Genomic DNA, 111,959 nt, shown 5'->3' with positions numbered 1-111,959 from the left:
CGCGTCGATCACCTGCACGACGTCCTCGGCCGTCTCCACCGTGTCGCTGGCGACGTCGATCACGCCGGCCTGCACGATCTTGGTCTTGAGCAGCGCGAGCAGGTCGAGCGGCACCTTCGAATTGCGGCACTCGATTGCGACCTGCTGGATCGGGCTCGCGTCGATCGCCGGAAAGATCTGCTCGTATTGCCGCCACTGCGCGCCGAGCGTCTCCTTCCAGTCGGTGTTGGCCTTGATGCCGTAGCCGTAGCAGATGTGCACGGCGGTGGCGCAGGTCAGCCCCTGCGCGGCACGCTCCAGCGCCTTGATGCCCCAGTCGTTGACCTCGTCCATGTAGACGTTGAAGGCGGGCTCGTCGAACTGCACGAGATCGACGCCGTCGGCCTGCAATGCCTTGGCTTCCTCGTTGAGGAGATCGGCGAAGGCAAAGGCCATCTTGACGCGATCACCGTAGTAGCGGTCCGCAATCGTGTCGATGATGGTCATCGGGCCGGGCAGGGTGAACTTCAGCTTCTTCTTCGTGTGCGTGCGCGCCACGCGCGCCTCGTCGGCATGAACACGACCCTTGAGCTGAAGCGGCGCGACCACCTGCGGCACCATCGCCTTGTAGCGGTCCTTGCGGATGCCCATCTCGACCTTGTGGGCGAAATCGATGCCGTCGATCTTCTCCAGGAAGCCGTGCACGAAATGCTGGCGGGCCTGCTCGCCCTCCGTGACGATGTCGATGCCGGCATCCTCCTGGACCTTGACGGCAAGCAACGTCGCGTCGCGCTTGGCGCGGAGTAGCTCGGCGCCTTGCGACTTCCAGGGTGCCCAGAGCATGTTCGGCTCGGCGAGCCATTCCGGCTTCGGCAAGGAGCCGGCGATCGTGGTTGGAAACAGCATGGCGGCTCTCCCGGCAGGTTGTGTTGCGCCCCTTCCTGCCATGTCTTAACGTCAAGGTACAGAACAACAAAAGTCGCTCTCTATTCCATTGGCGACGACAGGGAAGGGCGATGATCGACCTCTTTTATGCGCCGACGCCGAACGGCTGGAAAATCTCGATCATGCTGGAGGAACTCGGGCTCCCCTATAACGTGAAGCCCGTCAATATCCGCGCCGGCGAGCAGTTCAGCCCCGAATTTCTGGCGGTCTCCCCCAACAATCGCATTCCCGCGATGGTCGACCACGCACCCGCCGACGGCGGTGCGCCGTTCTCGGCGTTCGAGACCGGTGCGATCCTGATTTACCTCGCCGAGAAGACCGGCCGCTTCCTGGCCAGCGATCTGCGCGGCCGCTCGACGACCATCCAATGGGTGATGTGGCAGATGGCGGGCCTCGGGCCGATGCTCGGCCAGCACGGCCATTTCGCGCTCTATGCGGCGGAAAAGATCCCTTATGCGATTGAGCGCTACCGTGACGAGGCCGCGCGGCTCTATGGCGTGCTCGACCGGCAGTTGGCCAAGACCGGCGCCTACGTCGCCGGCGACTATTCCATCGCGGACATCGCCTGCTTCCCCTGGACCATGACCCACAAGGCGCAGGGCTTTACGCTCGATGACTATCCGAACGTGAAACGCTGGTACGCCGAGGTGCGCGCAAGGCCGCAGGTGCAGGCGGGGCTTGCGATCGGCAAGTTCGTGAAGGAGCCGTTCGACGAGGAATCACGCAAGATCATGTTCGGACAGCGTGCCAGGGAAGTGCTGGGAAAGAAGTAGGCTGCTCGCCCATCGTCATTGCGAGGAGCGAAGCGACGAAGCAATCCAGACTGGTTCCGCGGAAAGATTCTGGATTGCTTCGCTTCCGCCGTCGCTCTTCGAGCTATGGCGGACAAGTCGCTCGCAATGACGGGGATAGAGCACGACAAACAAGACGCAAAGGAAACGCCATGATTGAATTCTTCTTCGACTGTTCCAGCCCCTGGACCTACCTCGCCTTCCACAACATCCAGCCGCTGGCAAAGGAGCTGGGGGCCGAGATCATCTGGCGGCCGATCCTGGTCGGCGGCATCTTCAACACGGTCAATCCGAGCGTCTACGCGCAGCGCGAGACGCCGGTGCCGCTGAAGGCGCGCTACATGAAAAAAGACCTCGCCGACTGGTCGCGCTCGGCCGGCCTCGCGATCAAGATGCCGCCGACGGTGTTCCCGGTGAACAGCGTGAAGGTCATGCGCGGCTGCATCTGGCTGGGGAAAGACATGGTGCCGTTCGCCACTGCCGTGTTCGAGACCTATTGGGGCGGCGACAAGGACATCTCGCAGGACGCCGTGCTCGCCGAGATCTGCAGGAAGGTCGGTGTCGACGAGCAGAAGTTCTTTGCCGGCATCTCCGAGCAGGCAATCAAGGACCAACTCAAGGCCAACACGGAAGAGGTCGTGGCACGCGGTGGCTTCGGCTCACCGACGATCTTCGTGGGCAAGACCGACATGTACTTCGGCAACGACCGCCTGCCGCTGATCCGCGAGGCGCTCGAACGCAGCAAGGCGAGTGCGGCCTGATGGTCCGGGCTGTCGTCTGCCGCGAACTCGGCGCGCCCGAGACGTTGCGGCTCGAGGAATTTCCGTCGCGCGCCGTCAAACCGGGTGAGGTTCGCGTTGCGATCCGCGCCGCCGGATTGAACTTTCCGGACGTGCTGATGGCGGCCGGCGAATATCAGCTCAAGCCGGAGCTGCCTTTCACGCCCGGCATGGAGGCCGCCGGCGACGTCACCGAGGTGGGCGCTGAGGCAAGCGGCGTGTCCGTCGGCGACAAGGTCATCGTGAAGATGCGCCATGGCGCCTTCACCGACGAAGCGGTGGTGACGCCGACGCAGCTAACGCCGATGCCGTCGACGTTCGACTATGCGGAAGCCGCGACCTATCTCGCCGGCCACGGCACCGCCTATCACGCGCTGATCGATCGCGGCCGTGTCATGCCGGGCGAGGTGTTGCTGGTGCATGGCGCCGGCGGCGGCGTGGGGCTTGCCGCGGTCGAGATCGGCAAGATGCTGGGCGCGACCGTGATCGCGACCGCCTCCAGCGACGAGAAGCTCGCGATTGCGAAATCGCGCGGCGCCGACCATCTCGTGCGCTACGATCGGGAGCCGTTTCGCGATGCCGTCAAGCGCATCACCGACGGCCGTGGCGCCGACGTCGTGTTCGATCCCGTCGGCGGCGAGGTGTTCGAGAACTCGATGCGCTGCATCGCCTGGGGCGCGCGGCTGCTGGTGATCGGCTTTACCGGTGGCATCGGCTCGGCGAAGACCAACCTGCTGCTGATCAAGGGCGCCAGCGTGCTCGGCGTGCGTGCAGGTGAGGCGGTACGGAAGAATCCCGCGCTCGGCGAGGTGCGCCTGAAGGCGCTGCTGCAATGGGCGGAAGAAGGCAAGCTGCGCCCGAACATCTCGCACCGCCTGCCGCTGCAGGATTATGCTAAAGCGATGCGATTGCTGATCGACCGCAAGGCGATCGGGCGTGTGGCGCTGGTGATGGATTGACGGTGCCGTAGGGTGGGCAAAGGCGCTCTTGCGCCGTGCCCACCATTTATCACTCACCGAAATCAGAGTGGTGGGCACGCTCCGCTTTGCCCACCCTACGATCCCTCTACTTATACTCCCGCTCCGTCCACCACGGAAAATAATCCGGCATATCGCTCGACACCTTGTTCTTGAATTGCGCCGGACGCTTCTCCAGGAACGACACCACGCCTTCCTTGACGTCGTCCGAGCGGCCGCGCGTATAGATGCCGCGGCTGTCGACCTTGTGGGCTTCCATGGGATCGTCGGCACCCATCATGCGCCACATCATCTGGCGGATCAGCGCGACCGACACCGGCGCGGTCTTGGCGGCGAACTCCTTGGCCAGCGCGCGGGCGGTCGGCAAGAGATCATCGGGAGCTACGACCTTGCTGACGAGGCGGCCGGCGAGCGCTTCCTGGGCCGGGAAGACGCGGCCGGAATAGCACCATTCCAGCGCCTGCGAGATGCCGACGATGCGCGGCAGGAACCAACTCGAGGCGGCCTCCGGCACGATACCACGCTGGGAGAACACGAAGCCGAAGCGCGCGGCATCCGAGGCGATGCGGATGTCCATCGCGAGTTGCATGGTGACGCCGATGCCGACGGCTGGGCCGTTCACGGCGGCGATGACGGGCTTCAGGCACTTGAAGATGCGCAAGGTCACCTGACCGCCGCCGTCGCGCACCTGCGGATCGCTGTAATCGACCTTGCCGTCGGCGAAGCGCTTGACCGGGCCGCGCCGCGCATCGCGATCGAAGGTATCCGCACCCGAGGAAAGGTCGGCGCCCGCGCAAAAGCCGCGGCCCGCGCCGGTGACGATGATGGCGCGGACGTCGTCGTCCTTGTCGGCAGCGTCGAACGCGTCGATCAACTCGGCCTGCATCTGCGCGTTGAAGGCGTTGAGCTTGTCGGGCCGGTTCAGCGTGATGGTGAGGATCTGCTCGGCGACCTCGTATTTGATGGTCTCATACGCCATGGTGGTTTCCTTCCTTGCCGTGAATTCTGTCTCGAAGAGACGTCATGCATGGTCGCCACCATCCGTCTTGCGCGGACTGGGCATGTGGCGGCCGGTACGAGAACGTGGATGGCCGGGACAAGCCCGGCCATGACGGAATGCCTACTTTGGCGGCGGGCTCGGCCAGGGCTTCTGTGCACCGCGCAAGCTCTCGAAAGCCTTGGCCATGCCGAGCACGCCGATATCATCGAAGCGGCGGCCGACGATCTGCACGCCGATGGGAAAGCCGTTGGCGTCGAAACCGCCGTTGAGGGAGACCGCAGGGTTCTCCGACATATTCCATGGTACGGTATAGCAGATGTGCTCGAACGGCCGCATCGGATCGTTGGTGGGCGAGGCCCATTCCGCCGCATAGTTCACGTTCGGCGCGGTCGGCGAGATCACATAGTCGAGCTCGCAGAATAGTTTTGAAGCGGCCGCCCGGATCGCCATGGTCTGGTTGAACCCGCGGATAACATCCACACCCGAGAGCTTTGCGCCGGATGCGCCCCATTTGAAGATGTAGGGCAGCACCTTTGTCTGTTCGGCCGGCGTCAGTTTCGACAGATCGTCCCACATCCGCGCGCGCCAGAAATTGTCGAGGCCGTCGAGCATCTCGCGGGTCAAGATGCCGTCGACCTCGGTGACGACGCTCCCTGCGGATTCGAACGCCTTTGCGGCTTTCACTGCGACATCGCGGACCGGCCTTTCTGCCGGCAGGCCGACGCCGGCATCGAGCATCAGGCCGATGCGCAGTTTGCGCGGGGATTTCTCCAGTCCCTTCCAGTTGAGAGGCTCGGCGGGCAGGCTCATGCCGTCGCGCCGGTCGGGCTTTGCAATCACGCTCATCATCAGCGCGCAATCGTCGACCGTGCGGGTCATGGGACCGGCGACACGGCCGACATAGGTCGGGTCGATCGGCACGCGGCCAAAACTCGGTTTCAGGCCGACGAGACCGCACCAGCCCGCAGGCAGGCGGACCGAGCCGCCGATATCGGTGCCGAGATGCAAGGGGCCGTAGCCGGCCGCAGCAGCGGCGCCTGCGCCCGCGCTGGAGCCGCCGGGATTCTTGGAGAGATCCCAGGGATTGCGCGCCAGCGCATGGAAGCTGGAGAGTCCCGAGGACAGCATGCCGTAATCGGGCATGGTGGTTTTCGCGAAGATGATCGCACCGGCCTCGCGCAGTCGCGCAGCCGGCGGGGCGTCCTTCTCGGCCGGCACGAGCTTCACGCTCGCAGCGCCGAGCGGGACGGGCACGCCCTTGGTCGCGATGTTGTCCTTCACCGTCACAGGCACGCCGTCGAGCGCGCCTGATGGCTCGCCCCCGCTCCAGCGCGCGGTCGAGGCCTTCGCGGCCTCGCGCGCGCTGTCGGGATCGAACGCGTAGAGCGCGTTGAGGTGCGGTTCCCACGCAGCGACGTGCGCAAGCACGTCCTCCAGCACCTCGCTCGGCGAGAACTGCTTGGCCCGATAGCCCGCGATCAGATCGACCGCGGAGAGATCGTGCAGCGAGGTGACGGCCTCTTCGACGCTCTTTTTGTGCATTGCTAACCTACCGGCATGCGCGTTTCGATGATCCGGGCGAACATGCTGGCGCCGATCGGCAGGATCTTGTCGTCGAGCACGAAGCCGGGATTGTGCACGGGCACCGAGCCGTCGTGGCCGATCCAGAAATAAGCGCCGGGGATGGTTTGCAGCATGTCGGCGAAATCCTCGCTGCCCATCTTCGGCTGGGCGCGGGTGATCACGTTGGCGGGGTTGACGACGGTGCGCGCGACCTCCTCGACCACCTTGGACTGCTCGACCTGGTTGACCAGCACGCCGAAAGTGTCGCGGATGTCGGCTTCGATCACGCACTGATAGGCGCTCGCGATGCCGGCGCAGATCGTGCGGATGCGTTCGGCGATCAGGGCGCGGACTTCATCCGAGAAGGTGCGGATGGTGCCGCAGAGATGGGCCTCGCCGGGGATGACGTTGTAGGCGGAACCGGCGTGAATCTGCGTGATCGAGATGACGGCGGCCTGCAGCGGCTCGACGTTGCGGCTGACGATGGTCTGGATCGCCTGCGCCAGCGTGGTCGCGATGATCACCGCGTCCTTGGAGCGTTCGGGCATCGCGCCATGCGCGCCGTAGCCGGTGATGCGCAGGTCGAAGAAGTCGGCGCTGGCCATCGCGGGGCCGGGCAGGATCGCGATCTCACCGAGGTTGAGGTCGGGCGCGTTGTGCAGGCCATAGAGCTCGTCGCAGGGAAACTTCTCGAACAGGCCGTCCTTGATCATCGCGCGAGCGCCACCAAGGCCTTCCTCGGCCGGCTGGAAGATCAGGTGCACGGTGCCGTCGAAGTTTTTGGTCTCGGCGAGGTAGCGCGCGGTGCCGAGCAGCATGGTGGTGTGGCCGTCATGGCCGCAGCCGTGGAAGCGGCCGGGGATTTTCGAACTCCATTTCAGATTGGTGTTCTCTTCCATCGGCAGTGCGTCCATGTCGGCGCGCAGGCCGATGCGCTTGCTGCCCGAACCCTTGCCCTTGATCACGCCGATCACGCCGGTGCCGCCGAGACCGCGGTGCACCTCGATGCCCCAGCTCTTCAGCTTGTCGGCGACGATGCCGGAGGTGCGCACTTCCTCGAAGCCGATCTCGGGGTGGGCGTGGAGGTCGCGCCTGATAGCAGTGAGTTCGTCGGCAAAGCCGTCGATGCGGTCGATCGTGGGCATGTGTCCTGTCCGGTTAGCGTGATGGGGGCGTGAAAACGGGGCCGTTCGGCTTGATGCGGATGCCCGGCCGCAGGCGCGTCCAGGGCAGGGTGGCTGTGTCGGCCGGCATCGCGCCGGGCGCGGCGCAGATCATCAGCTTTTCCGCGATCGGCTCGAAATCGGCGCGGAAGTGCACCGAGCTCTTGTTGACCAGAATCTTCTGCGCGGTCGGCTCGATGCCGACATAGCGGTACATCGCCTGATCGGCGAGCTGCGCCTTGTGCGAGGAGACGACGACGCGGACGTCACCGATGCGCAGGCACGCGGAGGGACCCATCTCCATCTCGCGGCCACCGTAGTAGGGGCCGGGCGCGATGAAGCGGCCATCGGAGAGCTTTTCGACGATGAAGGTTTCGCGATAGGGCTCGTCGCCGGGAATGCCGGACTTGCCGCCGAGCGACAGCGTCACGGTGGCGCCGACGCCGGCTTCATGCGCGGCCTTGGCCGAGACCGGGTCGTAGATCGCGCCGGTCGCGGCGCTCGCTTTGTTGCGTACCAGCGCGCGCAGCATGCCGGTGGTGTCGGAATCGCCGCCGGCGCCGGGATTGTCCTGGGTATCGGCGATGATGATCGGCTTGCTCGCGCCCTTGGCGAGTTCCATCGCATGGCGCACGCCGTCGTCGGGCGACCAGATCTTGCCGTCGAAATCGTCCTCGTGGCTTTCGATCAGTTTGACGATCGCATCGGCCGCGCGGTCGGCATCGGCCTGCGTCTTGCCATAGGCGAACACGCTCGGGCCGCAGTCGCGGAAGTCTGCGGCGGGGAAGCCGGGCGCGAAGGACAGCGTCGGAACGGCGTCGCTCTCGAGCGCGGCAAGTTTTTCGTAGATGCCCTTGGTGGGAAAGTCATTGGTGCATTGCCAGCTGATCGCGATCAGGAACGGCAATTGGCGAAACGACTTTGCAAAGCGCTGGCTGGTCTGCAGCAGCAGGGCGAGGTGCCTTGCGGAGGCGCGGCCGGTCTCGGCCATGTCGACATGCGGATAGGTGCGGTAGGCGATCAGCGCGTCCGCGTGTTCCATCATCTCGGGCGTGACGTTGGCGTGCAGGTCGAGGCTGGCAACCAGCGGAACGTCCTTGCCGATGACGCGGCGCACGCGCGCCAAAATCTCGCCTTCGCCGTCGTCGAGATGCTCGGTCACCATCGCGCCATGCAGATCGAGATAGACCGCATCGAGCGGGCCGGCGGCGGCGATACCGTCGACCATCACCTTCACGATACGCTCGAAGGCGTCCCTGGTGACATGCGCCGACGGACTTGCGCCGCAGGCGATCGTCGGAATGAGGTTCCAGCCATTCGCTTCGGCGCAGTCGACGAAGCCGGCGAGACCGACATTGATGCGGCGCATCACCTTCAATACGTCGGCGCCTTCCGTCATGGCCGGCCAGCCGCCGCCATGCTGGAAGTCCGCGAAAGTCGCCTTCGTCGGGGCGAACGTGTTGGTCTCGTGGAGGAAGCCGCCGACGGCGATACGTGTCATTAATTCTGGTCCAGCGTTTGAAAGTGCGCGACGTTAGCCTTGGCTTCGAGGCGGGGGCAAGCGAGGAGCCCATGCCGCCGCGCATGGCTTTAAGTCATTTTCGAATGATGATGGTCGCTACCCGTCATTGCGAGTGAAGCGAAGCAATCCAGACCGTCTCCGCAGAGGGACTCTGGATTGCTTCGCTCCGCTCGCAATGACGAGTGGACAAACCTAAGCCGTAGCCGCGACGCCTTCCGACACCGGCCTGAAGTTCGCAAAATCCCAGCCACGGCCCGGTGCGGCCTCCAGCAGCGCCCTGGTGTAGGCTTCCTTCGGATGCGTCAGCACCTCGGCGGCCAGGCCCTGTTCGACGACACGGCCGTGCTGCATCACCACGACCTCGTCGCAGATCTGGGCTGCGACGCGCAGATCGTGGGTAATGAACAGGATGGCGATGCCGAGCCGGTTCTGGATCTCGTCGAGCAGTTCCAGCACCTGCGCCTGAACCGAGACGTCGAGTGCCGAGACCGCTTCGTCCGCGACCAGCACGTCGGGGTCGAGCGCGAGCGCACGCGCAATGGCGATGCGCTGGCGCTGGCCGCCGGAGAACTGGTGCGGATAGCGCGTCACTGCGTCCGCGGGCAGGCCAACGAGCTCGAGCAGTTCGCGCGCCCGCTTCATCGCATCGGCATGCGAGGTGCCGTAATTGATCGGGCCTTCCGCGATGCTCTCGCCGACGGTAATGCGCGGGTTGAGCGAGCGATAGGGATCCTGGAACACGATCTGGATCTTCTGCCGGTGCGGCTGGAGCAGGCGGCGCGAGATGTCGGCGATCTCGCGGCCGGCGAGACGCACGCCGCCGGAGGTCGGATCGATCAGGCGCACGATGCACCGCGCGACGGTGGACTTGCCCGAGCCGCTCTCGCCGACGATGCCGAGCGTGCGGCCCTTGCGCAGCGTCAGCGTGACCTTGTCGGCGGCGACGACCTCGCGGCCTTTGCCGAAGAAGGCGCGCTCCTTATAGACCTTGCCGAGCTCGTTGGCCTCCAGCACCACCGGCTCCTTGGTCTCGGGCCGCGCCGCGCGCGGCACCAGGCTCGGCACCGCAGAAAGCAAATTGCGGGTGTACTCCATGGTCGGGTTGCGCAGCACGGTCTCGAGCGGACCGGTCTCGACCAGCCGGCCCTGCCGCATCACGGCGACGCGGTCGGCGATCTCGGCGACCACGCCCATGTCGTGGGTGATGAACAGGACGGCGGTGCCGTGATCGCGCTGGAGGTCGCGGATCAGCGTCAGGATCTGCTTCTGCGTGGTGACGTCGAGCGCGGTGGTCGGCTCGTCGGCGATCAGCAGCTTCGGCTCCAGCACCAGCGCCATCGCGATCATGATGCGCTGGCGCTGGCCGCCGGACAGGCGATGCGGATAGGAGGCGAAGATACGCTCGACCTGGGGCAGGCGGACCTGCTCCATCATGTCGAGAATGCGCTTCTTCCGCGCCTTGGCGTCGAGATCGGTGTGGGCGCGCAGGACCTCGTCGATCTGACGGCCGACCGGCACCACCGGATTGAGCGCGGTCATCGGCTCCTGGAAGATCATCGCCATCTGCGTCGCGCGGAGCTGGCGCAGGCGGCGATCGGTCGCGGTGAGAATCTCTTCGCCGACCAGCTTGACGCTGCCGCCGGTCGGAACCAGCGTGCCCTTCGGCAGCAGGCCCATCGTGGTGAGCGAGGTCACCGACTTGCCCGAGCCGCTTTCGCCGACGAGACACAGTGTCTCGCCCTTATGCACCTGGATCGAGATCCCGTCGATGATGTTTGCGCCCTTCGGCTTCTTGCCGATGGAGACGACGAGGTTGTTGATGTCGAGAATTGGGTTGGTCATCACTTGATCCGTCATCACTTGCCCTCCCGCTGCTTCATGCGGGGATCGAGGGCGTCGCGGGCGGCGTCGCCGATCAGATTGATGCTGAGGATGGCGATCGAAAGCAGCAGGCCCGGCCAGAAGATCAGCGTCGGCTTGAGCTGAAAATACTGACGGCCCTCGGCCATGATGTTGCCCCAGGTCGGCGTCTCCGGCGAGATGCCGGCGCCGAGGAAGGAGAGGATGGCCTCGGTCAGGATCGCGGAAGCGCAGACATAGGTGCCCTGGACGATCAGCGGCGCGATCGTGTTCGGCATCAGATGGCGCCACATGATCTTCGGCAGGCTGGAGCCGACCGAGATCGCAGCCTCGACGTAAGGCTCCTCGCGCGCGGACAGCACGACCGAGCGTACCAGGCGTGCCACGCGCGGTATTTCGGGGATGGTGATCGCGACCAGCACGGTCCAGATGCTGGCGCCGGACAGCGACACCACGGCGATCGCGAGCAGGATGCTCGGCATCGCCATGAGGCCGTCCATGACGCGCATCAGGACGGCATCGACCAGCTTGAAGAAGCCGGAGACGAGGCCGATCGCAAGGCCGATGACGATCGACAGGATCGCCGAGCCGATGCCGATCAGGAGCGAGATGCGGCCGCCATAGATGACGCGCGACAAGAGGTCACGGCCATAGGCGTCGGTGCCGAGCAGGAACTGCGCCGAGGCCGGCTTCAGCCGCTGCGAGGGCGCAAGCTGGACCGGATCGTGCGGCGCGATCAGCGGCGCCAGGATCGAGACCAGCACGATCAGCGCGAGCAGGATCGTGGCCGCCGCAATGATCGGCGTCGAGGTGAGGAATCCGAAACGCGGCCGCAGTGGCGACGTGATCGGAATGGACGACTGGGGGAGGCTATCGACGGACATATTGTTGGTATCCTTGCCTCAGTACCGGATCCGGGGATCGAGCAGCGTATAGGCGACGTCGATCAGGAGATTGACGACGACATAGATCAGCGACGTCAGCAGGATCATCGCCTGGATGACCGGATAGTCGCGCGCCAGCACAGCGTCTACCGTGAGGCGGCCGATGCCGGGGATGTTGAACACGCTCTCGGTGACGACGACGCCGGAAATCAGCAGCGCAAAGCCGGTGCCGATTACGGTGATGACGGGCACCGCGGCATTGCGCAGCGCATGGCGCATCATCACGGCGACCTCGTTGATGCCCTTGGCGCGGGCGGTGCGGACGTAGTCCTCACCGAGCACGTCGAGCATCGCCGCACGCGTCATGCGCGCGATCAGCGCGATGTAGATGAACGAGAGCGCGCAGGTCGGCAGGATGATGCGCTCGAAGAACGGTCCAAAGCCGTTGAAGATGCTGCGGAAGCCCTGCACCGGCACCCAGCGCAGGTCGATCGCGAAGACCTCGATCAGGAGATAGCCGACCACGAACACCGGCACGGAGAAGCCGAGCACGGAGAGGCCCATCACGAAACGGTCGATCCAGGTGCCGTGCTTCCACGCCGCGATGACGCCGAGCGGCACGGCGACGATCACGGCGAGAATGATCGTCGAGAGCGCGATCGAAATCGACGGCTCGACGCGCTGGCTGATCATCTTCATGACTGGCAGGTTGGAGATCAGCGACGTTCCGAGATCGCCGTGCAGCAGCTTGTTCACCCAGGTGATGAATTGCACGATCAGCGGTTCGTTGAGGCCGAGCGAGTCGCGGATGCGTTCCAGCCGTTCCGGCGTGGCGTTATCGCCGGCGAGAATGGCGGCGGGATCGCCCGGCGTCAGCCGCAGCAGCAGGAAGACGAACAGCGCGACGACGCCCATCACGGGCACCGCGGCCAGAACGCGGCGAATGAGATAACCTAGCATGCACCTATCTCCGGCTGCGGAACTTGTGGGGCCGAGAGGCCCCTGTGGAATCGGTTCTGTCTATCATGCACGCCTGTCACTCGGGCTGGAAAGCCGGCCGGAGAAGCCGACCTTTCGGGGCAAATTGTGTGCCAAGGGCAGGGCGGTCGCAAGAGGCCGCCGAGCCTCCGATATCGGCCACTCAGGATGCATGGCGGAACTCGCGCTCAACCCTGAGTGAGGGTGCGGTCGGCGGTGCGTTGAGCCCGCGCCAGCCGTCGATGGTCCCGGCAATCATCTGCGCGGTCGCCGCCGACAAGGTCCAGCCGAGATGGCCGTGACCGGTGTTGAAGAACACGCCCGGCATCCGTCCTGCGCGCACCACGGGCATCATGTTCGGCATCATCGGCCGCAGCCCGGCCCAAGGCACGACCTTGGACGTTTCGACGCCGGGGAAGTTGCTGCGCACCCAGTCGACCAGCGGCTGCACGCGGTCGGCGCGGATGTCGCGGTTGAAGTCGTTGAATTCGGCGGTGCCTGCGACGCGGAAACGATCGGCGCCGAGCCGGCTGGTGACGATCTTGGCGGCTTCGTCGAGCAGGCTCACGGTCGGCGTCGCATTGCGGCTTGCGGCAGTGTCGAGCTGAACGGTGATCGAATAGCCCTTCACCGGATAGACGTTGACGCGCTCGTCGAGGAGGGCGGCGAAGTGGCGGCTGGCCACACCGGCGCAGACCACGACGCCATCCGCCTTCAGCATGCCGCGCGCGGATGCGACAGCATCACTGGCCGAAAGATCAGCCCAGCCGATGACAAAGCCGCCACCTGCCTGGGCAATGGAATCGATGTTGGCTTCGTGGATAAAGGTCGCGCCGCGCCGCTTGCAGGCTTCCGCAAGTCCGCGCGTGAACTTGTGGATATCGCCGGTCGCATCCGACGGCGTGTAGAAGCCGCCAAAATAGTCCTTGCGCAGCGTCGGCTCGATGGCGCGGATCTCCTCCGGCGTCACCGGGCGGCGATCGAGCCCGCCTTCCTTCAGCAGCGCATTGACCTGCAGGCCGGATTCAAAACCCCTCTTGTCGTGATAGATGTGCAGGATGCCGCGGCGTTCGAGATCGAAGTCGATGCCTTCGCGCTCCGCGATCTCGAACAGATGCTTGCGGGCTTCGATCGCGAGCCGCGTGGTCTGAACCGTGTTGGCGCGGTAGTTGCCGATATTGGCGACGAACTCGCTCATCCACGAATATTTGTGCCAGTTCGGCCGCGGGTTCATCAGCAGCGGCGCATCGCGCCGGAACATCCAGCGCAGGCCTTTCAGGATCGTGGCGGTGCTGTTCCACACTTCGGCATTGCTGGCGGAGAGCTGTCCGCCGTTGGCGAAGGACGTCTCCATCGCGGCGTAGCGGTGCTTGTCGAGCACCGTCACCTTGTATCCGCGTTCGAGCAGGGCATAGGCGGTCGTTACGCCGGTGATGCCGGCGCCGATGATGGCGATATGGGTCATGGCAGGTTCGGGGCTCCCGTGAGTTAGAGTCGGCTAACCGCCGGCCAAAGGCCGTTGGCGGCGCCCCATCTGTCACGGTTACCTGAGAGCTTGATCCGGCGCGGACCTCGGCGAGGTCAGCTCCGGACTATCCCCTTCGGTGGACGTCACGACCACATTGGCCGTGCCGCCTCTCTCCAGATCGTCCTGACGATACGGTCCTTTTGCCTGAGAGTTTCCGGGGCGGTTGCTCCGTCGGCGCCGCAACGAAAGCCTGAACTCTCGTTGCGATCTCTCCCGCATCGTCGCGTGGACAATCGAGCAGTACGATGCGCCTCATTTTTGGACAAGGCTAAATTTAAACCGCGACTGCCAACGCATTGTGCAGTGCGAAGGCTGCGCTGTCAGTCGAGCGTCGCCAGCAAGCCCGCCATCAGGCGCCCGCGTTCAACCAGGCTCTCGACCTCGATGAACTCCTCCAGCGTGTGGCCGTTGCCGCCGCGCACGCCGAGGCCGTCGAGCGTCGGGATGCCCATCGCGCCGGTAAAGTTGCCGTCGGAGCCGCCGCCGGAGCTCGCATGCGGCAGCTCAGTGCCGAGCGATTTGGCGATGCCGCGCGCCTTTTCATACAGCGCCATGGTGCCGGCATCGGGCTCCCATACGGGGCGCGTGACGCCGCGCGTCACCTTGAACGTGACATCATTGGACGTGCCCGACAGCGCCAGCATCCGCTCGACGCCGCGGTCGAGATCGGCCTGGCGCTTGGCCATGGACAGCGCCTCGCCGGTGGCGGTCGTGGCAACGCAATTGACCCATTGTCCGCCATGCACGACGCCGACCGAGAAAGTGCAGTCCTCCGTCGTCATCGCGTCGATGGCGAGGATCTGCCGCGCCATCTCGCGGATCGCCGAGCGTCCGGCCGACAATGTCGCGCCGGCATGGCTCGGCCGGCCCGTCGCTTCCAGATTGAACCGCGCGATGGCGTAACGTCCGGTGGTGACACCGTTGTCGGCGCGGCCCGGTTCGGGCACCAGCACATATTTGTTGCGCGCGGCTTCCGCCTCGATGATGTCTCGCGTCGAGGGCGTGCCGACTTCCTCGTCGGGCGTGAACAGCACGGTGATCGGCAGCGGCGTGGTGAAGGAAGCGCGTGCCAGCTGCCGGATCGCTTCCAGCGAGAGATAGTTGCCGCCCTTCATGTCGTAGATGCCGGGGCCGTAGCACTTGTTGCCATCGCGCCGCCATTTCAGCTTCTCGATGGTGCCGACCGGGTGGACGGTATCCATGTGGCCGGCGATCAGGATGCCCGGCTCGCCCTGTTTCGGATGCGGGAAGCGCGCGCGGATCACGCCGCCGAAGCCCTGTCGACCGCCGATGCGTTCGATCGTCGCACCCATGATCGCCATATCCCGCGCTGCGATATCGAGCATGCGGTTGACGGCGCCCGCGTCCCAGGTCGGGCTCTCGCATTCCACCCAGGTGCGCAGGCCCTCGAGCATCGCCTCGGAATCGAAGGGAAGATTGGCTGGATTCATCTTAATGTCTCTCAAGCTCGAAAGATGGAACGCGCATTGCATTGGCGCGGACGGGACTGGCGGAAAGCGTTGTAGAGCCAAACCGATCTTTGTGGAGCCCGTGGGCGCGCCGCTTGGGGCTGCAGCGAAACCGGATTGACGCGCTCAGCACTGTCTGCAAGTCTCGAAAGACAAAGGCATCGCATGAGGTTAGTTCGCCTAAAGAACGAACCGAATGCTCAACCAATAACCTGCCTTTGAACAGTTTCACGTCAGGAGAAACTTTTATGTTGAGCTTGATGCGCCGGGGGCGTCGCGCGTTCGCCTCCACACTTGCGCTATCGGTCGTTGCGCTTTCGACGGCGATGGCCTCGCCGGTACTTGCCGCCGCCAGCAAGACCATCACCGCGGTGATGCATTCGGATCTGCGCATCATCGATCCGATTTTCACCACCGCCTACATCACGCGTGACCATGGCTACATGGTCTACGACACGCTGATCGCGACGGACTCGAATTTCAAGATCCAGCCGCAGATGGCGGACTGGAAGATCTCCGACGACAAGCTCACCTACACCTTCACGCTGCGCGACGGCCTGAAGTGGCACGACGGTACGCCGGTGACGGCGGAGGACTGCGCCGCTTCGCTGAAGCGCTGGGCCGCGGTCGACGGCATGGGCCAGCAGATGATGCAGTTTACTGCGAGCATCGAGGCGACCGACCCCAAGACGATCACGCTGAAGCTGAAGGAGCCCTACGGCCTCGTGCTCGAATCCATCGGCAAGCCGTCCTCGCGCGTCGCCTTCATGATGCCGAAGCGTCTCGCCGAAACGCCGCCGGACAAGCAGATCCCCGAGCAGATCGGCTCCGGCCCGTTCAAGTTCGTGCAGGGCGAATTCCAGCCCGGCGTGAAGGCGGTCTACGTCAAGAACACCGACTACGTGCCGCGCAAGGAGGCGTCGAGCTGGACTGCCGGAGGCAAGCTGGTCAAGGTCGATCGCGTCGAATGGATCACCATGCCGGATGCGCAGACCGCAGTGAACGCGCTGCAATCGGGCGACATCGACTTCATGGAAGTGCCGCCGTGGGATCTGCTGCCCGTCCTTGAAGGCAATGCCGACCTCAAGACCGAGACGCTGAACAAGTTCGGCTACCAGACCCTTGGGCGCATGAACTTCCTCTATCCGCCCTTCGACAATCCGAAGATCCGCCGTGCCGCACTTCTGGCGATGAACCAGAAGGACGTGCTCGACGCGCTCGTCGGCAATCCCAAATACTACAAGATCTGCGGTGCGTTCTTCATCTGCGATACGCCGTTCGCGACCGACGTCGGCTCGGAATCGCTGGTCAAGGGCAACGGCATGGCGGAAGCCAAGAAGGCGCTCGCCGAGTCCGGCTATGACGGCACGCCCGTCGTGGTCATGGTGCCCGGCGACGTCGTGACGCTGAAGGCGCAGCCGACGGTCGCGGTGCAGTTGCTCCGCGAGGCCGGCTTCAAGGTCGACGCGCAGGCGACCGACTGGCAGACGGTGGTCAGCCGGCGCGCCAGCCAGAAGCCTCCGAAGGAGGGCGGCTGGAACATGTTCTTCACCAACTGGGTCAGCGCCGACGTGTCCAACCCGATCGCCAATCTGTCGATCGGTGGCCAGGGCAAGAAGGGCTGGTTCGGCTGGGCGGAAAACGCCAAGATCGAGAAGCTCAAGGACGACTTCGTCCGCGCCGCCTCGCTCGACGATCAGAAGAAGATCGCGACCGAGATCCAGAAGGAAGCCTATGACCAGGTGATCTACGTGCCGCTCGGCCAGTATCTGGCGCCGAGCGCGTGGCGGAAGTCGCTCACCGGCGTGCTCGACGGCCCGGCGACGCCGGTGTTCTGGAACATCGACAAAACCGAGTAAGGCGAGGGCGCCCAGCGCGCCTTCCCCGATTGTTACGCGGCGTCGCTGTCATCAGCGGCGCCGTTTTCGTTTGTCAGCCTCGCGTCAGCTTTTAACTCTTCCAATGTCCATTTATTGCTATTTGTTTCTGACTTGAAATAGATGTGCGCAGTTCGCACATCACTTCCTTCCTGCATTTGAGTCCCGTGTCGATTGATTTTACATTTCGGGCGATGGCCGAGCGGTCCGATCGCGCGCCGGCGCGATGGCGGCGGCCTTTCCTGCGCTGGCTCGACGGCGTCGAGACGGGCTGGGCGGTGCCGCTTCTTATTGTGTGCTTCGTCGCGCTCTGGACGGTCTATCTCGCCGTCGCCTATGCCGGCAGCGGCCTGCACCCCGATACCCTCGAGGCCTGGACGCTCGGGCGCCGTTTCGCGTGGGGCTACCACAAGCATCCGCCGCTGATGGGCTGGGTTACGGCGGTGTGGACCTCCGTCTTCCCGCTCAGCGACTGGTCGCTGCAATTGATGGCGATGGCCAATGCCGGGCTCGCCCTGTTTTTCGTCGACCGGATCGCACGGCAGTTCGTGACCGGGCACAAGCGCATCCTGGTGCTGCTGCTCCTGATGCTGACGCCGGCCTATCAATTCCACGCCCAGCGCTTCAACGCCAACGCGGTGCTGCTTGCGCTCTGGCCGCTCGCGACCTGGTGTTTTCTGCGCGCGTTCGAGACCCGCAGCGCGGCCTGGGCGGTCGCGGTAGGATGCACCACGGCGCTGGCGATGGTCGGCAAATATTATTCGGTCTTCCTGGTGGCGAGCTTTGTATTTGCCGCGCTGGCTCATCCCGCGCGCCGCGCCTATTTCACGTCCGCTTCGCCGTGGATATCGGTCGTGGTCGGGCTCGCGGTGTTGTCGCCGCACATCTACTGGCTCGCGACGACGGGGGCGTCGGCCTTCACCTACGCGATGGCGCACGCCAACGGCAACTTCGTGAGCTCGCTCGGCGAGGTGCAGAACTTCCTGCTCGGACTCGTGGCGGCCATCAGCGTATCGGCCGTCTTCTGGGTGATCATCGCAGGCACACGGCTGAAACAATTTGCGGCCGACTTCGCCGCGATGAGTTCCGGCCTGCGGCTTCTTCTTTACGTTGCGATCGGCACGATCGTGCTGCCGGTCCTGACGTCGCTGGCGATGGGCACCGATCTGCCGTCGCTATGGGCGCTGCAAGGGCTGTTCCTGTTCGTCGTGCTGATCGTTTGCGGCACGCGCTACCCGATCGAAAGATTCTACACCGTCAATGTCACGGTCATCACCGCAATCGTTGGGCTCGCCGCTGTCTTCGTCGCCGCCCCGATTCACGCCGTCTATCGCAACAATCACGGCTACGAAGAGGGCCGGAATTTCTACGCGCAGGTAGCTAACGAGGTTACTCGCGAATGGCACGAGCTGACCGGGGAACCGCTCAGCGCCGTCAGTGGCGACGATTCGCTGGCCTTTGCGACCGCGTTCTACAGTCCGGACCATCCGTATTACGCGCGGCCGTTCGAGTTTCAGTACACGTGGGGCATGCCGCGAAAGACGACATTGGATCGCGGTTGGGCCGCGCTCTGTTTCAGCGGCCAGGACTATTGCGGCAGGTGGATGGAGTCCGTGTCCGCGCGCGCCGAGCATTTCGTCAAGCGCCAGTTCACCGTGCAGGCGACGCTATGGGGCAAGCCCGGCCTGACGCGGGACGTGGTCGTGCTGATCGTGCCACCGCGAACAAGCAGCGCGACGCCCGAGAGCGCCGCGCAGGACTTCAGCGCCAGCAGGCGCCCGACGGACTAGGCTTCGCGCTCAGCAGTGGCTGTCGCGGATTCGCTCGAGGCCTTCGCTCGCGAAGGGGGGAGTGAACGCAGTTTGGTCGGCGCCCGGCGTCGGGCGTTCCGTTTCCGCCCGATCCGGGGTGGTGTTGTCTTCGCGATGTTCCGGTTCCATGAGGCGGCCTTTCGAATTGCTGCAGTACAACATCGATGCGGCCGGGAAGTTCCTCATGCGATGGGACGATGATGCGGCTTGAACAGCCGTCCCTTTTCCACCACCAGCACGATCGCAAGCGCCGCCAGCGTCGACAGGAAGAAGCCGACCGAGAACGGCAACAGCGTGCCGTCGAAACTCTGTCCGATCGCCATGCCGACGACGATGCCGATCAGCGTCGTGATCGAGCCGTAGAGCGAGGAGGCGGTGCCGGCGATGTGGCCCTGCGGCTCCATGGCCAGCGCGGTGAAGTTCGCGACCATCATGCCGAACGAGAACATCATCAGGGCGGACAGCACCATGAACAAGGAGAGCGGCAGCATGCCGAGGCTTTCCGTCAGCAGCATCACGCCCGCAACCGCGGTGTAGAGCGTCAGCGCGCCGTGCGAGATCACGCGCATGCCGAGCCGTCCGACCAGCTTCGCATTGAGGAAACCGGCGATCGCGGTGCCGGCCGCGATCGCGGCGAAGGCAATCGGGAAATAGTGGCCGAGATGATAGACGCCGGTGAAGACCTGCTGCGCCGAGAAGACATAGGCAAAGAGCGCGCCTATCACGCTGCCGGCGGCCGTCGCATAGCCGATGGTCTGGCGGTTGGTCACGGTCTGCCGGAACGCCGAGAGCACGTCTGCGGGCGCCAGCGACCTGCGTTCGGACTCGGGAAGGGTTTCAGGCAGCCGCAGCACGCTCCATGCGAGCGCGAGCAGCCCGTAGAGCATCAGGACGACGAAGATGCCGCGCCATTGCGTGACCAGCAGCACCGCCTGCCCGAACGAGGGCGCGATCACCGGCACCGCGATGAACACCATCATCGCGAGCGACATCACGCTCGCCATCCGGCGGCCGACATAACAGTCGCGCACGATCGAGGTCGCGATCACGCGCGTTGCCGACGTGCCGAGCCCCTGCAGCGCGCGCGCCAGCAGCAGCGTCTCGAACGAGGGCGCGGCGACCGCCAGCACGCTCGCCACCGCATAGACGGCCATGCCGCCGAGCAGCACCGGGCGGCGCCCGAAGCGGTCCGACAACGGGCCCATGACGAACTGCCCGGCGCCGAAGCCGATCAGGAAGGTCGAGAGCACCAGCTGAAGATGGTTGGCGTTGGGAATGGCGAAGGCTGCCCCGATGTTGGGCAGCGCCGGCAGCATCATGTCCATCGCAAGCGGATTCAGCGCCATGATGGACGCGATCACGATGACGAATTCTGGAAAACCCATGGGCCGGTGTCCCGAGGACACCCAATCGTCGGCATTGACGTCGGACAAAGCTCACCTCTGAAAATCAGAGGCTTTTTGATCGGTTATGCTGCGTCGCACAACCCATGTTTCGGGATGGCTGACAGGCGGGTGCACAAGAATTGGTGATGTCGCCGGCTCGGGAAGGGCTGCCTCGTCCATCATCGCGCGCTACGGGCCTGCTCGACCAGGCCGAGCGCCAAGCGTCCCGCGGTGTCGACATAGTCGAGATCGCGATGGATCAGCATCACGGTCGTGGCGCCGTCGAGCAGGATCACGAGCTGGCGCGCGACCGCCGCTGCACCGGCAACGCCATGCCCGCGCAATTCGGCTTCGAGCCACGCTTCAAAACGCTTCTTGTGCGCCGCGCCGGCCTTGACCGCGGGATGTGCCGGCGTGTTTGCGAGCTCGGCGATGGTGCGCAGGAATCCGCAGCCGCGCCATCGCGGCGTATTAACGGAGCGTCCGAGCCTTGCGAAGAGACCGCGGACCTTGTCGGCCACCGTGCCCTCGGTCTCGGCGAACCAGCGCATATAGAGCTCCAGCGTCGGCTGGTCCCTGGCCGCGATGGTCTCGGCGACGAGCTCGTCCTTGCTGGTGAAGTGATAATAGAGCGTCTTCTTGGTGACGCCGGCCTTCTCGGCGACCGCGTCCATGCTCACCGCCCTGATGCCTTCGCCATAGAACAGGCGCGTCGCCGCGATGACGATCTGCTCGCGAGTGGTGTCGCCTTTGCCTGACATCGCGAATGTATACTGCCTAGTGAGTATACACGACAAGAGCGCTGTGGCTGACTTCCGCGCCTGTTCGACCTGGAATTCGACTTGGAAGGAGCCTGCACTTGTCCGATCTCATACTCTCCGAAACGCGAGGCGCTGTCGCGCTGCTGACGTTCAATCGCCCGAACAAGCTCAATGCGCTGAGCTACGCCCTCGTCGACCGCCTGATGGCGATCCTCGATCGTATCGAGGACGATGCCGATATCCGCGCCGTGATCCTGACCGGGGCGGGCGACCGCGCCTTCTCGGCCGGCGCCGACATCGCCGAGTTCTCGGAGAGCGTGAAATGCGGGCCGGACGCGGCGGTAAAGGCCTTCGCGCGGCGCGGGCAGGCGATGACGGCGCGCATGGAGGCATTTCCGAAGCCGATCATCGCCGCCGTGAACGGCATCGCCTTCGGCGGCGGCTGCGAGATCACGGAAGCTGTGCATCTCGCCGTCGCGAGCGAGCGGGCGAGCTTTGCCAAGCCCGAGATCGCGATCGGCATCACGCCGACCTTCGGCGGCACGCAGCGCCTGCCACGGCTCGCAGGCCGGAAGCGGGCGCTCGAATATCTCCTGACAGGAGATTCCTTTTCACCACAGCGGGCTCATGAGATCGGTTTGGTCAACCAGGTCGTGCCGCACGGGCAGCTGCTGGACGCAGCCTTCGCGCTGGCAGACCGCATCACGCGGCATTCGCGCCTGGCGGTCGCCCGGGTCATCACCGCCGCCACGCGGGGCCTCAACGTCTCGATCTCGGAAGGCCTCGCCATCGAGAGCGAGCAGTTCGCACGCATGGCGGCGACCCGGGACGCGCGCGAAGCACTCGATGCCTGGCTTGCCGCCCGCTTGTCGCGGTAGGGGTAGCGCGGCGGATCTGGCGGTCACGGCGACAGGGAACCTGTTCCCCTGCCGTCCAGACGGACGGCTGGCAACCAGGGATTCACCATAAGCGCGAGCGCAACGCACAGGGGAGATGAATCCGCAACCCATCCTGTCCATGGTGGCACGGCCTGGCGCCGCGTTGGCGCCGGGAGAAACCTGGCCAAGCAAGGTATCCGATTGTGTCCGACGTCACCGGTGCAGCACGATGGTTGGACCCCTCGGCCGACATGGCTTCGCGGCGGAACTTCTGGCTTGCCTGCCTGATCGCACTGACCGCAATGCTGGTGCTCGGCAATCTCGCCAACGACGCCGTGCTCGATATGAAATATGGCTGGGACACCCGCGTCAATTGCGCGGCGGTCGAGGCGTATGCCAGCGGGCTCGATCCCTATTTCGTCAAGAACCTGAAGGGCACCAAGCTCTCTTATCCCTATCTCCCGGTGACGCTGGATGTCTTCCGCCCCATGTGCGCGGGTGGACTTCTGGTCGATCACTACAAGGGCATCTTTCCTGTCCTCGCCGTGCTTTGCGGGCTCCTCTTGCCCGGTCTTGGCCGAACGCGCTCGGGCGCGCGCGATGTTGCGCTGAGGGTGCTCTGCACGCTCGGCGCGTTCGTCGGTTTCGAATGGGTGCAGGCGTCCGGCAACTTCGCGATCCTGAGCGGCATGCTGACTGCGATTGCGCTGAGGTTTCTGCTTTCTCCGTCTGCGTCCGGCGCGTCTGAGGACCGCAGCTTTCCCTTGCGGTTCGCCGGCGCCGCGCTGCTCGGCCTCGTGACGTCGTTCAAGCTGGTGTTCTTTCCCGTGCTGGCCGCGCTCTATTTCCTGCCGCTGCCGCGCAGCCGCAAGCTCACGCTGATCGCGGTTGCGGCGTTCAGCTTCGCATTGCCGATCCTGATATCGCGGCTGATGTACCCCGAGCTGTTCGCGAGCTGGCAACTGGCGATGGGCGGAAAGATCCCCGACCAGCATCTCGTCGATCTCTTCGAGATCAATCCGTCGCTGCTGCTGGCTGCGCGCGACCTCATGGATCATGCCGGCCTCGGTGACAGCAAGGCGGCAACGTTCACAACCTATGCATTCGCGGCACTCGCGCTCGTGCTGGTGCCGTTCGCCTTGTCCATCCTGCGCGTGGTCGCGAGCCGGCCGGCGCAGGAAGGCGGATCACTTCTTGCGCGACTGGATCGCTGGCTGATGGATCATCCCCGCGTCGCCATGCGCATCACGGTGTTCGCGATGTTTGCGCTCTATCTCAGCTCGCCGCGCCTCAAGGAATATGCCTTCTTCGAGCTCGCGCTTTATGCCGCGATCCTCGTCGTCGATCTTCCGGCCCTGGCACTCGCCGCGTTCCTCGCCGTCGGTCTCGCCTTTCCGGCACTGATCTCGATTCTGGGGACGGCATTCGAGGGCAGCTTCATCCTCCTCATCATTGCGCTGACAAGTTTCTGGATCCTGCTGCTCGACTTTCGTGCCGAGCCGAAGCGGCTGGAGACGGAAGGTGCGCAGTCATAATGCATGCCGCCCCGTCCGCCGCAAAAGGGACGGCGCCTTGCCCCCGCGCAGGCCATAGCCGGTCCGTGACAGCATCGGTCTGCCGTCCGCCTTTGGGCGGAGGCTCGCCCCGTCAGCTCCGATGGTGCGGGCAGCCGGGGTCGAACCGGCACAGCGCTTGCGCGCCGAGGGATTTTAAGTCCCTTGCGTCTACCAATTCCGCCATGCCCGCTTGATCCAACGAGATCAACTAGTTAAGTCCACCTCCGGCCGTCTGGAATTGGCGCGTTTCGCGGGCCGGATGGGCGGTTCTTCCTTAAGCGAGCCGGCTGCGCAAGGCAAAGCCTCAATCCGGACATCTGTTGTTGCTTTAGGCATTCTCAATCCACGGGGACTATTCATCCGGCATGGCTGCTTCGTTTTCCTCTCGCCTGCGCGACTCGGGCGCATTTCTGGCGCTACTCGCGGCGGGCGCGGCGCTGTCCGGTTGCGCCAGCATGACCGAGACGGTCGCACCGGCCTTTGCCGATCCGGGCAAGTACGAATTGTACGACTGCAAGCAACTCGAGGCTGAGCGTAAGGCGCTCGCCAGCCGCACCGAGCAGTTGCAGAAGCTGATGGAGAAGGCTGAGACCGGGGCGGGAGGCGCGGTCGTGTCCGAGCTCGCCTATCGCAACGACTACATCGCGGTGCGCGGGCAGTCGCAACTTGCCGAGGAGGCATGGCGCCGCAACAAGTGCCGGGAAACGCCGCCCGGTGCGACGCCGGCGGCCTCTGCTCCGCAGCGGCCGGACATCAAGCCCGCCCCGAAATCCGGTAGCGCCGTTCGCTGAGTTGATACGATTGCGCCCGCCTCAGGGGCGCCAGCCGTAGATCCAGTCCTGCCGCGCCAGCATGCGCTCCGGGCCGAGCGCGCGGATCGCAACATCGCGCGCGATCGCGAGCGGCCCACTGAGATGATAGATGCGGCCCTGCTGCCGCGCCGTCCGCTGCACCCGCCGCACCCGCGCCTGCCGCGCGCGGCCATATTGCTTCAGCGCCGCCGCGATGCCGGCCGTGCTCTCGGCAGCCTCGAGGCTCAGATGCCGAGCGAGCACGGCGGCGTCCTCGATCGCCATGCCGGCGCCCTGGGCCGCGAATGGCAGCATCGCATGCACGGCGTCACCGAGCAGGCCGACCGGTCCTTCGCTCCAGGGGCAGCCGTCGGGCACGCCGAACAGCGCCCATTTGCGCCAATTGTCGACAGCAGTGAGCATCATCCTGGCCTGCGATGGCCAGCGCGGTGCCGCGAAGGCGTCCATCACCTCGAACGGGTCGCCCGGCGTGCTCCAGCCGGGCCTGTTCCAGGTCCCCGGTAGCACCGCGACCACGTTGATCTGGCGTCCGCCGGCGATCGGATAAGCGACGAGATGGGCGTTCGGACCCATCCAGAGCTGCACCCGCCGCGCGGTAAAATCCTTCGGCAGTTGCGTGGCATCGAGCGTGCCGCGCCAGGCGATCAGGCCGGAGAAGCGCGGCTGCACCTCGGGAAACAGATGCTGGCGTACCGTCGACCAGATACCGTCGGCGCCGATCAGTGCGCTAGCCAGATCGCTGCGCCGTATCGTGCCGCTGCGATGGACGACCGTCAGCCCCTTGGCGTGGGGCGCCACATCCTCGAAGGTCGCACCTAACTTCAGATCGATATCGGGATGGTCGGAGACCGCACCGGCCAGCGCGGATTGCAGGTCGGCGCGATGCACCACCCAATAGGGTGCGCCGGCCCGCGCGGAAGCGGCTTCGCCGAGCGGCATGCGCAGCAGTTCGCCGCCGGCCCGCGCGCTCATGACGCAGAGCGCCTCAGGCGTGACGGCGCTTCTCTTGAGCCGCTCGGTGAGGCCGAGCTCGACCAGCACGCGGCTGGCGTTGGGGGAGAGTTGCAGGCCGGCGCCGACTTCCTCGAGCCGCTCGGCCTTTTCCAGCACGACGATGCGGAAGCCACGGGCTGCGAGCGCAAGCGCGGCCGTCAGTCCACCTATGCCGGCACCGGCGATGACAATCGTTCGGGAGAGCGCCACCCCTGACCGTGAGAGGCGGTCAGGCCACCTTGTCCTTCAGCACGCATTCCGGCGGACGGGCTTCGCCCGGCTTCAGGTCGGCGGCGAAACGGTACAGCGTCGAGCAATAGGGGCAGATGATCTCGTTGTCGTTGCCGAGGTCCAGGAAGACGTGCGGATGATCGAACGGAGGATTGGCGCCGACGCACATGAACTCTTGCGAGCCGATCTCGATGACGGGGACACCGGCATCGTTATGGAAGTGCGGGACGACATGGTCGGACATCGTAGTTCATCCTGGAGTGGCAATGGCGGCAGACACAATCAAACACTGACGCGGCATCTTTGAGGCGCCGCGGACCATACTGTTGGGTGCAGATGATTGCTAGTCCAGCGGAACCGAAAGGTTCGCAATTGCCCCATGCTCATTTGCTCATGCAAATTCGACACAATCTTGCGGCCTGAGAGAAGCCCTTCTTTCGTCGGGGACGTTGTGTCGCAATTTTGGCATACTATGTCTTTGGACAAGCGGAATTGCGACGAAAGACGAACCATCAGGCGCAATGATCTCGGGATCGTCCAGGCTCTTGGCACAACTCTTGGTATGACTCTTGGCATGAAGTGGCTGCGAATCAGCACGGCGTTGACCGGTATCGCGGCATGCAGCTTCATGCTCGCGCACGTAGCGCCGCATGCCCGCGAGGCCGGCGCGCTCCTCTCCGCCCAGGACGATCCGGCGGCGCTCTCCGAGCTCAAGCTCGATGCGCTGCTGCGGCAGAACGACCGCCTGGTTCAGGACAATATCGAGGCCGCGCTCGCCGCCGGCGACGCTGATCTCGCCGACAGTTTTGTCGCGCTGGCGCGTGAACGCAACGTCGCGCTGCCCGACGACCTCCTCAACCGCGTGAGCGATGCGGTCAAGGAAGAAAATTCCACGCGGCATTTCGCCAAACGGTTCGCCACCGGCCTCGTCACCGGCAACGCCGACGATGTCGCGAGCCTGTCCGGAACCGTCGCCGGCGATCTCTTCGTGATCGGCGACATCAGGGACGTCGTGCGCGAGGGCAAGCACCTCGCCATGGGTGAGGACACCGACCATCTGGTGCTCGGCCTTGCGACCGCCGGCCTTGCGGTGACGGCGGTGACCTACGTGTCGGTCGGCGGCGCCGCGCCCGTGCGCGCTGGACTGACGCTGGTGAAGGATGCCCGCAAGGTCGGACGGCTCGGCGAGGGACTTGCCGCATGGGCTGGCCGGTCGGCGCGTGAGGTGGTCGATACGCCGATGCTCCAGAACGCCGTCGCCAAGGGTTCGGTGTTTCGCCCCGGCGAGACCGCGAGCGCGATCAAGGCCGCGTTCCGTGCCGAGAAGGCCGGTGCGCTGGTCCGGCTCGGCAAGGACGTCACCCGCGTTGCCGAAAAGACCGGCACGCGCGGCGCCATGGATACGCTGCGCATCGCCGAAGGCCCGAAGGACGTCGCGCGCGCGGCCCGGCTTGCGGAAGCGCAGGGCGGCAAGACCCGCGCGATCATGAAGCTGCTCGGCCGCGGCGCGCTGCTGCTCGTCGGCGGCATGTTCGACCTGGCGCTCTGGCTGTTCGGCGCGGCACTGACGCTGTTCGGCCTCCTGTCCTCGATCAAGGCGGCGACGGAGCGCATGACCCAGGCCTGGTGCGATCGTAGACGGGCGCGGCGGCTCCGCCGGGCGGCGGCCCAATCCGCTCTGGCGGACGCGGCGCTTACCGCCTAAGATCAATCTCTCCCCCACAACGATCTGCGGAACTGCTGATGCCGAGCTTTCACAACGGCGCCGTTGAAATTGCCTATCTCGACGAAGGCGAGGGCGATCCGATCATCCTGGTGCACGGCTTTGCCTCGAGCAAGAACGTGAACTGGGTCTATCCGACCTGGGTCTCGGAACTGCGCAAGAACGGCCGCCGTGTCATCGCGCTCGACAATCGCGGCCATGGCGAAAGCGCAAAGCTCTACGAGCCCACGCAGTACTCGATCCCGACCATGGCCGGCGACGTGCTCGCGCTGATGGATCACCTCGCGATTCCGCAGGCCGACATGATGGGCTATTCGATGGGTGGACGGATGACGGCCTGGCTCTCCCTCAACGAGTCGCAGCGCCTGCGCTCGGCGATCCTGGGGGGCATCGGCATCGGCGGCCTGATCGAGGGCACCGGGCCCGGCGAGAACGTCGCGAAGGCGTTGGAGGCGCCCTCGCTCGACGACGTCACCGATCCGGTCGGCCGCACGTTTCGCGCCTTCGCCGATCAGACCCGTTCCGACCGCCGTGCGCTCGCCGCCTGCCTGCGCGGCACCCGCGACCTCATGACGAAGGAAGAGGCCGCGCGCATCGACGTGCCCGTGCTGATCGCGGTCGGCAGCGCCGACGACGTCGCAGGATCCGCCAGCGCGCTCGGCGCCATCATCCCGGGATCGGAAGTGCTCGACATCCCCAATCGCGACCACATGCGCGCGGTCGGCGACAAGGTCTACAAGACCGGCGTGCTCGACTTCCTGTCACGGCGCGGCTGAGGCCTCGTCGTCAGGCTGGTCGTCACCGAAACGACGCGCCAGCGCCATCAGCACCACGAAGGTCGCGAGCCACACCATCCGTGCGCCGTAGCGGTCGTGCGGGCCCGAGATCACGCCGCAGATGAAGGCGTTGCCGAGCAGCGCCAGCGTGACGGTTGCCGCCAGCAGCGTCAGATCGTCGAGCCGGCGGCTTGCCAGCGCATGCGCGAGCAGCCCGACCAGCGCCAGCATCGAGGCCAGCGCGACGGGAACGTGCAGCCGGTTGACGTGATCGAAATCAAGGCCGTGATTCTGTTGCCGCGCCGCGCGCATCGGCGCGACCTGCGCCGGGATGTAGCGCTCGATGATGCCGTAGGTATGCCCGATCCAGACACTGGTGCCTTCGCCGGTGGCCACATGCAGCAATTGCTGGCCCATCGCCCGCAACGCCGCGCCGGCCTGCCACGCCGGATAGTCGGCGAGCGAATGCACGACGATATAGCCCATCTCGTCGTTCATGCCTTCGAAGCGGCCGAGCGTGTTGAACATGCTCTTGCCCCACAGGAACTCGTCGGCGGTCGCCGGCAATTGGTTGCGATAGGGACAGAGCTTGTAGTGCTCGCGCGGGCAATGATCGCTCAGGAAGCGCGCGACGATACCGTCCTGCATCATGCGTCCGAAAGCGACGCCATAGCCGCCGGGCGTCCAGGCCCATTTGCCCGACAGCGCATGGTTTGCCGACACCAGCATCAGGCCGCCCGCGACGATGGTGAGGCTTGCCCGCGCCAATCCGGCGAGCGGCAGGCGCGCGCCGAGGAACGGCCGCACCATCCAGCCGGCGGCGCAGAGCCCGAACAGCACGCCCAGTGTGGCGCTGTGGGTTGCGGCGGCAAAGGCGGTGAAGACGAACAGCGAGATCTTTTCGAGGCCCGATGTCCGGCTCGCGCCGACGACCAGCAAGAACAGGGACAGGATCGACAGCCCTGCAAAGATGTCCGTGAGCAGCATGCTCGCGAGCCAGGGCAGCGCGGTCGACAGGATCAGGCAGAGGCTGATCGCGACGAAGCGAGACGTCTGCATCAACCCGAGTACGCGCAGCGTCAGTTGCAACAGCCACAGCGTCGCCAGCGACTGGACCGCGAGATTGATCCAGAAGCCGAAATTCTCGCCGTAGTGCAGATAGAGGCCGAACACGGTGGAGCGGCTCGGGACCAGATAGCCTTCGTACCAGCGCGCCAGATAGCCGCCGGTATCCCATTGCAACAGCGGATAGCCGTTCCAGAACGCCGGCGCGATCAAGAGGAGGGGCAGTCCCACCGCCGCCAGCCGCAGCCAAAGCGAGCCCGCGGCGCCCGCGCGCAATTGGTCGGTGGTGATGCTCAAATCCGCTCCGTCGTGTTCCCCGACCATGCCCGCAACAGCCGTCGAGGCGGAATTCACCAATAGTTTGACGCTGCCCGGCTTGAATTTGGCAAAACCCTGACCATTTTGAGCCGACCTCGCCGCCTGGGGGCGTTAGAAGAAACTGTTGTGTTTCAAGGCGTTGGCGTGCTTTCGCGGAGCAACTCACTGTTCACTCTCAGGCAAGCCCGTCGGGACTTCGTCGGCTAGACTGTGGTATAGAGCCAGCAAAATGAGCCAATTCGAAAGAGCAGATCCTATGGCAGTGCATCAGGTCAGTCCGGGAGGAAAGCTCGCAACGCTCGATCCGATCTGGGATCGGATCCGCGGCGAGGCGGAGGACATCGTCCATCGCGAGCCGGAGCTTGCGACCTTCATCTACTCGACGGTGCTGCATCACAGTCGCCTGGAAGATTCGGTGATCCATCGTCTCGCCGACCGGCTCGATCATTCCGCGCTGTCGGGTGATCTCGTGCGCCAGACCTATGACGAGGCGCTGCGCGAGGCTCCCGATCTCGGCAACGCCTTCCGCGCAGATCTCGTCGCCGTCTACGACCGCGATCCCGCGACGTCGCGCTTCATCGACCCCTTGCTCTACTTCAAGGGCTTTCACGCCATTCAGACCCATCGCCTCGCGCACTGGCTCTATCTGAAGGGCCGCAAGGACTTTGCGTATTATCTCCAGAGCCGCGCGTCTGCGGTGTTCCAGACCGACATCAATCCCGCCGCGCGCATCGGCCGCGGCATCTTCCTCGACCACGCCACCGGCTTCGTCTGCGGTGAGACCGCGGTGATCGAGGATGACGTCTCGATCCTGCACGGTGTCACGCTCGGCGGTACCGGCAAGGAGAACGAGGACCGCCATCCGAAGATCCGTCACGGCGTCCTGATCGGCGCCGGCGCGAAGATCCTCGGCAACATCGAGATCGGTCATTGCGCGCGCATCGCCGCCGGCTCGGTCGTGGTCAAGCCGGTGCCGCACAACGTCACGGTTGCCGGCGTGCCCGCCAAGATCGTCGGTGAGGCCGGATGCGCCGAGCCGTCGCGCACCATGGATCAGATGATCAACGCGATGGGACTTTGAGCGAGAGAAAAGGGCCGGATTCTCCGGCCGTGCTCGTCCCCAAATTCTTTGGCAATTCATGCTGGCGGTTCGTCGCGTCTCGTCCTAAAACCCCGCCAACCCAGATTTCGATTGGAGACTTGCCGTGGACGTCAAGGAAGTAAGGAAGCTCGACGCGTATCTGAAGCGCGTATTCGGCAATCCCAAGATCCGCGTCGTGCCGCGGCCGAAGAAGGATGATTCCGCCGAGGTTTATATCGGCGAGGAGTTCATCGGCGTGCTCTTCGTCGATGACGAGGATGATGATCGCTCGTTCCAATTCCAGATGGCGATCCTCGAGGACGATCTCGTCGATCAGGAATAGTTTTCTCTCCGTCATTGCGAGCGAAGCGAAGCAATCCAGGATCTTTCCGCGGAGGGATTCTGGATTGCTTCGCTCTGCTCGCAATGACGAACGTTAACTCCGCGGTTCCGTAGTTCTATTTCTTCGCGAGAATGCGCAGCCGCGCCGTGGCATCAGCGACGGTGATGCCGTTCGCATCGACGAGCTCGGCCTGCACGACCATATCGCGATCCGTCCGTTCGACAACGCGCGCGCGTGCCGTGATGGCTCCGACCGCTGCAGGCTTCAGGAAGCGCGTATCCAGACTTCTGGTGACCACTGTCAGGTCGGGAGACAGCGCTGCCAGCGCGCCAATCCCGGTGGCAGAGTCCAGCATCGCCGCGAGGAAGCCGCCCTGGATCGTGCCATGCCTGTTGGTGAACGCGGGCTGAGCCTGGAAGCGGATCAAGGCCCGCCCGCCCTCGTCAAAGCCGAGCCATTCGCGCCCCAACAATTGGGCGCCCGGAGGCAGGTTTGCTGCTGCATCGGTCACGTCGATCACCGCGCTTGATGTTGTTGGCGACGAGCCTATCAGCCGGTCAATGCGGCGCAAAGCGATCGGGGGTCAGCCCTTCGGTCCGCGCAATTGCGCTGACAGCCGGTCCAGCGCTTCCGCGACATCGCGCCATTGCGACAGCCAGCTCCGCGGAAAACGGAAGGTGAGATCGGCGCCGCCAACACGGCGTTCGGAAAGGCACATGCCGGGCGTGGCGGCATCGCGCGTGCAGCGTGCGGTCAGCGCGGGGCTTGCGGCGGAATAGAAGTCCTCGCTGCCATAGGGCGTGTCGGCGCGGAACATCCGCATCGTCAGGCCGTCCGCCGCACTGGTCGCGGTCTGGTCGAGATAGCGCGGATAGATCGTGGCTGTTCGCTGCTCCGGCGCCAGCGCATCGTGATGCGCCGATATCGACAGGAAGACACGGTCGATCGGTTGCATCGCCTCTTCCACGGTGTCGGCGGTGACATGTTTCGGCGCGCCCGGCGGCTCAAGCGAAGGGTAGAGGAAGTCGAGATCGATGCGCTCCTGCGGCCCGGAGTGCCGCTGGATCTTCATCCGGATCGCGGTTGTGGGAACGTTGAACAGCGTGCCGCCGACGCTCACCGGCAGCCGGTCCGGAGCATTCGCGCCGCCCGAGCCCCAGGTCGGCCACAGCAAATAGGCGACGAGCGCCACCGCGCCCAGCGCCGCAATGCCGCCGAGCACGATCGGGACGACATGCGCCCGAGGGTGCGTCCTGGAGGACCTAAGGGGAGCTGCCGAAAACATCGTCATGAGCTTGCGCAAGTCGAACCGGGAAGTCGGCCGGTGGCCGACGAATCAGCGGCGAATATGCCATGCGGCGGCGAATTCGCGGAGCGTTCCCGGCCGCCGGGACGGGGGAGGGCCCTGCGTGGATCGGCCGCCGACGTTAACCTTCCCTTAAGGATAATGTAGCGTTAACCGGCACTCTTTGTCACAGGAAGGCTCCGGCGTTGCGTAAGGGCGGACCGTTCCGATGACACCTGAAGCCTTCAATTCTCTGTTCTCGATCTGCATCGGTTTCGCGCTCGCGGGAGCGCTCGTCAACGGATACCAGGCGTTTGCCCAGCGGCCCGCCGGTTTCGGCCTGTTGCAGGACGGCGTGGCGCCGAAGACGTTTGCCGCGGTTCCGTTCCTGGTCTTCGCGGCGCCCTTCATCATCATGCGCAACACGTTGCGCGGCATGCGGGTGGAAAGCCGCCGCGTCGAATTCGTGATGATGGCGACCGTCATCGCCGGCTTCTGGAGCATGATGAGCGGCACCTTCTTCCTGATGACGCTGCGCGCCGCCGGCGTTCTGGTCTGACGCTTCCGTTGCACGGGACGCTCGGCGTTCCCCAGGGACGCTTGGCGTCCCCTACGTGGCGCGGCGGCCCTTTGCCTCAGCGTCGCCGTTTCGCTATGGCTGGGGTTGACGCGACAGGAGAACCCCATGGCGATCTACGAGCTCGACGGACAGGCACCCGATCTTCCTGCCGACGGGAATTACTTCATCGCCGAGACCGCGACCGTGATCGGCCGCGTGCGCCTGAAGCCGGGTGCGAGCGTCTGGTTCGGCGCCGTGCTGCGCGGCGACAATGAATGGATCGAGATCGGCGAGGGCGCCAATGTGCAGGATGGCTCGACCTGCCACACCGACCTCGGCTTCCCCATGGTCATCGGCAAGAATTGCACCGTCGGCCACAACGTCATCCTGCACGGCTGCACGATCGAGGAGGGTGCGCTCGTCGGAATGGGCTCGATCGTGATGAATGGCGCGAAGATCGGCCGCAACAGCATCGTCGGCGCGGGCTCGGTCATCACCGAGGGCAAGGAATTTCCCGAACGCTCCTTGATCATCGGCTCACCCGCGCGCGTGATCCGCACGCTCGACGACGCCCAGGTGCAGAAGATGGGGAGTGCGGCGAGGTTCTACGTGGCCAACGGCCCGCGCTTCCAGAAAGGCCTGAAGCGGATCGGCTGAGAATAGATGTGGGCCGCCGAGAAGATGGCGGCCGCCGCATAGCGGTCCGCGCGCGCCGCGCGTCAGCTTCCTTCGGATTCACATGCTTCGATCGCGGCTGCTGATGCTCGCGCGGAAGTGAGACAGTGAGGCTGTCAGGAAAGCGCGGGTGACGTTAGCTTGGTCCCGCTTTGAGCGTGGAACGTCTCCACGCGGAGGATCGAGTGATGTTACGCAAGATGATGATGGCGGCGCTGGCCGTCGCGGCAGTCGGCTTGTCGGCGCCGCAGGCGGCTGAGGCGCGGGGCGGTTTCGGTCATGGTGGCGGCGGCTGGGGCCATGGTGGCGGCTGGGGCCATGGCGGTCACTGGCGTGGCGGCGGCTTCTGGCCCGGAGTGGCGATCGGGGCAGGTCTCGTCGGCGCCGGCTACTATGGCGGCTATTACGGCTACGGTTACCCCTATTACGGCGATCCCTATTACTCTGGTACCGGCTACGACGATGGCGGTTATGGCGGCTGCTATGTCGCGCGGAAGCGTGTCATGACGCCGTCGGGCTGGCGTGTCCGCCGCGTGGATGTCTGCGAATAGCGGCCACGAGGCTCAGCCAGACTAGGAAGCCAGATCTGCCAAAAGACTGGACCCACTAAAGAACAAGGCCGTTGACGCAGTATACCGTCAACGACCTTGCCAGCCCCGGACATTGAAATCGGCTCACGCCATCCGGTAACCGGGAGCATGGCGCGGAATCATACGGGGGAATGTGATCCAGTTCACATGTGGAAAAATTTAAGTCGCAGGCCCTGACCCGGCTAGCCGCGCGAACGCTTGCGGGCGCTGGCGTGGACACGGCGCGACGGTTTCCTGCGGGTAACCGAGGGTGTCTCCGCTTCCGTGGCCCGGACGCTGGCAAAGGACTGCCGAAGGCCGTCGATGGACTCGTTCAGCGTCGTGACCTGTTCGGACAGGCGCTTGGTGTCGGCCTGCTGCGCCGCCATCAGGCGCTTCATGGTCTGGAGCTGGTCCTGCACGACCTGGAGCTGGTCGATCGATTCCTGCTGGGTCGCCTCGAGACCCTTGGTCTTCTCGACGAGTTGCTCGGATGCCTGGGCCGTGCGGGCCTGGAGCTGCCGCGACGCCACCACGCGGTCGGTCTCAGGAGTTGCACCGGTAGAGGCGCGCCAGATCGCGATCGAGGTCACGCCGGCGATGAGGAGCAGGAGGGCTGCGGCGGTCAGCGCAATCGGCTGGGCGCCAAGGCGAAGGAGGGGGTTGGACGGCCTGTCCTGGGCGAGATCGATCATCGCTGACAAAACCCAAATTGAAACTTGGTGAGTGGCGAAGTGCGGCAACCAGAGGTCGCCGGGACGTCCCGAAAGTGTTACCATTCGGCAACAAATGGGACCAAAAAGAGGCTAACGGCAAAAAACCAGCAATCAGCTGGTCTTGGGACCCCTGAAGGTCCTCGAAAAGAGCCGGGATCAAGGCTGGAACGGCGAAAACGGTCCGGAATAGGTCTTCGAGCGCGGCGCCGCATAGGGCCCGAGTCGGGAGGTCTTCAGTCCTAGCCGCACCAGTGATTCTGCCAGCGTGACCGCCGCGGCGACGCCGTCGACCACGGGCAGGCCATGTGTGGCGGCGAGCTCGGCGGCGAGATCAGCCATGCCGGCGCAGCCGAGCACGACGGCTTCCGCCCGATCGTCGCGGACCGCGGCGGTGATCTCCGCGGAGATCTTGCCGAGAGCATCAGCATTGCGCTCCTCGAGCGCGAGCACCGGGACCTCGGCGGCGCGGACACGCGCGCAGCGCTTGGCGAGGCCGTATTTCCGCAAATTATGCTCGATCGGCACGATCGAGACACCGAGCGTCGTCACCACGGCAAAGCGCGCCGCGATCAGGCTCGCCATATGGAAGCCGGCTTCCCCGATGCCGATCACCGGCGCTTTCGCGGCGGCACGCGCGGCGTCGAGGCCGGTGTCGTCGAAGCAGGCGATGATGTGGGCGTCGGCGCCGTCGCGGTCGGCGTCGCGGATGCAGCCGAGCATGCCGGGCACGGCGAAGGCTTCGTCGTAAAAGCCCTCGATCGAGACCGGGCCCATCGCGGGCTGGCGCGCATCGATCAAAGTGTCGGGCAGGGCGACGCTGCGTGCCGCAGCGGCGATCTTCGCCGTCATCGACGCGGTGGTGTTGGGATTGACGACGTGCAGCCGCATCAGTTCAGACAAGCCCCTTGTCAGACAAGCCCTTGGCCGGCATCCGAGCCCTTGGCCGCCTGCCGTTTGTTGAGCATGTGGATGGTGCCGAGTGCAAGGGCGATCACGGTGAACGACACCGCCGAGATCACGGTGCCGAGTGCATAGATGTCGGGGTTCGTCACGGTGGTGGTGAGGCCCTGGAGATCGAGCGGCAGCGTGTTGACCGCCCCGATCGCCTGGCTGGAGCGGGCGAGCTCGTCCCAGGACAGCGTGAAGCCAAACAGGCCGATGCCGATCACGGAGGGCAGGATGATCGGCAGCACGACATGACGGAAGGCCTGCCACGGCGTCGCGCCGAGATCGCGCGCGGCTTCCTCGAGCCTGGGATCGAAGCGGTTGAAGATCGCGAACATGATGAGAAGGCCGAACGGCAGCGTCCAGGTCAGGTGCGCACCTAAGCCCGAGGTCAGCAGGCCCATCGAGGTCTCGAAATTCTCGTTCCAATGCGCCTTGATCAGATCGTCGATGATGCGGAATTCAAGCGAGATGCCGAGCGAGGTGATGATCGAGGGCACGATCAGGCTCGCGATCGCCGAGTAAAATAGAATGCCCTGCGCCTTGAACTTGCGGCGGAAGGCCATGCCGGCGGCGACCGACAGCACGACGGTCACGACCATCACGATCAGGCCAAGCAGCAGCGAGCGTCGGAAGGCCGCGCCGAGATCGACGATGCCGGTGCCCTGGAACAGTTTTGCGATCCAGAAGGTCGACACGCCGTTCATCGGGAAGGTGAGGCCGCCCTGCGGCCCCTGGAACGAGAGGACGTAGATCGCGATCATCGGGCCGTAGAGGAACAGCACATAGGCCGCGAAGAAGATCGCGAGCACGTAGAACGAGCGCGGGCGTCCCTCCTTCATGCTCTAGAGCTCCTTCTTGATGTCGACGATGCGCGACATCATGGTGATGATCAGGAAGGTGATGATGAGCAGGATCACGGCGTTCGCGGCGGCAGCCGGGAATTGCAACGCGTTCACCCGCGTCTCGATGATCTTGCCGGCGGCGGCGATCTGCTGGCCGCCCATCACGCCGATGGTGATGAAGTCGCCCATCACGATGGTGATGACGAAGATCGAGCCTATCACGATGCCGGGCTTGGAGAGCGGGATGATGACGTTGACCAGCGTCTGGAAGCCGGTGGCGCCGGCATCATAGGCCGCCTCGATCAGCGACTTGTCGATGCGCACCATCGAATTGAAGATCGGCACCACCATGAAGAAGGTGAACAGGTGGACCAGCGCCAGCACCACGGAGAATTCGGAGAACAGCAGCCATTCCAGCGGATGGTTGATCAATCCGCTCTTGACCAGTCCGGAGTTCACGAGGCCATTGCGTCCGAGCAGCGGGATCCAGGCGATCATGCGGATGACGTTGGAGGTCCAGAACGGGATCGTGCAGAGCAGCGACAATCCCATCTGCCAGGTCTTGGACTTGACGTGGAAGGCGAGGAAGTAGGCGACCCAGAAGCCGATGAAGAGTGTGATGACCCAGACCAGGAAGCACAGCTTCAGCGTCTTCAGATAGGTCTTGGCGATGGTGCAGAGATCGGGGAGCTGCGCGATGCAGCCCTCGAACGTGTCGGTGTAGCCGCGGCCGGAGAAGGCCGGCAGCAGCTGGTATTCGTTGTAGTCCCAGAACGAGACGATGACGACGAAGACCAGAGGGATCAGGAAGAAGGCGAGAAACACCAGCATCATCGGCCCGGCCTGGAGCCAGGAGATGAAGGACGGCGACAGGCGCGTCGCTTTCGCGGCGCGCGCCGTGCCCGACCCCGGGATCAATCCCGGGGACGCCTGTTGCAGGATGTCCTCTGACGTGTCCATCACGTTAGGCCGCGATGAACTCGTTCCACTTGCGGACCATGTAGTCGTTCTCGTCCATCACCGCGTTCCAGCAGGCGACGCCGCCCATGCGGTCCTCGTAGGAGCCGCCGTCGCGTACGGAGCCTGCCTTCTCGAGCAGCGAGCCGTCGGGCGCCTTGATGTCCTTCTCGGCCGGCTTGCCTTCCATCCAGTACGCCCACTCGTAGGGCTCCATATGCGCCTTCGCGGTGGAGAGCACGGCGGAGTAGTAGCCCTGGCGGTTGAGATAGGCACCGGCATAGCCGGACAGGAACCAGTTCACGAACTCATAGGCCCATTCGAGCTTTGCACCCGACACGCCCTTGGAGACGCAGAAGCCCGAGGCCCATGAGCGATAGCCTTCCTTGAGCGGCTGGAAGGTGCAGGGGATGCCCATCGAGCGCACCTTCGTCACGGCCGGCGACCACATCGACTGGATCACGGTCTCGCCGGAGGCCATCAGGTTGACGCTCTCGTTGAAGTCCTTCCAGAAGGCGCGGAATTGCCCCGCCTTCTTGGCCTCGGTCATCACCTTTATGGTGAGATCGATCTCTTCCTTGGTCATGTTGCCCTTGTCGGCATATTTGTACTTGCCGGTGGCTTCCACGACCATCGCGGCATCCATGATGCCGATCGAGGGGATGTTGAGGATCGAGGCCTTGCCCTTGAATTCGGGATTGAGCAGCTCCGACCACGAGCTGATCGGGCGCTTGATCAGGTCGGGACGGATGCCGAGCGTGTCGGCGTTGTAGACGGTCGGGATCAGCGTGACGAACTCGGTCGCCGACGTCGCGAACTTCTTGGAGTCCTTGCCTTCGAGATAGAGCACCTTCCAGGGTGCCGTGCCCTGGCCGCCGATCTTCTTGCCGCCGGGCGTCTCGCCCTTGGTGAAGACCGGCGTGATGTTGTCGAATTCCTTGATCTTTTTGGCATCGAGGGCAAGGATGTTGCCCGACGGCACGATCTTCTTCAGCGAGAAATATTCGGTGTCCAGCACGTCGAAGGAGTTGGGCTGGGTCATCACGCGCTTGGTGACGTCGTCGGTGGTCGCGGTGATGTATTCGATCTTGATGCCGGTGTCCTTGAGGCACTGCTTGGAGATGTCGTCGCCCTCGTTCACGGCGGTGCCGAGATAGCGCAGCACCTTCGCATCGGCCGACTTCACATAGGGAAAGCCGGTGATGGCGCCGGAGCCGGCGGCGAGGCCCGCGAGACCTGCGGTGCCCTTGAGCAGCGTGCGGCGGCTGACGCCCTTCGTCCTGGTGGTCTCGGTCATATCAGTCACTCCTCTGTTGCGCATTCCAGTGATCGATCGGCGCTATTGCAGGCGTTGCGCCTTGGCGGGATCCCAGGTGGCCAGCACGCGATCGCCCGGACGGAACGGGTGGACGTCGAAGGCGGCCTCGGGGAGGTGGGAGAACAGGGCGGTGCCATCGTCGAGCGTGAGCGAGACGGCGATGTAGGAGCCCTGGTACTCGGTCTGGGTCAGCAGCGCCGGGGCGCCGAACGCGCCCTCGGCGAACGGCGCGATGCCGAGCTGATCGGCGCGCACGGCGATGAGGTTTCCGGCATCGCTGAGGACGTTGTGGCCGCCGATGAAGCGCGCCACGAATTCGGTGCGGGGGCGGTGGAAGATCTCGCGCGCGGTGCCTTGCTGTTCGATCCGGCCCTGGTTCATCACCACGATGTGGTCGGCGAGCGCCATCGCTTCTTCCTGGCCGTGCGTGACCTGGATGAAGCTGATGCCGAGCTCGCGCTGAAGGCGCTTCAACTCGCCGCGCATCCTCACCCGCAGGAACGGATCGAGCGCGGAGAGCGGCTCGTCGAGCAGCAGGATCTGCGGCTCGGTGATCAGTGCGCGAGCCAGCGCCACGCGCTGCTGCTGGCCGCCGGAGAGTTGGGCCGGGAGCCGGCCCGCATAGGGTGTCATCGCCACCAGCTCGAGCAATTCGCCGGCGCGCTTGTGCCTGGTCGCGCGGTCGACGCCTCGCATTTTGAGCGCAAACGCCACATTGTCGAGCACGGTCAGATGCGGAAACAGCGCGTAGGACTGGAACATCATCGCCGTGCCGCGCTTGGCGGGCTCGAGGTCGGTCACGTTCTGCGCACCGAGAATGATGTCGCCTCTGCTGACCGCCTCATGGCCCGCGATCATCCGCAAGGTCGAGGTCTTGCCGCAGCCGGAGGGGCCGAGCAGGCAGCAATAGGTCCCGGCCGGGATCTTCAAATTGACGGTGTCGACCGCCAGCGTCGCGTCGTAGCGCTTGGTGACGGCGACCAGTTCGAGAGCGGCGGGAGTGGCCATGGCGTGTCCAAGGGAGGGGCGATGCTCCCGTCTCTCCGCAAGGTCCGTGCCAACCGCCCTTGGCCGGCTGAATTCCAGAACTGTGCAGCAGAGTCAGATCGTTAGATCGAATCCGCCGCCTTCGGCCTTCCCAGCACCCGTCTGCCTCGCTGCACACAAAACGGGCGCGGATTGTATAAACTTTCGTCTGTGATTGGATACAGGTCGTCGACTAACATTCAAGGCCAAACGTCGCCGATCGAGCCCTCACACCCAACCCTTCGAACTGATGGCCGCCAAGACTCGCCCGAAATCCGACGCGCCAGATGCGAGCGATCGCGTCAGCCGTATCAGTGAGGGGGTGACCGCCGCGATCCTCGAGCATCGCCTGCTGCCCGGTACGAAGCTCGGCGAGGACGAGATCGGCGAGATCTACGGCGCGAGCCGCACGCTGGTCCGCACGGCGCTCCAGCAGCTTGCACATGAAGGCATCGTCAACATCGAGAAGAACCGCGGCGCCTTCGTCGCGCGGCCGACGCCCGGCGATGCCCGTGAAGTGTTCGAGGCGCGCCGCCTGATCGAGCCGACCATCGTCGATCACGCGATCGATGCGGTGTCACCGGCCTGGATCGATCGCCTCCATCAGCATCTCGCTGAGGAGCGCGAGGCGGAGCTGCGCGGTGACGCGCGCGCTTCGGTCCGGCTCTCTGGCGAGTTTCATCGTCTCGTCGCCGAGATGAGCGGCCACAGCATCTATCTTGGCTTCCTGAAAGAGCTGATCGCGCGCTCCTCGCTCATCATCCTGCTCTACCGCCGCCACGACACGCCGGCCTGCGGCACCGATCATCACGCCGGCATCGTCGCCGCGATCCGCAAGCGCGACAAGCAGGCTGCGCGCGTGCAGATGCTGTCGCATCTGGACGAGATCGAGGCCGAGCTGTTCTTGAAGGATCCCGCCGCCGACGAGCTGCGGCTCGCCGACGTGCTGGGCGTGTGACCGCCTGCCGTCTGTCAGAACGGACGTTCCTGATTTCGCCTCATGATCTTGAGCACCAGCAGGACGGCTCCGAGGACCAGCAACAGCACGCCGACGAAAGTCATGCCGCTGTATTCGAACGTCACGCCGACGGCCGTCAGCAGGCATCCCAAGATGATTGCGATGAGCCCGCCGAGCTTCTTGGCCAGCAGGATGCGTCCGTCACTCGTTTGCGCCACCATGTTACGCCTCGTCATTTGAATTCTACAGACGACCGCAAGCCCTCCTGCCCAGCGGCTCAAGTCGCGTCGACCGCGCAGGATCGTACTCCCGAGCGAGAAAGTTGCAATCTACCGTTGCTGGCGGGTCGAAATCGATAGTGCGTTTTAATTGGAGTTCGACGCGAGTGCGACAGGTGCACTTACCCATTCGCCTATCCAACTTGATGGGGACGCTTCTCTTCGCGTCCGTATGGCTGATTTGCAAAACCTCCCTGTGGTTGCAAATTGACTCGATGCGGTTTGCAGGCATCAATCCATAGCTGCATCGCGCGGCGTCAGCTGGCTGGCGTTCGCCCGGATCTGCGTGGAGATTGGACATGTGGGGTTGGACCACGCCGGCCGGACTCTTCAGAGCCGCCGCATTGCTTGTGTCGATTGGAAGCCTCGGCAGCCCGTTGCCCTTACAAGCCCAGCAAGACTCCGGCGTCCTGTTCCGCAACGTCCGGATCTTCGACGGAAAGAACGCCGCTCTCTCGGCCGCGTCCAACGTCCTGATCAGGAACAGGAAGATCGAGAAGATTTCCACCACCGACATCGCGGCCACCGGCCAGGTGATCGACGGCGGTGGCCGCGTGCTGATGCCGGGGCTGATCGATGCGCATTGGCATGCGATGCTGGTGCGTCCGACGCCGGCCGCGGCCCTCGGCGATGTCGGCTACAACAATCTGCTCGCCGCCAGCGAGGCGACAGCGACGCTGATGCGCGGCTTCACCACCATACGCGACATGGGCGGGCCGAGTTTCGGCCTCAAGCGGGCCATCGACGAGGGTCTCGTCGCCGGTCCGCGCATCTATCCGTCCGGCGCCATCATCACCATCACCGGCGGTCATGGCGATTTCCGCCAGCTCACCGATCTGCCGCGAACCATCGGCGGCATGCTCAGCCGCATGGAGCTGATCGGCGGCAGCCTGGTCGCCGACAGCCCGGACGAGGTTCGCGTGCGCGCGCGCGAGCAGCTCATGCAGGGCGCCTCGCAGGTCAAGCTCACGGCGGGTGGCGGCGTCGCGTCGCCCTTCAGCCCGCTCGACGTCTCCACCTTCACCGAGCCCGAATTGCGCGCGGCCGTCGAAGCCGCTGACAACTGGGGCACCTACGTCGCCACGCACGCCTATACGCCGGTCGCGATCCAGCGCTCGATCGCAGCCGGCGTGAGATGCATCGAGCACGGACATCTCATGGATGAGGCGAGCGCGAAGCTGATCGCGGAGAAGGGCGTCTGGCTCAGCACCCAGCCGTTCCTGGATATGTCCATGGCTGCCGCGCTCGGGCCGTCGGAACAGGACAAGATGCGGCAGGTCGTTGCCGGCACCGACCGCGTCTATGCGCTGGCGAAGAAGTACAAGATCAAGACCGCGTTCGGCACTGACGTCCTGTTCTCGAAGGCATTGGCGGACAAGCAGGGCTCGATGCTGGCCGCACTGACGCGCTGGTACACGCCGGCCGAAGCGCTGGCCATGGCGACGTCCACCAATGCCGAACTGTTGAATCTGTCGGGCCTGCGCAATCCCTATCCCGGCAAGCTCGGCGTGGTCGAGGAGGGCGCGCTCGCCGATCTCCTGCTGGTCGATGGCAATCCGCTCGACGACATCAAGCTGGTCGAAGATCCCGCGAAGAATTTTGTGGTGATCATGAAGGACGGCAGGATCTACAAGAACAGGCTCGCGCATTGATGCGCGCTGGGCAGGTGCGAGCCCGCGAAATTCAATCGCCTCTAGTCTCGCTCGTCAGGAACCGGCTTTCCTGGTCGAGAGCCTTTTGCGATCTCCGGGAGCGCAGGAGGCCGCGCGGGGCTTGTCACAATCTCCGGCCTGTCACCATCGGAGGCGTGACTTCTGAGCGTCTCCAAAACCAGAAAGAATTTTTCTGCTAGCATGAGTCAAGCTCGCTGACGCGTTCATCTCGGTTTCGAGAACAACGAGATTCGCTATCAATTCGATCACTTACTGTACGCGGCGGCAATTTAATTCGTCACGCCAGACGAATTATGACAGTCCTGCCCGATCTTTAGCGTCGAGCATGTCGCATGTGGACGATGATGCGTTGCGACGTAACGTTGCTATTCCTTGGGGGCCTGACGAGCTATATGCTGCGCTCTGTCATCAAACTGTCATGTCACCGGAAATGTTGAAATCAGACGCTACGCTGGCTCGCAAAACCATGAGCGCGCCGGATGGGAATCCTGTCCTCAAGGACCGGAACAAGAGAACGCAAGTCGTCGCCGGCTTCCTCAGGCAACGTGACGCAGCCGAGCCCGACCCGGAACATGCGATCGTCGAGGGCGCTGTGATTGATCAGACGCCATCGCAAGACACGACGCCTGCACCGGAGCCAGCCCAGTCCGGCACTGCTGCGCGTCCCGCCGGTGAGATCGAGCTCAAGCTGCTCGTCGACGCCGATCGCATGGCGCATTTCAACGCCGCGCCGGTCATCACGGCCAATGCGCGCAACAAGGGCACGCGCAAGCATCTCAAGTCGGTCTATTACGACACGGCCGAGCGCCTGCTTCGGCGCAATGGCCTGAGCCTGCGCGTCCGCCAGAGCGGCGCGCGCTTCGTGCAGACCGTGAAGACGGACGCCGCGGACGATCCGTTGCGCCGTGGCGAGTGGGAGGCGAGCGTGTCGTCGCTTGCGCCCGATCTCGCTCTGGCGATGCCCTTCATTCCGGAGAAGCTTCGTAGCCACCTCGTGACGCAGCCGCTCGAAGCCGTCTTCACCGCCGACATCCGTCGTCATGCGAGGATGATCGACTTGCCGACCGGCACGGTCGAAATCGCCTTCGATCAAGGCGAGCTGACGGCTGGCGATCGCACGCTACAGGTGAGCGAGATCGAGCTTGAGCTGAAGAGCGGCAGCGCCAGCACGATCTACGAGGTCGCGCTGCGGCTCGCGGAGCAGGGTGCGGTGAAGCCGTCCATCCGTACCAAGTCGGCGCGCGGCTTTGATCTTGCCGCCGATGAGCCACCCCCGGCACGTCGCCCGCGAAAACTTCGCCTCGATGCGTCGGTCACGCTCGACGAGGCCTTCGCGACGATCCTGCGCTCCTGCTTCCTCCATCTGCTTCAGTCGCTGCCGGCGGCCGAGGACGGGCGCAACCCGGAAGGCGTGCATCAACTCCGCGTCTCGCTTCGCCGGCTGCGATCGGCGCTCGACCTGATGCGATCGGTCGGTGCGCTCAGCAATCTCGATGCGCTGCGGTCGGAGGTCAAATGGCTGGCGCAAGACCTGTCCGCCGCCCGTGATTGGGACGTGTTCCAGCTCGAGACCTTGCCGACGATCGCACAGGCCTGTCCGTCGGTCGACGGCTTCGATGCGCTGGGCCGGGCTGCGGCCGAGCGCCAGTCGGACGCCTATCGCAAGGCGCATGATGCGCTCGATGATCGCCGCTGCGCCGTGTTCCTGATCGGCCTCGGAAACTGGATCGAGACCCGGGGCTGGCGCAACGACGTTGCCGCCGAAGATCTTGGCCAGCTCGCCGAACCTGCCGTCGACTTCGCGCGGCGCATCTTGTCGGAGCAGTACGCCAAGGTGCTCAAGCGCGGCCGCCGCTTCAAGTCGCTTCCTGCAGAAGAGCTGCACCGGGTGCGGCTCGCGACCAAGCGGCTGCGCTATCTCAGCGAATTCCTGCTGCCACTGTACGAGGATCGCAAGTCGGCGCGACGTTTCTCGCGCAGCCTCGCCGGTTTGCAGGAGGAGCTCGGCGCCTTCAACGACATGGCGGTCACGGCATCGCTGCTCGATGGGCTCGGTACTGAACCCGACAGCGCCATCGCGGCCGCGGCGATCGCCGGCTGGCAGGCACGTGCATCGATCGGCGTGCAGCCCGCTTTGCAACGCACGTGGCGCGATTTCACCGCCGCGCGTGTGCCCTGGTCGTCGCAGGGCTGATTGCTCTCCCCAAAAAGTTGCGGCCAGCCATTGGGGGATGGCTGGCCGCGCGCGAACCGGTCTGGGACGGGGAGGGGTGGGGATGTGACCGGGCCGCGTAACTCGTTTTCCTGACTGCTAGTTCTTGGCGCTGGCGGTGGAGACCGCCGGCTTGGTGTCGCCGAGCGAGACCCAGACATTGGGATCGCTCTGTGACTGGCGCTTGACGAAGCGGTAGCCGGTCTCCGTCCAGGCAACGACGTTCTCGTTCTGATTGTCGAGAACGAACTCGCCCTTGTCGGTCTTCACCGTCAGCACCGCGTGTCCTTCGCCCTTCTTGTCCCGCACGACGGTGATGAGCAGGGCCTCGCGCGGCCATCCGGCATCGATCAGCATCTTGCGCTTCAGCAGCACGTAGTCTTCACAATCGCCGTAACCGTCGGTCGGCAGCGACCACTTCTCGATCACGCCCCAGTGCTCCTGGTCGGTCAAAGGCTTGACGGTCTCGTTGACCCAGCGATTGACCTTGACGAGGTCGCGCCATGCGGCCTGCGACATCACGATGTCGCGCGGTTGCGTCGGCGCGCTCTGGCACTGAGCGGCATTATCTGCACAGAACTCGACCCAGCCGATCGGCGCACGCGTGGTGTCGCCGAGGCTCGCGTAGAGCAGACGGCCTTCGCCGGCCTGTGCTGCCGCGCTGATCCCGAAGAGCATGGCAGCCAGTGCCAGCCCTTTCCCCTGTCCCCTGAAGTCCAACATTGCGGCCCCCGTTTCTTGTTGGGACCACATTTCGCATGGAGCTTTTGAGTTGCCGCTAAATCGGCCAAGTCAAGTCGAGACGAATACAAGTAAAAGGCGCGATGAATTCGATCTATACTTGAATCGAATTCGACTAAGATTTGAAATGACTTCAATTGATTCAAATTTTATCTATTAACGCGGAAACGCTGGCGGAACTGTTGTTTGCGCGCGCGCGCGGCCCTCGCGTTAACCCGCGCGAGGCGGTCGCCGGACACGAAAAAGGCGGCGTCCGCATCGCGGAAGCCGCCTTCAGGGCTGGAAATACAGGCGTTTTAGCGTCCTTGCGCTTTACCGCGCGGTAACGCTCTCTTCGAGAGTCTCTATCGGCTGCTCGTGCATGAACTCCAGCGCGAAGCCGTCCTCGAGGTTTCGGACCACGCGGCCCTGGACCCGGCCGAGCAGCACGATCGATTTCACCGGCGGGCGGTTCTCCGCGGCAATGGCGGCACCGGACAGCGAGAGGTCGATGATGCGGCAGGTCATCTTGGTGCCGTCCTCGAGCGTCAGCACCGCGATCGGGTTGCGCGGCACGATACGGTCGTGGCGGCGATCCTCCGGCAGATTGAGGATGTCGCGGTTGGCAAGCCAGGTGAGCTGGGCCGCCAGCTTGTCGCGCTTGCGGGGCGTCGCCCCGACCGTCATGGCGAAACCGTTGTCGATGATGCGGGTGATCTTGCCCTCGACCCGCCCAATATGGTCGAGATAGGCGACCACGCGGTCGCCGACATTGCCGATGCCGGGGGCCAGAAGCGCCAGTCCGCCCGGCGACATGTTGATCACCTGGCAGGGGAATTCCCGGCGGTCCGGCAGCATGTAGCGGCCGAGCAGGTGAACCTTCACCCGCTGGAAACGCCGTCGTTCCTCGGCGGCCGGAAGAAATTTTTTGTTCGCCAACGCCATTTTCACAACCCGACCCCCCGCCTGGCGGAGTCCGGGACGACCCTAAGGTGCACAGGGTTAACGCCGCGTTAGGATTGGGCGCGTCGATTACGGACAGACACAATGCGCTCGAAAAGCCACATCAAGGGCGGGCAGGCCAGCACCGTCAGCGCGCCGAGGTCGAGCGCCACCGCGGCCGTCCCGGCCGATTTGGCCAGCCGGCCGGCCACCGCCGGCCCCAGCATCATCGCGGCATAGAAGAGAGTGTAGAACACGCCCATGCCGATCGCCCTTGTTTCCGGCGCGAGCACGCGGGCGGCCAGGCTCATGATCGGGCCGGCCGGATGGCCGCCGATCAGGCCGATCAGGACGAGGACCGTGATCACCGCATCCGATCGCGGCAACCAGGCCAGCAGCCCGGCCACGATGAGGCTGGCTGCGGTCGCGAGCGTGAGCGGACGCTTGAAGCGGTCGGCGAGATAGCCGCCTGCCGGCACCGAGATCACCGACAGCCACATCACGAGGCTGATCGCGGAGCCTGCCGCAGCAATGCTCCAGCCGCGCTCGGCGAGCAGGGAGGGGCCGAACGAGAAGATCATGGCGAAGCCGACATTAAAGAGTCCCCAGATCAGGCCTGCGACGATCACCGCCAGCAGCGCGAGGGGATCGAGCCGGCCTGGGCCGGCCGCGCTGACTGTGGCACCCGGCGGCGACTGATAGAGCGTGACCAGCACAATACCAATTGCCGTGAGGGCGCCCGCCGCCAGGAACACCGCGCTCGCGCCATAGGCCGTGCCGATCGCCGGCAGCACCAGCAGCGAGATCGCGACGCCGGCCGGCCAGGAGTTGACGAAGATCGCCATCGCGGTCGCGATCTCCTTCCCGGCGAACCAGTCGGTGCCCATCTTGGTGAGCTGCACCGTCAGCAGCACGCCGCCGGCGCCGGAGACGAGCCGGCCCGCCATCTGCCAGCCCCAGATGTCGGTGGTGGCCATGACCAGGCTGCCCGCGGTCATCAGCAGCAGCGCTGCGATCGTCGTCGGCTTGTCGCCAAGAGTCCGGCCGATCGCGCCGCCCGGCAGCGCCAGCACGATGCCGGGGGTGAAATAGAGTCCGATCAGGATGCCGATATCGGCGAGCCCGACGCCAAAGGTCTGTTGCAGCAACGGCGCGACTGCGGCCACGCTCTGGAACTGGAACGCGATGGTGAGGCGCACGACGAACAGGATCGCAAGAATGCCCCAGCGATTGCGCAACGTCTCATCTCCCCAAGCCCTCTCTCGAAGGTGCGGTGGAGAGGGACGAGAGTCAACCGGCTGTCTTCCTCGTCGCGCGTCCGTAGAGAAGGCACAGCAGCGCCAGCAGCACCGCGGCCGAGAGCCCGAGCGACCAGTGAATGCCGATCGCCGCGCCGAACAGGCCGACGGTGATGCCGCTGAAGGCCCGCATACCGAGCCCGGCCATGTTGTAGAGCCCGACGACGCGGCCGCGGATGTCGTGCGGTGCGTTCAACTGCACCAGCGCCTGCGCCATGGTGTTGAAGGACAGCTCGAAGAAGCCGGCAAAGAACAGCAGCACGATCGCGACCGGATAGATCCGCACCGCGGCGAAGCCGAGCAGCGCCACGCTCCACAGCATGGCCAGCATGATCGCGGTGCGCGGCGTGCCCTTCAACCGTCCCCAGGATTCCAGCGCGATGCCGGCGAGCAGTGCACCTGCCGCATCGGCCGCGAGCAGAACGCTGTAGGAGACGCCGGGATCGCCGTGGCCGAGATCGCCGGCAAAGCCCGGCATCTGGGCGTGATAGGCGTTGCCGATCATGAAGGAGGTGAGGCCGGCGAGCCACGTCATTGCGGTCAGCACCGGCTGCGTGCCGATGGCGCGCATCGTCAGCACGATGTCGGCAAGGCCGCGCATGGCGAAGCGCCGCACCGCGACGCTCTTGTCGCGCACCGGGGCCCAGAACAGCCAGAGCAGCATCGGCAGGTAGAACAGCGTGTTGAAGATGATGCCGTGCGAGGTGCCCAGCGTGAGCATGATGACGCCGCCGACGGCGGGGCCGACCAGGATGCCGAGATAGCGCGCCATCGCATTCAGGCGCACTGCGCTCGGAAGATCCGCGGGACCGACGAGATCGTAGAGCAGAAGCTGGTTCGGCGTCTGCCACAGCACGCCGGCGCAGCCATGGATCACCAGCAGCAGCATCGCGTGCCACATCTGGATGGTGTCGGTGATGAAGAAGAAGCCCCATCCGGCCGAGGCCACGATGAACAGCAGCATGCCGCATTGGATGATGCGCCGCGGATCGAACCGGTCGGCGAGCCCGCCGACCGCGACCGAGAACAGCAGGAACGGCAGCCAGTGCGACAGCACGGCGAAGCCCCCCAGCGTCGGCGAATGGAATTTCTGGAACACCACCCAATAGCTGATCACATGCTCGATATTGTCCGCCATCATCGCCAGCACGTAGGCGATGAACTGGAGCCGGTACGGCACCGACTTCATCGCCGCGAACGATCCGGACGCGGCGACAGGATTTTGGGGAAGGGGGTTCAAGCGATCACCTGGGTGGGACTGTTCGGGCCTTACACGTTCGCCGCCGGCCGCTCAAGACACTTGGGTGTATGTCCGTAGCCCGCAATCCGAGACCGCCGACCCCGCATTCCGCAGAGCTCCATGCGGGCTACGAAGCAGCGCGTCACGCGATCTCCGTCGCCAGAAACGACCTGACCACCGCAGCAAACTCATCCGGCTTGTCAAATGGCAACCCATGGCCCGCATTCGCGATCACCTCATGGCGGAGGTGTTGATTGAGCCCCTGCAGCTCCCGCGCCGTCTCGACCGAGACAACGCCATTGTCTCCGATGACAAGCAGGCTCGGGACGGCAATGGCTTTGACAAGCTCGCGATAATCCGGGTTCGGCGGCGTGAGAACCTCGAAGGCGCTGATCTCGGTCCGCAGCCGCGCATCAACGATCAGGTCAAGTAGTTCGGATGAGCGGTGCGGATGCCGCCGCCGGGCCTCGGCCAGCGCCTCGTCCTTGTCCCGAGCGAGAAGCCGGCGATGCTGCTCGGCGACGTCGCTCCGGTAAACCTCGCGCTGGCGATCCGGTGCCAAGAAAGTCGGATCGGCGAGGATAACGCTGCGAACGGCCGTACCCATCTCGCTCGCCAACACGGCGGCGGTCATGCCGCCCATGGAATGGCCGAGCAGGATCGGGGCAGTCAGCCCGAGCGCGTCAATGAGGCCGATGACGTCGTCTGCGAGATCGCAGTACCGATACCCGCCGGACGGTGCGCTCGACGCGCCATGTCCTCTCGCAGAGGGCATGATGACGTCGTAGCCGTCCTCGAGAGCGCGCGCCAACGGTGTCCAGCAGGCGCCGCTTCCGGTCAGACCATGCAGCGCAATCAGCGCAGGCTTGTCGTCCCCGGTCCGTAGATAATGGATGTCGATGCCATTTGCCGCGCAGGTTCGGCTCGTCCAGTTTGTCATTCGCAACGACTGCCAAAGAATCAACGCCGACGCCATCCTACCCCAGCGCCTTGACGTACACCGCATAAGGCACGCCCAAAATATCCGGCGCCTCGCGAACCCTGCTAAACCCCATCCGCAGATACATCGGCAGCGCGACCGTCATGATCGGCGTCGTGTGCAGGGCGATGGCCGGCGACCGGTCGCGCTCGGCGCGGCGCAGGCATTCCTCGGTCAATTGCCGGCCGATGCCCTTGCCGCGCGCGGCTGGATCGACCACCAGCATGCGGATGACCGGCCAGGCCGGATCGAAGAAGGCCGCCTTCGGCTGCTGCGGGCCGACATAGGCCACGGCTCCGACGATCTGGCCGCCATCCTCGGCGACGATGATCTCGCCGGTCTTGGCAAGCTCCGGCATCTTCGCGACATGGGTCGTAAACAACGGCCAGTCGGAATAGTCCTGTTCGAACTGTGCGAACGCGGCCAGCGCAACGCGCACGATCGCTTCGGCATCCGCTGGCTGATAGTCACGTAGCATCGGCGTTATCCTCGACCGTACGTAGCCCGGATGAGCGCAGCGACATCCGGGGCCGCTGGTCCCGTATTCCACGCTGCGCCATACGGGCTGCGAGCCATCTCATCCTAGACCAGCGTACAGATGCAAGCCATTTACGAGTTTGCGCGAGTCGTCAGTATTGACACTTGGCGGCCGCCGAGCCACCTTTCTTTCAGGTGGATACGACCTGCCGCTTGCACCCTTTACGGGATGGTGAACGTATCGCATGCATCGTCTTGGCCCCTTTGCCGAACAACGGGTCAGCAACGCAAGCACTGGCTTCCCGAAGTGTTCAAGCAAAGGAGTAAGCCATGCGCGACTTTCGCGATGCTAAAGCTATGGCGCGCACGCTGCGCGCCTCTCTCGCCTCCAAAGGTCTCAAGATTTCGGTCGCCGAAAGCCTTGAGCTGACCGCCGAGCTGTTTGGCTTGGCTGACTGGAATACGCTTGCTGCCGCGATCCGATGCGGACCGCCGGCGTCTGACACGGCCTCGGCTCAGCCACCGCGTGCGAGCATCAAGTGGCCTTCGGGATTTACCCGCGAGCTCGATCTGACTCTGAACAGGGCTCTCACTTACGCCAAAGCCCGAAAGCACGAATTTGCGACGCTGGAGCATCTCTTGCTTGCGCTGCTGGACGATCCGGATGCCTCGGAAGTGATGAAGGCCAGTGAGGTTGACCTCGAAGCCCTGAGGCGAACCACAGTCTCCTATATCGACGATAAGCTGAGCACTTGGGTGATGATCCGCGACGAGCGCGACACGACGCCGACGGTTGCATTTCGACGTGTGGTGCATCGTGCGACCGTGCGCAGCCTGAAACGTGAAACGAGCGGTCTGGACGTGTTGGCGACCATGTTCAGCGAAACTGCAAGTCCTGCGGTTTGGCTCCTGAGCGAGCAGGGTATGACCGGCGAAGGTCTTGAGAGAGCGCCTCCTCGCGCAAGTTGAGAGAACAGCGAACCTTCTGCCCCGGTGCCTTTGAGGTGCGCACCTTGGTATTTGCAACGCCCCACGGCTGTCATAGGCTGATCGTCGGCCGCACCAATCAATCATAACAAGCAGGCCGCGAGGACACACCCATGGACCAGATCCGCGTCTGCACTCACGCAGGACCGGGCTCGGAGCCCGTCATCAAGACCGTGCCATGGCCGAAGGTCGGCAAAAAGGCTGCGCTGATCAAGGTCGGCGCCTGCGGCGTCTGCGGCACCGATCTGCACATTCTCAAAGGGCATTGGCCGAAGCCGCTGCCCTGGCCGTTCACGCTCGGCCACGAGCTTGGTGGAATCATCGTCGAATGCGGTGAGGAATTCACCGAGGACTTCATGAGCAAGCCGCTCAAGGTCGGATCAAAAGTGATGATCCCGCCGCTGATGCCCTGCGGCCATTGCTATTACTGCATCCACTATCCGCAGACCGCCAACAAATGCCTGACGCCGGTCTATTACGGCCGCTATCTCGGCTTCGACAAGGCGCCGCATATGTGGGGCGGCTGGGCCGAATATGTCTATGTCGATCTCGAGATGCTGCCGGGCACCAAGATCTACAAGCTGCCCGACGACATGTCGCTGCGGCTGGGCGCGCTCTCGGAGCCGCTGACCTCCTGCATCCGCGCCTTCAACCGCGCCAGTCGCGCCGGTGGTTTTTCCTGGGGCGACACGGTGGTGATCCAGGGCTCGGGTCCGATCGGCATTCTCGCGGTCGCGGCCGCCAGGGAGATGGGAGCGGGGCGCGTGATCTGCGTCGGCGCGCCGGAAGAGCCGCGGCTCAAGCTCGCGCGCGAGTTCGGCGCGGAGGCGACGGTCAACATCGAGGAGATCAAATCGCCGCAGGAGCGCGTCGCCCGTGTGCGCGAGATCGTAGGCCACTTCGGCGCCGATCTCGTGATGGATTGCTCGGGACATCCGACCGCCGGCCCCGAAGGCATCGAGATGCTGCGCGACGGCGGCACCTATGTCGAGATGGGTCAGTTCACCGATGCCGGCTCGATCGAGACCTCCTGGCACCGCATCTGCACCAAGGACCTCAACGTGCTGGGATCCTGGGGCTTTACCGGTAATGATCTCCCGCTCGGCGTCGACATGCTCTACCGCACCCGTGACAAGTATCCCTGGCTGAAGATGCAGACGATCTATCCGTTCACGGAAGCGGGCGTCGCGCAGGCGGTGAGGGATGCGATGGCGATGAAGACGGTGAAATCGACTATCGTGCCGTGGCCGGAATTGGTGGACTAGACAATGCCGTCCATTCCACCCGATCTCGCTGCGTTCCTGGTCGAAGCCAAGCGGCGCACCTATGCGGGGCTGGACGACGACGCGACCGTGGCCGCGCCGCTGCTCGCCGGCTCCAAGCAGCTCGAGCATCGCGCGCCACCTTATGCCTATCGCGATATCTATTTCGGGATGGGATTCTTCGTTGGCCAAGAGACCGTGTCACGGGATGACCGCGTCATCTGGTCGATGAGCTACAGCGGCGGCGCCCGCGCGGACATCACGAATCGGTCCACGCTGCTCGAGATCTACAAATTCCTGCGCCGGGCGCTGTTGGGCGTAAGCGTCGAGGAGCCTTATCGGGGACCGCGCCTGTTCGAGCAGGCAGGCATGACTTACCGCAACGAGGTCGAGGGTTCGCTCGATCGTTTCCATGGCGTCGAGACGATCGCGCGGCATGATGGCGCGCCGCTTCATGAGCTGCACTATAGCGGTGGCCTGCTGCGATAGATGATCCGTAGCCCGGATGGAGCGAAGCGCAATCCGGGTTCGAGCCCGTGGCTCCCCGTATTCCGCTGCGCTTCATACGGGCTACAAGTCAGAGTTTGGAATGAACGACGATATGACAGACAAACAGACACCTGAACCAAACCGGCGCTCCCCCTTCCACGCCATTGGCGCGATCGACTACACCGTCATATTCGTGCGCGACATGGCGGCGATGCGCCGGTTCTACGAGGACGTTCTCGCCTTTCCGCTGCTGCGCGAGCTCTCGCCGAACTGGATCGAGTACGGCCTGGGCAGCAATACGCTGGCGCTGGCGAGACCGAGCCGGACCGCGGCCGACGCGCCGACACCGGCGGGCAGCGCCTCGCTGCAGCTGGCCTTCAAGGTGTCCGCGACCGAGGTCGATCAATGTGCCGATGAACTGGTGCGGCAGGGCGTGGCGCTGCTGTCACCGCCCACGAACCAGTCGTTCGGACACCGGACGCTGTTCTTTCGCGATCCCGACGGCAATTTGCTGGAGGTCTATGCCGAGATCTGAGCGCCCAAAAAGTTCCATCGGGAATTCCCGATCTATCCATGTTAAGGTGAAACTTAGGACCAAGTTCCGGCTTTCACTTCACGGGAGAGGTATCGTGAAGCGAATTCTGAAACCCGTTACTTACATCCTGGCGGCCATCTACTTCCTGGTGGATGCCGTCTTCATGGCCGTGGCGCGGCCAATGGCGCGCTGGATTGGGCGGCATTTCGAATTCAAGTGGTTGCGCACCTGGATCAGGTCGCTGTCCCCTTATCCCTCGCTCGCCCTGTTTTCCGTGCCCGTGATCATTCTGGAGCCGATCAAGCCCGTGGCGGCCTACCTCGCCGCAACGGGTCAGGTCGTGAGCGCCGCCGTGACTTTCATCGTCGGCGAATTGCTCAAGCTCGTGCTGGTCGAGCGCCTGTTCCATCTTACGCGCGACAAGCTGATGCGGATTCCGGCGTTCGCCTGGGCGTACGGCAAGTTCTCCGAGGTGAAGGCGTGGCTGCAGGCGACTGACGCCTGGCGCGCCATCCGCGCCCTGAGCCGCGCAGCGAGGGACACAGTTGCACGGGTAAAGGCGAGGCTGGTCGGCCGCTTCAGCAAGCTGGCGACCTCCAGGGATTAGACGCGCGCCAAGCGTTGTCCTCTATGCGAGCTTGCGTGCTGCGGCGGTGGCCTTGTCGCCCGTGTTCGGCGTGCCGGTCGGCTCGATGAGCAGGAGGTGAACCTCCTCGCGTGCCACCGGGCGATGCTCGACCCCTTTGGGCACGACATAGAGTTCGCCCGGACCGAGCGTCACCGTGCGATCCCGCAATTCGATGTCCAGACTGCCTTTCAGGACGAGAAAGAAATCGTCGGTGTCGTCATGCTTATGCCAGGTGAACTCGCCCTTCACCTTCACCACCATCACGTCGCAATCGTTGAAGGTCGTGACCGTGCGCGGCGACCAGAAATCCCCAAAGGTCGCGAGTTTGTCGGCAAGCGATATCTTGTCGGCCATGTTTCACCCCGTTGCTCTCTCGTGAGGCACGATTTGGGATCGAATGACCGACGTGGCAAGGCCGGCTATTTGACATGTCCTGATAACATGGCCTCCGCCCATTCCGGGCGGCCGTTGGCGAGCGCCTGCGCGGACGCGGCTTCCCAGTCGTATTCCAGGGCCAGCAGTTCGACTTGCCAGCCTCTTGTTCGTTTCGTGAGGATCGCGTAGCGGGCGTGAGGCGAGCGATGCTCCAGGTTTGCGGCAAAAGGAATGTCCGCGAACACCGGGCAACCAACGCTGCCGGGATTGAGGACCAGGCGGTCGCCCGGGCCCTGAACAGCCGCCTGGCGGTGGCTGTGACCGCACAGCACGACACGCGCCGTTGGCGCGCTCGAAAGGCGCGCGGTCAGCACGTCGCGACGCGCCGGCACGAAGCGGCCGTCCTCGAGCGCTTCTTCGAGCAGGCACGTCGTATCGTCGTCGGGTGTGCCGTGGCAGGCCAGGATCCCGTCGTCCAGCCGTATTTGGGAGGGCAGGCTGTGAAGTGCGCGGCGCTGCTCCGCGGTCAATGCGCTACGCGCAAACAGACCTGCCGGCGAGAGCTTGTCGTCTGGAAGCTCCTCAATCCAGCGATCATGATTTCCGCGCACCGTCGGCAACGACAGCGACTGGAGAGCCTCGAAAGTTTCCTTTGGCCACAGCGGGCTGGTGACGCAATCGCCGAGGTTGACCGTACGATCGACGCCGCGCGCCTTGATGTCGGCCAGCACCGCTTCCAACGCAGCGAGATTGCCGTGGATATCGGAAATGACTGCCAATCGCATCGTCATGCTCCCCGTGCTGCTTTGCCTGAACTTAACTCTGCCAGGTCACCGGACCTATCTAGCATCGGCTGATGCCATGGCTGATCTGATGTTCCTTCACCACTGTCGCGCCGACGACCTTGGTCCCCTCCAGCTCCCGCACGATCCGCTCGTCCGGCCCGACGATGCCGAGATCGAACTCGCGGTCCGGCGTGATGAGGATCATGCGCTGGCCCATGATGGCCGGGCGTTCGGCATAGATCGCGCAGCCCTGGCCGGGTTTGCAGTGCCGGCACCAGCTTCCAGCCAGTTTGGCCAGCGCCTCGATGGCCATGACCTTGCAGCAAAGCGTGCAATCGCCGCAGGCGCGTTTGGCGGAAGGCGTCACGCGGTCCCCCTCTAAGCCGGTTGGCTTCAGGTTAACGGAGGTTGCCGCGAACGTCAGATGCAACCTTCAGGCGCGGTTCTTTCCGTCAAGCCATGCATCATAGGCATGGTGATTTCAGAGCACTTGGCGTAAAGAGCGCCCTGATCACATCCAGCGTGCGGCCGGGCCGTTTGCCGCGCACGCAACTCAGGTCCGCCGGTTCACCGTTCCGCGCCTGACATTAACCAAGGTTCTCCATCCCGTGTCTTTTCCGGCCCTGACCCCGCCGCTCGCCCACGCTTTGGCCGAGCGGAACTATGATTCACCCACCCCCGTCCAGCTCGCCGTGCTCGCGGATGAAGCCGCCGACCGCGACCTCCTGGTTTCGGCCCAGACCGGCTCCGGCAAGACCCTCGCGTATGGCCTCGCCATGGCCAAGGATCTGTTTGGCGATGCCGAGCGGTTCGAGCAGGCGGGGGCGCCGCTCGCCCTGATCGTGGCGCCGACCCGCGAGCTCGCCTTGCAGGTTCAGCGCGAACTGGCATGGCTGTATGGGCATGCCGGCGGGCGGGTCGTCTCCTGCGTCGGCGGCATGGATCCGCGGCGCGAGCAGCGCGAGCTTGCGGCGGGCGCTCACATCGTCGTCGGCACGCCCGGCCGGTTGTGCGACCATTTGCGTCGCGGCCGTCTCGACATCACGGAATTGAAAGTGGTCGTCCTCGACGAGGCCGACGAGATGCTCAATCTCGGCTTTCGCGAGGACATGGAATTCATCCTCAAGACCACGCCGGAGACACGCCGCACTTTGCTGTTCTCGGCGACGTTTCCGCGCGGTATCGTGGCGCTGGCCAAGCAATATCAGCAGCAGGCGTTTCGGATCGAGGTCGCCGGCGATGAAGGCGGTCACGCTGACATCGAGTACCGCGCCATCCGGGTCGCCCCCGGTGATGTCGAACATGCCGTCGTCAACGTGCTACGCTTCTTCGAGGCGCCGAGCGCGCTGGTGTTTTGCAGCACGCGCGATCACGTCAGGCATTTGCAGGCGGCGCTGCTGGAGCGCGGCTTCTCCGTGGTCGCGCTGTCAGGCGAATTGACGCAGAACGAGCGGACCACGGCGCTGCAGTCGCTCCGGGACGGACGCGCTCGCGTCTGTGTGGCGACCGACGTCGCCGCCCGCGGCATCGACCTGCCGAGCCTCGATCTCGTCATCCATGCCGATCTGCCCAACGACGCCGAGGTGATGCAGCATCGCTCCGGCCGCACCGGGCGGGCGGGCCGCAAGGGGACGAGCGTCCTGCTGGTGCCGCCTGTACGGCGGCGACGTGCGGAAATGCTGCTGAACGTCTCGGGGATCGAGGCGGTCTGGGGCACCGCGCCGCAAGCGGAGGAAATCCGCAAGCTCGATCACGAGCGCATGAAGGACGTGTTGTTCACCGAGGAGACGACCGCGGACGATCTGGTGCTGGCACAGGCGCTGCTGGCCGAGCGGTCTGCCGAGGATATCGCAGCCGCACTCGCGCGACTCTATCGCGCACGGCTGCCGTCGCCCGAAGACATCATCGATCCCGGCGAGCGAGCTGGCCGGCCGCGCGACGATCGCGGGCGCGACAATGTCCGCGCACCGCGCGACGATGCCCGCACTTCGCGCGGCGATGATCGCCCCGAAAGAGCCCGACCCAAATCAGGAAAATCGTCGGCGAAACACGGCATGGCGGACGGCAGCGTCTGGTTCCGGGCCAACATCGGACGAAGAAAGAATGCGGAAGCACGCTGGCTCTTGCCGATGATCTGCCGCCGCGGCGGCATCGACAAGGGCGACATCGGCGCCATCAAGATCATGGACACGACGACCGAGTTCGAAATTTCCGAGCGGGTCGCGGAAACCTTCGCCGCCAAGATCAAGCGTCCGGACAAGGAAGACAATATCCGCCTCGAACCGATGACGGATGCGCCGCAGCGGCAGGCGCCTTCGGAAGAGCGGTCAAAGCCGCCCCGGCGCGAGAGCGGCGACAGCGATCATCGCGAACGTCGCGACGATCGCCCGCGCGATGCAGCTGGATTCAAGCCACGCGACAGGGCTCACGGCGAGCGCAGGCCGAAATTCGACGATGCTCCTTCGTTCGGAACGAAAAAGAAACACAAGAACAAGCCCGGCCATGCCGAGCCGGCGGTCACGCCGTGGCCGTTGAAGGGCGCGCCTGGAAAAAAGAAGGCGAAGAAAAAACATCGGGGTTGAACTGCGCCTGACCGTGCAGACAGCAATGATGCCGCCGGATTGCGCCGGCGACATCATCTGAAAAGTCAGCTGCGAACTCAGCGGCCGCCGCCGCCACCACCACCACCTCCGCCGCCGCCACCACCGGCATCGCGCATCGACGAGCTGTAGCGGGGGTCGGTCTGCTTCATGTAGATGGGCGAGGTGTCGTGAGTGAGGTTGACGCGGCTTCTGCCACCCGGGGTCGACGTCTCGACCAGGATACCGCAGCCCTCGAAGAAGGCGGAATCGCAGCCATAGGTCCGGACCTGCGCCGCGTTGGCACTGGTCGCGCTGAACGCGGCCGCCGCAGCGAGTGCAATCAAAGCAACTTTCGACAATGTGAGTTTCACGGAAATTCTCCAGTCTCGGTTCGGCGAGACCGGAACGGCCCGCGCACACCTTCGACGGGGGCTGATCGAAGGCGGTTCGAGGGACGACTTCACGCCCGCGTGAGCCGGACGGGGACGTTATGTCGCAGCGAGGTCGCGAAGCATGTAGGTCGCGCCTTCGCCATAGGAGGCGAGCTTTGCGCGCGCCTCCGTATCCGCCGCGACGGGCCGGAAGCCGAGACGTTCCCACAACGGCCGTGTGGCGTAGACCGAAACCAGCGCGAGCGTTGTGATGTGTGATGCGCGCGCCAGCTTCTCGATGTCGGCAATATAATCGCGCGCGACGCCACCGCGGAAATCGGGCAGCACGGCGACGTCGTGCACGTAGAGACAATCCGCATCATCGGGCAGTTGTTGCAGGAAGCCGTTGAGCGGCGGAATCCGGTGCTGCTTCCACGGATGCGCGAGTCCGTAGCCGGCGATCTCTTCGTCGGCGATGAGCAGACGGCAGCCATCGGGACAGAGCCGCATCTTCTCCGCGAACACGTCGGGACTCTCAGGGAGATCAGGATGGATCCGCGCTGCGATCGCGCTGATCGCGACCAGGTCGGAGGCGCGCGCGGGACGCCAATGCGGCTTGCTCATGTCGGTCCGTTGGTCGGTCTCACCCATTCCAGTTTATTCCGTCGCGACGATGCGCGCAGCGAAAAATATCTTTGCCGCCGTCTCAGGAATACGAAGCGTTGCGCGGCGTCCTACCCCATGCAAGCCAATTGCATGACAGGAGAACCCATGACGTCCTCGATCCGCCTCGCGCTCACGCTCGCCGTATCGCTCGCCATCATCCCCGCCGCCTTCGCCGCGCCGCCGACCAAGACCGGCAAGTCCGACAAAGGCAACGTGCTCACCGACGCCAAGGGCATGACGCTCTACACCTTCGACAAGGATGCGGACGGCAAGTCGGCCTGCAACGGACCGTGTGCGACAAACTGGCCGGTGCTGAAGGCCGAGGCGAGCGATGCCGCGGCCGACGGCTACACCGTCATCACGCGCGACGACGGATCCAGGCAGTGGGCTTACAAGGGCAAGCCGCTCTACACCTTCGCCAAGGACCAGAAGCCCGGCGACATCACCGGCGACGGCTTTCTGAACGGCGCCTGGCATCTGGCGATGCCGTGAGCGGACAATCCGCCGCGGGAATGCGAGGTGGTATCTGACATTGACGAGATGCCACCGGTCTCGTGCCTCGGACGCAGCGCAGCGCCGTGTTGGCGATGCGACGTATCGTTCAATGCGGTGCGCTGCGGAGCGGCTCCATCAACTCGCTGTCAATTAGTGACAGGGCGCCATCTGGAAGCGGCCGAATCCTCGCCGCGCCCCCAGCGGAAGGCCACCGGCGCCGGCGCCTCCGAACCGCTTGCCGGACTGATCTCAAATTGGCGGAAGTAATGGCGACAACTTCGAAGAAGTAAAAGCGCCGCCCGTGGCGCGTCGTCGCTTGAATTGAATTTATTCAAGTCGAGAGTCCGAAAGCGAACCGAAGGCCCGATTTTGGTTGGTCATAGTTGGTTCCGGCAGGGGGCGAGAGCGGCATACCGGCAGCAGCATCCCTCCATTTGAGAGTAGGGGCACTGGTTTCCCGGTGCGGTCCGCACCTGGGAGCTTCTGGGAGTCTTCAATCCATTATCTGGTTTCGCGTGAGGGGATGAATGACCATGAATGATGCCAATCTGAAAGCCGAGACGAACGCCACTGCACTGAATGGGACGGCGAATGGCGGTGCAATGCCCAGGTTCGACCTGCCATTTTTCAACTTCCAGGCGATCTTCGGCGATCTCGCCGAGCAGGGCGCCGCCCGGGCCAAGGCAAATTTAGAGCGGATGAGGGCGGCTTCCGAGGAGATCACCGAAGCGCTCCGCGAAGCCTGTTCGACCAATGCCACGCGTGCCGCCGATTACGGCACCAAGGTCATCGAAATATCAAACATCAATACCAGCTCCGCGCTGGAGTTCATGTCCCAGCTTGCGGATGCGAGGTCGTTTGCGGATGTCGTGAACCTCTCCACCAGCCACAGCCGCAAGACCTTTGAAGCGGCTTCTCGCCAAAACCGGGAGCTTTGGGACCTCGCCCAGAAGGTCGCAACCGAGACGGCCGAGCCGATCAAGAAGAGTTTCAACCTGGTTCTGCATAGGGCTGCTTGAATCGAGGCTACTGGCCGCGTGGATCGGCTGGACGAGCGTCTTCGCCAGAAGGGGCGCGGTCCAGCCGAGGCGGTGAAGCCTTGCCGTGAGAAGCCTTGCCGTGAGGTGATGCCAAGCTGGAGGAAGTCAGGATGGGTATGGTGATGATCAAGTGCCCGGAAACGGGCCATGCCATTCCGACGGGCATCGAGATAGATCGTGAAAGATTTCGGTGCAGTACGGTGTTCTTCTCGCGCACATATTGCGGGATGTGCGCGGCGACGCATGAGTGGTTCGCCAGAGAGGCCTGGGTCTATGAATCGGTCTTGGCGAACGGGAAGTCCGGGGGCGGGCAGCCATTCCGCGCGGGCGCGGTGTGAAGCCGCCTGACGGCATCCTGCGAAACGATCCGATCGATCCTGCGGCTCATCACCTTGTAGCACTCGCAGGCGACGACCTCGAGCCGCGGCCTGTCGATCTCGAGTTGGCCGCGCCGACTGGATTTCAGGGCCCTTGAGGTTCGAAGTGCGCTCACGACGTGCGTGACGGTGGTCCGCCGGACGCCGAGCAATTCCGACAACGTCTCTTGCGTCAGGTGCAGGACGTCACCACCGCCCTCCGTCCGATCGTGAATGTGAAGCAGCCAGCGGGCGAGGCGGGCCTCGACGGAGTGCAGTGCATTGCAGGCCGCGACGTGCAGGAATTGCGTCATCATCGCCCTGGTGACGATCTGAACCGCGCTTGCGAGGGCGGGACTGCGTTCGAGCGTCGCTTGAAATCGCGCGGGCGAGATCTGCAGTGCGGTCCCGGCCACGCGGACAACCGCCGTCAGGGGGGATCGCACGGGGCCGAGCGCCGTCATGAGGCCGACGACGCCGTCGTTGCCGATCACGGCGGTTGCGGCCGTCTGTCCGTTCGGCAACTCCATGATGAGGGCGATCGCGCCGCTGCACGGGAAGCAAAGGTGCTCGACCCGGTCGCCCGATCGAACCAGGACTGCATCGTGCTGGAGCGGTACTTTCCGGAGATACGGTGCAAGCAAAGCGAAGTCGGCCGGCGGTAATGCAGCTAACAGGCGATTACCAACTCTGGTCGCGTGCTCCATCACGGGGAATCGTCCCTCGACGGAGGCCCGGCGGCGAGCAAACGCATCGTCTCCGGCCGAGCCGCGTTGCCGTGCAGGCATATGCCCGGCAAACAGCTAAACGTCCTGCAGCAGGCAAGGTTCCAATGATGGATCGCGAGCCTGGCTCACGCTGCCGGCGCGGGCACCAGTCCGTAGCGCAGCATCGTCTCTTTCATCTTCGCGGGATCGGGTGGCGCGCCGGCCGACAGGAGTGCGGCCATCTCCGTGAAATATTGCGGGCCCAGCACCCCGGGGCTCAGGATGCACAGGCATGTTGCCGGTCCCGTCGAACGGTTGGTGAAGCCGTGCACGATGCCGCGCTTGATGAAGACCGATTCTCCGGGGCCGAGATCGTTCTGCTTGCCGTCGATCGTCCAGGTCGATACGCCGGACAGCCCGTAGATGGTTTCGTCCCAGCGGTCGTGATAATGCGGGATCGGCATCCGCGCATTCGGCTGGAGCGTCATTTCGAAGATGTCGACGCTGCCGCCGGTGTCGTCCTTGCTGTGCAGGAAGCGGAGCTGAAGCGTACCGAAACTGATGATGTCGGACATGGCTGTGTCATCCCGGTGAGAGGCTGCATCGAGGTCGCGGCGTTCGCCCTCGTCGAAACGAAAACTACCTCAGCCCCTCATACACCATCAGCCCGCGTGCGATCTGCAATTTGCGGATTGCGCGCGGCAGCAGCTTCTCCGGCTGATGCAGATAGCGCCAGGAGGTGAGGGCGAATGCGGACAACGCGCCGCATTCGTCGTTGAACGGTGCGAGCACGCCGGTGACACTCACCGGCGTATGCGGGCGGGCGTTGAAGGGCAGCAGCAGCAGCTCGAGATGCGCCTTGCTGCCGTCCTCGCGCGCGGCGGTGACGCCGGCGATCGCACCTAACGTCTCGTCGGCGACGATCGTGGTGATCTCCTCGATCTCGCTGCGGCTGGCCTCGGTGAACAGCGCCGCAAAGCTCTGGTCCTTGAGGTCGAGCCCCGCGAGCGCGCAGACGCGCGTGCCGGCGACGCGGAACGGGAAGCCGAGGTTTTGTTCGCAGGACAGCACGAAGATATCGCCGAGCAGGCCGCGGACCGCGGCCGGATCGACATCGGCCCGATCAGGGGCCCGCGCAGTGCCGCGCTTCTTGTCCCAATACTCGAAGAACGCGCGGCTCGACGGATGTTTCATGACTGAACGCTTACCCCGGGGCGCTAGCTCGCGGGACAAACCTGTCCCGCTTCAGTGCACCCGCGATCCCTTTCGTTGTTGTGCAGGAGGGGATTTGCAGCGTCCATGCCGTGGAGGCGTTTTCGGGCCTCCGGAGGCTGTCTTTGCGTCGTTAACGTTAAATTAACTATGCGCTTTCCGTCCGGCGCCCGGCTGCTATGGTGATCGCGGTCGCAAGCCTCGCCGCTTTCATCCAGGTTCTCGGCGGGGCCTGTACACGGGCGTCAAACAGTTTGGTCACGGGCCGCGGGGAGGGGTGGGGATACACCTATTCCTCTGGGTACCGGAAGACCGACACGGACAGGCAGGGCTTTCCCAGGGCCCTGCCTTTTCCTTTTGTGCACTTGCGCAAGGCCGGCAAAGGCGACTATCTCCAAGGCCTGTCGTTAAGCCTGTCGCTCCGATAGCGCCTGAAAGCGAAGCTGCCTTGGATTCCCCACAAGATTCTCCGCCGGAGCCACCGGCTGCCGTCGAGGAAGCTCCGCGCGAGCCGATCCTGACGCTGCCGGTCGCGCTGACCGCCTATATCCTCCTTTTGGTGGTGATCCATCTGCGGGTGCTGCTGCCGCCGGAGCTCGAGAACTGGACCATCGACGTCTTCGGCTTCATCCCGAAGCGCTATGATTCCTCGCTGCTCAATTTGGAGATCCCCGGCGGCGCCGGTGCCAAGGTCTGGACCTTCGTCACCTATTCGCTGCTGCACGCCAATCTGACCCATCTCGGCTTCAACGTGCTGTGGCTGCTGCCGTTCGGCAGTGCGCTAGCGCGGCGCTTCGGCGCGATCAGGTTCTTCCTGTTTCTCGCGGTGACGGCAGCGGCCGGCGCGCTCGCCCATCTCGTCACCCATGAGCACGCGGTGGCGCCGATGATCGGCGCCTCGGCCTCGGTGTCCGGCGCGATGGCGGCGGCGATCCGCTTTGCCTTTGTCCGCGGCAGCTTCCTGTCGTTCAGCCGATCAGACGCCGATACCGCCGCAAGGGTTCCGGCACTGCCACTGTCGCGCGCACTGCGCGACGGGCGGGTGGTCGGCTTTCTTGCCGTTTGGTTCGGCGTCAACATCATCTTCGGCGTCGGCGCGATCGGCGTCGATTCCGAAACCACGAGCGTCGCCTGGCAGGCACATATCGGCGGCTTCTTCGCGGGCCTTCTGCTGTTCGCGCTGTTCGATCCCGTGCCGCGCGTGCGAAACGATGCTGCGGATGCGTCATCACAGGACATTTCAGACCGCATTTGAAGCGGCGCTTGCGGCGCCGCCCGAATTCATCCATCATTCCCGAGAAGAATGTTCCGAAGCGACAAGCCGCTAGCGGCGATGCTTCGTAAAGCGCCTCAGCGTGCAACCGGCGCCTAAACTGTTAGTTGAAGACTCGACGAACAAGTCCGGTCCGCGAAATGCGGACGGATCCGATTCAGGGAGGCCGACAATGACGGTACGTTCCATTCTCAACACCAAGGGCCACCAGATCATGAGCGTCGAGCCCGACGCCAAGCTGGCTGCCGCGGTCAAACTGCTCGGCGAGAAGAAGATCGGCGCGGTGCTGGTGATGAACCAGAGCCGGCTCGAAGGCATCCTGTCCGAGCGCGACATCGTGCGCGTGATCGGCGAGCGCGGCGCCGGCGCGCTGGAGGAGCCGGTCTCTCAGGTCATGACCCGCAAGGTCGTGACCTGCAAGGAGACCGACACGGTCGCCGAACTCATGGAGACGATGACCACCGGCAAGTTCCGCCATCTGCCCGTCGTCGACGGCGGCAAGGTGGTCGGCCTGATCTCGATCGGCGACATCGTCAAGCGTCGCGTTCAGGAATACGAGGCCGAGCAGGAAGCCCTGCGCGACTACATCAAGACGGCCTGAGCGGCCTTACTCGTCGGCGTTATTCGTCTGCCTTGGGCTCGCCCGCCTTGGGCGCGCTGCCCGCGGGCGCCGGCGCGAGCACCTCGATCGCCTCCTGGATCGACTCCAGCGCGCGCTCGGCGGCGCGCGTGCCGTGCGCGATCAGATCCTCGCCGCGGTGGAAGTCGAACCAGCCGAAATGACCGACCCGCGGCGTGATCAGGAGATCGGGCGGATCGCCGGCGAGGCGCGCGCGGGTAATGCGGTCCTGCATGATGTTGAAGGCGTCGACCATCACCGAGGAGATGCCGGGCCGTCCGGCGCCGCCAAAGAACTCGCGCTTCATGGTTTTCTCGGGCGAGAACAATCGCGGAAAGCGCCGCTTCGCCGTGGTCGCCTGGGCCGCCGGCGGGACCGTCTCGGGCACCGCGCCGTGCGAATAGATCGTCGTGGAATGGGTGAAGATGTCGCTGGAAAGATTTGCGGCAATGACGATTTCGGCGCCGAGCGCGCGGGCGGCCGAGACCGGCACCGGATTCACCAGCGCGCCGTCGACCAGCCAGCGGTCACCGATCAGGACGGGCGAGAAGATGCCGGGCAGGGCGTAGGAGGCGCGCATGGCGTCGACCACGCGGCCGCGCGTCAGCCAGATCTCGTGGCCGGTACGGACCTCGGTTGCGACGGCGGCGAACTTGATCGGAAGATCCTCGATCAGGGTCTGGCCGACCGCGTCCTCGAGCCGGGTCGCCAGCTTCTCACCGCCGATCAGGCCGGAGCCGCTCAGTCGGATGTCGAGATAGCCGAGGATATTTCGCATCCCCTGCAGGCTGCGTCCCCACTCCTGCAGCGTATCCAGCCGGCCGGCCGCATAGAGGCCGCCGACCACGGCGCCGATCGAGGTGCCGACCACGACGTCAGGTACGATGCCATTGGCGGCCAGGGTTCTGAGGATGCCGATATGGGCAAAGCCGCGCGCCGCGCCACCGCCGAGCGCCAGGCCAATGACCGGCCGTCGCACGCTGCCAAGACCGACCTTCTCTCCATTGGAGCCGTTCGCGCCCCGACCCTTCAAGATATCAAGCACCGAAACCCTCCTACCCCGGGCCAGCCCTCACAGCAGAGTAGGCGCCGTACTTCCGCTCCGCCAGAACGAGGGCAAAGCATGGTTTATACCGTTCGGGAAGCAGGGGGCAGGAGTGTGGCGAGGAGCGGCTGCCTCCCGTTTAATCACGCAGGCGTCAACCGGGTTCCAAAGAACTGTATCCGGCCGTATTCCCCGGGGATTCGGAGGCTTGAATTTGCCGCGTTTTCGGTGAAAAGCAGGTGGCATGACTCTCGGGGGTGACGGCATCATCGGATGGCGGCGCAGCACATCGCTGCTGCCGACACTAATCCTTGCTGCCTGCCTCTATACCCTTGGTCAAAATGCAGCGCGGGCGCAGCTTTTCTCCGATCGTCCGCCCCCGGTGCCGCCCGCCTCGGTGCCCGACCCCGGCGGCGCCGTCAGCCTCGCGCCCCCCACCGGCCCGGGCGCTGGCCCGCCGAGCCTGCCGCCGACCCTGCTGCAGCCGAACACGCCCAGCATGCCCCCGCCTGCGGTCAGCACCGTGCCGGCGGCCCCGCCGCTCAACGCGGCCGTGCCCGGCCAGGGCGTTCTGTCGCTGACCGCGAAATACGGCAAGGACACACCCGCGATCACCAGCGGCCTGGTCTGGCGCGTGTTTGCCGACCGTCCTGACGAGAACGGCACCTTCAAGCTGATCCGCGAGGATCGGAACGCCACGCCGAACATCGTGTTGCCGCCGGGCAATTACGTCGTGCACGTCGCCTTCGGCCTCGTCAGTGCGGTGCGCACCGTCAGCCTGAAGGCCGAGACCGATCGCGAATCCTTCGTGCTGCCGGCCGGCGGCCTGCGCATCGAGGGGCGCGTCGGCACCAGCCGCATTCCGCAGAACCAGATCTCGTTCGCGATCTACAAGGGCAGCCAGTTCGAGTCCGGCGAGCGCGCCTCGCTGGTCCCGAACGTCGCCGCCGGCGACGTCGTGCTGATCCCGGAGGGCACCTACTACATCATCTCCAATTATGGCGACGCCAATTCGGTGGTGCGCTCGGATATCCGCGTCCAGGCTGGCAAGCTCACCGACGTCACCATCACCCACCGCGCCGCCGTGATCACGCTCAAGCTCGTCAGCGACAGGGGCGGCGAGGCGCTCGCCAACACCGCCTGGTCGGTGCTGACCCCCGGCGGCGACGTCATCAAGGAATCGATCGGCGCCTTCCCGCGCGTCGTGCTCTCCGAAGGCGAATACCGCGCCATCGCCAAGAACGAGGGCAAGGTCTACGAGCGCGGCTTCAACGTCGTCAACGGCGTCGACGGCGAAGTGGAAGTGGTCGCGCGCTAGTCTCGTGTCCCGGACGCGGTGCGGCATGCAATGCCGCTCCGCAGAGCCGGGACCCAGGAAGCCACAAGCACATATCTCGATAGATGGGCCCCGGCTCAGCGGGGCACCGCTGAAGGAGCGCTGCGCCGCGTCCGGGGCACGAGAGCGCAGTTTCGACGCGCAGCTGTTTCCCCACCGTCATTGCGAGCGCAGCGAAGCAATCCAGAGTACCTCCGCGGAAAGATTCTGGATTGCTTCGCTGCGCTCGCAATGACGAGGAGGAGGGCCGCGCCCCTCACTTCCGATACCGCAGCGCCTCCACCAGCACCGCGAACGCCGGCGTCGGCTGCCGACGGCTCGGATAATAGAGGTGATAGCCCGCAAACGGTGCGCACCAGTCGGCGAGCACGCGGATCAGCCGGCCGTCGGCGATCTCGCGCTTCACGAGATCGTCGGGGATATAGGCAAGGCCAAGCCCCGCCAGCACGGCATTCATCCTGAGCAGGCCGGTGTTGAACACGAGCTGGCCGTCGACCCGCACCTTCATCGCGCGGCCGCGCTTCTCGAACTCCCAGGCATAGATCCCGCCATAGGTCGGCAGGCGGAGGTTGATGCAATTGTGCTCGGTGAGATCCTGCGGCAGCTTCGGCTTGCCCCGCGCGGCGAAATAGGCGGGTGCGCCGACCACGGCCATGCGCATCTCCGGCCCGATCCGCACCGCGATCATGTCCTTGGCGACCTGCTCGCCGAGGCGTACGCCGGCGTCGTAGCGCTCGGCGACGATATCGGTCAGGCCATAGTCGACGACGAGCTCGACCTTGATATCGGGGTAGCGCGGCAGCAGCTTTGCGACCGCCGGCCACAGCACTGTCTGTGCGGCGTGCTCGCCGGTGGTGATGCGGATGGTGCCCGCCGGTGTCTCGCGGAGCGCGGTCAGCGCCGACAGCTCTGCGTCGATCTCCGCAAAGCGCGGCCCGACATTGCGGAGCAGACGTTCGCCCGCTTCCGTTGGCGCGACGCTGCGGGTGGTTCGGGTGAGCAGCCGCAGGCCGAGCCGTTCCTCCAGGCCGCGCACAGTGTGGCTGAGCGCCGACTGCGACACGCCGAGCTGGGCTGCCGCGCGGGTAAAGCTGCGCTCGCGCGCGACCGCAAGGAAGGCCAGGAGGTCATTGACGTTGGTGCGGGTCATTCATGAATCCATCTCATCAGTACATACCGATTTTATCATCTAATCGCGGGCCGGTGCGTGGCCTAAATTCGCTGCCGAACATGAACCTCAGGGAGAGCTGACGATGCAGATGCGAACACTGGGCAAGAGCGGCCTCGAGGTCTCGGCCCTCGGCCTCGGCTGCATGGGCCTGAGCTACGGTTATGGCCCGGCGACCGAGACGTCGCAGGCGATCGCACTGATCAGGACCGCCGTCGCGCGCGGTGTGACCTTCTTCGACACCGCCGAGGCCTATGGGCCCTTTGCCAACGAGGAGCTGCTCGGCGAGGCGCTTCAGCCATTCCGCGACAAGGTCGTGATCGCCACCAAGTTCGGCTTCAAGGGCGGCAAGGTCGAGGCCGGGCTCGACAGCCGGTCCGCCAACGTCAAGGCGGTGGCGGAGGCTGCCCTGAAGCGGCTCAAGACCGATCGCATCGATCTGTTCTACCAGCACCGCGTCGATCCCGACGTGCCGGTCGAGGAGACCGCGGGCGCGGTCAAGGACCTGATCCAGGCCGGCAAGGTGCTGCATTTTGGCTTGTCGGAGGCGGGCGCGCAGACCATTCGCCGCGCCCATGCGGTGCAGCCCGTGACCGCATTGCAAAGCGAGTATTCGCTGTGGTGGCGCGAGCCGGAGCAGGAGATCCTGCCGACGCTGGAAGAGCTCGGCATCGGCTTCGTTCCGTTCAGCCCGCTCGGCAAGGGTTTTCTCACCGGCGCGATCACCGAGAGCACGACGTTCGATGCGAGCGACTTCCGTAACATCGTGCCGCGCTTCTCATCCAGCGCACGCAAATCCAATCAGACCCTCGTCGATCTGCTTGGCGAGATCGCCGCAATGAAGAAAGCGACGCCGGCGCAGATCGCGTTGGCCTGGCTGCTCGCGCAGAAGCCGTGGATCGTGCCGATCCCCGGCACCACCAAGCTGCACCGGCTCGAGGAAAATCTCGGCGCGGCTGCGGTGACGCTGTCGGACGCGGATCTCACTGCAATTGCAGGGGTGCTGTCCAAGGTCGCCGTGCAGGGCGACCGCTATCCTGCGCATCTCCAGGCGCGAGTCGGCCGCTGAGCTGCGGCGTGAATGCCCGGTGAGCGTTCGCTTACCGGGCATACGCGTCTTGTGTTCCGACTTGAATACCTTTGCCAGCGCTACCAAGCAGCGTTGCAAGCAGCGTTGAAGGAATCGATTAACACCGCCAGCACAGGCTTATTCCGCAAGCGTCGCGACTTCGTCATAGCCGGTGGAAGATACGGATTTCCGATAATCAATTTTATTCTCTTTCCGTCCTGCTGCGCTATATGTCGGGCATCCGTCTAACGGGGGAGGCCGGAGCAGGCGCATGCCTTGCGAGACCGGCAGAAGCAGGGGACCAAGCCCGTCGGCATGTTTGAAGTGATCATCACCAGGCGTAAGCGGTTTGGCTGGCGATGGCAGGTGTGCCAGTCCGGCAAGATATTTGCCGATGGCTTCGAGCGCACCCGGCCGTCCGCCAAATATCATGGCGAGCGCGCACTGTTCTTCCTGTTGTCGCAGGCTTACTTGCGCAATCGCTCAGCGGCGGCCAGCGAGGACTAGCGGCGGGTGCAGCAGACAGCTCCATCCGGGCTACGAGCCTCACCTCAGAAGTCGACGACCAGCTTGCCCTTGGCGGCGTGATCCCGGATCAGAGCGTAGGCATCGCCAACACTCTCCAGCGTGAAGCGCCTTGCATCGACCAGCGGCGCGAGCTTGCCGGCTTCAACCAGGCGCGTCGCTTCCGCCATGATCTCACCGTGATGCGAGCGGCCTTCGCCTGATAGCAGCGGCAGCAGCGTGAACACACCGGAATAGCTGGCGGCGCGGAACGACAGCGGCGCAAGCGCGTGCGTGCCCCAGCCCAGCGCGCTCACCACATGGCCAAAACGGCGCACGGCTTCGAAGGAGGCATCGAGCACCTTGCCGCCGGCGGTGTCGTAGACGATGTCGAAGCCGCGGCCGCCGGTATGCTCTGCAACGTAAGCTTCGATCGCAGTGCCGCGGTCGATGAACACTGCGCCAAAGCCTTCGATGGTGGCGCGCTGCGCTGCCGAGCCGGTCGCGAACACGTCTGCTCCGATGGCGCGCGCGATCTGGATCGCGACATGGCCGACGCCGCCGGCACCGCCACGAATCAAAACCTTCTGGCCGGCCTTCAGCGCCGCGCGATCTATCAGGCCTTCCCAGGCCGTGATGAAGATCAGCGGTAGGGCGGCCGCTTCGCGCATGCTGAGATTGGAGGGCTTGGGCGCCAGCAGGTCGGCATCGACCGCGGCGAATTCGGCGAGCGATCCCGGTACGCCGCCGACGCCGCCGGTCATGCCATAGACCTCGTCGCCCGGCTTGAACCGCGTCACGTCGCGCCCGGTCTGCTCGACCACGCCGGCGAGATCGATTCCGAGAATGGCGGGCAGCGGATGACGCGCATGCGCCGCCGCACCGGCATGGATCTTTGTGTCGAGCGGATTGACCGCGCTCGCGCGCACCCGCACCAGCACCTCGCGCGGCCCGACCTCGGGCGTGGAGACGGTTGAGAGGCGCAGTGGCACGTTGTGGGTCTCCAGGATCGCCGCCCGCATCGTCGATTGTCTCGTCATGATCGTCTTGCTCCGTTGTCGGCCTCCAATATGCTCATGAAATTTTGCATGAGAAGGAACAAGAATGTACGATGATCGTGCATTTCTGTATGGGGTCATTTCGATGGACTGGAGCGATCTGCGCATCTTCCTGGCGATTGCGCGCGAAGGCACGCTCGGGGCTGCCGCGCGCAAGATCGGCCAGACCCAGCCGACGATGGGGCGGCGGCTTCGCGCGCTCGAAACCGCGCTGGGACAAACGCTGTTCCAGCGCACCGCCGATGGTTTTGTGCTGACCGACGAGGGCGCCGCCGTGCTGCGCCACGCCGAGCGGATCGAGGAGGAGGCGCTCGCGCTTCAGCGCCACGCCTCGGGTGCGGAGACGCAGCTCGACGGCATGCTGCGCCTGTCGTCGTCGGACTGGTTCGGCACGGTGATGCTGTCGCCGGTGATCGCCGCTTTCGGCAAGCGCCATCCCAAGGTGATCGTCGAGCTCCTGACCGATGCGCGTCTCTACAGCCTGCCGCGGCGCGAGGCCGATCTCGTCTTCCGCATCAAGCCGTTCAGTGAGCCCGAGGTGATCTCGAGAAAGCTGCTCCACATTCCCTACGCGCTGTATGGCAGGAAGGGCAGCAAGCCGCCGCGCGCCGGCGACGGAAGCGGCGCCCGTGTCGTCACCATGAATGCCGAATTCGCCGACATGCCAGATGCGATCTGGTTGAAGCGCGCGCTGCCGAATGCGGAGATCGCCTCGCGCAGCAACAACCGCCAGGCGCAGGCGGAGCTGTGTGCCGGCGGCGGCGGGTTTGCCGTGCTGCCACGCCCCCTCGGCGACCGCGACCGCCGTCTCGTCGCGCTCGACATCGGCGTGAGCCCGCCCGGCCGCGACACGTATGTCGGCTATCACCGCGATCTCCGGCGCCTGGCGCGCCTGCGCGCGCTGCTCGATCTGGTGATTGAACGGTTGGCATGATGACCTGCAGGGTGGATTAGCCTTTCGGCCGTGCGAAGCGCAGTCGACAGGCGTAACTCACCCTACGGACTAGATTCGCTCGAAACAATCGTAGTTGCGAATCCTGAAGATCAGCCCGTCACGGAATTCGAAGAACTGCGCAAAACGGGCGCGCATAGTGTCGCCGGGAGCAAGCTTGCCGACGCCGACCGCCAGTGTTGCAGTCCAGATCGTCTCCATCACCACGCAATTGCCTGACGCAAGGGCGTTGACGATTTCGAACGATTGCGAGGCAAGGATGTAACGGGATCTGTCGTAAGACGCTCGCAAGTTGATGAAATCGCGCACTGCGCCCTGCGGCAGGAGAAGGTTTGGAAATTCCTCCTGCACGATATCATCGGCATAAAAGGCCTCGACGGTCTGGCGGGGCTTCGCCGCGGCGACTGCCGCGACGAAGGCTTTTGCACGATCGATCAAATCCTGTCCGGTCACGATGGTGCCTTTCCAATCTGTTCAGAAAAGGCCCGGCAACAGCATCGCGACGCGCTCCCGATACTTTCGGTACTCGTCGCCGAAGAGCGCCACCAGATCGCGCTCCTCGAGCCAGATGCCGACGAAGATATAGGCCGTTGTCACTGATGCGAACATCAGGTGTCCGAGCGTCATCACCGGTGTCGACCAGAAGGCGATGATGAACCCCAGATAGATCGGGTGGCGGATGAGGCGATACAGGCCCGGCGTCTTGAACTTGACGGGCGCGGTGAGCCGGCCGGCAAAATGGCTGATAACCTGTGTCAAGCCGAACAGTTCGAAATGGCTGATGAGGAATGTGCTGTAGAGCACAATCAGCCAGCCCAGGAACTCGCCCGCAATCACGAGCCCGGCCAAGGCGGGAGACTCGATGTTCCAGATGACCGTCGGAATCGGTTGCCATTGCCAGAACAGCAGCAAGAGCGTCAGGCTTGCCAGCAGCACGTAGCTGGAGCGCTCGATGACCGGCGAAGCGAAGCGCGCGAACAGCCGCTTGAACCCCTGCCGCGCCATGCCGCTATGCTGAAACGCGAAGGTCGATAGCAGCAGCAGATTGATGGCGAGCGCGTTGGTTAGCGAGGTCGGCGCGCCGGTGTCGATGGTCTTGGGCACGATATATTGCGTGACGAAGCCGATGGCATAGAGGAACGTGCCCAGAAAGATCAAATAGGCACTGGTCCCGTAGACGAGGGCCGCGGACTTCATCGCCAGCGCGAAGGGGCGAGTGGGTGCTGTACCTGGCCCGTTTTGAATCGTGATAGACATCATCTTCTCCTGGTCTTTGGCGAGGATCGAATTGAACTGATGTGGTCGTCTCACGCCTGCCGGAAGCGGCTCCATCGAGACCGTGCAGCGCGTTCGATGCGGTCATCGAACGGGCCGCGATAGAGACCCACATCCTTCAACGCCCGGTCGTCCAGCGGGCGCAGGGCGACGAGCGCCGCCCGGCGCTCGTGATGGGCAATGGCGGCGGCGATCCAACCGTTCAGCAGGCGCCGGAACCTCGCGAGAAGCAGCGGAATGCCTCGGCGCCCGAAGGGCGCCGCGAGGCTTGATGTGGATAGGGAAATCAGGGTCACGTGTTTGTGCCTTTTCAAATGTGCGCCGGGTAGCGCGTTGTCTCCTTTCTAGAGGACGGCGGTGAGCGGCTCGTCAGGGCAGGCGTGAAAAAACCGTCAAAAACGCGGTCGAGGCTGCTAGAATTGCGCCATTTGATGCCGAGAGGGTGGGAATGCTGCGGTTGACCTTGCTGGGTTCGTTTTCCATGGACCGGGGCGGGCCGGTCACCTTGCGCAACAAGAAGGCGCAGGCCCTCGTGGCATTTCTGGCCATGAACCCTGGGGTCGTCCATGTTCGTGAGCGGCTTGCGGCGTTGCTCTGGCCCGACAGTCACGAGGACGCGGCGCGACAAAGCTTGCGCCAATGCATCAGCATGCTGCGATATGATTGCGCCGAGCTGCCGCTGTCCGCCGATCACGACCTGCTTGGCTTCGATATCGGCGCCGTCACGACCGACGTCGTCGAATTCAAGGATGCGGTATCCGATCCGTCCATCGCCAATTTGAAACGTGCAGCGGAGTTGTATCGCGGCCCCTTTCTCGAGGGACTGAACGCGCGGTCCGATCTTTTCGACGAGTGGTTATTGGGCGAGCGGACCCGGTTGCGCGCCGTCGCCACCTCTGCCTTCCATACGCTGCTGCAGGAATTACAGCTTATCGGCGCACGGGAGGAGGCGATCGCGTTGGCGCTCCGTTTGTTGGCGATCGATCCGTTGCAGGAAGAGGTGGATTGCGCCTTGATGCGGCTCTACTCCGAGCAGGGGCAGACCGCGTTGGCGTTGCGGCAATACAAGCGCTGCGAGGCGATCCTGCGCAAAGAGCTCAACGTCGAGCCGGATCAGGAGACGAGGGCGCTCTACCAGCAACTCCTGCGACATCGGTCGCAGCATCGGGTGCCACCCGAGGATGTGGCCGCCGCTGAGCCGGCGGCTTCGCCGAGGCAGCTCAAGCAGAACGTTCGAACCTGCACCGCGCGCGACGGGGTGCGCATCGCCTATGCGTCGGTCGGCGCCGGGCCGCCGCTGGTGAAAGCCGCCAATTGGCTCAATCATCTGGAATTCGACTTTGCGAGCCCGGTCTGGCAGCACTGGATCGAGGCGTTGAGCCGCGACAACACGTTCCTGCGCTACGACGAACGCGGTACGGGCTTGTCGGACTGGGATGTCTTCGACATCTCCTTCGACGCTTTCGTGCGTGATCTCGAGACGGTCGTCGATGCGGCGGGGCTCGAGCGTTTTCCCCTACTTGGCATTTCTCAGGGCTGCGCGATCTCGATAGCCTACGCCGTGAAGCACCCGGAGCGTGTCAGTCATCTCGTTCTTTATGGCGGATACGCAAAGGGTTGGCGCCATCAGGACCCGTCAAACGTGGCCCGCCGGGAGGCATTGACAACTCTGGTCCTCGAGGGGTGGGGGCAAGAAAGTCCGGTGTTTCGCCAGATATTCACGTCCCTCTTCATTCCTGAAGCAAATGCCGAGCAGGCGCAGTGGTTCAACGATCTGCAGCGGATTACGACGTCGCCGCAGAACGCCTTCAAGCTTACGAATATCTTCGGCGAAATCGATGTGCGGCATCTGCTGCAGGATGTACGAACGCCGACCCTGGTGTTGCACGCTCGTGCCGACGCGAGCGTAAAGTTCACGGAGGGGCAGGAACTCGCTGCTCGGATTAAAGGCGCAACATTCGTTCCGCTCGAGAGTCCCAATCATATCTTGCTGGGGACCGAGCCGGCCTGGTCGGTATTTCTGGACAGTGTAAGAAGGTTTCTCGCGCCCGATCGCTGTCGGTGATCGTGCTTGCCGAGTTTTGCCCGACGGGCAAAACACCGAACTCAGGGCAGAACGCTGTCAATCGCCTTCAACGAAAATAATTCGCTTTATAAGAATTCGGAAACGGCGTATGTGTTGCCTCACTTCGGCCCGAGGAAGAGGGGCGTATCGCGATCGTCACGAACGCGGGCCGGGCGGCGGTGGACGTGGGCCACACTGGTGCGAAGGTGATCGCAGGGCGGGCAGCCGTGAGCGAAGCACGTCGCACGCACGACCGGTGTGATTCACGTACGGCCAAATCGTGTCGTCCTGGCGCCCGGGGTCTGTGCGCCAAGTCTTGTGGTGGTGCGTGTTGCCCAACCGGGCGCGCGCATCAGCCATCTTCAAGGCGACGGGGGCAATAGTGCATCGCTCCCCGGGGAGAGCACGACATACGCCGTTCCAACCACTGCGCAGGGAAGGCATGGGCGCAAAAAGCTAAAATATATCAACGAGCTATCTCCGATGTGTACACATTTGTGTCGCGATCCGGTGACGGTCCGGCCGAATAAAATTATATGAATGCCGATGGGGCCCTGTGGATTGCGGTGGAGGCTGGCGGCGCGTGTAACGGTCGCGCTACAATCAGCAGATGACGAATCCCTTGGGCAAGATCGCGCTCGCGGTGCTGACGCTCGCGATATTTTTAATCGAGACCTCGGCGGCGTGGTGCGCCTGCGATCAGGCGGCGGCGAAGCGTGTCGCATCGCAAGTCACGAGCGACTTCGCGACGCTCGTTCAATTCACCAAAGCGGTGTGCGTGCCGACAACAGAAGGGCAGCAATGTTCATTGGCCTGTTTCTCTGATCTCTACATTTCTGACGACAATCGCAATCTCGTACTCTTCATGATTGCTGCATCCGCAGGGAAACGGATGCGAGACGCGGGCATCGGCAAGTTTTCCCAAATTGCTTTCGCTGATCGTGAATTGCTGCAGGCCCGCAAGGCTCTAGCGCTATCCGCTCCAACGGCTTCACAACTGCAGCAAACCTTCTCGCCGGATTCGAAAGAGCCTCCGCTCAAGATGGCGGCTCGAATAGCGGCCGCATACACGATGATTGAGCTTTCCAAACAAAAATAGGCGGCGGCTCGTTGACCAAGATCCTGCCCGCACTGCTAACACTCGCGACGATGTCGCTGCAGCCATTGCTGGGAGCGCGCGCTGAGGCGCAAGAGGTTTTCAGTGCAGCATGTTCATTCGACGGAGGGCGCGTGACCTTCGTGGTGAACGGCGAGAATGCGCAAGCCGGCATCTCGCGACCAAACGCTGTGCTCAAGTATGCCGACAAAGACAAAGGGCGTGACGTCTACGTCACGTCGGACATTCGCCGGCCAACAATCTTGGTCGTCGTTGCTTACGCCACGCCGGCCTCGCTGACTGCAATGGTGTCCCGCGACACCTACGTGATCGACATAGAGCGCGGCAGCTTTTCGCACATCAACGAAAGCAGAAGCCAACAAGACGACTCAAACTTTGTTGTTGTGCAAAGCGGCACCTGCTCGGTGGCGCGAAACCGAAGATGAGTAAGAGGCTTACTGCTGGCCTCGCGCTGCTTCGGGCTAAGGCCTATCGGCTTATTCGGTGATCAACGGGGAAGCAGGGTATGTTTGGAGGAATTAAGAAGCGATGGGCTGAAGCGCGAGCAATCGAAGCAAAAAAGGAAGTCGAGGATACGTTGCAGCGCTGGGACCGCATGAACGCGCTGGACCAGCAGCTCGTCACATCAGCTTTCAAAGCAATGATGTCCGAAATCCCTGCCTCATTGGACAATAGCGCGAAGGCCGAAATGTCAAAAGGAGTAATGAAAGCAGCACGAGCGGCCTTCTCGACTCGCGGAGACAACTTGATGGCCCACACGAGCCGGGTGAGCGCATTTGGCGGGGCGCTCGTGTCTCTCTACTTGGAGTGCCAAACATTGCCCGGTGAGCAAGCGACCCGCACGATCACCATGATAGAAGATTGGAAGCGGCGAACGGAGGCCTGATCGCAAATGGGGGAAAGCAAACTAAAGCGTCGCGCGCATGCCGCCGTACTGGATAGTTGTCCCTGTTGCATCTATTGCGGCGGCGACCTGCTTGCGACGACCGTTGACCACGTCCCACCGATCATCATGTTCGAACAGCGCCGCCGTCCGAAAGGTCTTGAATTCGGGAGCTGCGAGCCTTGCAACGTCGGTACCAAGCACGCCGATCTGGTTGCGGCTATGGTTGGCCGCTCCATGCCAGATTCAGGAACGGACGCGGGTCGCGCGGAGGTGAAGAGCATCTTTTCGGCCGTCAATAACAACATTCCCGGATTGCTGCAGGAAATGCACGTGCCTCGCGAAATGCAAGCGGCCGCAGGATGGCGAGAACAGAATGGTGGCTTGCTTCGCACCGATGGGCCGCTGGTTTCGTCTCATATGCAGACCTTCGCGTTCAAAATCGGGTTTTCCCTCTACTACGAACTCACAAAGACTGTGCTGCCAAAGACTGGCGGCGTTGTGGCGCGGTGGTTTTCAAATGTTGACCGCCTTGAAGGCACGTTCCCCCAGACCGTTTTTGAGCACCTGTTACCGCCGAATACATTGCGTCAAGGAAAGTTCGAGGTATCGGATCAGTTCGCATATCAGTGGCGGCTCGCGGAGGATGACCGCATGGCAATGTTTCTAGCCACCTTTCGTCAATCATTCGCAGTGATCGCTTTCGCTGCAACCGACAGAGGCCTGCTGGCTACTGAGTCCAAGCATCCGTTTGAAATCTGCGCGCCCGGCGAGCTGACAAGCTTTCTCTGCCGCGCAACGCAACAAACAACAACATGGGCGATGGAAGCGTGACGAAGAAAATCACCAATGTCCAACATTGATAGCCTGCTCTCGATTTTCAGCATCAAAAAATTGCGCGATTTGAAGAAACATTGTCGTAGCTCGATAGTCAGTCGAAGCGATCTCGCAGATTTCATTATGTGGTGTCGGTCATCGCCAGATGCCCCATTCCTGCATGTAGCGCATCATCGCCACTTCACGCCAGAGCACTTGACTCTGTCGGATTCAGACCTTGCCGCACTAGCAGAGAACGGTGTCGGTCGATTCGGGCCGGCCGCTCAAAAGACAGCCAATAAGGTGTTTGCAACGTTCGAAGAACGTCGGATGCTTTCCGGGCATCTGTTTTGGGACGAGCGCACTTGGCATTTTTTCTACTTCGATAACCACGATCAAGCCGAGCACAGAAATCATTGGGCGGGCGGCCCTCACATCCATCTCATAAATCATCTATGGCCAAATCGATCAGCCGATTCAGTATGGACGGAATTCCGCGAGGGAAATCCCACGATGAAAGGTGCTGTACACATTCGTTGTGAGCGCAGTTAAGCGAAACGGCCGGGAAAAGAGTACACGCTGGTGCCGCCGCTCGGAAACGTCCTTTGGTGCATGCGCCAATATCGAGCATAACGCGCCATCTTTCATTAAGCAGATGGGGGACAGATGCAAAAAGAGATTGGAATACTGAAATCAATCTGGAGGAAGAACGAGGCAGGCATATGGGCAGGTTACGATCTTAAGGAAATAGACCTGAAGCCACGAGAGGGATTCTCGAAGGACTATTACAAAATCGAAAATGACGTGAATCTGATGACCCAGAGGCCGGGTCCGATCATGACTAACTTTTCACCACGTTTGGCACTACCGAATTTCTAGTACGACAAAGCATTGTGCCGATCGTGGCCTGGAATGATGGCGATGAAGAGATGCGCTGCATCGGCACCGGCTTTTTCATCAGCGCTTCTGGCCTGTTGATGACTGCTGCGCATGTGATTCGTGATCCAGTCGACGAAAATTACACAACAATCACGCAGGCGAACAAAGACGCAAAAAAATTGGGCGAGCATCTGCGTTTTGGCGTGTTGCTGCCTGCGAACCCAGCTATGAAGAATGCTCCGTTTCAGTTGTATCCGTTAATGCGCGAAGCAAACTGGTTTATGTGCCCATTCGAGTGGACGATACACTGGGGCAAGGACGTTGAGAGCCCGCTTTTGCATCAAAAGCCCGAGTTCAAGCCGGACCTCGATGTTGCTGTTTGCAAGGTCAAAGAGCAGCCCCTGATTGGCCCTTATCAGCCGCTGAACATTGGCTTGTACAATCTCAAGCTTGGGGACCGCGCTGTTGCCATTGGCTATCCCGAGATGAGGAATATTCAGTTTGGTGGGGGCGACGACTACCAGCCTGAACTAACTGTTTCTGTTGGCTCCGTAACAACCATTTATCCGGACAACATGACCGAGAAGCAAAACTCGACGCCCGGGCCCAACTTCGAGTTTGACGCGAAAATCCCCGGCAAAATGAGCGGAAGTCCCATTCTCGTTGGCGATGGCATCATAACGAAGGGAGTTGTCAGCCGCAGTCTGGGCAGCACCGAGAATCACGCGAGCGGTTGTTTGATAGCACCAATGATGAGTCTGCCGTTGATCGCCGACAAAAGCCTTTCCGATCTGATGAAGAGCGGTAACGAAGGAATCGCTAACTTCCTCGGCGCAGGTCTATAACGTCGCCATCCTGCGCTGGACTGATCCGTGCGCGGCTGGTCGTGGACGCCGCCGCTACATACCCAGCATTAGCATGTAGGCGAAGGATGCTGAAAGAACGCTGAGCCCAATAAAGGTGACAATGAAAACGAGGTCTATCGCTGCCACGCTGCCCTCCATGGCTCGCAAATCACTTTAGAATCATACGCTTTATTCCCGCGGTTGCAATCCACACACCCATATCGTCGAGGCAACCCCGCCCGAAGCTGCGGAGTCGCGCGGTGCTCGTTGCAAATCGACGCGTCGCACGGTTGGTATTGGGCGAGCTTTGAAAATTTAATGAGGCCAAAAGATCAATCGTTACAAGGCCAGATCAACCGTCTCTCGAAGGTGATTTTCCGCGCTACCTTGGAGTTCTTTACTCCAGCTAGCGACAGGCATTTGATTCCGCGCAGGCCCTGTCAGAGCCCCAGGCATTTTGGACACGTCGCGCCGCAAGCCCCAAGCTCCAGCACGACGTCTAGGCGATCCGGTTTCTTCTGACAGGGCGGCCGGGTCGCCGCTTGTGTTGGGAGATACCATGCCCATCCTCTTACCCAACGGTGACATCGCGTACGTCTACATCGTTCCCCTGTTCCGTCGGCGCAACAACAGCATGAAGCCCTATAGCCGTCCTACCGACTGGCTGGCGCAGGCCGGTCCCCACACGGCATGGGGCCCTACTCGACGCGAGGCCGTCGCCAATCTGAAACGGATGGTCTCACCGCAAGCCGGCAACGTTGTCAGGCTCGTACGATGAGCAAGCGTAAGGGGCCGTATTATCCCGGCGCCGAAGTCTGGCAGCATCCGGATGCTGAACGGGTCTTTGCGGTCGTTAACGACAATCGCCGCATGATGAAGGCGCCGCCGCTGGCGCGCGATAAAGCCAGCACTGAGGACGTTGTCCGCGAGCGGCTTCAACGCCTGGACAAGAGCCGTAGGCAATCTGACTGGTGGCGGCGTAAGCGCGAGGCGACATCATGACCGACAAGGCGCCAACACGCCTGCAGGATGCCCGTGCCATGAAGCGCGCGGGCTGGCCACTCAACACGCCGGTCGAGGAGCACACCTTCAGCGAGGGCTTTAGCCGGCACTGGCTGGCGACGATGGATGCGCAGGTCAAATTCTACAACGTCGTGCTCAGATACGCGACGGGCGAGGATCCGTCGCCGGCCAGATGGTGGTCGGTTCTGCGCCGGTTCATCGCGCTGGAGCAATCGATCTACAATCTGGTCGAGTTCTGGATGGTCGAGCTGGGTGGCAACACGCCGCCTGAGGCCGCACCGATGTTCAGATCCGAACAGGACGCGCATGAATATGCGATCCTTAAATTCATCCTGGAGCAGCGCATCTGCCCCTACCTCGATTTCTGGCAGGCCAAGATCGACAACGTCGAAGCCGGCAACGCCACGACGTTCACGGTCAGCGACATCCCGCCGTGGGTGGATGACGAGTGAGGCCGTGAGCAAGCAAGAGATCGCCACCTGGATTCCGGACGGCGAGCGTTGCAGAGAAGACGAAGCGTTCCGGAAACGGCTGCTCTCAAATTCAGTGGCTGACTTGGCTTCTTGCCCTTGTCCTCTTCGATCTCCAAAGAGCCTTCAGTGGCGACGCCGTTTTACGGCTGTGTCCGGAATGATGCGGCTGGCATCCGGCTCTTCAATTCCCGCGTTTATGTCCGGTGACCTGTTGCATTCGCACGGCTCACCAGCGCCGCACTGGCAGCCAAGCTCTTCGCTCCAGGCCCGGTCTGGGTGGTTCTCGCAGACAAAGCCTAAGCCGAAGCAGATGCGCAATTGGGATTGATCATGGCATGAAAAAGCGCGCGGGCCTTGCTCCAAAGATCGCAAGCATACCGCGCGCCTCGGTTACACCGCCAATTGTTTGCGAACGGCGGCGGCCGAATTGCCTACTTTGTCGACGGCCCTCTGCAGCTCGTCCTTCGAGACACCAAGCGCCTTGGTCCAATACTTGACCTCGAAGTCTTCATGCATGTTGATCTTGCTACGGTCGCGCTGGTCCCGTTTGGTGAGACTGTCGCTCATCTTCCTCCTCCATCGCCTGGACGAGCCGCTCATCATCGAGAACGGCCAGCAGGTCATTGATCGTGTTTTCGGCGTCCCTCGGCCCAGGCTCGACATAGCGAGCCAGGATGGCTTGGGCTTCTCTTACCGCTCGGGTTACGCGATCCGGCATGCCGGTACTCCACTCACTGGTGGAGAAAACGCCGTCAGGAACGCCGCGTTCCTTTGCTAAGTCCCTTGAATGAGCTGGCCCGCAGCAGGCCTTCGGAGGTGATGTCCCGGTATTCGATGTCGGCGTAGAACTTTGGCTCGACCCATGTGGCCTTCGGTTTCCTGACTGGCTTGGTGAGCTTCTGCTTCGGGCTGACGACGGTATCGAGAGCCTTGCGGATCTCCGCCGATTTGGTCCGGCTCCAGCCCGTGCCAACCTTGCCCATGTAGCGCAGCTCTTTGCCGTCGTGCTTGCCGAGATAGAGCGCGGAAACGCCGGACGGGTCCTTCACGAAACCAACGACAGGGAATTTCTCGCGCTGCACCGTCTTGATCTTCTGCCAGGCCTCAACCCGGTCTGACCGGTACGGTGCATCAACCCGCTTCGAGACGATGCCCTCGTAATTGAGCTTGCTCGCCGCCTCGAACAGCGCCTGACCATCACCTTCATGGTGCTCGCTGTAGAAGATCGGTGCTTCCAATCCGTTTTCTTCTATTAGCTGCTTCAACAGCTCCTTGCGGGCAAGCTGCGCGTGCTTGCGCAGATCTACGCCGTCCAGCCATAGGAGATCGAACGCGAAGAAAACGAGGCGGTCCTGGTCGCCTCTGCCGAGGTCGGCCTGCAGCTCAGAGAAGTTGGTGCGGCCTTCGTGGATGACGACCACTTCACCATCGACGATGGCTTGCCCTTCGATATCAAAAGCGCCGGCGATGACGGCGAACCGATTGATCCAGTTATGGCCGTTGCGGGTGAAAGCCTTCCGGGTGTCGCCGTCGATGTGGAGCTGGATGCGGTAGCCGTCGTATTTGACTTCGTGAATCCACTGAGCCCCCGAAGGCGCTTTCATCTTCAGGGTTGCCAGCTGGGGGCTGATAAAGCCCGGCATGGAAGCTCGCGGCTTCTTGGCCGGTGCTCGGGTACGCTTTGCCACTAACGCAACTCACAAAAAATCCGCCGTCGGTGGGGGAGCCGACGGCGGGGCAGTCTACCTACCTTACTCAGGACTCTCCAACCGCGAGGCTCATGCGCCGTTCCCAGGCGTTCTCACATACAACCGCAATTGAGATTCCAGGTTGTATTTTCAACGTCAACTAGAACGGCAGCCGAACAGCTAGAGAACGCGGTGTGATAAAGCAACGCCCTCAGTACTGCGGCCTCGTCAAAAGCTCCGGCAGCCGTGAGATTGCCTTCCCGATCCGCCTGGCCTCGTCACGGGTAAGGAATTGCTCGGCGTATTGGTAGGGGCGCCGTTGAAGGTCTTCGCGGTGGGGCACAGAGCAAACGGAGAAGCCGTTTGCGTCCTTCACGCGGAAACATTCCTCCTCCTCCATCATCACCCACGGCGCCGGAAACCGCCGAAGATTATCCATCACATTCTTCGGTTTGCCGGAGTGCCCCTTATCGGCTTGCCGGAGGCATAGGTCGGGCTTTCCTTTGTGGCCCGCACCTGCCGGTCACGCTCAGCGCAGAGGTCGTCCACCTTGCTCAGCATGCGCTGAAGCAGGGTCTCAGCCGAGGCGGTCGATAACCCCGCCCGTTGAAGTTGGAGGATTTCCTTGCGCTGGCGACTGACCTGCGAGCGCATGCGCTCGATTTCCGAGCGGACATATTCGATCGTGGGCATGACCAAACCTGGGGATTTTGCCCAATAGAACAAATAGAGAACAATGAGTCAATCCGACAGTGCAGGTTTGTCCGAGCTGGGCCGTCGGCAACCTAACCGCTTACTTCCGATTAGGCACCGCGAGCGGACATCACCAGCCGGCGGTCGGGAGGTCCGAGATGGGCCACAAGCAGACCAACGACGATTAGCGGAGTTAAAGCTCGAACAGGCCCTAAGGCCCCAAAAGCCAGGAGCCGCGTGAAAGGCCGTGGACGCTCATTCGAGTTTCCGACGACGCTTTTTTCGCTGGGCCACTAAGCCGCACGACGTGGAACTTGCGGTTGGTCCCTTTGATCCAAATCAACGGATTCCTGCCTCCGAAACCTAGCGTCAGACCAGACCACATCGTCGGAGATAGAAGATGCTGAAGCACTTGCTGGCCATTCTTCTTTCGCTGGTTATCCCCTCGGCAGTCCATTCCCCTGCCGCAGCAGATGACCGAACTGCGGGACAAGCAATCCAAGAGGAAATTTGGGCGCTGCCGTTTCCACTGCCGGTGCTTGCCTTCCTGGTACGGCCGGTCGGAGATGGTCCGTTTCCGCTAGTGGTTATGAACCATGGAATTTCGCTGGACGCCAATCAGCGGACGATGTTTCCGACGATCGAATATCGGGACGCGGCACGTTGGTTTGCGCGTCGCGGCTATGTGGTCATCTCGCCCATCAGGTACGGGGCCAGCAGTCTCGATGATAAAGATCAGGGTCTCTACGGAGCCGTCTTTGCCCACGTCGGTAGCTGCGAGAACCCGAACTTCCGTGGTCCCGGGCTCGCAATCGCCACTCTGAACGAGTGGGTCATCGACTACATGAGCAAGAAGAAGATGATCCAGCCGGGTAAGGTTGTCGTCGTTGGCCAGTCGGGCGGCGGATGGGGCTCGATTGCTCTTGGAAGCCGGAATCCGTCATCAGTTCAGGCCATCATTACCTTTGCGGCGGGGCGTGGAGGCAGAGTAGATGGCAAACCCAACAACAATTGTGCGCCCGACAAGCTTGTTGCCGCGACCGGCGAATTTGGGCGCACCGCGCGCATACCCATGCTTTGGATTTACGCGGAAAACGATACCTACTTCGGACCGGAATTGACGAAGCGGATGCATGAGGCCTTTGTCGAAGCAGGCGGAAATGCCGATTATCGTATGCTCCCGTCCTTTGGAGCCGACGGGCATTTCATGATTGATTCCGCGGATGCAGTGCCGATCTGGTCGCCCCTGGTATCGCAATTTCTAGAGAAGCATTCAGCGACCGCCCCGCCGCTTGGGCAGCAAGTCAACGGAGCTTCGGCCCGGCAGGAGCCTCCGTCGAAGCCGCCGCGATTGCGGCTGCCTGAAAACATCCATTTCTCAACCTGGCAAAAACTTTGTTTCGCCTCATCCGATCGAACCACGATATGCCGATCGACATCAACCGGCACGGACGATCTCGATCAGGTCGTGGTGCGTGTCGACCTGATCCAACGGGCTGACGGTCTAGCTCGCTTGCAGCTATTCGTTCCGCAAGGGGCAAATCTGCAGGAGGGGGTCAAGGTGACGGTAGATCATAGCGGCCCTATCCGGGTTCCTTTCAACTGGTGTCTTACTAACATCTGCATCGCAGCACGCGGAATCGAACCAACCGTGGCGGCTCAAATGGAAGCCGGTCAACAGCTCAAACTCGAACTCACCGACCTTTACTCCTCTTCGGTGGCGATAAATTTGCCACTGAGCCAGTTCGGAGCTGTTCACCAAGGCCCGCCCGCCCAAACCTTCGACTTCAGTTTAAATGAGGAATGAACGAGGTCGGCCTGTGACCGCTTGACGGGGCTGACCGAAGGGAAGCTCGACTGTGAGTACATCGGATATGTCTCTTCGGAGCACGAGACAAAGGATTCTCGCCCTTAACCGATTGAAAAAATTCTCCGGATCGATGATCAAGCAGTCAATACGGCAGCGAATTGTAGCAATCGCTGTCGGACTGATCATCCTCATGCTCGTGACGTCGGTCCTATCGATAGTGATGGTCAGGCGGGTCGGCTACCTGCTTGATGAACTCTCTGCACGGTACGCACCTATCAACGCCCATCTGACACGAATCAATACTCTATCGCTCGAACGAGGCCTCGCGCTTCGCCGCATGGTGATCGCGAAGATGCAGGAGCCGCCCGATGTGCTCGGATATAGAGCCCGCTTGGAGTTCTACAGCGAGAAGGGAGCCGAGGTCGAAAGTGAAGCGCAAGCCGCACGGACACTGATCAATTCGATCATTGAAGACACAAGTACACCGTCGGACAACGCAGCCCTGGCGCGCATCGACAACCGAATTGAAAATTTGGACGATACTCGCCGCCAGCTGAAGCAGGAGACCGGAGAGCTACTTTCACACCTTGAGGCGAGAGACTTTCCAGCGGTGAGACGCAGCCTTGCGCGAGCAGACGCTGTTCGCGACGAACTGGATGAGAAGGTCAGTGCTATTCGGTTGAGTATGCTGACCGTCAGCGAGGGAGCTATCGCAAAAGTGAGGTCGGAACAGACCCGGGTGGTCCTGACCTCCGCCGTCGTGACGCTGCTTGCCGCGATCGTCGGATTGATCTTCGCCAACTTGGTCAGCGGCGGCATCATTCGCTCTGTCCGGCTATTGCTTGAAGGTACCCGCGCGGTGGAAGCAGGTCAGCTCGATCAATCAATTGATGTAAGAGCGACTGATGAAATCGGACAACTGGCTGCCGCCTTCAATCGAATGGTTGTGCAATTGCGTGACAACCAACGTATCAAGGAAACATTCGGCAAATACATCGATCCGCGCGTCGTTGAAGGATTGATCGATCGTCCAAATTTGACGGCCGCTGAAGGCCAGCGCCGAGTAATGACCGTGTTGTTCTGCGACTTGAAGGGCTTCACCAGCCTGAGCGAAGGCATGACCCCGCAAGGTCTCGTCAAGGTCATGAACCACTACCTTTCGGTCATGTCCGAACCAATCCGGAACAACCGAGGGATCATCGACAAATATATCGGCGACGGCATCATGGCTTATTGGGGCCCTCCCTTCGTCGATGAGGCGGACCATGCTAGGCTCGCATGCCTCGCCGTCCTCGAAATGATTGGACGGATAGACAAGCTGCGCCAGGAGATACCTGAACTGCTTGGTGTTCGCGCAACTCCGATGGAGAATTGCGATCTAAGGATCGGAATCGCGACCGGCGAGGCCCTGGTCGGCAGCATCGGCTCTGACGTGATGATGAGCTACACCGTCATGGGCGATGTGGTGAACCTCGCCTCGCGGCTGGAGGGCGCGAACAAGGTGTATGGCACCCGCAATCTCGTTTCCGAAAGAACTATTGCTGCCGTGGGAAATTCACTTGAGGCGCGGGAGATCGATCGCATTGTGGTGGCGGGTCAGAGTCGTTTCGAAACCGTTTTCGAAATAGTTGGAAGCAAAGGTGATCTTACGCCGCAGCATCTTGCATCACGGGTTAAGTACGTTGAAGGGCTCTCGGCCTATCGAGACCGGCGATGGGATGACGCGCTTGCCGCGCTCAATGCGTCGCTCGAAGCGATGCCCGGCGACGGGCCTGCAAGGGCTCTAATCCAGCGCATTGAAAGCTTCAAAGCAGAACCACCGCCCTGCGACTGGGACGGGTCGTGGCACATCGAAAAATAAGCGCCGGGCTGACGCGGCGGACATCTGCTATGGGTCACAAGCCGCCGACACGTTCATTGTCCGCAACTTCCGCTTTAGGTTGGTATGCTGAAATTTGAGAGTACCCGCCCTGTTTCTAATCGCTGAAATTGCGACTGGTCACCAATGGCAGTCATCGAACTGGCTTGCGGAGCGGGATCGGGCCGCGCGCGGCAGCCATCACCGCCTTGCAAGCAGCTTGGGCCTTAGCGATGTCCGGATTTGGATTCACGTATTGCGGCGGGACGCCGGTCATGGCGTGCGGCTGATGCCGATAGGCCGACTCCAGCCGGTCAGTCTCGGCGTTGAATACGGCATGCCCGGCATGAAGAAAGCGCGTGAGCTGGTCCTTGACCGCAGGGTCGAGATTCCGGCCGGCGACAAAGTTCGCCAGCTGTTGCCCTGTGACGGCAGTGCCGGCGACGGTGGTGAGATTCAGCGAGGCCGCGAGCGCGCGGACCGCGTCCTCGCTTGCATCTGGAGGCGCCATGCGTCGGGCGATGTCGCGCGCGGCGGTGCGGCTGGCTATGTCGTTGAGCGCATCGTTGACCTCGCTGGCAATCTTCGCAAATGATGTGCCGTTCGGACCGCTGGTGCGGCGCTTGAGGTGGTCGCGCAGGGCCTGCGTGCCGGTAACCTCGGGCTCGGCGACGGGCTTACGGCTGAACATGTTCATTGCTGTGCTCCCTGGAGCTTGAGGCCCATGCGGCGTGCCAACGCTATGAGCTGTTGATCGGTCACGGCGAACTGGCGCCCGAGCGAGAATTGCTTGAATTGGTCGAGGGACATACCGGCGACAGCTGCGACTTCGTCGCTAAGATAGAGCGCGGCGCGGGCTTGAATGCGGCGGATCTCGGCGGGGCTCATGGTCCGTCTCCGGTCGGCAGACTTGCAACAAGGCGCGAGAACTCGCTGCGGCGGGGCTTGAGGACCGCTGCCGGCAACCTGCCGTGAATGTAGGCCGGCGCGATGCCGATCGACGGACGCGGCGCGGGTGCCGGCGCGACCTGGAGCGCGCCGGCAGTGTAAGCGTCAAGATGCTTGCGCAGCCGGGTGATGGCCGCGACGGCGGCATCGTGCGTGAGATCGAGCGGCGTGACGGCGCGACGGCTGGTGACAATGGCGGCGGCGTTCGCAGGCTGCGGGGTCAGGCTGATCTCTGTGATGATGGCTTTGCGGATGACGGCATGAAACGCGAGACTGTCTTCATCACGAAGCTCGCTCTCGATCACGACCGCGGTAACAGACAATCCGGCCATGCGGCGGGCATCGGCATCAGTGACTTCGGCCACGACGTGAATCCGGCCGGCTGCGTCATAGGTCATTTGCCGCAAGCTGCCCGCAATGCGGTTCGAATCGTGTCGCACCAGGAGCGGCAACTGGCTGAGATCAGCGGGCCAGCTCAGCGAGCCGCGCGCGAAGCTCATCCGGTCGCTATCGACATCCGGCGTCGCAGCGATGCCTTCGACGATCTGCGGAACGGTGACGGGCGAGAGCAGAGCCATCGCCGGCCGCTCGATCGGCGCAACGTTGTGCCGCTTGGCCAGCTCTACAAGGCGTTGCTTCAGCTCGAACCCACGCATTGCTATTTCCGTTTCCGTGTCGCCTGGAGCTGCTCGCGGACCGCCTGCAGCCGCCGCGCCAGCTCCAGAATCGCGGCGCTCTCGCGTTCGAAGGCAGGTCCGCCGAGCGGTCCGGCGGCTCTGATCTGGTCGGCCATCATGGGAAATTGCTGTTCGAGCTTTGCAGGCCGATCGACGACGGCGTCGACCGTCATGAATTGGCCTTTCCGGATGCGGTCGCGCTTGTCATGGATCTCGGCAGGGCCGCCGTCCGCAACAACGAACGAACCGCGTTGCGGACCTTCTTTGCGCGTGGCCATCATTGTCCTCCGCCCTACGGTAGTGAGAAGCCGGATGCCGTGGTTGAGCAAAGTCCCGTGCTGTGCGAACCACCTTGACCGCGCGAATATTATCACGGCTGCGGCGAGATCAAGCGAACACAGCGCACGATGGCAATGATACGCGCGCTGTACTGCAACATGAGATTCAGCAAAAACTTCGAGGCCATGGGCGCACCCTTCGTTGCGAGTAGAGCGGATGCGAAGTACCGCCCCCCGGTACCCAGCAGGGCGGACGGTCTTAAAGCGGAGGATTCGGCTGTCGTGAAAGCGCGCTTCGCGACACTTTGGAGAACACAGAGCGAGAGCGGCGTTGCTATCTCTCAGCTATCAGCCCGCGTAACGTCATTGCTAAGGGAATGACCCGCTGGAATGCTAATGACAGTCACTTGTCCGACGACACTTTGAATGGGTGATCCAGACAGTTGCAACGGGATCATCTTTCCCAACAGCGCGGCAAACGCCTTGGGGTGACTGTCGGCGAGGTAAAAAAGATAACCCGTTAAACCATTCGATCCGGCGCCATCGCTGCCGTGGGCTTCCGCAGCGGCAATGATGGCCTGACGCAGATCGCGTGTGATCCGATTTGCCTGGCCTTTAACGCGAGGCCGCGGCCGGAGATTGGCCATTCGCTTGCGTCTTAGCTCGTCGCCTGCGGTCAACATGGTGTGCCAGCGTAGTTTCTAGAGTCACTAGACCAATCTCGATCATATCCCCGTTTCGCCGTGTCGGATAGCCGACTCCGCCGCCGCCAAATTTGCCCACGCTCACTTTTCGGTTGTGACCGCTGTTAGTTCCGGCTGTCACCTGTCACCTTACGTGTAAGTGCGGCTGTGAATCTTGATATAGGCATGTAGGAGCCGCTCTATAGGGCCTTCTTAGGGGGTTATACTAATATCTCTAAACAAGATATGACAGGGTGACAGGCGACCTAACAAGCTGCTGTTGCTTCTACAAAAACATGCCTGTCACCTTGTCGATTTCACAATGACAGGAAGGTGTCAGGACAGCACGATGGTGTCAGCTCCATCCTGTCACGTTCTAGAATTTTGGCGCCGACTTTTTCGTCTTGTGCGGATCATCGCCTGCAGGGCCTTTTGGCATCTTTACAACCTCCGGATGGTTGAGCCATTCCTCCTTGGTCGCACGATTGGTTTCCGATGCGGTCTCGGACATGCGTTGCAGGGCGGTCTGTGGCTTGACGTTCTGGATAATGCGGGCGGTGTTGAAATGGGCGCGGCCTTCGTTGTTCAGCTTGATGCCGACGTAGTACCGAGTGCCCCATTCGTTTTTGAACACGTCCTTGTCCTGGGCGATCTGTGGATGCGACAACGCCCTCAGATTCTTGCCGACGAATGACGGGCTGAAGCTCGCCTTGCCATCGCCATGGTTCTCCTCGCGCCAGCCGGTGAAGGCAGCATAGAAATCGACCGTCGTCATCATCGAGGTCTTGTCGAAGTCGATGCAGCTCCGGACAAAACCGGCGACGGGGTTGGCCTCCAGCTTCATCTCGGTGAGAGCGGCCAGCCCTTCGTCGGTGTCAATAAAATTGCCGCGCTTGAGCACGCGCTGTAACCCTGCCAGTGCCCAATTCAGTAAGCCGGGCCGTTCCTGGTCGAGAATCAGATCGAATGGCTCCCACGCCGGATTGATGGCGAGGGCCTTGGCGGCGACGCCGATATAGTTGCCCTTCTCAAACACTCTTCGTAGCGTCACGATTAGCAGGCGATTGGTCATCGCGCTGGTGTTTTCCTTGAACGTCGGTGGATGGTTGGTTCCAAAGAGGCAGGGCGCGTTGATCCGCATCGTGATCATCGGGGCGTTCTTCGGATTGATGCCGAGCGGCTCTCTGGCAATGATCGCTTTGACCTTGCTTGAGAGATGCCAAACGCCGATGTCGAAGGCCTCATCCAGCACCCATGGCGCGCGGCGCATGAATTCCTGCAAGCCGTGCGGGCCTACCACTTCCGACAGCGGCGTCGAGATCGGATTGTCTGTCAGTAGACCGGACAGAATCCGAAGTAGCACGCTCTTGCCGGTATCGCTCGCACCCAGCACCACCAGCCCACGTTTGAGGGCTTTGGGTAGTCGGTCCAGCAGCATCGTGCCCGTGTACTCCTGCAACAGCGTCACGCGTTTTCCGCGCTCCTCTGCGGACTGATCGGGAAAGTAATCGTTGAGCAGTTCCAGCCAGAGCGGGCACGTTGCTGCCGGATCGTAATCGACATCGAGTGCCCACGTCGCATAATGCTCTTTCGTGAACGGCTCGACCGTCAACGTCACGGGATCAATCAGCCCGCTGCGCGTCGGGATCTTGCCGTGATCGTCCCAGACGATGCGATCATCCGTCCTGACGTTCGGGCTGCGCTCGATATATTTTCTCGCCTCCAAAATGAACTTGGCGGAGGACGCCGAACGCAATTTCATCTCGCGCAGCGTCAGTTCGATTTTGTTTTCAAGCCACGGGGCAGGCTTCGGCAACAACGACCACAGCCCCCCACGATACTTCCAGAAGTGCTCGTTGCCGGCTCCGTCGGTGACCATCTGCACGTCTTCATCACGCGCACTCATGGTGCGCAATAGCTCTTCGGCGACCTCCGCATAGAGGCGGAGTCGGTTGTCACTGTTGCTGCCCCGCTCATTGCCGGTGCTGCCGCCGGCGCCGTTGATCTTCCGTGAACCGCGATAATCCAGCCAGTCGGCAATCTGCTCTGCGATCTTTTCGCCAAATGTTTCTCTCAGTAGTGGAAATCCACGCGCAGGCCGTCCGGCCTGGAATTCCTGCGCCGCATCCTGCGCAGTATCACGCCGGTCCTTGGGCTCGTTGTCGCCAGCGTTGCGCGCGATGGCCTCGACCATGTATTTGATCTGCGCCGGCTTCAGCCCGCAGCGGGCAAGAAATCCGCCAAGACTCAGTGCTGCATCGTGGCGCGCACCATTGCCGGGCCAGTACCGGGTAAGCAGGCAAAGCGAGGCCAGTCGCCTGGCGCGCGTCAGCAGATCGTCGCCGTCGACAATAGCCGGGTCTCCGTCCTCATCCCAGCGAATCTCCTCACCGCTCTCATGTTGGGGTGGACGGCCCCCTTCCGCCGGTCTGCGTGGCAGGATGGGGTCGTCGATGACCTCAAACGAAGGAGCCGCCCGTGGAAACGATTGTTCGTATCGGTTTGGACACGTCAAAGAGCGTATTTCAGTTGCATGGCGTTGACGGGATGGAGCAGCCGGTCTTGCGACGCAAGTTGAGACGCGGCCAGGTTCTGGCGTTCTTCGGCCGTCTGCCGCCTACGCTTGTCGCGATGGAGGCTTGCGGAGCGTCGCACTATTGGGCGAGGGAGCTGCGTTCGCTGGGGCATGAGGTGGCGATGATCCCGCCGCAATATGTCAAACCGTACGTGCAACGTGGGAAATCCGATGCGGCGGACGCCGAGGCGATTTGCGAAGCCGCGAGTCGACCGAAATTGCAGAAGAACTTCGTGCCAATCAAAAGTCCCGAGCAGCAGGGCGCACAGATGCTGACTCGTGTACGCAACCAGTTCATTGGCAGGCGCACCCAGCTCGCCAATTCGATCCGCGGCTACGCCGCAGAGTTCGGCTTTACCGCGCCCAAGGGGCTTTCAAGGCTTCCGCAATTGCTGATCGATATTAGGGCTGATGCGACAGTCCCGGACTTGGCGATGGAGTTGATAGAGGCGTTGGCTGCAGAAATGGCGCGCGTCGATGATCAAATCGTTACGCTCGACAAGAAGCTCATGCAACTCCATCGGAGCAGCGAGATGAGCCGAAGACTTGCGACCATTCCAGGAATTGGTCCGATCGGCGCGACGCTGCTGTCAATCAAGGTCGTGGATGCGCGCGGATTCAAGTCGGCAAGAAACTTTGCCGCGTGGCTTGGCCTGACGCCAAAGAATCACTCGACGGCCGGCAAGAATCGGCTCGGGGTCATCACCCGCGCCGGCGACGGCATGTTGCGAACCGTTTTGGTAGCTGGCGCGACGGCAGTGATCGCGGATATGCGACGACGCGGGAGTCGCCCTTGGTCCTGGCTGAAAGACATGATCGCTCGCAAGCCGCCAAAGCTGGTGGCGATAGCGTTAGCAAACAAGCTGGCGCGGATTGCTTGGAAACTGATGGTCAGCGGCGAACGGTACCGGCCTGCGAGCGCCGTACCGATGCCAACGCCGACATAGACTTGAACGACAAAAAGAGCTTGGCGTCAGACGGGCAGATCTGACGCTGGGGCCGGAACTTGCAGGAAAGGAAGAGGTGGTACGTTCGGCGCGAGCCGGTCATGTGAGACACTCCGCTCGGTTTACCGGCAGCAAATGCCGCTCTCGTGTTTGGAGCTCACTGTCCGCGAAGCCCATCTTGGCCAGTGGTCGCAAGACCCGATAATAGGCCGGACATATGAGCGCAAGCGATCCGAGCATGCTGCCCGAGCCAATCCTTGCAAGTCGGGGGCCGTCCACATATGAACCGAGCCGGGAAATACGGTCTGCGCACCCTTGAAGCCGCCGACGCGAACCTCCAGCAGTCTCGCATCGTCTTTCGGCCGCATCGGATCGTTGAAAACGAATACTGCCTTCTGCTCGCTCGATGTCGATGCAAGCTTGGTCTGGTAGAGCCAGTGCGATGCCGGTGCCGATGCCCGGCCGAACATGGCGCTGGTCCTTGGGAGCGCGTGCGATGCCAGCGCGATGGCCTCGCTGCAATCGAGGTCGAGATCGGTTAAATCATTTGATGACGGACCGAGAACGACGCCGACGTTCTGCTCCTTGCCTTTGAAATACTTCTGTACGTCGGCTTCACCAATCACGCGCTCCTGCCAACCATCACCGTTCGGCTTCTTCGACTTGAACGGTATCGGCACGGGATTCCAGCCGCGCGCGATATAAGCCCGTGCGGCCTCCACGGCGGTAGTCATGTCGGATCCTCCGCGACACGGACGTTGCTCTCATTCAGCGCGGCTTGACCTTCAGGCGTCGCGAGCCACGCCGCTTTGCGTGCGGCAACCGCTTCGGCGCGCCATGCGGCTTCGCTGCGTTCCAGTTGGCACAGCCCATCACGTTCCGCGAATTGCGGATCGATCCGCAGGACGTAACCGGATTGGTGGAACGGCGAGTTTGCGTCGGTGCAATGCGGGTCCCGATGCCCCGGTGCGGGCGAGTGGTGATGGTGGCACTTGCACCACGGGCACCAGTGCCGCCACAGCCAGTGACCGCCATCGACGTGCTTGATCGGCTCGCACAGAACGACCGGCATGCGGGCCAGCCATTCTTCCTGGTCGCGTTTCGTCCAGGCACGTTGCTTCAGCGGGCGCATCATGGCTGCGCCCTCCGCAAGCTGACGATGTCGGGATTACTACCGTCGCCGGGATCTGACGATTTGCCGCGCGTGAGGCGCGCGCGACGGCGATGCGATCGTCGCGCACGATGACGCGGTCGGCGCCGACTACAAGCGCCGGGATTGGCGCTTATCGAGCACAGACAAAAGCCGGTGATTCTTAAGTGAGGCTGGCGCGCGCGCATCTGCGCGAGGCGCAACAGCCGGTAGAATGATTGATCTGATAACATGGGCGCGGACCTCGGTTCGGGTGAGGTCGCGCGGCGGGCACTAGGAACCAAACGGCGGGCGTGGTATTAGGGCCGTGTTCGGTGACCCTATGATTGAAGCTTGCCGTCGGTCGCGCAGTACCCGCTGCGCGGCCGATTTACTAGGCCGGGACTCCTTCGGCGCGACGAGTCGGAACCTTGTCGGATGCAGGCGCAGCCTCGCGAGCGGCACGCCACTCGGCGGCGCTTTCGAGAGATATCAGAATCCGCGCACCGCATCGCATCTCTCGCGGCGTCGACTCCGGGCTCTCTCGTTTCATTTTGAAATACATCGCTTGCGAGAATCCGTGCGCTTCGCAGAATTCTGGAATCGTTAGCGCCAGGCGCGGCGGCGGCTGCCGGTCGCTGTCGGAATTGCTGTTGCCGGTTTTCTTCCGAGGCATCTTGGTACACTCCCTCGACGCAGTTACACCACAAGTGATGTAACGTGCGGAAGTTCGCTACTGTCAAATCGGCCAGCTTCGGTCAGGACCGGTCAGAGCCGGTCTAGCTTTTCTTGACGAAGCAAGTTCAAAGAAAATATTTTGAGGTCGCGTCACGCGGCGTTGCTTCACTTAATGAGTTACGCAACAGAACTCGTCGGTAACTTGCATTCACCAGCTTGGTCGGGGGGAAGTGATTTGCGTCGCTGATCAGCTGGCCAGCGCGACGATGTTGTCGCCGGTCACCGGTTGGTGCTGCAACAACGCCTTGCGCGAGATGTCCTCGAAGTCGTGCTCGGTGATGTGCCGGCTGTAGTGCTTTTCGATCATCTTGACCGACGTGTTGTGCAGGCTCGCCACCAGCCTGATCGGCACGTTCTGCAAGAGTTGCCGGACGATGCTCGAATGTCTCAGGCAGTACGCGGTCACTTCCATGGGATCTAGTCCGATGGCCCTGACGACCTTGTCCACTTGCCGATGATAGTTCTGACCCGGATTCTTGTCCCAGGGCCTGCCATCGCTCTGCATCAGCAGCAATGCGTCGTCGGCGCGGCCCTGCGCCGCCTGGGTCAGCATGGCTGCGAGCTGCCCGGTGATCGGCACGCTATAACGCTCGACTCTCTTCTGACTGCGGTTTTTGCCGCCGCCCTTTGAGCTTTTCGGCATCATCAGCTTCGGCTTCGTCGGATGGTCGTGGAGATCCTCGACCCGCAGCCGCACCGCTTGGCTCGGCCGTGCGCCGGTCACGGCTAGGGTGTCCATCAGCAGGCCAAACTTCTCGTCGAGCCCGTAAGCGGTCGCGACGAACGCGCGCACCTTGTCGTCGGAGATGATGACGTTGCGCACCTCGGTGGCGTCCGGCAATGCAGCCAGCCCGATTCCCCATTCGGCACCGTTCTTGATGCGCTTGTCATGCTGCGCTGCCAGCGCCAGCGCCGCGCAGATGCAGCGGCAGAGCCGGTTGATCGTTGACGCGGCCATGGTGCCGATCAAGCTGTCGCGCCATGCCTTCAGCTCTTTCGACGTCAGCAGCGTCACAGGCTTCGCCAGCAGCACGCTGGAGAGATGCAATCTGGGATGCTCGGCATTGTAGGGGTTGGCATTGCGTGCGATCAGGTCGGCCCGGAAGCCCTTCAGCGCACCATCCACGGTGATCGGTGCGGAGTCGGTGCTGCCGTCACCGCGCGCCAGCTTCTTCGCCGCGTCCTGTGCCTCGTGGAAGGTCAGCACGTTCTTGGAGTCGGCATCCTCGAAATCGTCGGCGAGCGCGAAGCCCTTGGTCCAATATGCGCCGTGGCCGTCGCTGGCCTTGAGAACCCACGTTCCGTTGGTCTTGTTGCGGCGGTACATCAGCGCGATGCCGCGCGCGAGCGTCGGCCCCGGATAGGGTGCGCGACGGACTTTCAATCGCAGCCGTGCGCTGCGGCTTTCCAGTGCGCTGAAGCTGACCTTGCGTGGCATTGATCGTGTCCCTCTCTCTCGCGATGTGTCGCGATGCTGTCGGCGAAAGCCTGCGAAAGGCTTGCGCCGACATAAGCGGAATAATTGCGGACGATCAATGGCTTATGATCTCTCCATAGCGCTCCATTACGCTCCATAGGACTGACGTTTTTCCCCTGCGCAGGGAAGGCCGGGATGTCCTGGCTACACCTGTATGCCGCTGTGCAGACTTCTCACTACAACTCCGCACAGTGGACCTCGGGTGCCAGCGGGCTCCCGGTCTTCCCTGCGCCCTCTTTCATTCGAGGGTGAGGCGATCAGGCAAAGCTCGGGCGAAATGCGCCGCGAGGATGCGAGCCCATGTCAGTCACTCAACGACGCTCTCGTGCCCCGGACGCTGCGCAGCACGAAGTGATGCGCTGCAGAGCCGGGGCCCATGCGTCAGTGTGTTGTGTCATCTGCTGGGTCCCGGCTCTGCGCCGCACCGCTACGCGCTGCGTCGCGTCCGGGACTCGAGAGAGGCGGGCGCGGCTCCTGCGCACTCCGTCATTGCGAGCGCAGCGAAGCAATCCAGAATCTTTCCGCGGCGGCAGTCTGGATTGCTTCGCTGCGCTCGCAATGACGAGGATGAAGCAGCTGTGCGCCATAACTTCACTCACGCGCACGCATCGCATTTTAGGCAACTGTCATAGTCTCTAACGCGCACTAACCAACACCTGACTTAAAACTGTCATAATCGCCGAATGGAACCCGCGGCTGCGTCCTTTTTACACGGCATTAAGCGCGGCTGCATTGGATGCCCCAGGGAAAGTGCGTTGGGGACTGCAATGACTGCCGCGAAGAAGATGCCGGGAAAACCGGCCGCCGAAATGTTTGACGACATCCCGGTGCTTCAACGCAAATGGCGTGCCGCGTTGAAGCCGGGCGAACGGCTGCCGCGCTATGAGGACGTGATGCTTGGGAGCCTCGGACGGCTCGCCGACCACATCGCGCTGCTGAAGAACGATGGCGCGCTCGAATTGTCGCGCAGCGGGCGTTACGTGCAGAAATGGCTCGGCGAGGAGCGCTGGGATATCCCGGTCGCCGAGCTCTCGCCCGATTGCGCCACGGCGCTGTCGGAAGCTGTGACGAGCGCGCTCGAGAACGGACGTCCGCACCAGGGCAGCGCGCATTGCGTGCGCGACGGCATGGTCCGGACCTACGATGTGCTGGCGTTGCCGACCGCCTCGCGCTGGGGCGCCACGCTGGTTGGCGCCTACATCAACGAGCGCGGCGCGCAATACAATCTCTTGGACGCGATCTTCTCGTCGACCGATGACGCCGTGGTTTCGCTGGCGACGCTGCGCGATACCGCAGGCAAGCCGTTCGATCTCCAGATCGTGCACCACAACAAGAGCGCCGGAGCGCTGCTGAAAGCCGCGAGCGCGGGCCTCTTGTGGCGGCGGATCGGCGAGGGGAATACGCTATTGGCCGCGCCCGAAATCATGGACTTCCTGCTCAAGGTCGTCTCCGGCGGCCGCGGCGAGCAGCTCGAGATCGAGGAGGACGGACGTTACCTTCGGCTCAGTGCCACCGCCTTCGCCGATCTGGTCTCGTTGACGATCTCCGACGTCACCGCGTTGAAGCGGCGCGATGCCTCGTTTCGCCTGCTGTTCGACAACAACCCGATGCCGATGTGGGTGTTCGAGGCACAGACCAAGGAATTCCTCAGCGTCAACGATGCCGCGGTCCAGCACTACGGCTACAGCCGCGCCACCTTCCTACGGATGAAGCTGCACGAGATCTGGCCCGAGGACGAGTGGGACAGCCACGCCGAGGCGCTCGAACGCATCGGCGACACCTATCATTCCTCGCGCAACTGGCGCCATTTGTGCGCCGACGGCAGCGAGATCGAGGTGCTCACTTTCGGTCGCCGCGTCGCCTTCGACGACCGCGACGGCTATCTGGTCGCGGTGGTCGACATCACGGAGCGGCGCAAGGCCGAGGCGCGGATCGCCCACATGGCGCACCATGACGGGCTCACCGATCTGCCGAACCGCGAACATTTCCAGCAGTGCTTGAAGCAGGCGCTCGACCAGGCCGGCGGAAAACGGGTCGGCGTGCTCTATATCGATCTCGACCTGTTCAAGAACATCAATGATTCCTTCGGGCATCCGGTGGGGGATCGCCTGCTGAAGCAAGTTGCCGAACGCCTCACCACCGCGGTCCGCGGCGGCAATCTCGCGGCCCGGCTTGGCGGCGACGAGTTCGCCGTGATCCTGGCAGCCGATGTCTCGCCGAACGAAGCCAGCGCCTGCGCGACCTTGCTGATCGACATGCTGAAGGCGCCCTACGACCTCGACGGCCAGGAGATGGTGATCGGCGCCAGCATCGGCATCGCGCTGTCGCCCGGCGACGGCACGACGTCGGAGGAGCTGATGCGCAACGCCGACATGGCGCTGTACCGGGCGAAGTCCGATGGCGGCGGCGTGCACCATTTCTTCGAGCGCGAGATGGACCTCCAGGCGCAGAAGCGCCGCGACATGGAGCTCGATCTGCGCCGCGCCTTCGCCAATGGCGAATTCGAGCTGCACTACCAGCCGCTGGTGTCGATCGCGTCCGACCGCATCTCCGGCTTCGAATCGCTGTTGCGCTGGCGTCATCCCGACAAGGGCATGATCTCGCCGGCGGAATTCATTCCGGTCGCCGAAGACATCGGCCTCATCACCCAGCTCGGCGAGTGGGTGCTGCGTGAGGCCTGCGCGGAGGCGGTGAAATGGCCTGTCGACGTCAAGGTCGCGGTCAATCTGTCGCCGGCGCAATTCCGCAGCCGCAACCTGGTTCAGGTCGTGATTTCCGCGCTTGCGCAGTCCGGCCTGTCGCCGAAGCGACTCGAGCTCGAGATCACCGAGTCGATCTTCCTGGCGGAGACCGATGCCAATCTTGCGATCCTGCATCAATTGCGCGAGCTCGGCGTCAGCATCTCCATGGATGATTTCGGCACCGGCTATTCGAGCCTGAGCTATCTCCGTAGCTTCCCGTTCGACAAGATCAAGATCGACCGTTCGTTTGTGAAGGATCTGGCGCAGCGGCCCGATTGCGTCGCGATCGTGCGCGCGATCTCCGGCCTCGGCCGCAGCCTCAACATCACCACGACGGCTGAAGGCGTCGAGACCGAGGATCAGCTCGACTGGCTGCGCGCCGAAGGCTGCAACGAGGTGCAGGGGTTTCTGTTCAGCGCGGCGCGGCCCGCCGCCGAGATCGCAAAGCTGCTGGCCGATTTCGGCCAGCGCGCCTCACGGGCGGCGTAGCCCTTCGGGATAGCAGCCGTAGACCAGTTCCTTGAAGGCGGGCGTGATGCGGCTGCGCTCGTTCTGGGTCTGCTGCATCAGGAGGTAGACCATGTCGAGCTTGGGATCGACGCCGAAATAGGTGCCGCTGCCTGAGTCCCATTTCAATTCGCCGATCGATCCGGCCGGCGGCGGCTTCGCGTTACCGGGATCGGTGCGCACACCGATGCCGTAGCCATAGCCAAAGCCGTCGCCCGGGAAATAGAAATAGTCGCGTCCCACGCCGGAGCCGGGCCCGACGTGATCGGTCGTCATGGCCTTGAACACGGCGGGGCTGAGGTAACGCTTGCCCTCGAACTCGCCGCCATTGAGCAGCATCTGCGAGAAGCGCTGATAGTCGGTGATGGTCGAGAGCAGCCCGCCGCCGCCGGATTCCCATTCGGGATGGTCGAGGCGGTCGCGCTCGCCGGCGAGCAGGACCGGGTCGCTCGGCAGCGGCCGCGCCATCCGGGCGCGCTCCTCCGGCGTTTTCAGCACGAATTTGGTGCTGTTCATTCCGAGCGGATCGAGAATGCGCTGCTTGAGGAATTCATACAGCGTCTGGCCCGAGATGATCTCGATGACGGCGCCGAGCACGTCGGTGGAATGGCCGTAGCGCCACAGCGTTCCGGGCTGGCGCGTGAGCGGCAGCTTGGCGATGCGGTCGGCGAATTGCCTGTTGTTGAAGGGCCCCTCGAAAATATCGGCGGCCTGGTAAACCTGCATCACCCATGGAGCGCCGATATAGTCGTAGCTGATGCCCGAGGTTTGCCGCAGCAGATCCTCGATGTTGACAGGACGGATCGGCGGCTCGAGTTCGACCTTCGAGGTGCCCTCCGGCTCCAAGCCCACCTTGGTGTCGGCGAAGAGCGGGACGTATTTCGACACGGGGTCGGCGAGCGCGAGCTTGCCCTCGTCGATCAGCATCATCGCGCCCAGGCACGTGATCGGCTTGGTCATGGAGTGGATGGCGAAGATCGTGTCCGGCGTCATCGCAAGGCCGGTCCTGGTGTCGCGCACGCCGAAGTTCTTCAGATACACCGGCTTGCCGTGCTGCTGGACCAGGACCACCGCGCCCGGCAGGCGGCCAAGCGTCACCTCGTTGTCAAAATACGCGGTGATGCGCTCAAGTCCGTCGGCCGACGGGGCAGGGATGTCGGCGGAGCGGCTGCGCCCCATCGTGCCGGCCAGCAGCGCGGCCCCGACCAGAAATTCACGACGCTTCATCCGGGCTTCCTCCCTCGCCGGGATCAAAGCCGCAAGACGTCGGAGGCGTCAACAAGGCATCGATTAAAAACGCGTCACGATTTCCGAAAGGAACGGCCGCGGACGGTCTTCGCTGGGCTTGGTCGGCGTGCCGATATGGACGAGGCCGGCGAGCTTTTCGTCGGGCTTGAGGCCGAGGCCGTCCAGCACGTCGCGATCGAAGGCGAACCAGCCGGTCAGCCAGCAGGCGCCGTAGCCGAGCGCGGTCGCGGCCGTGACAATGTTCATGACACTGGCGCCGGCCGACAATTCCTGCTCGAACGCCGGCACCTTCGGATGCGGCTTGGTGAAGCTGACGATACCGATCACCAGCGGCGCGTCGGTGAGGCGTTTGCGCTCGGTCTCGATGTTCGCCGCCGGTGCGTCCGGATTCTTGCGGGCAAAGACCGTCGCGATGACCTCGCCGGCCCGCTCGCGGGCGTCACCCTCGAAAATGATGAAGCGCCAGGGCGCGAGCTTGCCATGGTCGGGCACGCGCGCACCGATGGTGAGGATGGTTTCGAGCTCGGCGGGGGAGGGGCCGGGCCCGGTCATCTCGCGCGGCTTGACCGAGCGACGGGTTTTCAGGAGTTCGATGGCGTCGGGCACTGCGATGTCCTCTTCGGCTGGTCGTCGGGCGTGCCATGCCGAGATAAGCATGCACGCCCGCAACCGGAAGCGAATTTAGATCGATTTCAGGACTCAGGCCGCCTCGCGCGCCCGCCGGACGTCCGGTGGGGTGGCCTCGTCGACGAGGGCGGCGAGCGCCTCCACCGTCGTCATCACCTTCTGGCCGTCGCTGCCGAGCCGGCGGACGGAGACCGACTGCGTCTCGGCCTCCTTCTTCCCGCACACGAGCAGCGCCGGAATCTTGGCCAGCGAGTGCTCGCGGACCTTGTAGTTGATCTTCTCGTTGCGCAGGTCGATCTCGGCCCGAAGCCCCGCGCGCCGGACCTGTTCCAGCACCTGCTTGGCATACTCGTCGGCCTCCGAGGTGATGGTGGTGACCACCACCTGCACCGGGGACAGCCAGAGCGGGAAATTGCCGGCATAGTGCTCGATCAGGATGCCGATGAAGCGCTCCATCGAGCCGCAGATCGCGCGGTGCACCATCACCGGCGCCTTCTTGCCGCTGTCATGGTCGATGTAGAACGCACCGAACCGCTCCGGCAGGTTGAAGTCGACCTGCGTGGTGCCGCACTGCCAGTCGCGGCCGATGGCGTCGCGCAGCACATATTCGAACTTCGGCCCGTAGAAGGCGCCTTCGCCCGGATTGATCTCGGTCTTGATGTGATTGTTCTGCGACTGGATCTCGCGCAGCACCGTCGCCATCACGCGCTCGGCGTGATCCCACATCGCATCGGTGCCGACGCGCTTCTCGGGCCGGGTCGAGAGCTTCACCGTGAGATCGCCGGTGAAACCGAAATCGGCATAGGTCGACAGAATGAGATCGTTGATCTTGAGGCACTCGTCGGCGAGCTGATCTTCCATGCAGAAGACGTGCGCGTCGTCCTGGGTGAAGCCGCGCACGCGCATCAGGCCATGCATGGCGCCGGAGGGCTCATAGCGATGCACCACGCCGAACTCGGCGAGGCGCAGCGGCAGGTCGCGGTAGCTCTTCAGGCCGTGCTTGAAGATCTGCACGTGGCCGGGGCAGTTCATCGGCTTCAGCGCGAACCAGCGCTTGTCCTCGGCCTCGTCGCCGGCGGACTGCGCCGCGAACATGTTCTCGCGATACCAGCCCCAATGGCCCGAGGTCTCCCACAAGGACTTGTCGAGGATCTGCGGCGCATTGACCTCGCTGTAGTCGCCGGCGAGGCGCCGGCGCATATAGGCGATCAGCTGCTGGAAGATGGTCCAGCCCTTGGCGTGCCAGAACACGACGCCCGGACCTTCCTCCTGGAAGTGGAAGAGGTCGAGCTCGCGCCCGAGCTTGCGATGGTCGCGCTTCTCGGCTTCCTCGATCTGCTTCAGATAAGCGTCGAGGTCCTCCTGCTTGGCGAAGGCCGTGCCGTAGATGCGCGTCAGCATCGGATTGTTGCTGTCGCCGCGCCAATAGGCGCCGGCCACCTTCATCAATTTGAAGGCGTTGCCGACCTTGCCGGTCGAAGTCATGTGCGGGCCGCGGCAGAGATCGAACCAGTCGCCCTGGTAGTAGATCTTGATCGGCTCGTTGCCGGGAATGGCGTCGACCAGCTCGACCTTGAACGCCTCGCCCTTGTCGCGGAACACCTGCTTGGTCTTCTCGCGGTCCCAGACTTCCTTGGTGAAAGGTTTGTCGCGCGCGATGATCTCGCGCATCTTCTTCTCGATTGCGGCAAAATCTTCCGGCGTGAACGGCTCGTTGCGGAAGAAGTCGTAGTAGAAGCCGTTCTCGATCACGGGACCGATGGTGACTTGCGTGCCGGGCCACAGCGTCTGCACGGCTTCGGCGAGCACGTGGGCGCAGTCGTGGCGGATCAACTCGAGCGCGCGCGGATCGTCGCGGTTGATCAGCTCGATCTTGGCATCGGCTTCGATGGGATCGTCGAGGTCGGCGACCTCGCCGTCGAGCGCCATCGCGACCGTGCGCTTGGCCAGCGACGGCGAAATGCCCTTGGCGATCTCGAGGCCGGTGATGCTCTTGGCGTATTCGCGCCGGGCGCCGTCGGGGAAGGTGAGGGTGATCTTTTCGGGCGGGGTCACGGGTCTCAGATTGCTGAGGCTGTATTGAAAGCCGGATTCGGATTTGGGCTGGTCGGTCATGCTTTTCTCCTGAGGCTCACTCCTGCGAACGAGCGCAGGTAAGCGGGAACGAGCGATATATCAGGCGATTCGGCCTGTGCAATCCGGCATTTCCAAGAAAGTCGCGCGCAAAAGCTTGGGCGATGCTCCAACTATTTCGCACCGCGCCCTTTAACTGGTCGCAGGCCTGCTCTACATGCACTTGCATGGAAAATCCGCCCGTGGCCGGCCGTTTCACGCCAACCGCCCTGATGTTCGGCAATCTCGTCACCGGCTGCTCGGTGCTGGCGCCGGCGGGCATGCTGCCGGAATTGTCAACCGGGCTCGGCATCACCATCCATGCTGCGGGGCTCCTGATCACCTTCGGCGCGATTACGCTGTGCATCGGCTCGCCGCTGACGGCGTGGCTGACCAGCCGCATCGAGCGGCGGACGCTGCTTGCGACCACGCTTGCGGTGCTCGCCCTTGGCAATCTCGCCTCGGCATTTGCCCCTGACTACACGAGCCTGCTCATCATTCGCCTGCTGGTGCTGGCGGTCGGCGCGCTCTACACGCCGCAGGCTGCGGGCACGGCGGCGCTGATCGTGCCGGTGAAGCGGCGCGGCAGCACCATCGCCTACATCTTTCTCGGCTGGTCGTTAGCTGCGGCCGTCGGTCTTCCGCTGATCACTTTCATCGCCAGCCGCTATGGCTGGCGCGCGGCCTATGGCGGGATCGGCGCGCTCGGCTGCATCAGCTTCCTGCTATTGCTGCTGCGCCTGCCGGCGGGATTGAAGGGCACGCCGGTGGACCTGAAGACCTGGAGCGCGGTCGGCCGCAGCCGGACGATCCTGCTGCTGCTTGCGATCACGATGCTGCAAATGTCCGGGCAGTTCGTGGTGTTCACCTTCATGGGTCCGCTGCTCAAGAAGCTGACCGAGGCGAGCCCGGATGCAATCGGCATGGTGTTCGGCATCTACGGTGTTTGCGGCTTCCTCGGCGTCGTCATCGCGACCCGCATCGTCGACACCTGGGGGCCCTATCGGACGTCGTTGCTGTTCACCTGCCTGCTGCTTGCGGGCATCACCGGCTGGGCGCTCGGTGCGGGGAGCCTGGTGTTCATGGCGTTCGCGGTCGCGATCTGGGGCCTCGGCTTTGCCTCAACCAATTCGATGCAGCAAGTGCGGCTGGTCGCGGCTGCGCCGCCGCTCGCATCGGCGACCGTCGCGCTCAACACCTCCGTCCTCTATGTCGGCCAGGCTGTCGGCTCCGCCATCGGCGGGCTGCTGTTCGCCCGCGAACTGCTGCATCCGCTTGGTTTCGTCGCGGTCGGCTTCGTCGTCCTGGCGCTGATCCTCGTGGTTCTGACCCGACCCCGGCCGGCTGCTGCCACCACGGCCTGAAGGGTGCGTTTTCCTATGCGCAAGGTGCTTGGCAAACCACGCGCGGGAGCGCTAGAAGGCGAGGCATGGGGACCAAAGAGAGTTGACTGACATGAGGATGATTCTGGCGGTTGCCGCGGTGCTCTATTCAGCCTCCGCGTTTGCACAAACCGACAAGCCACCCATGGTGGGGGACAAGCCGCTGGTGCAGGTCACGCCCAAAGGGACCAAAGAGGCCGCGGCCAAGCCGGCCGCAGCGCCGAAGGGCAAGCCGCAGTCGATCGCGGCACGGCTCCAGGCCTGCCTCGACCTCGATGACGGCACCAAGGACCGCCTCAACTGCTACGACGCCGTGATCGCGCCGCAGCCGAAGCCGAAACCGGCGAAGGCCAAGGGTTACGCCGATTGCCGCTTCTTCAAGGAAGAGGACGAGCGGCTGGCCTGCTTCAACGGCTTCGCCGAGAGCATTCCGAAGCTGCCCAAGACCTGAACATCAAGACCTGACCATCAATACCTGAAGATCAAGAGCCGAGGTCTGGAAGCCGGACGGCTAGTCGCTGATCCGGCTGAGCACGGCCCTGAACGCAACGCCCGGCACCTGCAGCGCGGTGCCTTCGAATTCCGCCGTGTCGCCGTCCTCACGGCCGGCCAGCGTCAGCGTGATCCTGTCGTGCCCGAACAGCGGCTTGAAGGACGGATCGTCGTTGTAGCGCTGGGTCGAAATCTTGACCTTGATGCTGTCGCCCTCCCCGACGTAGGTCCCGATGAAAGCGAAGGCGGAATTGCCGCCGCGCATCTTGCCATCCGTCACATAGACGACGCCGCAGCCGGTTCCATGAACCGTGTGGAAGTCGACCTTATACAGTCCCTGACGCACCGTCTGTCCCCGCAGAATTCAAGCTAAAACTTGGCCGGCAAATTATGAGCGTTGCCAGCGGAAGCAATCCGGTGGCTCCCGGGGATGTCGGCCATCAACATCACATTTTGATCAAAGCCAGCGACAATTGCGGGCAGCGCGGCCAAATGCCGACGCGCGCAATATCGGCTAGCGGCTCGATGCGGCCGGATTGGTGGACGCAACGCGCGTCAGCGCCAACGACGGCGTCGCCGACATCTTCACCAGCACGTCCTTGAGCGGGTCCCGGGTCCAGGCGCGCGTCACATAATCACGATGCGTGATGCCGTCGCCGGTTTCGACGAACACCACGCTGCCGGGACGGAGCGGCCCGTCCATGTCCTCGGAGACGCTGATGCCCTTTTGCCGCAGCATGCTCATCAGCTCGCGGTCGCGCCGCGCGGTGTAGCGGGTGTAGGAGCTGACGAAGAAGCCGGACCGATGGCTCTCGATCCAGGAGGCGAACTTGTCCATTTCGCCGTAGACGGCATCGAGCAGGACGACGCCGCGGACGCGGTCGCTGATGCCGCCGACCTCGAGGCTCCAGGCCGTCGGCAGGAAGCCACCGCTGTAGCCGACGATCACGATCGGCATGTTGGCGAAGGCGCGGGCGTTGTTGGGATCGCCGGTGAGCCGGGCCAGATGGGCCGCCGACTCTTCCATGAAGCGCTTGAGGCCGCCCGCCTGCCAGAACTTGCCGGCGCTGGAATCGGCGGCATCGACCGCCATCTGCGGCGCCAGCAGGATGGCGTTGGCGCCGGAATCGGTGACCTGCTGCGGTACGAGTTGGCGGTCGCGCACGTCGCGCTCCAGCGTTGCGCCGTTGCCGTGGAAGAACACCACGATCACGCCCGGCTTGCGTACGTCGAAATGCTCGGGCACGTGCATCAGCACGCGGCTGTCGCTGTAAGTCTCGTCCTGCCAGTAGACGCGCCCGGAATAGCTGCGGTGGCCGCGGCGATCGCCCTTGGAGATGTTGAGGAATGGCGCGTCGGAGGCGGGGTTGTTGCCAAAATAGGGGAAGGCCGACGATTTCATGCTGACGAGTGTCGTCAGGTCTTCACGTGCCGGACGCTGGTAGGGGATTTGCGGTGCGAGTGAGGCGACCTTGTACGGCGCCTGCTCCGGCTGAGGCTGCTGCTGGACGGCGCGTTTGGGCGAGAAGTCCGACATCTGCCGTTGCAGAAGACTCTCGCTCGCCGACGGGAAGCGCTCCTTGAATTGCGGAGCGGGGAAGCGATCCTCGAACGTGTCGCTGCTTGCGACCTGAGGATTGGTCTTCGCTACGATTTGGACGTTGGCCTGCGAGTTCGCCGCGAGCGCCGCCGGGTTGGGGGCCCTGCCGCATTGAACCAGCGTGAGCGACAGCGGCACCAAGGCTGAGACCAGCGCGATCCGGCGCGCACCACTGCGCGCGCCGGACAGCGTCCGATCAGCACGAATGTCAGCTCTCAATTTCGGAGCGGCCCCGACCATCCACCCATGACCCCAAGTCATGTCCACAAGCCCAGCGGCAATATTCAAGCTAATTGAGCCGACTGGCGTTTAGGCGACGTTAAGTGTCCGGAGAAACTTCCCCAAATCCGGAATGCTCAAGGGGACCATGCAATCGTGTCCTGATTGTGGGGGTGCGAAACGGGATTCTCAGGTGTTTACGGGGCTTTGTTGCCCAGGATCGTGCACAAAAGGTGCCGCAATACCGATTTCATGCGCCTCATTTAACCCTTGTTAACCCTGCTTGAATTGACTGGACCAGACTGCACGATGCTCTCCACGACACGTGACGCCTGAGGTTGAGGACCCCGATGACGGCATCAGATGCGGGACCCGCGCCCTGGACTGGCCGGCTGACGGGGAGCGGGCCGGGGGTCTCCGTTCTGGTCGCAACCGCCATCGTCGTTGCCGACATGATCGGGGTCGGCGTCTTCACCAGCCTCGGCTTCCAGGTCAAGGACATCCCGTCCGGCTTCTCGATCCTGTTGCTATGGACCATCGGCGGCATCGTCGCGCTGTGCGGGGTGTTCTCCTACAGCGAGCTCGGCGCCATGTTTCCGCGCTCGAGCGGTGAGTACAATTTCCTCGGCCGCGCCTATCATCCCGCCTTCGGCTTTCTCGCCGGCTGGGTCTCGGCGACGGTTGGCTTCGCAGCGCCCGTCGCGCTCGCGGCGATGGCGTTCGGCGAATACGCGAAATCGGTCGTCCCCGATCTGCCGCCGATCCCGCTTGCCATCGGCGTGGTGTGGCTGGTCTCGATCGTGCAATTGACCGGCGTCAGGCACTCATCGACCTTCCAGCTGATCTCGACCATCCTCAAGGTCGTGCTGATCGTCGCCTTCCTGCTCGCCGGCTTCGTCATCGGCACGCCGCAGCCGATTGCCTTCACGCCGCAGCCGGGTGATCTCGCGCATATCGTCAGCGCGCCCTTCGCGATCGGGCTCGTCTTCGTGATGTACTCGTTCTCCGGGTGGAATGCCGCGACCTACATCATCGGCGAGATGAACATGCCGCAACGCGATCTGCCGCGCGCGCTGCTCGCGGGCACGCTGATCGTGCTCGTCCTGTACGTCGCGCTGAATGCGGTGTTTCTCTACTCGACGCCGGTCAGCGCGCTGGCCGGCCAGCTCGATGTTGCCAGCGTCGCGGGCAGCGCGATCTTCGGCAGCCTCGGCGGCCGGATCGTCGGTGCGATGATCTGCGTCGGCCTGATCTCCTCGATCAGCGCGATGATGTGGATCGGCCCGCGCGTGATGATGACGATGGGCGAGGACATTCCGGCCCTGCGCGTGTTCTCGAAGCGATCGGTGAGCGGCGCGCCGGCCTATGCCATCCTGTTTCAGCTTGCCGTCGCCAATCTGCTGTTGTTCACGCGCAGCTTCGAGGCGGTGCTCGACTTCATCCAGTTCGCGCTGTTGTTCTGTTCGTTCTTCACGGTCGCCGGCGTCGTCAAGCTGCGCATCACCGATCCCGACCTGCCGCGGCCCTATCGCGCCTGGGGATACCCGTTCACGCCGCTCGTTTTCCTCCTCGTGACCGCGTTCATGATGTACTACCTGTTGACCGAGCGGCCGGTGCAGTCGCTGGCGGGGATGCTGCTCATGCTCTCGGGCCTGTTGATCTATGCTGTTTTCCGCAGGCGGCCGGTCGCCGCTGGTACGTCATCACACCGCGAATAGACATGTTTCGACCCATGAGAATTGCGGCCGTCGCTCTTGCCCTGCTGGCCGCGGCCGTCTCGTCTGCACGTGCCGCCGACGTCACCTTCGATGATACCGCGCGCTTTCTCGCGGGCATGCAGCCTTCGCCGGACTCGCCGCTGGTGCCGCTCACCAAAGACCCGGGCTGGCAGCGCCACGCAAAATTCTTCGACGGCGCCTTCGCCCAGCTCGAGCAGCGGCAGCTCTCGAAGATCCGCAATTGGGCCGACGTCAATCTGGCCGCGCCCCGGCCGACCATGTTCTACTTGTTCAGCGGCCCTGACTTCCTCTACGCAGATGCGTTCTACGCCAAGGCCAGCACCTACGTGCTCGGCGCGCTGGAGCCGGTCGGCGCGGTGCCTGACCTGACGCGGCTGCCGCGCGGCTCGGTCGGTGCCGCGCTCTACAATGTCGAGCGTTCGCTCGGCTCGATCCTGAGCTTCTCCTTCTTCATCACCAAGCACATGAAGGTCGACCTGCACGCCAACCAGGTCAACGGCACCTTGCCGATCCTCTATGTCTTCCTCGCGCGCTCCGGCAAGACCATCCGCAATGTCGAGATGATCGCGCTCGACGACAAGGGCGGGGTGCATACGGGAGGCGACAATCCGGGACGGAACGCGACGCGCGGTGTCCGCATCACCTTTGCCGGAAGCGACGGCGAGGCGCGCACGCTGTACTATTTCTCGACCGATCTCTCCAATGCCAGCGCGCGCAACACGGGATTTCTGAAATTCTGCGAGACGCTCGGGCCCGGCAACAGCCTGCTCAAGAGCGCGTCCTATCTCCTGCACAAGGGCGACTTCTCCGTCGCTCGCAACTGGCTGCTGGCCAACAGCGCGACCATCATCCAGGACGATTCCGGCATTCCGCTTGCGAACTACAATGCGCAACAGTGGCGGTTCTTCCCGTTCGGCCGCTATCTCGGACCGATCGACGAATTCCCCGGCCGCTACCAGGAGCGCTACGCCGACCTGTTCACGCGCGCCCAGCCGATCGATTTCGGCGTCGGCTATCGCTGGCGGACGCATGAATCGAACTTGCTGCTGTCGGTGAGGGTGCCGGGAAGCGAGACGGCGCCGGCTGCGGAGACCACCTCGTCCGCCGAGCCGTCGCCAAAGCCGCCGCGTCCGAAGCGGCTGCGTCCGCCCGAGTCGATCCCGCCCGGGCGCTTTTTCTGGTTTCGTTAGCTTGCCTGTTGAGGCGGGCGTCACGCGCTCCGGGCGATGACAACCAGCCGTACGAACGCGAACGCCATCTGATGATATGTCGCCAAACCCGGTGCAGATCGGATGGTGCTCGATCTCTAACGTCCAGCCTACCAGTGCACGCTCTGGCTCGGCACGATGAAGGCCGTGGTGCTCGGCGCCGTGGCAAGGCTCGTTGCCAGATACCAGCCGGAGCCGACGACGAGCGCCAGCAGCGCAATGATGGCAATCATGTCGAGGGTTCTGGGGTCGTGATGCCCTCTGGAACCAGGATGTGGACCAAGCCTGAAGTGAAAATGAGGGCTGATTTTCCAGCGCATTCTTGTTTCCTCCCGTAGGAGCATCACAACAACGCGAGGGGGAAGTTCCGGTTCCATTCAAGGCAGCGATGCGCGAAGCGCCGCGGCGTTCCTGGTGATATTCAGGACGCGTTGACGCCGCGCCAGCGGCCGTAGCGCCAGGGTAGATACCAGTGCGCGCCTTGCGGTGCGGTGAGGGGCACGTTGTCGATTCCCGATGTGCCGAAAGGATTGCAGCGAAGCAGTCGCGCGAGCGTCATCCAGCCGCCGGCCCACAGCCCGAACCGTTCGATCGCCTCGTCGCCATAGACCGAGCAGGTCGGCAGGTGCCGGCAATTGTAGCCGACCAGCGGCGAGAGCGTGTGGCGGTAGAGCCAGATCAGTGCGCGGCCGAATCGGCGCGGGAGCCGGAGCGCGCCCTCGATGGGAGTGGAACAGTGCTCGCAGGTTGAATGCTTCATGGGCGCTGTGCTGCGATCGTGAGCGAGGTATTGCGCGGTTCCGGCGCAGGGAACCGCAAGTTGTTGTTTCTGCGCCATATTTCCCGTGCTTTTTGGGAGCAGTGCAGCAAGTACCTGTGGACGATCTGTATTCCCCCGGATACCATTTTTATGACGACCGTGTGTAGAAACATACGCCCGTATGATGGACTCAGAGGGCGCTACCGAGGACTG

General features: G+C 63.4%; 113 protein-coding genes, 1 tRNA gene and 2 riboswitches (1 of these 116 running past the window's edge). Of the genes, 50 read left to right on the top strand and 64 right to left on the bottom strand.

Annotated features, from left to right (window positions below):
* Positions 1-885: the 5' portion of a methionine synthase gene (locus AB7245_RS28415; RefSeq protein ID WP_354097489.1), read on the bottom strand. It extends 138 nt beyond the left edge of the window; 885 of the gene's 1,023 nt are visible here — the first part of the coding sequence; its start codon is at positions 883-885; the stop codon falls past the left edge of the window.
* 110 nt (positions 886-995) lie between these two features.
* Between AB7245_RS28415 and AB7245_RS28410 the strand changes: the two genes are divergently transcribed.
* The 3 genes from AB7245_RS28410 to AB7245_RS28400 all read left to right on the top strand — a co-directional run bounded on the left by AB7245_RS28410 (position 996) and on the right by AB7245_RS28400 (position 3,453).
* Positions 996-1,697, top strand: a complete 702-nt coding sequence (locus AB7245_RS28410) for a glutathione S-transferase N-terminal domain-containing protein (RefSeq protein ID WP_354097490.1) — start codon at positions 996-998, stop codon at positions 1,695-1,697.
* Positions 1,698-1,867: 170 nt separating this feature from the next.
* Positions 1,868-2,476 carry a 2-hydroxychromene-2-carboxylate isomerase gene (locus tag AB7245_RS28405; protein ID WP_063982457.1) on the top strand — a complete coding sequence of 203 codons (609 nt, stop codon included), beginning with the start codon at positions 1,868-1,870 and terminating at the stop codon, positions 2,474-2,476.
* Entirely contained in the window at positions 2,476-3,453 is a 978-nt protein-coding gene (locus AB7245_RS28400) for an NADPH:quinone oxidoreductase family protein (protein WP_354097491.1), read from the top strand. The genes AB7245_RS28405 and AB7245_RS28400 overlap by 1 nt, the downstream gene beginning before the upstream one ends.
* A gap of 106 nt (positions 3,454-3,559) precedes the next feature.
* Here the strand turns inward: AB7245_RS28400 and AB7245_RS28395 are convergent, their stop codons facing one another.
* The 9 genes from AB7245_RS28395 to AB7245_RS28355 all read right to left on the bottom strand — a co-directional run bounded on the left by AB7245_RS28395 (position 3,560) and on the right by AB7245_RS28355 (position 15,420).
* Entirely contained in the window at positions 3,560-4,450 is an 891-nt protein-coding gene (locus tag AB7245_RS28395) for a crotonase/enoyl-CoA hydratase family protein (RefSeq protein ID WP_063982459.1), read from the bottom strand.
* Between the two features lie 141 nt (positions 4,451-4,591).
* Positions 4,592-6,013: an amidase gene (locus AB7245_RS28390; RefSeq protein WP_439035162.1), complete on the bottom strand. Its 1,422-nt coding sequence runs from the start codon at positions 6,011-6,013 to the stop codon at positions 4,592-4,594.
* A gap of 2 nt (positions 6,014-6,015) precedes the next feature.
* Entirely contained in the window at positions 6,016-7,179 is a 1,164-nt protein-coding gene (locus tag AB7245_RS28385) for a M20 aminoacylase family protein (RefSeq protein WP_028150018.1), read from the bottom strand.
* 13 nt (positions 7,180-7,192) lie between these two features.
* The gene (locus AB7245_RS28380; RefSeq protein WP_354097493.1) at positions 7,193-8,698 is read right to left on the bottom strand and encodes a M81 family metallopeptidase; all 1,506 of its coding nucleotides are present in this window, start codon (positions 8,696-8,698) and stop codon (positions 7,193-7,195) included.
* A gap of 213 nt (positions 8,699-8,911) precedes the next feature.
* Positions 8,912-10,561: an ABC transporter ATP-binding protein gene (locus tag AB7245_RS28375; RefSeq protein ID WP_439035762.1), complete on the bottom strand. Its 1,650-nt coding sequence runs from the start codon at positions 10,559-10,561 to the stop codon at positions 8,912-8,914.
* Positions 10,562-10,575: 14 nt separating this feature from the next.
* A complete protein-coding gene (locus AB7245_RS28370) occupies positions 10,576-11,463 on the bottom strand; it encodes an ABC transporter permease (protein ID WP_028150021.1) in 888 nt (295 codons plus the stop codon).
* 18 nt (positions 11,464-11,481) lie between these two features.
* Entirely contained in the window at positions 11,482-12,423 is a 942-nt protein-coding gene (locus tag AB7245_RS28365) for an ABC transporter permease (protein ID WP_014494267.1), read from the bottom strand.
* A 181-nt stretch (positions 12,424-12,604) separates the two neighbouring features.
* Positions 12,605-13,906, bottom strand: coding sequence for a D-amino acid dehydrogenase (locus tag AB7245_RS28360; protein ID WP_354100268.1), 1,302 nt, complete (start codon positions 13,904-13,906; stop codon positions 12,605-12,607).
* Positions 13,907-13,973: 67 nt separating this feature from the next.
* Positions 13,974-14,088, bottom strand: a riboswitch (glycine riboswitch).
* Positions 14,089-14,091: 3 nt separating this feature from the next.
* Positions 14,092-14,195: riboswitch (glycine riboswitch) on the bottom strand.
* A gap of 94 nt (positions 14,196-14,289) precedes the next feature.
* The gene (locus AB7245_RS28355) at positions 14,290-15,420 is read right to left on the bottom strand and encodes a M20/M25/M40 family metallo-hydrolase (RefSeq protein WP_439035161.1); all 1,131 of its coding nucleotides are present in this window, start codon (positions 15,418-15,420) and stop codon (positions 14,290-14,292) included.
* Positions 15,421-15,686: 266 nt separating this feature from the next.
* Between AB7245_RS28355 and AB7245_RS28350 the strand changes: the two genes are divergently transcribed.
* Together AB7245_RS28350 and AB7245_RS28345 are read left to right on the top strand one after the other, a co-directional pair.
* Positions 15,687-17,297, top strand: a complete 1,611-nt coding sequence (locus AB7245_RS28350) for an ABC transporter substrate-binding protein (protein WP_085401616.1) — start codon at positions 15,687-15,689, stop codon at positions 17,295-17,297.
* A gap of 212 nt (positions 17,298-17,509) precedes the next feature.
* Positions 17,510-19,105: a glycosyltransferase family 39 protein gene (locus tag AB7245_RS28345; protein ID WP_439035761.1), complete on the top strand. Its 1,596-nt coding sequence runs from the start codon at positions 17,510-17,512 to the stop codon at positions 19,103-19,105.
* A 203-nt stretch (positions 19,106-19,308) separates the two neighbouring features.
* Here AB7245_RS28345 and AB7245_RS28340 read toward each other — a convergent pair whose 3' ends face one another.
* Positions 19,309-20,511, bottom strand: a complete 1,203-nt coding sequence (locus AB7245_RS28340) for a multidrug effflux MFS transporter (RefSeq protein WP_404979444.1) — start codon at positions 20,509-20,511, stop codon at positions 19,309-19,311.
* A 179-nt stretch (positions 20,512-20,690) separates the two neighbouring features.
* The gene (locus AB7245_RS28335; protein ID WP_439035160.1) at positions 20,691-21,272 is read right to left on the bottom strand and encodes a TetR/AcrR family transcriptional regulator; all 582 of its coding nucleotides are present in this window, start codon (positions 21,270-21,272) and stop codon (positions 20,691-20,693) included.
* Positions 21,273-21,370: 98 nt separating this feature from the next.
* On the opposite strand from AB7245_RS28335, the gene AB7245_RS28330 reads away from it, so the two are divergent.
* A complete protein-coding gene (locus AB7245_RS28330; RefSeq protein WP_439035159.1) occupies positions 21,371-22,150 on the top strand; it encodes a crotonase/enoyl-CoA hydratase family protein in 780 nt (259 codons plus the stop codon).
* Between the two features lie 203 nt (positions 22,151-22,353).
* Entirely contained in the window at positions 22,354-23,685 is a 1,332-nt protein-coding gene (locus AB7245_RS28325) for a hypothetical protein (protein WP_439035158.1), read from the top strand.
* A gap of 122 nt (positions 23,686-23,807) precedes the next feature.
* Here the strand turns inward: AB7245_RS28325 and AB7245_RS28320 are convergent.
* Positions 23,808-23,896, bottom strand: a tRNA-Leu gene (locus AB7245_RS28320).
* Positions 23,897-24,071: 175 nt separating this feature from the next.
* On the opposite strand from AB7245_RS28320, the gene AB7245_RS28315 reads away from it, so the two are divergent.
* Complete coding sequence (locus AB7245_RS28315; RefSeq protein WP_166342429.1) at positions 24,072-24,497, top strand: twin-arginine translocation pathway signal; 426 nt, start codon at positions 24,072-24,074, stop codon at positions 24,495-24,497.
* Positions 24,498-24,518: 21 nt separating this feature from the next.
* Here AB7245_RS28315 and AB7245_RS28310 read toward each other — a convergent pair whose 3' ends face one another.
* Together AB7245_RS28310 and AB7245_RS28305 are read right to left on the bottom strand one after the other, a co-directional pair.
* Entirely contained in the window at positions 24,519-25,721 is a 1,203-nt protein-coding gene (locus AB7245_RS28310; protein WP_439035157.1) for an FAD-dependent monooxygenase, read from the bottom strand.
* Between the two features lie 19 nt (positions 25,722-25,740).
* On the bottom strand, positions 25,741-25,986 hold the full coding sequence (locus AB7245_RS28305; RefSeq protein WP_008562814.1) for a zinc-finger domain-containing protein: 246 nt from the start codon (positions 25,984-25,986) through the stop codon (positions 25,741-25,743).
* Between the two features lie 330 nt (positions 25,987-26,316).
* Here AB7245_RS28305 and AB7245_RS28300 point away from each other — a divergent pair, with 330 nt between their 5' ends.
* Together AB7245_RS28300 and AB7245_RS28295 are read left to right on the top strand one after the other, a co-directional pair.
* The gene (locus AB7245_RS28300; protein WP_439035156.1) at positions 26,317-27,447 is read left to right on the top strand and encodes a hypothetical protein; all 1,131 of its coding nucleotides are present in this window, start codon (positions 26,317-26,319) and stop codon (positions 27,445-27,447) included.
* Positions 27,448-27,485: 38 nt separating this feature from the next.
* Positions 27,486-28,241, top strand: a complete 756-nt coding sequence (locus AB7245_RS28295; RefSeq protein WP_085401623.1) for an alpha/beta fold hydrolase — start codon at positions 27,486-27,488, stop codon at positions 28,239-28,241.
* Here AB7245_RS28295 and AB7245_RS28290 read toward each other — a convergent pair.
* Positions 28,227-29,603 carry a hypothetical protein gene (locus tag AB7245_RS28290; RefSeq protein ID WP_439035155.1) on the bottom strand — a complete coding sequence of 459 codons (1,377 nt, stop codon included), beginning with the start codon at positions 29,601-29,603 and terminating at the stop codon, positions 28,227-28,229. The two genes, AB7245_RS28295 and AB7245_RS28290, sit on opposite strands and share 15 nt — an antisense overlap.
* Before the next feature lie 277 nt (positions 29,604-29,880).
* On the opposite strand from AB7245_RS28290, the gene cysE reads away from it, so the two are divergent.
* Entirely contained in the window at positions 29,881-30,705 is an 825-nt protein-coding gene (gene cysE / locus AB7245_RS28285; protein ID WP_014494283.1) for a serine O-acetyltransferase, read from the top strand.
* Between the two features lie 124 nt (positions 30,706-30,829).
* The gene (locus tag AB7245_RS28280) at positions 30,830-31,048 is read left to right on the top strand and encodes a DUF3126 family protein (RefSeq protein WP_007602550.1); all 219 of its coding nucleotides are present in this window, start codon (positions 30,830-30,832) and stop codon (positions 31,046-31,048) included.
* A gap of 115 nt (positions 31,049-31,163) precedes the next feature.
* Here AB7245_RS28280 and AB7245_RS28275 read toward each other — a convergent pair whose 3' ends face one another.
* Positions 31,164-31,559, bottom strand: coding sequence for a PaaI family thioesterase (locus AB7245_RS28275; RefSeq protein ID WP_354096224.1), 396 nt, complete (start codon positions 31,557-31,559; stop codon positions 31,164-31,166).
* Between the two features lie 72 nt (positions 31,560-31,631).
* Positions 31,632-32,339, bottom strand: a complete 708-nt coding sequence (locus tag AB7245_RS28270) for a hypothetical protein (RefSeq protein ID WP_063986271.1) — start codon at positions 32,337-32,339, stop codon at positions 31,632-31,634.
* Between the two features lie 223 nt (positions 32,340-32,562).
* Here AB7245_RS28270 and AB7245_RS28265 point away from each other — a divergent pair, with 223 nt between their 5' ends.
* The 3 genes from AB7245_RS28265 (at position 32,563) to AB7245_RS28255 (ending at position 34,118) form a co-directional block, all read left to right on the top strand.
* Positions 32,563-32,892: a DUF6949 family protein gene (locus AB7245_RS28265; protein ID WP_014494286.1), complete on the top strand. Its 330-nt coding sequence runs from the start codon at positions 32,563-32,565 to the stop codon at positions 32,890-32,892.
* 126 nt (positions 32,893-33,018) lie between these two features.
* A complete protein-coding gene (locus AB7245_RS28260; protein ID WP_439035154.1) occupies positions 33,019-33,549 on the top strand; it encodes a gamma carbonic anhydrase family protein in 531 nt (176 codons plus the stop codon).
* 206 nt (positions 33,550-33,755) lie between these two features.
* Entirely contained in the window at positions 33,756-34,118 is a 363-nt protein-coding gene (locus tag AB7245_RS28255) for a hypothetical protein (protein WP_439035153.1), read from the top strand.
* 221 nt (positions 34,119-34,339) lie between these two features.
* Here AB7245_RS28255 and AB7245_RS28250 read toward each other — a convergent pair whose 3' ends face one another.
* From AB7245_RS28250 to AB7245_RS28225, 6 genes are all read right to left on the bottom strand, one after another.
* Positions 34,340-34,831, bottom strand: coding sequence for a hypothetical protein (locus tag AB7245_RS28250; RefSeq protein WP_166091991.1), 492 nt, complete (start codon positions 34,829-34,831; stop codon positions 34,340-34,342).
* Positions 34,832-35,008: 177 nt separating this feature from the next.
* On the bottom strand, positions 35,009-35,740 hold the full coding sequence (locus tag AB7245_RS28245) for an aspartate/glutamate racemase family protein (protein ID WP_439035760.1): 732 nt from the start codon (positions 35,738-35,740) through the stop codon (positions 35,009-35,011).
* Between the two features lie 20 nt (positions 35,741-35,760).
* Positions 35,761-36,639: an ABC transporter permease gene (locus AB7245_RS28240; RefSeq protein WP_014494293.1), complete on the bottom strand. Its 879-nt coding sequence runs from the start codon at positions 36,637-36,639 to the stop codon at positions 35,761-35,763.
* Positions 36,640-36,642: 3 nt separating this feature from the next.
* Positions 36,643-37,602 (bottom strand): ABC transporter permease, encoded by a 960-nt coding sequence (locus AB7245_RS28235; protein WP_038945489.1) that lies wholly within the window; start codon positions 37,600-37,602, stop codon positions 36,643-36,645.
* A 4-nt stretch (positions 37,603-37,606) separates the two neighbouring features.
* Entirely contained in the window at positions 37,607-38,896 is a 1,290-nt protein-coding gene (locus AB7245_RS28230) for an ABC transporter substrate-binding protein (RefSeq protein ID WP_439035152.1), read from the bottom strand.
* A gap of 42 nt (positions 38,897-38,938) precedes the next feature.
* Positions 38,939-39,925, bottom strand: a complete 987-nt coding sequence (locus AB7245_RS28225; RefSeq protein WP_439035151.1) for an ABC transporter ATP-binding protein — start codon at positions 39,923-39,925, stop codon at positions 38,939-38,941.
* 268 nt (positions 39,926-40,193) lie between these two features.
* On the opposite strand from AB7245_RS28225, the gene AB7245_RS28220 reads away from it, so the two are divergent.
* The gene (locus tag AB7245_RS28220) at positions 40,194-40,901 is read left to right on the top strand and encodes a GntR family transcriptional regulator (RefSeq protein WP_283016925.1); all 708 of its coding nucleotides are present in this window, start codon (positions 40,194-40,196) and stop codon (positions 40,899-40,901) included.
* Between the two features lie 14 nt (positions 40,902-40,915).
* On the opposite strand, the gene AB7245_RS28215 is transcribed toward AB7245_RS28220, so the two are convergent.
* Positions 40,916-41,137 carry a hypothetical protein gene (locus AB7245_RS28215; protein WP_094183828.1) on the bottom strand — a complete coding sequence of 74 codons (222 nt, stop codon included), beginning with the start codon at positions 41,135-41,137 and terminating at the stop codon, positions 40,916-40,918.
* 341 nt (positions 41,138-41,478) lie between these two features.
* On the opposite strand from AB7245_RS28215, the gene AB7245_RS28210 reads away from it, so the two are divergent.
* Both AB7245_RS28210 and AB7245_RS28205 read left to right on the top strand, forming a co-directional pair.
* A complete protein-coding gene (locus AB7245_RS28210) occupies positions 41,479-42,831 on the top strand; it encodes an amidohydrolase family protein (RefSeq protein ID WP_439035150.1) in 1,353 nt (450 codons plus the stop codon).
* A 451-nt stretch (positions 42,832-43,282) separates the two neighbouring features.
* Entirely contained in the window at positions 43,283-45,046 is a 1,764-nt protein-coding gene (locus AB7245_RS28205; RefSeq protein ID WP_439035149.1) for a CYTH and CHAD domain-containing protein, read from the top strand.
* A 117-nt stretch (positions 45,047-45,163) separates the two neighbouring features.
* On the opposite strand, the gene AB7245_RS28200 is transcribed toward AB7245_RS28205, so the two are convergent.
* The 6 genes from AB7245_RS28200 to AB7245_RS28175 all read right to left on the bottom strand — a co-directional run bounded on the left by AB7245_RS28200 (position 45,164) and on the right by AB7245_RS28175 (position 50,721).
* Positions 45,164-45,787, bottom strand: a complete 624-nt coding sequence (locus tag AB7245_RS28200; protein WP_439035148.1) for a transglutaminase-like cysteine peptidase — start codon at positions 45,785-45,787, stop codon at positions 45,164-45,166.
* Between the two features lie 330 nt (positions 45,788-46,117).
* Positions 46,118-46,729, bottom strand: a complete 612-nt coding sequence (locus AB7245_RS28195) for a PilZ domain-containing protein (protein ID WP_063982484.1) — start codon at positions 46,727-46,729, stop codon at positions 46,118-46,120.
* A 68-nt stretch (positions 46,730-46,797) separates the two neighbouring features.
* Complete coding sequence (locus tag AB7245_RS28190) at positions 46,798-47,964, bottom strand: MFS transporter (RefSeq protein WP_135216644.1); 1,167 nt, start codon at positions 47,962-47,964, stop codon at positions 46,798-46,800.
* A 52-nt stretch (positions 47,965-48,016) separates the two neighbouring features.
* Positions 48,017-49,264 (bottom strand): MFS transporter, encoded by a 1,248-nt coding sequence (locus AB7245_RS28185; protein ID WP_439035147.1) that lies wholly within the window; start codon positions 49,262-49,264, stop codon positions 48,017-48,019.
* 142 nt (positions 49,265-49,406) lie between these two features.
* The gene (locus AB7245_RS28180; protein WP_439035146.1) at positions 49,407-50,240 is read right to left on the bottom strand and encodes an alpha/beta fold hydrolase; all 834 of its coding nucleotides are present in this window, start codon (positions 50,238-50,240) and stop codon (positions 49,407-49,409) included.
* 1 nt (position 50,241) lies between these two features.
* Entirely contained in the window at positions 50,242-50,721 is a 480-nt protein-coding gene (locus AB7245_RS28175; RefSeq protein ID WP_439035145.1) for a GNAT family N-acetyltransferase, read from the bottom strand.
* Positions 50,722-51,050: 329 nt separating this feature from the next.
* Here AB7245_RS28175 and AB7245_RS28170 point away from each other — a divergent pair, with 329 nt between their 5' ends.
* From AB7245_RS28170 to AB7245_RS28150, 5 genes are all read left to right on the top strand, one after another.
* Complete coding sequence (locus AB7245_RS28170) at positions 51,051-51,689, top strand: Clp protease N-terminal domain-containing protein (RefSeq protein WP_439035144.1); 639 nt, start codon at positions 51,051-51,053, stop codon at positions 51,687-51,689.
* A gap of 131 nt (positions 51,690-51,820) precedes the next feature.
* Positions 51,821-52,972 (top strand): zinc-binding dehydrogenase, encoded by a 1,152-nt coding sequence (locus AB7245_RS28165; protein ID WP_439035143.1) that lies wholly within the window; start codon positions 51,821-51,823, stop codon positions 52,970-52,972.
* A gap of 3 nt (positions 52,973-52,975) precedes the next feature.
* Positions 52,976-53,458, top strand: a complete 483-nt coding sequence (locus tag AB7245_RS28160; protein ID WP_439035142.1) for a DUF5680 domain-containing protein — start codon at positions 52,976-52,978, stop codon at positions 53,456-53,458.
* Between the two features lie 112 nt (positions 53,459-53,570).
* Entirely contained in the window at positions 53,571-53,993 is a 423-nt protein-coding gene (locus AB7245_RS28155; protein WP_439035141.1) for a VOC family protein, read from the top strand.
* A 94-nt stretch (positions 53,994-54,087) separates the two neighbouring features.
* On the top strand, positions 54,088-54,600 hold the full coding sequence (locus tag AB7245_RS28150) for a hypothetical protein (protein WP_354120516.1): 513 nt from the start codon (positions 54,088-54,090) through the stop codon (positions 54,598-54,600).
* Between the two features lie 21 nt (positions 54,601-54,621).
* Here the strand turns inward: AB7245_RS28150 and AB7245_RS28145 are convergent, their stop codons facing one another.
* From AB7245_RS28145 to AB7245_RS28135, 3 genes are all read right to left on the bottom strand, one after another.
* Complete coding sequence (locus tag AB7245_RS28145) at positions 54,622-54,975, bottom strand: cupin domain-containing protein (protein ID WP_063982493.1); 354 nt, start codon at positions 54,973-54,975, stop codon at positions 54,622-54,624.
* Positions 54,976-55,040: 65 nt separating this feature from the next.
* The gene (locus AB7245_RS28140; RefSeq protein WP_354124446.1) at positions 55,041-55,781 is read right to left on the bottom strand and encodes a metallophosphoesterase family protein; all 741 of its coding nucleotides are present in this window, start codon (positions 55,779-55,781) and stop codon (positions 55,041-55,043) included.
* A gap of 58 nt (positions 55,782-55,839) precedes the next feature.
* Positions 55,840-56,148, bottom strand: coding sequence for a hypothetical protein (locus tag AB7245_RS28135; RefSeq protein WP_439035140.1), 309 nt, complete (start codon positions 56,146-56,148; stop codon positions 55,840-55,842).
* A 241-nt stretch (positions 56,149-56,389) separates the two neighbouring features.
* On the opposite strand from AB7245_RS28135, the gene AB7245_RS28130 reads away from it, so the two are divergent.
* On the top strand, positions 56,390-58,363 hold the full coding sequence (locus AB7245_RS28130; RefSeq protein ID WP_439035139.1) for a DEAD/DEAH box helicase: 1,974 nt from the start codon (positions 56,390-56,392) through the stop codon (positions 58,361-58,363).
* Positions 58,364-58,440: 77 nt separating this feature from the next.
* On the opposite strand, the gene AB7245_RS28125 is transcribed toward AB7245_RS28130, so the two are convergent.
* Positions 58,441-58,734: a hypothetical protein gene (locus tag AB7245_RS28125; RefSeq protein WP_439035138.1), complete on the bottom strand. Its 294-nt coding sequence runs from the start codon at positions 58,732-58,734 to the stop codon at positions 58,441-58,443.
* Positions 58,735-58,851: 117 nt separating this feature from the next.
* Positions 58,852-59,358, bottom strand: a complete 507-nt coding sequence (locus AB7245_RS28120; protein WP_439035759.1) for a GNAT family N-acetyltransferase — start codon at positions 59,356-59,358, stop codon at positions 58,852-58,854.
* Between the two features lie 147 nt (positions 59,359-59,505).
* On the opposite strand from AB7245_RS28120, the gene AB7245_RS28115 reads away from it, so the two are divergent.
* Both AB7245_RS28115 and AB7245_RS28110 read left to right on the top strand, forming a co-directional pair.
* Positions 59,506-59,892 (top strand): COG4315 family predicted lipoprotein, encoded by a 387-nt coding sequence (locus tag AB7245_RS28115; protein ID WP_063982498.1) that lies wholly within the window; start codon positions 59,506-59,508, stop codon positions 59,890-59,892.
* 530 nt (positions 59,893-60,422) lie between these two features.
* Positions 60,423-60,914 (top strand): phasin, encoded by a 492-nt coding sequence (locus AB7245_RS28110; protein ID WP_439035137.1) that lies wholly within the window; start codon positions 60,423-60,425, stop codon positions 60,912-60,914.
* A 292-nt stretch (positions 60,915-61,206) separates the two neighbouring features.
* Here the strand turns inward: AB7245_RS28110 and AB7245_RS28105 are convergent, their stop codons facing one another.
* The 3 genes from AB7245_RS28105 to AB7245_RS28095 all read right to left on the bottom strand — a co-directional run bounded on the left by AB7245_RS28105 (position 61,207) and on the right by AB7245_RS28095 (position 63,192).
* Positions 61,207-61,998 carry a Crp/Fnr family transcriptional regulator gene (locus AB7245_RS28105; protein WP_249807189.1) on the bottom strand — a complete coding sequence of 264 codons (792 nt, stop codon included), beginning with the start codon at positions 61,996-61,998 and terminating at the stop codon, positions 61,207-61,209.
* Between the two features lie 146 nt (positions 61,999-62,144).
* The gene (locus AB7245_RS28100) at positions 62,145-62,573 is read right to left on the bottom strand and encodes a cupin domain-containing protein (protein ID WP_028150261.1); all 429 of its coding nucleotides are present in this window, start codon (positions 62,571-62,573) and stop codon (positions 62,145-62,147) included.
* A gap of 64 nt (positions 62,574-62,637) precedes the next feature.
* Positions 62,638-63,192: a PAS domain-containing protein gene (locus AB7245_RS28095; RefSeq protein ID WP_439035136.1), complete on the bottom strand. Its 555-nt coding sequence runs from the start codon at positions 63,190-63,192 to the stop codon at positions 62,638-62,640.
* 466 nt (positions 63,193-63,658) lie between these two features.
* Here AB7245_RS28095 and AB7245_RS28090 point away from each other — a divergent pair, with 466 nt between their 5' ends.
* On the top strand, positions 63,659-64,465 hold the full coding sequence (locus AB7245_RS28090) for a rhomboid family intramembrane serine protease (RefSeq protein WP_439035135.1): 807 nt from the start codon (positions 63,659-63,661) through the stop codon (positions 64,463-64,465).
* A gap of 190 nt (positions 64,466-64,655) precedes the next feature.
* Positions 64,656-65,084: a CBS domain-containing protein gene (locus AB7245_RS28085; RefSeq protein WP_028150258.1), complete on the top strand. Its 429-nt coding sequence runs from the start codon at positions 64,656-64,658 to the stop codon at positions 65,082-65,084.
* Between the two features lie 19 nt (positions 65,085-65,103).
* On the opposite strand, the gene AB7245_RS28080 is transcribed toward AB7245_RS28085, so the two are convergent.
* Positions 65,104-66,147 (bottom strand): patatin-like phospholipase family protein, encoded by a 1,044-nt coding sequence (locus AB7245_RS28080; protein ID WP_439035134.1) that lies wholly within the window; start codon positions 66,145-66,147, stop codon positions 65,104-65,106.
* A gap of 244 nt (positions 66,148-66,391) precedes the next feature.
* Here AB7245_RS28080 and AB7245_RS28075 point away from each other — a divergent pair, with 244 nt between their 5' ends.
* Positions 66,392-67,465 carry a hypothetical protein gene (locus tag AB7245_RS28075; protein WP_354114799.1) on the top strand — a complete coding sequence of 358 codons (1,074 nt, stop codon included), beginning with the start codon at positions 66,392-66,394 and terminating at the stop codon, positions 67,463-67,465.
* 274 nt (positions 67,466-67,739) lie between these two features.
* On the opposite strand, the gene AB7245_RS28070 is transcribed toward AB7245_RS28075, so the two are convergent.
* A complete protein-coding gene (locus tag AB7245_RS28070) occupies positions 67,740-68,633 on the bottom strand; it encodes a LysR family transcriptional regulator (RefSeq protein ID WP_085405333.1) in 894 nt (297 codons plus the stop codon).
* A gap of 103 nt (positions 68,634-68,736) precedes the next feature.
* On the opposite strand from AB7245_RS28070, the gene AB7245_RS28065 reads away from it, so the two are divergent.
* Both AB7245_RS28065 and AB7245_RS28060 read left to right on the top strand, forming a co-directional pair.
* A complete protein-coding gene (locus AB7245_RS28065; protein WP_085405334.1) occupies positions 68,737-69,720 on the top strand; it encodes an aldo/keto reductase in 984 nt (327 codons plus the stop codon).
* A 276-nt stretch (positions 69,721-69,996) separates the two neighbouring features.
* Positions 69,997-70,227 (top strand): hypothetical protein, encoded by a 231-nt coding sequence (locus AB7245_RS28060; protein ID WP_014494328.1) that lies wholly within the window; start codon positions 69,997-69,999, stop codon positions 70,225-70,227.
* 44 nt (positions 70,228-70,271) lie between these two features.
* On the opposite strand, the gene AB7245_RS28055 is transcribed toward AB7245_RS28060, so the two are convergent.
* The gene (locus AB7245_RS28055; protein ID WP_439035133.1) at positions 70,272-71,264 is read right to left on the bottom strand and encodes a zinc-dependent alcohol dehydrogenase family protein; all 993 of its coding nucleotides are present in this window, start codon (positions 71,262-71,264) and stop codon (positions 70,272-70,274) included.
* A gap of 103 nt (positions 71,265-71,367) precedes the next feature.
* On the opposite strand from AB7245_RS28055, the gene AB7245_RS28050 reads away from it, so the two are divergent.
* Complete coding sequence (locus AB7245_RS28050; RefSeq protein WP_085405336.1) at positions 71,368-72,216, top strand: LysR family transcriptional regulator; 849 nt, start codon at positions 71,368-71,370, stop codon at positions 72,214-72,216.
* Positions 72,217-72,285: 69 nt separating this feature from the next.
* On the opposite strand, the gene AB7245_RS28045 is transcribed toward AB7245_RS28050, so the two are convergent.
* The 3 genes from AB7245_RS28045 to AB7245_RS28035 all read right to left on the bottom strand — a co-directional run bounded on the left by AB7245_RS28045 (position 72,286) and on the right by AB7245_RS28035 (position 73,805).
* Complete coding sequence (locus AB7245_RS28045) at positions 72,286-72,687, bottom strand: nuclear transport factor 2 family protein (RefSeq protein WP_038944930.1); 402 nt, start codon at positions 72,685-72,687, stop codon at positions 72,286-72,288.
* A 21-nt stretch (positions 72,688-72,708) separates the two neighbouring features.
* Positions 72,709-73,431 carry a methanethiol S-methyltransferase gene (mddA, locus tag AB7245_RS28040; RefSeq protein WP_094184572.1) on the bottom strand — a complete coding sequence of 241 codons (723 nt, stop codon included), beginning with the start codon at positions 73,429-73,431 and terminating at the stop codon, positions 72,709-72,711.
* 110 nt (positions 73,432-73,541) lie between these two features.
* Entirely contained in the window at positions 73,542-73,805 is a 264-nt protein-coding gene (locus AB7245_RS28035) for a DUF1127 domain-containing protein (RefSeq protein ID WP_085405337.1), read from the bottom strand.
* Positions 73,806-73,957: 152 nt separating this feature from the next.
* Here AB7245_RS28035 and AB7245_RS28030 point away from each other — a divergent pair, with 152 nt between their 5' ends.
* The 10 genes from AB7245_RS28030 (at position 73,958) to AB7245_RS27985 (ending at position 81,589) form a co-directional block, all read left to right on the top strand.
* On the top strand, positions 73,958-75,574 hold the full coding sequence (locus AB7245_RS28030) for an alpha/beta fold hydrolase (RefSeq protein ID WP_439035132.1): 1,617 nt from the start codon (positions 73,958-73,960) through the stop codon (positions 75,572-75,574).
* A gap of 622 nt (positions 75,575-76,196) precedes the next feature.
* Positions 76,197-76,673 carry a hypothetical protein gene (locus AB7245_RS28025; protein WP_439035131.1) on the top strand — a complete coding sequence of 159 codons (477 nt, stop codon included), beginning with the start codon at positions 76,197-76,199 and terminating at the stop codon, positions 76,671-76,673.
* 11 nt (positions 76,674-76,684) lie between these two features.
* A complete protein-coding gene (locus AB7245_RS28020) occupies positions 76,685-77,116 on the top strand; it encodes a hypothetical protein (RefSeq protein WP_439035130.1) in 432 nt (143 codons plus the stop codon).
* A gap of 80 nt (positions 77,117-77,196) precedes the next feature.
* Positions 77,197-77,577: a hypothetical protein gene (locus tag AB7245_RS28015; protein WP_439035129.1), complete on the top strand. Its 381-nt coding sequence runs from the start codon at positions 77,197-77,199 to the stop codon at positions 77,575-77,577.
* 6 nt (positions 77,578-77,583) lie between these two features.
* Positions 77,584-78,408 (top strand): hypothetical protein, encoded by an 825-nt coding sequence (locus AB7245_RS28010; protein WP_439035128.1) that lies wholly within the window; start codon positions 77,584-77,586, stop codon positions 78,406-78,408.
* Positions 78,409-78,423: 15 nt separating this feature from the next.
* Positions 78,424-78,942, top strand: a complete 519-nt coding sequence (locus tag AB7245_RS28005; RefSeq protein ID WP_439035127.1) for a hypothetical protein — start codon at positions 78,424-78,426, stop codon at positions 78,940-78,942.
* Positions 78,943-79,283: 341 nt separating this feature from the next.
* Complete coding sequence (locus AB7245_RS28000; RefSeq protein ID WP_439035126.1) at positions 79,284-80,114, top strand: S1 family peptidase; 831 nt, start codon at positions 79,284-79,286, stop codon at positions 80,112-80,114.
* A 559-nt stretch (positions 80,115-80,673) separates the two neighbouring features.
* Entirely contained in the window at positions 80,674-80,892 is a 219-nt protein-coding gene (locus tag AB7245_RS27995; protein WP_439035125.1) for a hypothetical protein, read from the top strand.
* On the top strand, positions 80,889-81,116 hold the full coding sequence (locus AB7245_RS27990; protein WP_439035124.1) for a hypothetical protein: 228 nt from the start codon (positions 80,889-80,891) through the stop codon (positions 81,114-81,116). Before AB7245_RS27995 ends, AB7245_RS27990 begins: the two co-directional genes overlap by 4 nt.
* Positions 81,113-81,589: a hypothetical protein gene (locus AB7245_RS27985; protein ID WP_439035123.1), complete on the top strand. Its 477-nt coding sequence runs from the start codon at positions 81,113-81,115 to the stop codon at positions 81,587-81,589. Before AB7245_RS27990 ends, AB7245_RS27985 begins: the two co-directional genes overlap by 4 nt.
* A gap of 411 nt (positions 81,590-82,000) precedes the next feature.
* On the opposite strand, the gene AB7245_RS27980 is transcribed toward AB7245_RS27985, so the two are convergent.
* The 3 genes from AB7245_RS27980 to AB7245_RS27970 form a co-directional block, all read right to left on the bottom strand.
* Positions 82,001-82,177, bottom strand: coding sequence for a DUF3606 domain-containing protein (locus AB7245_RS27980; protein WP_439035122.1), 177 nt, complete (start codon positions 82,175-82,177; stop codon positions 82,001-82,003).
* Positions 82,178-82,362: 185 nt separating this feature from the next.
* Positions 82,363-83,253 carry a non-homologous end-joining DNA ligase gene (gene ligD / locus AB7245_RS27975; RefSeq protein ID WP_439035121.1) on the bottom strand — a complete coding sequence of 297 codons (891 nt, stop codon included), beginning with the start codon at positions 83,251-83,253 and terminating at the stop codon, positions 82,363-82,365.
* Positions 83,254-83,736: 483 nt separating this feature from the next.
* Positions 83,737-83,991: a hypothetical protein gene (locus AB7245_RS27970; protein WP_439035120.1), complete on the bottom strand. Its 255-nt coding sequence runs from the start codon at positions 83,989-83,991 to the stop codon at positions 83,737-83,739.
* Between the two features lie 400 nt (positions 83,992-84,391).
* On the opposite strand from AB7245_RS27970, the gene AB7245_RS27965 reads away from it, so the two are divergent.
* Positions 84,392-85,798, top strand: coding sequence for an invasion associated locus B family protein (locus AB7245_RS27965; RefSeq protein WP_439035119.1), 1,407 nt, complete (start codon positions 84,392-84,394; stop codon positions 85,796-85,798).
* A gap of 133 nt (positions 85,799-85,931) precedes the next feature.
* Entirely contained in the window at positions 85,932-87,662 is a 1,731-nt protein-coding gene (locus tag AB7245_RS27960) for an adenylate/guanylate cyclase domain-containing protein (protein ID WP_439035118.1), read from the top strand.
* A 151-nt stretch (positions 87,663-87,813) separates the two neighbouring features.
* Here AB7245_RS27960 and AB7245_RS27955 read toward each other — a convergent pair whose 3' ends face one another.
* From AB7245_RS27955 to AB7245_RS27930, 6 genes are all read right to left on the bottom strand, one after another.
* A complete protein-coding gene (locus tag AB7245_RS27955; RefSeq protein WP_439035117.1) occupies positions 87,814-88,356 on the bottom strand; it encodes a hypothetical protein in 543 nt (180 codons plus the stop codon).
* On the bottom strand, positions 88,353-88,547 hold the full coding sequence (locus AB7245_RS27950) for a hypothetical protein (RefSeq protein WP_439035116.1): 195 nt from the start codon (positions 88,545-88,547) through the stop codon (positions 88,353-88,355). Before AB7245_RS27950 ends, AB7245_RS27955 begins: the two co-directional genes overlap by 4 nt.
* Positions 88,544-89,263, bottom strand: a complete 720-nt coding sequence (locus AB7245_RS27945; protein ID WP_439035115.1) for a hypothetical protein — start codon at positions 89,261-89,263, stop codon at positions 88,544-88,546. Before AB7245_RS27945 ends, AB7245_RS27950 begins: the two co-directional genes overlap by 4 nt.
* A 2-nt stretch (positions 89,264-89,265) precedes the next feature.
* A complete protein-coding gene (locus AB7245_RS27940) occupies positions 89,266-89,562 on the bottom strand; it encodes a hypothetical protein (RefSeq protein WP_439035114.1) in 297 nt (98 codons plus the stop codon).
* Between the two features lie 341 nt (positions 89,563-89,903).
* Positions 89,904-90,209 carry a hypothetical protein gene (locus AB7245_RS27935; protein WP_439035113.1) on the bottom strand — a complete coding sequence of 102 codons (306 nt, stop codon included), beginning with the start codon at positions 90,207-90,209 and terminating at the stop codon, positions 89,904-89,906.
* A gap of 412 nt (positions 90,210-90,621) precedes the next feature.
* Entirely contained in the window at positions 90,622-92,760 is a 2,139-nt protein-coding gene (locus tag AB7245_RS27930) for a DNA primase family protein (protein WP_439035112.1), read from the bottom strand.
* On the opposite strand from AB7245_RS27930, the gene AB7245_RS27925 reads away from it, so the two are divergent.
* Positions 92,724-93,767, top strand: a complete 1,044-nt coding sequence (locus AB7245_RS27925; RefSeq protein ID WP_007594558.1) for an IS110 family transposase — start codon at positions 92,724-92,726, stop codon at positions 93,765-93,767. The genes AB7245_RS27930 and AB7245_RS27925 overlap by 37 nt on opposite strands.
* A gap of 122 nt (positions 93,768-93,889) precedes the next feature.
* Here AB7245_RS27925 and AB7245_RS27920 read toward each other — a convergent pair whose 3' ends face one another.
* The 3 genes from AB7245_RS27920 to AB7245_RS27910 form a co-directional block, all read right to left on the bottom strand.
* Positions 93,890-94,501, bottom strand: coding sequence for a bifunctional DNA primase/polymerase (locus AB7245_RS27920; protein WP_439035111.1), 612 nt, complete (start codon positions 94,499-94,501; stop codon positions 93,890-93,892).
* Positions 94,498-94,902: a hypothetical protein gene (locus AB7245_RS27915; protein ID WP_439035110.1), complete on the bottom strand. Its 405-nt coding sequence runs from the start codon at positions 94,900-94,902 to the stop codon at positions 94,498-94,500. Before AB7245_RS27915 ends, AB7245_RS27920 begins: the two co-directional genes overlap by 4 nt.
* 919 nt (positions 94,903-95,821) lie before the next feature.
* A complete protein-coding gene (locus AB7245_RS27910) occupies positions 95,822-97,072 on the bottom strand; it encodes a site-specific integrase (protein WP_439035109.1) in 1,251 nt (416 codons plus the stop codon).
* Positions 97,073-97,878: 806 nt separating this feature from the next.
* On the opposite strand from AB7245_RS27910, the gene AB7245_RS27905 reads away from it, so the two are divergent.
* Complete coding sequence (locus tag AB7245_RS27905) at positions 97,879-100,341, top strand: putative bifunctional diguanylate cyclase/phosphodiesterase (protein ID WP_085405339.1); 2,463 nt, start codon at positions 97,879-97,881, stop codon at positions 100,339-100,341.
* On the opposite strand, the gene AB7245_RS27900 is transcribed toward AB7245_RS27905, so the two are convergent.
* The 3 genes from AB7245_RS27900 to thrS all read right to left on the bottom strand — a co-directional run bounded on the left by AB7245_RS27900 (position 100,327) and on the right by thrS (position 104,349).
* On the bottom strand, positions 100,327-101,586 hold the full coding sequence (locus AB7245_RS27900; protein WP_085405340.1) for a serine hydrolase domain-containing protein: 1,260 nt from the start codon (positions 101,584-101,586) through the stop codon (positions 100,327-100,329). The two genes, AB7245_RS27905 and AB7245_RS27900, sit on opposite strands and share 15 nt — an antisense overlap.
* A 63-nt stretch (positions 101,587-101,649) precedes the next feature.
* On the bottom strand, positions 101,650-102,213 hold the full coding sequence (locus tag AB7245_RS27895; RefSeq protein WP_028154760.1) for a nitroreductase family protein: 564 nt from the start codon (positions 102,211-102,213) through the stop codon (positions 101,650-101,652).
* Between the two features lie 93 nt (positions 102,214-102,306).
* Positions 102,307-104,349, bottom strand: coding sequence for a threonine--tRNA ligase (gene thrS, locus AB7245_RS27890; protein ID WP_085405341.1), 2,043 nt, complete (start codon positions 104,347-104,349; stop codon positions 102,307-102,309).
* Positions 104,350-104,534: 185 nt separating this feature from the next.
* Between thrS and AB7245_RS27885 the strand changes: the two genes are divergently transcribed.
* Together AB7245_RS27885 and AB7245_RS27880 are read left to right on the top strand one after the other, a co-directional pair.
* Positions 104,535-105,710, top strand: a complete 1,176-nt coding sequence (locus tag AB7245_RS27885; protein ID WP_085405342.1) for an MFS transporter — start codon at positions 104,535-104,537, stop codon at positions 105,708-105,710.
* Positions 105,711-105,801: 91 nt separating this feature from the next.
* On the top strand, positions 105,802-106,179 hold the full coding sequence (locus AB7245_RS27880) for a hypothetical protein (protein ID WP_028150242.1): 378 nt from the start codon (positions 105,802-105,804) through the stop codon (positions 106,177-106,179).
* 60 nt (positions 106,180-106,239) lie between these two features.
* On the opposite strand, the gene AB7245_RS27875 is transcribed toward AB7245_RS27880, so the two are convergent.
* Together AB7245_RS27875 and AB7245_RS27870 are read right to left on the bottom strand one after the other, a co-directional pair.
* Positions 106,240-106,566: a GrlR family regulatory protein gene (locus tag AB7245_RS27875; RefSeq protein WP_063982511.1), complete on the bottom strand. Its 327-nt coding sequence runs from the start codon at positions 106,564-106,566 to the stop codon at positions 106,240-106,242.
* Positions 106,567-106,734: 168 nt separating this feature from the next.
* A complete protein-coding gene (locus AB7245_RS27870) occupies positions 106,735-108,060 on the bottom strand; it encodes an alpha/beta hydrolase (protein WP_071912671.1) in 1,326 nt (441 codons plus the stop codon).
* Positions 108,061-108,389: 329 nt separating this feature from the next.
* Here AB7245_RS27870 and AB7245_RS27865 point away from each other — a divergent pair, with 329 nt between their 5' ends.
* Both AB7245_RS27865 and AB7245_RS27860 read left to right on the top strand, forming a co-directional pair.
* Positions 108,390-109,757 carry an APC family permease gene (locus tag AB7245_RS27865; protein ID WP_085405343.1) on the top strand — a complete coding sequence of 456 codons (1,368 nt, stop codon included), beginning with the start codon at positions 108,390-108,392 and terminating at the stop codon, positions 109,755-109,757.
* Positions 109,758-109,771: 14 nt separating this feature from the next.
* Complete coding sequence (locus AB7245_RS27860; RefSeq protein ID WP_085405344.1) at positions 109,772-110,968, top strand: hypothetical protein; 1,197 nt, start codon at positions 109,772-109,774, stop codon at positions 110,966-110,968.
* A 128-nt stretch (positions 110,969-111,096) separates the two neighbouring features.
* Here the strand turns inward: AB7245_RS27860 and AB7245_RS27855 are convergent, their stop codons facing one another.
* Positions 111,097-111,306: a hypothetical protein gene (locus AB7245_RS27855; protein ID WP_085405563.1), complete on the bottom strand. Its 210-nt coding sequence runs from the start codon at positions 111,304-111,306 to the stop codon at positions 111,097-111,099.
* Between the two features lie 101 nt (positions 111,307-111,407).
* A complete protein-coding gene (yidD, locus tag AB7245_RS27850) occupies positions 111,408-111,746 on the bottom strand; it encodes a membrane protein insertion efficiency factor YidD (RefSeq protein WP_085405345.1) in 339 nt (112 codons plus the stop codon).
* Positions 111,747-111,959 lie beyond the last annotated feature (213 nt).

It is taken from the genome of Bradyrhizobium sp. 604_D8_N2_3, from assembly GCF_051810765.1.
Classification (GTDB): domain Bacteria; phylum Pseudomonadota; class Alphaproteobacteria; order Rhizobiales; family Xanthobacteraceae; genus Bradyrhizobium; species Bradyrhizobium barranii.
The sequence above is the reverse complement of the archived record's forward strand: the minus strand, read 5'-3'. Positions and strand labels throughout refer to the sequence as shown.

Bases quoted from the DNA above. Each gene is read 5' to 3' on its own strand.
- AB7245_RS28410 (WP_354097490.1), top strand. From the start codon at position 996: ATGATCGACCTCTTTTATGCGCCGACGCCGAACGGCTGGAAAATCTCG.
- AB7245_RS28405 (WP_063982457.1), top strand. From the start codon at position 1,868: ATGATTGAATTCTTCTTCGACTGTTCCAGCCCCTGGACCTACCTCGCC.
- AB7245_RS28400 (WP_354097491.1), top strand. From the start codon at position 2,476: ATGGTCCGGGCTGTCGTCTGCCGCGAACTCGGCGCGCCCGAGACGTTG.
- AB7245_RS28395 (WP_063982459.1), bottom strand. From the start codon at position 4,450: ATGGCGTATGAGACCATCAAATACGAGGTCGCCGAGCAGATCCTCACC.
- AB7245_RS28390 (WP_439035162.1), bottom strand. From the start codon at position 6,013: ATGCACAAAAAGAGCGTCGAAGAGGCCGTCACCTCGCTGCACGATCTC.
- AB7245_RS28385 (WP_028150018.1), bottom strand. From the start codon at position 7,179: ATGCCCACGATCGACCGCATCGACGGCTTTGCCGACGAACTCACTGCT.
- AB7245_RS28380 (WP_354097493.1), bottom strand. From the start codon at position 8,698: ATGACACGTATCGCCGTCGGCGGCTTCCTCCACGAGACCAACACGTTC.
- AB7245_RS28375 (WP_439035762.1), bottom strand. From the start codon at position 10,561: ATGACCAACCCAATTCTCGACATCAACAACCTCGTCGTCTCCATCGGC.
- AB7245_RS28370 (WP_028150021.1), bottom strand. From the start codon at position 11,463: ATGTCCGTCGATAGCCTCCCCCAGTCGTCCATTCCGATCACGTCGCCA.
- AB7245_RS28365 (WP_014494267.1), bottom strand. From the start codon at position 12,423: ATGCTAGGTTATCTCATTCGCCGCGTTCTGGCCGCGGTGCCCGTGATG.
- AB7245_RS28360 (WP_354100268.1), bottom strand. From the start codon at position 13,906: ATGACCCATATCGCCATCATCGGCGCCGGCATCACCGGCGTAACGACC.
- AB7245_RS28355 (WP_439035161.1), bottom strand. From the start codon at position 15,420: ATGAATCCAGCCAATCTTCCCTTCGATTCCGAGGCGATGCTCGAGGGC.
- AB7245_RS28350 (WP_085401616.1), top strand. From the start codon at position 15,687: ATGTTGAGCTTGATGCGCCGGGGGCGTCGCGCGTTCGCCTCCACACTT.
- AB7245_RS28345 (WP_439035761.1), top strand. From the start codon at position 17,510: ATGGCCGAGCGGTCCGATCGCGCGCCGGCGCGATGGCGGCGGCCTTTC.
- AB7245_RS28340 (WP_404979444.1), bottom strand. From the start codon at position 20,511: ATGGGTTTTCCAGAATTCGTCATCGTGATCGCGTCCATCATGGCGCTG.
- AB7245_RS28335 (WP_439035160.1), bottom strand. From the start codon at position 21,272: ATGTCAGGCAAAGGCGACACCACTCGCGAGCAGATCGTCATCGCGGCG.
- AB7245_RS28315 (WP_166342429.1), top strand. From the start codon at position 24,072: ATGGCTGCTTCGTTTTCCTCTCGCCTGCGCGACTCGGGCGCATTTCTG.
- AB7245_RS28305 (WP_008562814.1), bottom strand. From the start codon at position 25,986: ATGTCCGACCATGTCGTCCCGCACTTCCATAACGATGCCGGTGTCCCC.
- AB7245_RS28300 (WP_439035156.1), top strand. From the start codon at position 26,317: ATGAAGTGGCTGCGAATCAGCACGGCGTTGACCGGTATCGCGGCATGC.
- AB7245_RS28295 (WP_085401623.1), top strand. From the start codon at position 27,486: ATGCCGAGCTTTCACAACGGCGCCGTTGAAATTGCCTATCTCGACGAA.
- cysE (WP_014494283.1), top strand. From the start codon at position 29,881: ATGGCAGTGCATCAGGTCAGTCCGGGAGGAAAGCTCGCAACGCTCGAT.
- AB7245_RS28270 (WP_063986271.1), bottom strand. From the start codon at position 32,339: ATGACGATGTTTTCGGCAGCTCCCCTTAGGTCCTCCAGGACGCACCCT.
- AB7245_RS28265 (WP_014494286.1), top strand. From the start codon at position 32,563: ATGACACCTGAAGCCTTCAATTCTCTGTTCTCGATCTGCATCGGTTTC.
- AB7245_RS28260 (WP_439035154.1), top strand. From the start codon at position 33,019: ATGGCGATCTACGAGCTCGACGGACAGGCACCCGATCTTCCTGCCGAC.
- AB7245_RS28255 (WP_439035153.1), top strand. From the start codon at position 33,756: ATGTTACGCAAGATGATGATGGCGGCGCTGGCCGTCGCGGCAGTCGGC.
- AB7245_RS28250 (WP_166091991.1), bottom strand. From the start codon at position 34,831: ATGATCGATCTCGCCCAGGACAGGCCGTCCAACCCCCTCCTTCGCCTT.
- AB7245_RS28245 (WP_439035760.1), bottom strand. From the start codon at position 35,740: ATGCGGCTGCACGTCGTCAATCCCAACACCACCGCGTCGATGACGGCG.
- AB7245_RS28240 (WP_014494293.1), bottom strand. From the start codon at position 36,639: ATGAAGGAGGGACGCCCGCGCTCGTTCTACGTGCTCGCGATCTTCTTC.
- AB7245_RS28235 (WP_038945489.1), bottom strand. From the start codon at position 37,602: ATGGACACGTCAGAGGACATCCTGCAACAGGCGTCCCCGGGATTGATC.
- AB7245_RS28230 (WP_439035152.1), bottom strand. From the start codon at position 38,896: ATGACCGAGACCACCAGGACGAAGGGCGTCAGCCGCCGCACGCTGCTC.
- AB7245_RS28225 (WP_439035151.1), bottom strand. From the start codon at position 39,925: ATGGCCACTCCCGCCGCTCTCGAACTGGTCGCCGTCACCAAGCGCTAC.
- AB7245_RS28220 (WP_283016925.1), top strand. From the start codon at position 40,194: ATGGCCGCCAAGACTCGCCCGAAATCCGACGCGCCAGATGCGAGCGAT.
- AB7245_RS28215 (WP_094183828.1), bottom strand. From the start codon at position 41,137: ATGACGAGGCGTAACATGGTGGCGCAAACGAGTGACGGACGCATCCTG.
- AB7245_RS28210 (WP_439035150.1), top strand. From the start codon at position 41,479: ATGTGGGGTTGGACCACGCCGGCCGGACTCTTCAGAGCCGCCGCATTG.
- AB7245_RS28205 (WP_439035149.1), top strand. From the start codon at position 43,283: ATGTTGAAATCAGACGCTACGCTGGCTCGCAAAACCATGAGCGCGCCG.
- AB7245_RS28200 (WP_439035148.1), bottom strand. From the start codon at position 45,787: ATGTTGGACTTCAGGGGACAGGGGAAAGGGCTGGCACTGGCTGCCATG.
- AB7245_RS28195 (WP_063982484.1), bottom strand. From the start codon at position 46,729: ATGGCGTTGGCGAACAAAAAATTTCTTCCGGCCGCCGAGGAACGACGG.
- AB7245_RS28180 (WP_439035146.1), bottom strand. From the start codon at position 50,240: ATGGCGTCGGCGTTGATTCTTTGGCAGTCGTTGCGAATGACAAACTGG.
- AB7245_RS28175 (WP_439035145.1), bottom strand. From the start codon at position 50,721: ATGCTACGTGACTATCAGCCAGCGGATGCCGAAGCGATCGTGCGCGTT.
- AB7245_RS28170 (WP_439035144.1), top strand. From the start codon at position 51,051: ATGCGCGACTTTCGCGATGCTAAAGCTATGGCGCGCACGCTGCGCGCC.
- AB7245_RS28165 (WP_439035143.1), top strand. From the start codon at position 51,821: ATGGACCAGATCCGCGTCTGCACTCACGCAGGACCGGGCTCGGAGCCC.
- AB7245_RS28160 (WP_439035142.1), top strand. From the start codon at position 52,976: ATGCCGTCCATTCCACCCGATCTCGCTGCGTTCCTGGTCGAAGCCAAG.
- AB7245_RS28155 (WP_439035141.1), top strand. From the start codon at position 53,571: ATGACAGACAAACAGACACCTGAACCAAACCGGCGCTCCCCCTTCCAC.
- AB7245_RS28145 (WP_063982493.1), bottom strand. From the start codon at position 54,975: ATGGCCGACAAGATATCGCTTGCCGACAAACTCGCGACCTTTGGGGAT.
- AB7245_RS28140 (WP_354124446.1), bottom strand. From the start codon at position 55,781: ATGCGATTGGCAGTCATTTCCGATATCCACGGCAATCTCGCTGCGTTG.
- AB7245_RS28120 (WP_439035759.1), bottom strand. From the start codon at position 59,358: ATGAGCAAGCCGCATTGGCGTCCCGCGCGCGCCTCCGACCTGGTCGCG.
- AB7245_RS28115 (WP_063982498.1), top strand. From the start codon at position 59,506: ATGACGTCCTCGATCCGCCTCGCGCTCACGCTCGCCGTATCGCTCGCC.
- AB7245_RS28110 (WP_439035137.1), top strand. From the start codon at position 60,423: ATGACCATGAATGATGCCAATCTGAAAGCCGAGACGAACGCCACTGCA.
- AB7245_RS28105 (WP_249807189.1), bottom strand. From the start codon at position 61,998: ATGGAGCACGCGACCAGAGTTGGTAATCGCCTGTTAGCTGCATTACCG.
- AB7245_RS28100 (WP_028150261.1), bottom strand. From the start codon at position 62,573: ATGTCCGACATCATCAGTTTCGGTACGCTTCAGCTCCGCTTCCTGCAC.
- AB7245_RS28095 (WP_439035136.1), bottom strand. From the start codon at position 63,192: ATGAAACATCCGTCGAGCCGCGCGTTCTTCGAGTATTGGGACAAGAAG.
- AB7245_RS28085 (WP_028150258.1), top strand. From the start codon at position 64,656: ATGACGGTACGTTCCATTCTCAACACCAAGGGCCACCAGATCATGAGC.
- AB7245_RS28075 (WP_354114799.1), top strand. From the start codon at position 66,392: ATGACTCTCGGGGGTGACGGCATCATCGGATGGCGGCGCAGCACATCG.
- AB7245_RS28070 (WP_085405333.1), bottom strand. From the start codon at position 68,633: ATGACCCGCACCAACGTCAATGACCTCCTGGCCTTCCTTGCGGTCGCG.
- AB7245_RS28065 (WP_085405334.1), top strand. From the start codon at position 68,737: ATGCAGATGCGAACACTGGGCAAGAGCGGCCTCGAGGTCTCGGCCCTC.
- AB7245_RS28055 (WP_439035133.1), bottom strand. From the start codon at position 71,264: ATGACGAGACAATCGACGATGCGGGCGGCGATCCTGGAGACCCACAAC.
- AB7245_RS28050 (WP_085405336.1), top strand. From the start codon at position 71,368: ATGGACTGGAGCGATCTGCGCATCTTCCTGGCGATTGCGCGCGAAGGC.
- mddA (WP_094184572.1), bottom strand. From the start codon at position 73,431: ATGAAGTCCGCGGCCCTCGTCTACGGGACCAGTGCCTATTTGATCTTT.
- AB7245_RS28030 (WP_439035132.1), top strand. From the start codon at position 73,958: ATGCTGCGGTTGACCTTGCTGGGTTCGTTTTCCATGGACCGGGGCGGG.
- AB7245_RS28015 (WP_439035129.1), top strand. From the start codon at position 77,197: ATGTTTGGAGGAATTAAGAAGCGATGGGCTGAAGCGCGAGCAATCGAA.
- AB7245_RS28010 (WP_439035128.1), top strand. From the start codon at position 77,584: ATGGGGGAAAGCAAACTAAAGCGTCGCGCGCATGCCGCCGTACTGGAT.
- AB7245_RS28005 (WP_439035127.1), top strand. From the start codon at position 78,424: ATGTCCAACATTGATAGCCTGCTCTCGATTTTCAGCATCAAAAAATTG.
- AB7245_RS27995 (WP_439035125.1), top strand. From the start codon at position 80,674: ATGCCCATCCTCTTACCCAACGGTGACATCGCGTACGTCTACATCGTT.
- AB7245_RS27990 (WP_439035124.1), top strand. From the start codon at position 80,889: ATGAGCAAGCGTAAGGGGCCGTATTATCCCGGCGCCGAAGTCTGGCAG.
- AB7245_RS27985 (WP_439035123.1), top strand. From the start codon at position 81,113: ATGACCGACAAGGCGCCAACACGCCTGCAGGATGCCCGTGCCATGAAG.
- AB7245_RS27980 (WP_439035122.1), bottom strand. From the start codon at position 82,177: ATGAGCGACAGTCTCACCAAACGGGACCAGCGCGACCGTAGCAAGATC.
- ligD (WP_439035121.1), bottom strand. From the start codon at position 83,253: ATGCCGGGCTTTATCAGCCCCCAGCTGGCAACCCTGAAGATGAAAGCG.
- AB7245_RS27970 (WP_439035120.1), bottom strand. From the start codon at position 83,991: ATGCCCACGATCGAATATGTCCGCTCGGAAATCGAGCGCATGCGCTCG.
- AB7245_RS27965 (WP_439035119.1), top strand. From the start codon at position 84,392: ATGCTGAAGCACTTGCTGGCCATTCTTCTTTCGCTGGTTATCCCCTCG.
- AB7245_RS27960 (WP_439035118.1), top strand. From the start codon at position 85,932: ATGATCAAGCAGTCAATACGGCAGCGAATTGTAGCAATCGCTGTCGGA.
- AB7245_RS27955 (WP_439035117.1), bottom strand. From the start codon at position 88,356: ATGAACATGTTCAGCCGTAAGCCCGTCGCCGAGCCCGAGGTTACCGGC.
- AB7245_RS27950 (WP_439035116.1), bottom strand. From the start codon at position 88,547: ATGAGCCCCGCCGAGATCCGCCGCATTCAAGCCCGCGCCGCGCTCTAT.
- AB7245_RS27945 (WP_439035115.1), bottom strand. From the start codon at position 89,263: ATGCGTGGGTTCGAGCTGAAGCAACGCCTTGTAGAGCTGGCCAAGCGG.
- AB7245_RS27940 (WP_439035114.1), bottom strand. From the start codon at position 89,562: ATGGCCACGCGCAAAGAAGGTCCGCAACGCGGTTCGTTCGTTGTTGCG.
- AB7245_RS27935 (WP_439035113.1), bottom strand. From the start codon at position 90,209: ATGGCCAATCTCCGGCCGCGGCCTCGCGTTAAAGGCCAGGCAAATCGG.
- AB7245_RS27920 (WP_439035111.1), bottom strand. From the start codon at position 94,501: ATGACTACCGCCGTGGAGGCCGCACGGGCTTATATCGCGCGCGGCTGG.
- AB7245_RS27915 (WP_439035110.1), bottom strand. From the start codon at position 94,902: ATGATGCGCCCGCTGAAGCAACGTGCCTGGACGAAACGCGACCAGGAA.
- AB7245_RS27910 (WP_439035109.1), bottom strand. From the start codon at position 97,072: ATGCCACGCAAGGTCAGCTTCAGCGCACTGGAAAGCCGCAGCGCACGG.
- AB7245_RS27905 (WP_085405339.1), top strand. From the start codon at position 97,879: ATGACTGCCGCGAAGAAGATGCCGGGAAAACCGGCCGCCGAAATGTTT.
- AB7245_RS27900 (WP_085405340.1), bottom strand. From the start codon at position 101,586: ATGAAGCGTCGTGAATTTCTGGTCGGGGCCGCGCTGCTGGCCGGCACG.
- thrS (WP_085405341.1), bottom strand. From the start codon at position 104,349: ATGACCGACCAGCCCAAATCCGAATCCGGCTTTCAATACAGCCTCAGC.
- AB7245_RS27885 (WP_085405342.1), top strand. From the start codon at position 104,535: ATGGAAAATCCGCCCGTGGCCGGCCGTTTCACGCCAACCGCCCTGATG.
- AB7245_RS27880 (WP_028150242.1), top strand. From the start codon at position 105,802: ATGAGGATGATTCTGGCGGTTGCCGCGGTGCTCTATTCAGCCTCCGCG.
- AB7245_RS27870 (WP_071912671.1), bottom strand. From the start codon at position 108,060: ATGGTCGGGGCCGCTCCGAAATTGAGAGCTGACATTCGTGCTGATCGG.
- AB7245_RS27865 (WP_085405343.1), top strand. From the start codon at position 108,390: ATGACGGCATCAGATGCGGGACCCGCGCCCTGGACTGGCCGGCTGACG.
- AB7245_RS27860 (WP_085405344.1), top strand. From the start codon at position 109,772: ATGAGAATTGCGGCCGTCGCTCTTGCCCTGCTGGCCGCGGCCGTCTCG.
- AB7245_RS27855 (WP_085405563.1), bottom strand. From the start codon at position 111,306: ATGCGCTGGAAAATCAGCCCTCATTTTCACTTCAGGCTTGGTCCACAT.
- yidD (WP_085405345.1), bottom strand. From the start codon at position 111,746: ATGAAGCATTCAACCTGCGAGCACTGTTCCACTCCCATCGAGGGCGCG.